The 115,343-nt window shown below is 29.9% G+C and carries 117 protein-coding genes and 11 tRNA genes (2 of these 128 cut by a window edge); 44 read left to right on the forward strand and 84 right to left on the reverse strand.

Features of this window, described 5'->3' with window-relative positions; translation table 11 throughout:
* The 6 genes in view from CURT_RS06975 to CURT_RS07000 are tightly spaced (at most 47 nt apart) and all read right to left on the reverse strand, a layout consistent with a single transcriptional unit that may run on beyond the window.
* Positions 1–557: the 5' portion of an MFS transporter gene (locus CURT_RS06975; RefSeq protein WP_018712708.1), read on the reverse strand. It extends 655 nt beyond the left edge of the window; 557 of the gene's 1,212 nt are visible here — the first part of the coding sequence; it begins with the start codon at positions 555–557; the stop codon falls past the left edge of the window.
* On the reverse strand, positions 544–957 hold the full coding sequence (locus CURT_RS06980) for a hypothetical protein (protein WP_018712709.1): 414 nt from the start codon (positions 955–957) through the stop codon (positions 544–546). Before CURT_RS06980 ends, CURT_RS06975 begins: the two co-directional genes overlap by 14 nt.
* Positions 958–1,004: 47 nt before the next feature.
* Positions 1,005–1,349 (reverse strand): AtpZ/AtpI family protein, encoded by a 345-nt coding sequence (locus CURT_RS06985; protein ID WP_018712710.1) that lies wholly within the window; start codon positions 1,347–1,349, stop codon positions 1,005–1,007.
* Positions 1,350–1,360: 11 nt separating this feature from the next.
* A complete protein-coding gene (gene hemL / locus CURT_RS06990; RefSeq protein ID WP_018712711.1) occupies positions 1,361–2,641 on the reverse strand; it encodes a glutamate-1-semialdehyde 2,1-aminomutase in 1,281 nt (426 codons plus the stop codon).
* A 31-nt stretch (positions 2,642–2,672) separates the two neighbouring features.
* Positions 2,673–4,379, reverse strand: coding sequence for an MFS transporter (locus tag CURT_RS06995; protein WP_018712712.1), 1,707 nt, complete (start codon positions 4,377–4,379; stop codon positions 2,673–2,675).
* Between the two features lie 9 nt (positions 4,380–4,388).
* Positions 4,389–4,739: a c-type cytochrome gene (locus CURT_RS07000; RefSeq protein WP_018712713.1), complete on the reverse strand. Its 351-nt coding sequence runs from the start codon at positions 4,737–4,739 to the stop codon at positions 4,389–4,391.
* 120 nt (positions 4,740–4,859) lie between these two features.
* On the opposite strand from CURT_RS07000, the gene folD reads away from it, so the two are divergent.
* From folD to ychF, 7 genes are read left to right on the forward strand one after another with little or no spacing between them, the layout of a single operon-like run.
* A complete protein-coding gene (gene folD, locus CURT_RS07005) occupies positions 4,860–5,714 on the forward strand; it encodes a bifunctional methylenetetrahydrofolate dehydrogenase/methenyltetrahydrofolate cyclohydrolase FolD (RefSeq protein WP_018712714.1) in 855 nt (284 codons plus the stop codon).
* 10 nt (positions 5,715–5,724) lie between these two features.
* Positions 5,725–6,561: a signal peptidase I gene (gene lepB / locus CURT_RS07010; protein ID WP_018712715.1), complete on the forward strand. Its 837-nt coding sequence runs from the start codon at positions 5,725–5,727 to the stop codon at positions 6,559–6,561.
* Positions 6,562–6,573: 12 nt separating this feature from the next.
* A complete protein-coding gene (gene rpiB, locus CURT_RS07015) occupies positions 6,574–7,008 on the forward strand; it encodes a ribose 5-phosphate isomerase B (RefSeq protein ID WP_018712716.1) in 435 nt (144 codons plus the stop codon).
* 9 nt (positions 7,009–7,017) lie between these two features.
* Positions 7,018–7,572: an adenine phosphoribosyltransferase gene (apt, locus tag CURT_RS07020; RefSeq protein WP_018712717.1), complete on the forward strand. Its 555-nt coding sequence runs from the start codon at positions 7,018–7,020 to the stop codon at positions 7,570–7,572.
* On the forward strand, positions 7,573–8,160 hold the full coding sequence (locus CURT_RS07025) for a DedA family protein (protein ID WP_018712718.1): 588 nt from the start codon (positions 7,573–7,575) through the stop codon (positions 8,158–8,160).
* A gap of 24 nt (positions 8,161–8,184) precedes the next feature.
* A complete protein-coding gene (locus tag CURT_RS07030; protein WP_018712719.1) occupies positions 8,185–9,642 on the forward strand; it encodes a leucyl aminopeptidase in 1,458 nt (485 codons plus the stop codon).
* Entirely contained in the window at positions 9,639–10,742 is a 1,104-nt protein-coding gene (gene ychF / locus CURT_RS07035) for a redox-regulated ATPase YchF (protein WP_018712720.1), read from the forward strand. Before CURT_RS07030 ends, ychF begins: the two co-directional genes overlap by 4 nt.
* A 32-nt stretch (positions 10,743–10,774) precedes the next feature.
* On the opposite strand, the gene CURT_RS07040 is transcribed toward ychF, so the two are convergent.
* Complete coding sequence (locus CURT_RS07040; RefSeq protein WP_018712721.1) at positions 10,775–11,368, reverse strand: hypothetical protein; 594 nt, start codon at positions 11,366–11,368, stop codon at positions 10,775–10,777.
* 49 nt (positions 11,369–11,417) lie between these two features.
* Between CURT_RS07040 and CURT_RS07045 the strand changes: the two genes are divergently transcribed.
* Positions 11,418–11,861, forward strand: coding sequence for a hypothetical protein (locus CURT_RS07045; protein WP_018712722.1), 444 nt, complete (start codon positions 11,418–11,420; stop codon positions 11,859–11,861).
* A 14-nt stretch (positions 11,862–11,875) separates the two neighbouring features.
* On the opposite strand, the gene CURT_RS07050 is transcribed toward CURT_RS07045, so the two are convergent.
* The 6 genes from CURT_RS07050 to CURT_RS07075 form a co-directional block, all read right to left on the reverse strand.
* Positions 11,876–12,850 carry an agmatine deiminase family protein gene (locus tag CURT_RS07050; protein ID WP_026320302.1) on the reverse strand — a complete coding sequence of 325 codons (975 nt, stop codon included), beginning with the start codon at positions 12,848–12,850 and terminating at the stop codon, positions 11,876–11,878.
* A gap of 262 nt (positions 12,851–13,112) precedes the next feature.
* Complete coding sequence (locus tag CURT_RS07055; protein ID WP_018712724.1) at positions 13,113–20,009, reverse strand: hypothetical protein; 6,897 nt, start codon at positions 20,007–20,009, stop codon at positions 13,113–13,115.
* Between the two features lie 121 nt (positions 20,010–20,130).
* Complete coding sequence (gene hpf / locus CURT_RS07060) at positions 20,131–20,664, reverse strand: ribosome hibernation-promoting factor, HPF/YfiA family (protein ID WP_018712725.1); 534 nt, start codon at positions 20,662–20,664, stop codon at positions 20,131–20,133.
* Between the two features lie 71 nt (positions 20,665–20,735).
* On the reverse strand, positions 20,736–21,200 hold the full coding sequence (locus CURT_RS07065; RefSeq protein WP_018712726.1) for a hypothetical protein: 465 nt from the start codon (positions 21,198–21,200) through the stop codon (positions 20,736–20,738).
* Positions 21,200–22,081 carry a type II secretion system protein gene (locus CURT_RS07070; protein ID WP_018712727.1) on the reverse strand — a complete coding sequence of 294 codons (882 nt, stop codon included), beginning with the start codon at positions 22,079–22,081 and terminating at the stop codon, positions 21,200–21,202. Before CURT_RS07070 ends, CURT_RS07065 begins: the two co-directional genes overlap by 1 nt.
* A 10-nt stretch (positions 22,082–22,091) precedes the next feature.
* A complete protein-coding gene (locus CURT_RS07075) occupies positions 22,092–22,919 on the reverse strand; it encodes a prepilin-type N-terminal cleavage/methylation domain-containing protein (protein WP_018712728.1) in 828 nt (275 codons plus the stop codon).
* Positions 22,920–23,173: 254 nt separating this feature from the next.
* Between CURT_RS07075 and CURT_RS07080 the strand changes: the two genes are divergently transcribed.
* Both CURT_RS07080 and lon read left to right on the forward strand, forming a co-directional pair.
* Positions 23,174–23,812, forward strand: coding sequence for an outer membrane protein assembly factor BamD (locus CURT_RS07080; RefSeq protein WP_018712729.1), 639 nt, complete (start codon positions 23,174–23,176; stop codon positions 23,810–23,812).
* A gap of 19 nt (positions 23,813–23,831) precedes the next feature.
* The gene (gene lon / locus CURT_RS07085; protein WP_018712730.1) at positions 23,832–26,258 is read left to right on the forward strand and encodes an endopeptidase La; all 2,427 of its coding nucleotides are present in this window, start codon (positions 23,832–23,834) and stop codon (positions 26,256–26,258) included.
* A 512-nt stretch (positions 26,259–26,770) separates the two neighbouring features.
* Here the strand turns inward: lon and CURT_RS07090 are convergent.
* The gene (locus CURT_RS07090) at positions 26,771–27,346 is read right to left on the reverse strand and encodes a PAS domain-containing protein (RefSeq protein WP_018712731.1); all 576 of its coding nucleotides are present in this window, start codon (positions 27,344–27,346) and stop codon (positions 26,771–26,773) included.
* 131 nt (positions 27,347–27,477) lie between these two features.
* Between CURT_RS07090 and CURT_RS07095 the strand changes: the two genes are divergently transcribed.
* Positions 27,478–27,906: a hypothetical protein gene (locus CURT_RS07095; RefSeq protein WP_018712732.1), complete on the forward strand. Its 429-nt coding sequence runs from the start codon at positions 27,478–27,480 to the stop codon at positions 27,904–27,906.
* 81 nt (positions 27,907–27,987) lie between these two features.
* On the opposite strand, the gene argJ is transcribed toward CURT_RS07095, so the two are convergent.
* From argJ to rpmB, 3 genes are read right to left on the reverse strand one after another with little or no spacing between them, the layout of a single operon-like run.
* Entirely contained in the window at positions 27,988–29,169 is a 1,182-nt protein-coding gene (gene argJ, locus CURT_RS07100; RefSeq protein WP_018712733.1) for a bifunctional glutamate N-acetyltransferase/amino-acid acetyltransferase ArgJ, read from the reverse strand.
* Positions 29,162–30,292: a potassium channel family protein gene (locus tag CURT_RS07105; protein WP_018712734.1), complete on the reverse strand. Its 1,131-nt coding sequence runs from the start codon at positions 30,290–30,292 to the stop codon at positions 29,162–29,164. The genes argJ and CURT_RS07105 overlap by 8 nt, the downstream gene beginning before the upstream one ends.
* Before the next feature lie 23 nt (positions 30,293–30,315).
* Positions 30,316–30,507, reverse strand: coding sequence for a 50S ribosomal protein L28 (gene rpmB / locus CURT_RS07110; RefSeq protein WP_018712735.1), 192 nt, complete (start codon positions 30,505–30,507; stop codon positions 30,316–30,318).
* A 159-nt stretch (positions 30,508–30,666) separates the two neighbouring features.
* Here rpmB and rpe point away from each other — a divergent pair, with 159 nt between their 5' ends.
* From rpe to CURT_RS07135, 5 genes are all read left to right on the forward strand, one after another.
* Positions 30,667–31,308: a ribulose-phosphate 3-epimerase gene (gene rpe / locus CURT_RS07115; RefSeq protein WP_018712736.1), complete on the forward strand. Its 642-nt coding sequence runs from the start codon at positions 30,667–30,669 to the stop codon at positions 31,306–31,308.
* Positions 31,305–32,084, forward strand: a complete 780-nt coding sequence (locus tag CURT_RS07120) for a 3'-5' exonuclease (protein WP_018712737.1) — start codon at positions 31,305–31,307, stop codon at positions 32,082–32,084. Before rpe ends, CURT_RS07120 begins: the two co-directional genes overlap by 4 nt.
* Positions 32,085–33,215, forward strand: a complete 1,131-nt coding sequence (gene alr / locus CURT_RS07125; protein ID WP_018712738.1) for an alanine racemase — start codon at positions 32,085–32,087, stop codon at positions 33,213–33,215. It abuts the gene before it with no gap.
* Positions 33,216–33,381: 166 nt separating this feature from the next.
* Positions 33,382–34,644: a saccharopine dehydrogenase family protein gene (locus CURT_RS07130; RefSeq protein WP_018712739.1), complete on the forward strand. Its 1,263-nt coding sequence runs from the start codon at positions 33,382–33,384 to the stop codon at positions 34,642–34,644.
* A 216-nt stretch (positions 34,645–34,860) separates the two neighbouring features.
* Positions 34,861–35,880, forward strand: coding sequence for an AI-2E family transporter (locus CURT_RS07135; protein WP_018712740.1), 1,020 nt, complete (start codon positions 34,861–34,863; stop codon positions 35,878–35,880).
* 223 nt (positions 35,881–36,103) lie between these two features.
* On the opposite strand, the gene CURT_RS07140 is transcribed toward CURT_RS07135, so the two are convergent.
* The 30 genes from CURT_RS07140 to hemB all read right to left on the reverse strand — a co-directional run bounded on the left by CURT_RS07140 (position 36,104) and on the right by hemB (position 63,479).
* Positions 36,104–37,417: a SulP family inorganic anion transporter gene (locus CURT_RS07140; RefSeq protein WP_169478815.1), complete on the reverse strand. Its 1,314-nt coding sequence runs from the start codon at positions 37,415–37,417 to the stop codon at positions 36,104–36,106.
* Positions 37,356–37,598 carry a SulP family inorganic anion transporter gene (locus CURT_RS07145; RefSeq protein WP_051080268.1) on the reverse strand — a complete coding sequence of 81 codons (243 nt, stop codon included), beginning with the start codon at positions 37,596–37,598 and terminating at the stop codon, positions 37,356–37,358. The genes CURT_RS07140 and CURT_RS07145 overlap by 62 nt, the downstream gene beginning before the upstream one ends.
* Before the next feature lie 174 nt (positions 37,599–37,772).
* Positions 37,773–37,849 (reverse strand) — tRNA-Arg (locus CURT_RS07150).
* 4 nt (positions 37,850–37,853) lie between these two features.
* Entirely contained in the window at positions 37,854–38,288 is a 435-nt protein-coding gene (locus tag CURT_RS07155; RefSeq protein ID WP_018712743.1) for a GyrI-like domain-containing protein, read from the reverse strand.
* A gap of 51 nt (positions 38,289–38,339) precedes the next feature.
* Positions 38,340–40,415, reverse strand: coding sequence for an elongation factor G (gene fusA / locus CURT_RS07160; protein ID WP_018712744.1), 2,076 nt, complete (start codon positions 40,413–40,415; stop codon positions 38,340–38,342).
* 12 nt (positions 40,416–40,427) lie between these two features.
* Positions 40,428–40,898: a 30S ribosomal protein S7 gene (gene rpsG / locus CURT_RS07165; protein WP_016646698.1), complete on the reverse strand. Its 471-nt coding sequence runs from the start codon at positions 40,896–40,898 to the stop codon at positions 40,428–40,430.
* A 77-nt stretch (positions 40,899–40,975) separates the two neighbouring features.
* The gene (gene rpsL, locus CURT_RS07170; RefSeq protein ID WP_016646697.1) at positions 40,976–41,350 is read right to left on the reverse strand and encodes a 30S ribosomal protein S12; all 375 of its coding nucleotides are present in this window, start codon (positions 41,348–41,350) and stop codon (positions 40,976–40,978) included.
* A gap of 123 nt (positions 41,351–41,473) precedes the next feature.
* On the reverse strand, positions 41,474–42,619 hold the full coding sequence (gene iadA, locus CURT_RS07175; protein ID WP_018712745.1) for a beta-aspartyl-peptidase: 1,146 nt from the start codon (positions 42,617–42,619) through the stop codon (positions 41,474–41,476).
* A 13-nt stretch (positions 42,620–42,632) separates the two neighbouring features.
* Positions 42,633–43,031 (reverse strand): DoxX family protein, encoded by a 399-nt coding sequence (locus tag CURT_RS07180; RefSeq protein WP_018712746.1) that lies wholly within the window; start codon positions 43,029–43,031, stop codon positions 42,633–42,635.
* Positions 43,032–43,118: 87 nt separating this feature from the next.
* A complete protein-coding gene (gene rpoC, locus CURT_RS07185; protein WP_018712747.1) occupies positions 43,119–47,627 on the reverse strand; it encodes a DNA-directed RNA polymerase subunit beta' in 4,509 nt (1,502 codons plus the stop codon).
* On the reverse strand, positions 47,620–51,759 hold the full coding sequence (gene rpoB / locus CURT_RS07190) for a DNA-directed RNA polymerase subunit beta (RefSeq protein ID WP_018712748.1): 4,140 nt from the start codon (positions 51,757–51,759) through the stop codon (positions 47,620–47,622). The genes rpoC and rpoB overlap by 8 nt, the downstream gene beginning before the upstream one ends.
* 92 nt (positions 51,760–51,851) lie before the next feature.
* On the reverse strand, positions 51,852–52,229 hold the full coding sequence (gene rplL, locus CURT_RS07195; RefSeq protein ID WP_018712749.1) for a 50S ribosomal protein L7/L12: 378 nt from the start codon (positions 52,227–52,229) through the stop codon (positions 51,852–51,854).
* 25 nt (positions 52,230–52,254) lie between these two features.
* Positions 52,255–52,734, reverse strand: coding sequence for a 50S ribosomal protein L10 (gene rplJ / locus CURT_RS07200; protein ID WP_018712750.1), 480 nt, complete (start codon positions 52,732–52,734; stop codon positions 52,255–52,257).
* 98 nt (positions 52,735–52,832) lie between these two features.
* Complete coding sequence (rplA, locus tag CURT_RS07205; protein ID WP_018712751.1) at positions 52,833–53,534, reverse strand: 50S ribosomal protein L1; 702 nt, start codon at positions 53,532–53,534, stop codon at positions 52,833–52,835.
* A gap of 56 nt (positions 53,535–53,590) precedes the next feature.
* Positions 53,591–54,016 carry a 50S ribosomal protein L11 gene (rplK, locus tag CURT_RS07210; RefSeq protein WP_016646690.1) on the reverse strand — a complete coding sequence of 142 codons (426 nt, stop codon included), beginning with the start codon at positions 54,014–54,016 and terminating at the stop codon, positions 53,591–53,593.
* Between the two features lie 18 nt (positions 54,017–54,034).
* Positions 54,035–54,565, reverse strand: a complete 531-nt coding sequence (gene nusG, locus CURT_RS07215) for a transcription termination/antitermination protein NusG (protein WP_016646689.1) — start codon at positions 54,563–54,565, stop codon at positions 54,035–54,037.
* 9 nt (positions 54,566–54,574) lie between these two features.
* Positions 54,575–54,754: a preprotein translocase subunit SecE gene (gene secE / locus CURT_RS07220; protein ID WP_018712752.1), complete on the reverse strand. Its 180-nt coding sequence runs from the start codon at positions 54,752–54,754 to the stop codon at positions 54,575–54,577.
* 15 nt (positions 54,755–54,769) lie between these two features.
* Positions 54,770–54,845: transfer RNA gene (locus tag CURT_RS07225), tRNA-Trp, on the reverse strand.
* A gap of 8 nt (positions 54,846–54,853) precedes the next feature.
* Positions 54,854–55,012: a 50S ribosomal protein L33 gene (gene rpmG / locus CURT_RS07230; RefSeq protein ID WP_016646688.1), complete on the reverse strand. Its 159-nt coding sequence runs from the start codon at positions 55,010–55,012 to the stop codon at positions 54,854–54,856.
* 60 nt (positions 55,013–55,072) lie between these two features.
* Complete coding sequence (gene tuf, locus CURT_RS07235) at positions 55,073–56,272, reverse strand: elongation factor Tu (protein WP_018712753.1); 1,200 nt, start codon at positions 56,270–56,272, stop codon at positions 55,073–55,075.
* A gap of 72 nt (positions 56,273–56,344) precedes the next feature.
* A tRNA-Thr gene (locus tag CURT_RS07240) sits at positions 56,345–56,419 on the reverse strand.
* Between the two features lie 125 nt (positions 56,420–56,544).
* Positions 56,545–56,621: transfer RNA gene (locus CURT_RS07245), tRNA-Gly, on the reverse strand.
* A 6-nt stretch (positions 56,622–56,627) separates the two neighbouring features.
* Positions 56,628–56,712 (reverse strand) — tRNA-Tyr (locus CURT_RS07250).
* A 37-nt stretch (positions 56,713–56,749) separates the two neighbouring features.
* Positions 56,750–56,825, reverse strand: a tRNA-Thr gene (locus CURT_RS07255).
* Between the two features lie 138 nt (positions 56,826–56,963).
* Positions 56,964–58,424 (reverse strand): aldehyde dehydrogenase family protein, encoded by a 1,461-nt coding sequence (locus tag CURT_RS07260; RefSeq protein WP_018712754.1) that lies wholly within the window; start codon positions 58,422–58,424, stop codon positions 56,964–56,966.
* Between the two features lie 76 nt (positions 58,425–58,500).
* Positions 58,501–59,763 (reverse strand): (Fe-S)-binding protein, encoded by a 1,263-nt coding sequence (locus CURT_RS07265; protein ID WP_018712755.1) that lies wholly within the window; start codon positions 59,761–59,763, stop codon positions 58,501–58,503.
* A complete protein-coding gene (gene hemN, locus CURT_RS07270) occupies positions 59,760–61,130 on the reverse strand; it encodes an oxygen-independent coproporphyrinogen III oxidase (protein WP_018712756.1) in 1,371 nt (456 codons plus the stop codon). The genes CURT_RS07265 and hemN overlap by 4 nt, the downstream gene beginning before the upstream one ends.
* A complete protein-coding gene (locus tag CURT_RS07275) occupies positions 61,108–61,572 on the reverse strand; it encodes a DUF2603 domain-containing protein (RefSeq protein WP_018712757.1) in 465 nt (154 codons plus the stop codon). The genes hemN and CURT_RS07275 overlap by 23 nt, the downstream gene beginning before the upstream one ends.
* A 9-nt stretch (positions 61,573–61,581) precedes the next feature.
* Complete coding sequence (gene argF, locus CURT_RS07280) at positions 61,582–62,505, reverse strand: ornithine carbamoyltransferase (RefSeq protein WP_018712758.1); 924 nt, start codon at positions 62,503–62,505, stop codon at positions 61,582–61,584.
* A gap of 8 nt (positions 62,506–62,513) precedes the next feature.
* Positions 62,514–63,479 carry a porphobilinogen synthase gene (gene hemB / locus CURT_RS07285; RefSeq protein ID WP_018712759.1) on the reverse strand — a complete coding sequence of 322 codons (966 nt, stop codon included), beginning with the start codon at positions 63,477–63,479 and terminating at the stop codon, positions 62,514–62,516.
* 163 nt (positions 63,480–63,642) lie between these two features.
* Here hemB and ribA point away from each other — a divergent pair, with 163 nt between their 5' ends.
* The 4 genes from ribA to CURT_RS07305 are packed head-to-tail and all read left to right on the forward strand — an operon-like array spanning position 63,643 to position 65,349.
* On the forward strand, positions 63,643–64,206 hold the full coding sequence (ribA, locus tag CURT_RS07290) for a GTP cyclohydrolase II (protein ID WP_018712760.1): 564 nt from the start codon (positions 63,643–63,645) through the stop codon (positions 64,204–64,206).
* Positions 64,203–64,769, forward strand: coding sequence for a 16S rRNA (guanine(527)-N(7))-methyltransferase RsmG (gene rsmG, locus CURT_RS07295; protein WP_018712761.1), 567 nt, complete (start codon positions 64,203–64,205; stop codon positions 64,767–64,769). The genes ribA and rsmG overlap by 4 nt, the downstream gene beginning before the upstream one ends.
* Positions 64,762–64,962 (forward strand): PP0621 family protein, encoded by a 201-nt coding sequence (locus tag CURT_RS07300; protein WP_016646678.1) that lies wholly within the window; start codon positions 64,762–64,764, stop codon positions 64,960–64,962. The genes rsmG and CURT_RS07300 overlap by 8 nt, the downstream gene beginning before the upstream one ends.
* A gap of 3 nt (positions 64,963–64,965) precedes the next feature.
* Positions 64,966–65,349: a hypothetical protein gene (locus CURT_RS07305; RefSeq protein WP_018712762.1), complete on the forward strand. Its 384-nt coding sequence runs from the start codon at positions 64,966–64,968 to the stop codon at positions 65,347–65,349.
* Here the strand turns inward: CURT_RS07305 and CURT_RS07310 are convergent.
* The 12 genes from CURT_RS07310 to bioB form a co-directional block, all read right to left on the reverse strand.
* A complete protein-coding gene (locus CURT_RS07310; protein ID WP_018712763.1) occupies positions 65,342–66,601 on the reverse strand; it encodes a hypothetical protein in 1,260 nt (419 codons plus the stop codon). The genes CURT_RS07305 and CURT_RS07310 overlap by 8 nt on opposite strands.
* Entirely contained in the window at positions 66,598–66,831 is a 234-nt protein-coding gene (cmeU, locus tag CURT_RS07315) for a CmeU family protein (protein WP_018712764.1), read from the reverse strand. The genes CURT_RS07310 and cmeU overlap by 4 nt, the downstream gene beginning before the upstream one ends.
* Positions 66,832–66,834: 3 nt before the next feature.
* Entirely contained in the window at positions 66,835–68,430 is a 1,596-nt protein-coding gene (gene argS / locus CURT_RS07320; RefSeq protein WP_026320303.1) for an arginine--tRNA ligase, read from the reverse strand.
* A 5-nt stretch (positions 68,431–68,435) separates the two neighbouring features.
* Positions 68,436–68,645 (reverse strand): Sec-independent protein translocase subunit TatA/TatB, encoded by a 210-nt coding sequence (locus tag CURT_RS07325; protein WP_018712766.1) that lies wholly within the window; start codon positions 68,643–68,645, stop codon positions 68,436–68,438.
* A 17-nt stretch (positions 68,646–68,662) separates the two neighbouring features.
* Entirely contained in the window at positions 68,663–69,274 is a 612-nt protein-coding gene (gmk, locus tag CURT_RS07330; protein ID WP_018712767.1) for a guanylate kinase, read from the reverse strand.
* Positions 69,275–69,277: 3 nt separating this feature from the next.
* Positions 69,278–70,582 (reverse strand): hypothetical protein, encoded by a 1,305-nt coding sequence (locus CURT_RS07335; protein ID WP_018712768.1) that lies wholly within the window; start codon positions 70,580–70,582, stop codon positions 69,278–69,280.
* A gap of 87 nt (positions 70,583–70,669) precedes the next feature.
* The gene (locus CURT_RS07340) at positions 70,670–71,314 is read right to left on the reverse strand and encodes an ABC transporter ATP-binding protein (RefSeq protein WP_018712769.1); all 645 of its coding nucleotides are present in this window, start codon (positions 71,312–71,314) and stop codon (positions 70,670–70,672) included.
* 7 nt (positions 71,315–71,321) lie between these two features.
* The gene (gene tsf / locus CURT_RS07345) at positions 71,322–72,371 is read right to left on the reverse strand and encodes a translation elongation factor Ts (protein ID WP_018712770.1); all 1,050 of its coding nucleotides are present in this window, start codon (positions 72,369–72,371) and stop codon (positions 71,322–71,324) included.
* Positions 72,371–73,162, reverse strand: coding sequence for a 30S ribosomal protein S2 (gene rpsB, locus CURT_RS07350; protein ID WP_018712771.1), 792 nt, complete (start codon positions 73,160–73,162; stop codon positions 72,371–72,373). The genes tsf and rpsB overlap by 1 nt, the downstream gene beginning before the upstream one ends.
* A 119-nt stretch (positions 73,163–73,281) precedes the next feature.
* Positions 73,282–73,995, reverse strand: a complete 714-nt coding sequence (gene pgeF / locus CURT_RS07355; protein WP_018712772.1) for a peptidoglycan editing factor PgeF — start codon at positions 73,993–73,995, stop codon at positions 73,282–73,284.
* Positions 73,959–74,576 (reverse strand): riboflavin synthase, encoded by a 618-nt coding sequence (locus tag CURT_RS07360; RefSeq protein WP_018712773.1) that lies wholly within the window; start codon positions 74,574–74,576, stop codon positions 73,959–73,961. The genes pgeF and CURT_RS07360 overlap by 37 nt, the downstream gene beginning before the upstream one ends.
* Before the next feature lie 20 nt (positions 74,577–74,596).
* Complete coding sequence (bioB, locus tag CURT_RS07365; protein WP_018712774.1) at positions 74,597–75,562, reverse strand: biotin synthase BioB; 966 nt, start codon at positions 75,560–75,562, stop codon at positions 74,597–74,599.
* A 105-nt stretch (positions 75,563–75,667) separates the two neighbouring features.
* Here bioB and mnmG point away from each other — a divergent pair, with 105 nt between their 5' ends.
* Entirely contained in the window at positions 75,668–77,548 is a 1,881-nt protein-coding gene (mnmG, locus tag CURT_RS07370; protein WP_018712775.1) for a tRNA uridine-5-carboxymethylaminomethyl(34) synthesis enzyme MnmG, read from the forward strand.
* A 102-nt stretch (positions 77,549–77,650) separates the two neighbouring features.
* Here the strand turns inward: mnmG and CURT_RS07375 are convergent, their stop codons facing one another.
* Genes CURT_RS07375 through petA form a run of 3 tightly spaced genes read right to left on the reverse strand, consistent with a single transcriptional unit; the run spans position 77,651 to position 80,556 of the window.
* Positions 77,651–78,784, reverse strand: a complete 1,134-nt coding sequence (locus CURT_RS07375) for a c-type cytochrome (protein WP_018712776.1) — start codon at positions 78,782–78,784, stop codon at positions 77,651–77,653.
* Between the two features lies 1 nt (position 78,785).
* Entirely contained in the window at positions 78,786–80,045 is a 1,260-nt protein-coding gene (locus CURT_RS07380) for a cytochrome b (RefSeq protein WP_018712777.1), read from the reverse strand.
* Between the two features lie 10 nt (positions 80,046–80,055).
* A complete protein-coding gene (petA, locus tag CURT_RS07385; protein WP_016646661.1) occupies positions 80,056–80,556 on the reverse strand; it encodes a ubiquinol-cytochrome c reductase iron-sulfur subunit in 501 nt (166 codons plus the stop codon).
* Positions 80,557–80,799: 243 nt separating this feature from the next.
* On the opposite strand from petA, the gene CURT_RS07390 reads away from it, so the two are divergent.
* The gene (locus tag CURT_RS07390) at positions 80,800–81,216 is read left to right on the forward strand and encodes an Hsp20/alpha crystallin family protein (RefSeq protein ID WP_018712778.1); all 417 of its coding nucleotides are present in this window, start codon (positions 80,800–80,802) and stop codon (positions 81,214–81,216) included.
* Positions 81,217–81,251: 35 nt separating this feature from the next.
* Here the strand turns inward: CURT_RS07390 and CURT_RS07395 are convergent, their stop codons facing one another.
* Genes CURT_RS07395 through putP form a run of 3 tightly spaced genes read right to left on the reverse strand, consistent with a single transcriptional unit; the run spans position 81,252 to position 84,838 of the window.
* Positions 81,252–82,118, reverse strand: a complete 867-nt coding sequence (locus CURT_RS07395; protein ID WP_018712779.1) for a hypothetical protein — start codon at positions 82,116–82,118, stop codon at positions 81,252–81,254.
* Positions 82,111–83,337, reverse strand: a complete 1,227-nt coding sequence (locus CURT_RS07400) for a DUF2130 domain-containing protein (protein ID WP_018712780.1) — start codon at positions 83,335–83,337, stop codon at positions 82,111–82,113. The genes CURT_RS07395 and CURT_RS07400 overlap by 8 nt, the downstream gene beginning before the upstream one ends.
* Positions 83,327–84,838, reverse strand: coding sequence for a sodium/proline symporter PutP (gene putP / locus CURT_RS07405; RefSeq protein ID WP_018712781.1), 1,512 nt, complete (start codon positions 84,836–84,838; stop codon positions 83,327–83,329). The genes CURT_RS07400 and putP overlap by 11 nt, the downstream gene beginning before the upstream one ends.
* Positions 84,839–84,984: 146 nt before the next feature.
* Between putP and CURT_RS07410 the strand changes: the two genes are divergently transcribed.
* The 7 genes from CURT_RS07410 to CURT_RS07440 all read left to right on the forward strand — a co-directional run bounded on the left by CURT_RS07410 (position 84,985) and on the right by CURT_RS07440 (position 90,071).
* Positions 84,985–85,416, forward strand: coding sequence for a hypothetical protein (locus CURT_RS07410; RefSeq protein ID WP_018712782.1), 432 nt, complete (start codon positions 84,985–84,987; stop codon positions 85,414–85,416).
* A gap of 85 nt (positions 85,417–85,501) precedes the next feature.
* On the forward strand, positions 85,502–86,212 hold the full coding sequence (locus CURT_RS07415; protein ID WP_018712783.1) for an amino acid ABC transporter permease: 711 nt from the start codon (positions 85,502–85,504) through the stop codon (positions 86,210–86,212).
* Positions 86,213–86,216: 4 nt separating this feature from the next.
* Positions 86,217–86,945: an amino acid ABC transporter ATP-binding protein gene (locus CURT_RS07420; RefSeq protein ID WP_026320304.1), complete on the forward strand. Its 729-nt coding sequence runs from the start codon at positions 86,217–86,219 to the stop codon at positions 86,943–86,945.
* A 98-nt stretch (positions 86,946–87,043) separates the two neighbouring features.
* Positions 87,044–87,898: a transporter substrate-binding domain-containing protein gene (locus CURT_RS07425; protein ID WP_018712785.1), complete on the forward strand. Its 855-nt coding sequence runs from the start codon at positions 87,044–87,046 to the stop codon at positions 87,896–87,898.
* Positions 87,899–87,919: 21 nt separating this feature from the next.
* Positions 87,920–88,645, forward strand: a complete 726-nt coding sequence (locus tag CURT_RS07430) for a basic amino acid ABC transporter substrate-binding protein (RefSeq protein WP_018712786.1) — start codon at positions 87,920–87,922, stop codon at positions 88,643–88,645.
* Between the two features lie 33 nt (positions 88,646–88,678).
* Positions 88,679–89,308 carry a thiamine phosphate synthase gene (locus CURT_RS07435; protein WP_018712787.1) on the forward strand — a complete coding sequence of 210 codons (630 nt, stop codon included), beginning with the start codon at positions 88,679–88,681 and terminating at the stop codon, positions 89,306–89,308.
* Entirely contained in the window at positions 89,295–90,071 is a 777-nt protein-coding gene (locus CURT_RS07440) for an undecaprenyl-diphosphate phosphatase (protein ID WP_018712788.1), read from the forward strand. The genes CURT_RS07435 and CURT_RS07440 overlap by 14 nt, the downstream gene beginning before the upstream one ends.
* 17 nt (positions 90,072–90,088) lie before the next feature.
* On the opposite strand, the gene CURT_RS07445 is transcribed toward CURT_RS07440, so the two are convergent.
* Positions 90,089–90,868: a sulfite exporter TauE/SafE family protein gene (locus CURT_RS07445; protein ID WP_018712789.1), complete on the reverse strand. Its 780-nt coding sequence runs from the start codon at positions 90,866–90,868 to the stop codon at positions 90,089–90,091.
* Between the two features lie 73 nt (positions 90,869–90,941).
* A complete protein-coding gene (locus tag CURT_RS07450; protein WP_018712790.1) occupies positions 90,942–92,246 on the reverse strand; it encodes an aminotransferase class V-fold PLP-dependent enzyme in 1,305 nt (434 codons plus the stop codon).
* 168 nt (positions 92,247–92,414) lie between these two features.
* Here CURT_RS07450 and CURT_RS07455 point away from each other — a divergent pair, with 168 nt between their 5' ends.
* The gene (locus CURT_RS07455; RefSeq protein ID WP_018712791.1) at positions 92,415–93,179 is read left to right on the forward strand and encodes a DUF234 domain-containing protein; all 765 of its coding nucleotides are present in this window, start codon (positions 92,415–92,417) and stop codon (positions 93,177–93,179) included.
* 81 nt (positions 93,180–93,260) lie between these two features.
* Here the strand turns inward: CURT_RS07455 and CURT_RS07460 are convergent, their stop codons facing one another.
* Positions 93,261–93,458, reverse strand: a complete 198-nt coding sequence (locus CURT_RS07460; protein ID WP_018712792.1) for a hypothetical protein — start codon at positions 93,456–93,458, stop codon at positions 93,261–93,263.
* A gap of 120 nt (positions 93,459–93,578) precedes the next feature.
* Between CURT_RS07460 and CURT_RS07465 the strand changes: the two genes are divergently transcribed.
* A complete protein-coding gene (locus CURT_RS07465) occupies positions 93,579–94,187 on the forward strand; it encodes a hypothetical protein (RefSeq protein ID WP_018712793.1) in 609 nt (202 codons plus the stop codon).
* Positions 94,188–94,268: 81 nt separating this feature from the next.
* Here CURT_RS07465 and dnaE read toward each other — a convergent pair whose 3' ends face one another.
* From dnaE to CURT_RS07480, 3 genes are all read right to left on the reverse strand, one after another.
* Positions 94,269–97,811, reverse strand: a complete 3,543-nt coding sequence (gene dnaE / locus CURT_RS07470) for a DNA polymerase III subunit alpha (protein ID WP_018712794.1) — start codon at positions 97,809–97,811, stop codon at positions 94,269–94,271.
* Between the two features lie 140 nt (positions 97,812–97,951).
* The gene (locus CURT_RS07475) at positions 97,952–98,200 is read right to left on the reverse strand and encodes an RNA recognition motif domain-containing protein (protein WP_018712795.1); all 249 of its coding nucleotides are present in this window, start codon (positions 98,198–98,200) and stop codon (positions 97,952–97,954) included.
* Positions 98,201–98,292: 92 nt separating this feature from the next.
* Positions 98,293–98,838 carry a DJ-1 family glyoxalase III gene (locus CURT_RS07480; RefSeq protein ID WP_018712796.1) on the reverse strand — a complete coding sequence of 182 codons (546 nt, stop codon included), beginning with the start codon at positions 98,836–98,838 and terminating at the stop codon, positions 98,293–98,295.
* Positions 98,839–98,902: 64 nt separating this feature from the next.
* On the opposite strand from CURT_RS07480, the gene CURT_RS07485 reads away from it, so the two are divergent.
* Positions 98,903–99,118: a SelT/SelW/SelH family (seleno)protein gene (locus CURT_RS07485; protein WP_258280514.1), complete on the forward strand. Its 216-nt coding sequence runs from the start codon at positions 98,903–98,905 to the stop codon at positions 99,116–99,118.
* A gap of 39 nt (positions 99,119–99,157) precedes the next feature.
* Here the strand turns inward: CURT_RS07485 and efp are convergent, their stop codons facing one another.
* Positions 99,158–99,724, reverse strand: a complete 567-nt coding sequence (efp, locus tag CURT_RS07490; protein ID WP_018712798.1) for an elongation factor P — start codon at positions 99,722–99,724, stop codon at positions 99,158–99,160.
* A 112-nt stretch (positions 99,725–99,836) separates the two neighbouring features.
* On the opposite strand from efp, the gene CURT_RS07495 reads away from it, so the two are divergent.
* On the forward strand, positions 99,837–100,604 hold the full coding sequence (locus CURT_RS07495) for a hypothetical protein (protein WP_018712799.1): 768 nt from the start codon (positions 99,837–99,839) through the stop codon (positions 100,602–100,604).
* Positions 100,605–100,947: 343 nt separating this feature from the next.
* Here the strand turns inward: CURT_RS07495 and CURT_RS07500 are convergent.
* The 4 genes from CURT_RS07500 to CURT_RS07515 all read right to left on the reverse strand — a co-directional run bounded on the left by CURT_RS07500 (position 100,948) and on the right by CURT_RS07515 (position 101,892).
* Positions 100,948–101,023 (reverse strand) — tRNA-Glu (locus CURT_RS07500).
* A gap of 622 nt (positions 101,024–101,645) precedes the next feature.
* Positions 101,646–101,721 (reverse strand) — tRNA-Lys (locus tag CURT_RS07505).
* A gap of 10 nt (positions 101,722–101,731) precedes the next feature.
* Positions 101,732–101,808 (reverse strand) — tRNA-Asp (locus tag CURT_RS07510).
* A gap of 8 nt (positions 101,809–101,816) precedes the next feature.
* Positions 101,817–101,892 (reverse strand) — tRNA-Val (locus CURT_RS07515).
* Between the two features lie 150 nt (positions 101,893–102,042).
* On the opposite strand from CURT_RS07515, the gene CURT_RS07520 reads away from it, so the two are divergent.
* The 3 genes from CURT_RS07520 (at position 102,043) to CURT_RS07530 (ending at position 104,033) form a co-directional block, all read left to right on the forward strand.
* On the forward strand, positions 102,043–102,627 hold the full coding sequence (locus CURT_RS07520; RefSeq protein WP_115651887.1) for a transglycosylase SLT domain-containing protein: 585 nt from the start codon (positions 102,043–102,045) through the stop codon (positions 102,625–102,627).
* A gap of 72 nt (positions 102,628–102,699) precedes the next feature.
* The gene (locus CURT_RS07525; RefSeq protein ID WP_020608219.1) at positions 102,700–103,041 is read left to right on the forward strand and encodes a hypothetical protein; all 342 of its coding nucleotides are present in this window, start codon (positions 102,700–102,702) and stop codon (positions 103,039–103,041) included.
* Positions 103,042–103,085: 44 nt separating this feature from the next.
* Entirely contained in the window at positions 103,086–104,033 is a 948-nt protein-coding gene (locus CURT_RS07530; protein ID WP_081617946.1) for an OprD family outer membrane porin, read from the forward strand.
* A gap of 314 nt (positions 104,034–104,347) precedes the next feature.
* Here the strand turns inward: CURT_RS07530 and CURT_RS07535 are convergent.
* The 8 genes from CURT_RS07535 to CURT_RS07570 form a co-directional block, all read right to left on the reverse strand.
* Positions 104,348–104,438, reverse strand: a tRNA-Ser gene (locus CURT_RS07535).
* Between the two features lie 59 nt (positions 104,439–104,497).
* A complete protein-coding gene (locus CURT_RS07540; RefSeq protein ID WP_018712801.1) occupies positions 104,498–105,247 on the reverse strand; it encodes a DUF3108 domain-containing protein in 750 nt (249 codons plus the stop codon).
* Positions 105,244–105,633, reverse strand: coding sequence for a transcription antitermination factor NusB (gene nusB, locus CURT_RS07545; RefSeq protein WP_018712802.1), 390 nt, complete (start codon positions 105,631–105,633; stop codon positions 105,244–105,246). The genes CURT_RS07540 and nusB overlap by 4 nt, the downstream gene beginning before the upstream one ends.
* Positions 105,634–106,104, reverse strand: coding sequence for a 6,7-dimethyl-8-ribityllumazine synthase (gene ribH, locus CURT_RS07550; protein ID WP_018712803.1), 471 nt, complete (start codon positions 106,102–106,104; stop codon positions 105,634–105,636).
* A 12-nt stretch (positions 106,105–106,116) separates the two neighbouring features.
* Entirely contained in the window at positions 106,117–106,437 is a 321-nt protein-coding gene (locus tag CURT_RS07555; protein ID WP_018712804.1) for a DMT family transporter, read from the reverse strand.
* Positions 106,430–106,762: a DMT family transporter gene (locus CURT_RS07560; protein WP_018712805.1), complete on the reverse strand. Its 333-nt coding sequence runs from the start codon at positions 106,760–106,762 to the stop codon at positions 106,430–106,432. The genes CURT_RS07555 and CURT_RS07560 overlap by 8 nt, the downstream gene beginning before the upstream one ends.
* On the reverse strand, positions 106,752–107,555 hold the full coding sequence (kdsA, locus tag CURT_RS07565; protein WP_018712806.1) for a 3-deoxy-8-phosphooctulonate synthase: 804 nt from the start codon (positions 107,553–107,555) through the stop codon (positions 106,752–106,754). The genes CURT_RS07560 and kdsA overlap by 11 nt, the downstream gene beginning before the upstream one ends.
* Positions 107,556–107,564: 9 nt before the next feature.
* Positions 107,565–108,458: a DMT family transporter gene (locus tag CURT_RS07570; protein WP_018712807.1), complete on the reverse strand. Its 894-nt coding sequence runs from the start codon at positions 108,456–108,458 to the stop codon at positions 107,565–107,567.
* Between the two features lie 81 nt (positions 108,459–108,539).
* On the opposite strand from CURT_RS07570, the gene CURT_RS07575 reads away from it, so the two are divergent.
* From CURT_RS07575 to serS, 8 genes are all read left to right on the forward strand, one after another.
* Positions 108,540–109,874, forward strand: coding sequence for a hypothetical protein (locus tag CURT_RS07575; protein ID WP_018712808.1), 1,335 nt, complete (start codon positions 108,540–108,542; stop codon positions 109,872–109,874).
* A 59-nt stretch (positions 109,875–109,933) separates the two neighbouring features.
* Complete coding sequence (gene der, locus CURT_RS07580; protein WP_018712809.1) at positions 109,934–111,310, forward strand: ribosome biogenesis GTPase Der; 1,377 nt, start codon at positions 109,934–109,936, stop codon at positions 111,308–111,310.
* On the forward strand, positions 111,285–111,851 hold the full coding sequence (locus CURT_RS07585) for a shikimate kinase (protein WP_039749964.1): 567 nt from the start codon (positions 111,285–111,287) through the stop codon (positions 111,849–111,851). The genes der and CURT_RS07585 overlap by 26 nt, the downstream gene beginning before the upstream one ends.
* Positions 111,817–112,320, forward strand: coding sequence for a hypothetical protein (locus CURT_RS07590; protein ID WP_018712811.1), 504 nt, complete (start codon positions 111,817–111,819; stop codon positions 112,318–112,320). The genes CURT_RS07585 and CURT_RS07590 overlap by 35 nt, the downstream gene beginning before the upstream one ends.
* 13 nt (positions 112,321–112,333) lie before the next feature.
* On the forward strand, positions 112,334–113,305 hold the full coding sequence (gene trpS, locus CURT_RS07595) for a tryptophan--tRNA ligase (protein WP_018712812.1): 972 nt from the start codon (positions 112,334–112,336) through the stop codon (positions 113,303–113,305).
* Positions 113,306–113,362: 57 nt separating this feature from the next.
* Complete coding sequence (locus CURT_RS07600) at positions 113,363–113,800, forward strand: hypothetical protein (protein WP_018712813.1); 438 nt, start codon at positions 113,363–113,365, stop codon at positions 113,798–113,800.
* Between the two features lie 88 nt (positions 113,801–113,888).
* Positions 113,889–114,389, forward strand: a complete 501-nt coding sequence (locus tag CURT_RS07605) for a hypothetical protein (RefSeq protein WP_169478817.1) — start codon at positions 113,889–113,891, stop codon at positions 114,387–114,389.
* Positions 114,390–114,583: 194 nt separating this feature from the next.
* Positions 114,584–115,343, forward strand: partial view of a serine--tRNA ligase gene (gene serS, locus CURT_RS07610; protein ID WP_018712815.1) — the 5' portion only. 485 nt of this gene lie beyond the right edge of the window; only the first 760 of its 1,245 coding nucleotides appear in the window; it begins with the start codon at positions 114,584–114,586; the stop codon falls past the right edge of the window.

Below are 115,343 nucleotides of genomic sequence, written 5' to 3' on the forward strand. Positions count from 1 at the left end.
ACGGTATTCATTGGAATTGCACCAAGTAAAATGAAAAATATAGAAATTGCAAAAATTTTAGCGTTATTTAAATTTAGAGCAAGTATTATAACCCCAACACCAAATCCACCATAATAAAGCATCTCATAAAATGCTAAAACGCGTGATCTTATCTCATTTTTAGACTTTGTATTTATCCAGCTTTCTACAACCATAACGATACTATAATAAGAAAATCCAAGTAAAAATCGCAAAAATGCCCAATAAATTATGCTATTTCCAAGTCCATGAAGCGTAGCTGAAATGGCAAATAAAGCTGTAAATATAGCATAACTTCTAACATATCCATAGCTACTTATAAAACTATAAGCAAATATCGCACTCATAATGCCACCAAGGAAAAAGCACGATGTGATAATGCCGATAAAAACATCGCTTACGCCCATTTCTTTTAGCATAACACCAGCTGATGTTAAAACTAAGCCATTTCCTATAAATATCAGCCAAATTCCAATAAAAAGAGCAGATAAGACCTTAATAGTTCTTTTTGGGCTTGGCATCTTCTTACTTATTTGCATATAAAATTCCATAAATCATAGCGCCAATTGGATATGGAAAAACACCAGCCATAAATCCATAAACATTTAAAAGCTCAGTTTTTACTAAGATATAAAAACTAAGACCCAAGGCAAAATAACCAACAATTTTAAAAGGCGATAAAAAAGTCAAAGCAGAAGATTTTTTACTTATTTTTATATCTTCATCATTTTCTTCTAAATAATCAAATTTTCCACTTCTTAGCTCTTTGTCTATCATATTTTTGTAGCTTTTAAATGAAAAATTTGCTATAAACATAGTTATCATAAATGAAATTTGAGAACTAATAAGCCATTCTAAGCCAAAAACAAAGCTTAAAATAGCTAAAATAAAGTCTAAAATAAGATAAATTTTTAATAAATTAATAAATTCTTTTGTCAAATCTCACCTTTAAATTTGCTTTGAAATTTTTGCCATTTAGACAAAATTTATGCTTCATTCCACTTTTTATCTTCTTTATCAATGACGTCAAACTCATCATAGTCTTTATGAGGATTTTCCTTATCAAGAGCCTCTTTATACTGCTTATATTTTGGATCATTTACAAGATCATTAATATCTTTTTGCTGGGCTTTTATGGCTTTATAAATATTTAAAAAAGCAGCCAATATCCCAACAACTAAAAATATCCAAAATAAAGCCTTTATACCAGTTAGATGATAAAGCCCTTTTCCTATGAAAAACCCTATAAGTACAGCCACAACGATAGAAATAGCCAGACTTAAACCATTTGCATCTTTTACTGCATCATTTAAATTTTCAGTTATTTTCATAAAATCACCATTTATTTTTTCAAATTTGACATTACTTTTTTGGCTGCATTTAAAGCAAAGTCAATATCTTCCTCACCCATTGCATTACATATAAATCCAGTTTCAAACTGAGATGGCGCTAAAAATACACCCTCATTTATCATGCCAGTATGGAATTTAGCAAATAGTTTTAAATCAGATGTTAAAGCATCAGCATAATTTTCAACCTCTTTATCTGTAAAAAAGTAACCAAACATACTTCCTCTAACACATGTTTGGATGCTAATGCCGTTTTCTTTTGCTATTTTTTTAAGTCCATCTGTAAATTTAATAGCTAACTTTTCAAGTTTTTCATATAAATTTAAAGTATTTGAAATTTTAGTTAAGCTTGCAATTCCAGCCGCCATAGCAACAGGATTACCACTTAAAGTTCCTGCTTGATAAACATCGCCTAAAGGACTTATCAAGCTCATAATTTCTTTTTTTGCGGCAAATGCAGCTGCGTTCATGCCACCACCAATTACTTTACCAAAAGTAACAATATCAGCCTTTACTCCATAAATTCCAAAACTACCAGTTTTACTTGCGCGGTATCCGCTCATTACCTCATCCAAGATCAAAACCATATTTCTTTCATCACAAATTTTACGAAGAGCTTTTAAAAACTCAGGCTTACTTGGAACAAGTCCCATATTTCCAGCAATTGGTTCAATTATAATTGTTCCGATATTGTCATTTTTGTTTAGTATCTCTTTTACGCTTTCTATGTTGTTATAAATTGCTACAAAAGTATTTTCTGCCACACTTTTAGGAACTCCTGCACTACTTGTTGCCCCAAAAGTAGCTGCCCCACTTCCAGCTTTTACCAATAAGCTATCACTATGTCCGTGATAGTTTCCTTCAAATTTGATAATTCCATCTTTTTTGCTATATCCTCTTGCAAGACGAATCGCACTCATAGTTGCTTCTGTTCCACTACTTACAAATCTTATCATATCAAGATGAGGAAAATCTTTAAGAATTAAATTTGCAAGTTTTGTCTCCAAAGGACTTGATGCTCCAAAGCTAAGTCCATTTTTAGCAGTTTGTATAACTGCTTTTTCTATTGTCTCATCACAATGTCCAAAAATCAAAGGTCCCCAACTTTGCACAAAATCAAGATATTTTTTTCCCTCAATATCTTCAATATAAGCACCTTTTGCACTTTTTACAAAAAATGGATGGCTTCCAACATTGCCAAATGCCCTAACAGGCGAATCAACGCCCCCTGGAATTACTTTTTTTGCCTCTTTAAAAGCTTGTAAATTTGTCATCATCTCTCCTTATTTTTGGTTTATTATATCTTTATTTTTTAACTTTTGTTTTTATAAAATCGCTTTGCAATTCAAACTTATCATCAAATTTAGTTTTAATATACCAATATTTACCAAGAGTTGAAATGGCTTCAATATTATATAAAACTATGGAATCATTTTTGTATTTGGCATAAGTTAAGCAGCTTTTGTAGTTAAAACTCGCTTTTATATTTTGAGTCGTGTTATTTTCTTTTGTATTATTTTTTTTCTCTATAAAGGTCAAATTTCCATCTTTAAAAGTAAATTTTTTATTATCTGTATTAATAGTCTTATTGTTATCATCTACAAAAGTTAAGCAATCTTTATCTTTTAAATTTCTGCTTTCGCTTCCATTATCTGTTTTATAGGTCAAATTGCTATTAATATAAGAAATAATCTCAACTTCCTTATCACAATTAAATTTACAAATCATATCATCAGGTAAAAATTCATCTGCTTTTTTATCTAAAACTATGTATTTATATTCAACGCCACTTATATTTAGGGTTTTGTAGATATAATCTGAAAACAATACAGGAACACTAAACATCATAAGTGTTGTTGAGAAACACACTAGATAAAGATACTCTTTCTTGTTTATTTTATTATCAATACGTAATTTCCACAATAAGACTATCGATACAAACATAAAAAGTATAAAAGATACTTTAAAAAGACTATTTGTAATGAAAAGCGCATAAATAGCCATAGAGGCATAAATAACAAGAAGAAGTATGTAAAAAACTATTTGAAACTTTTGACTCTTTATAATTTTAGACAATAAAAAATTAAATAATAAAAATACAATGAAAATAATCAATAAAGTAAAAAATGGAATAAAAAATTCTTGTCTAATTTCAAACAGATATTTTTCGAAAAAATTAAATAACCAAGTAAGCAATTTATAAATCTTAATTGAAAATATTTGTAAAACCAACAATATAGATAAAGATGCAGCTATATAAGATGTTAAATTTACAAATAAAGACTTTGAAAATATTTTTAAAAATTTATTATCAAAACTTTTTTTTCTTCTATCATCTGTATAAACAATAGAAACCACATAAACAACTAAAAATATTAAACAAGGAATTAATAAAAAAATTCCAGATGTTTGTATTATTTGATATAGAAGCTCGCTTTGAGATATAGCTGGAATATAACCTTGAAAAAAGAAAAATAAAATATATATAACAAATCCAAAAGAAAAAAATAAAAATGTCGAAATCCACTGATGAGCTCTTATAAAATTAAAAATATCAAAAAAAGCTTCTTTCTTGACTTTTACTGACTTTTTATAGATATATTTTTCAAAATACTCGTTTTTTGATAAATACCGCTTTATATTTTCTAAAATTCTATTTTTTATCTTATTGTTTTTCTCTATTTCAAGTAAAGCACAGGTATCATATTTATTAAAATCTTTGAGCTCTTTGTCTTTGTTATTTTTACTATTAAAATCTTGATTTATTTCACTTTTAAAAATTTCTATTTGATTATAAATTTCATCATCTAATTTTTCAAAACTTAAAACTAAATTTTTACAATTTTGATAATCTAAACTATTTAAAATTTTTACCTTTTGATTAAGTAAGTTTATAAGAATATTTGAATTTGAAGCAGGTTCGTTGAAATTTAAAAAATATTGCTCTATAAATTTTATAAAATTCTCACATTCTTCTACTTCTTTATGCTTATTATATAAAATTTCTTCCATTTAATTGCTCTATTTTTGACTTTGTTTTAAATATTTATAAATCACAATTATCTCATCTTTTGTTAAAAAATACGATGGCATAACACTTCTTTTTTTACTTGTTATACCATCGGCTAACTCTTGAGGGGAGAGATTATTTATCCTTGGTGCAGTTAGGTTAAAATCTACTTTTTGCTCACTTGTTTTATTAAGTTCTTTATAGCTTGCTATAACTAGCCCCTCGCCTTTTAATCCGTGGCATTTATGACATCCAATTCCACGTGGATTTTTATAAAGCATCTTTCCATACTCCATATCAGTTATAAAGCTTTCTGCATGTATAAAATTTATAATAAAAAGTAAAATAATAAGTTTTTTCAATATCCGCCTTTGGCAAATTTAAAATTTCTAATATGATACAATTTATAGCTTTAAATTTAGCTTTTTTATAACTAAATTTGGGTATTATGTAGTTTTAAATTTAAATTTAAAAGGTGAAAGATGACTTTAATAGATGGAAAAAGTATAAGCAAAAAAGTAAAAGATGAAGTAAAAATACAAACTTCAAATTTAAAAGAAAAAGGCATTATCCCAACTCTTGCTGTTGTTTTAGTGGGTGAAGACAAAGCTAGTCAAACATATGTAAGATCAAAAGAAAAAGCATGTGAACTTTGTGGTATAAAATCTCTTGCTTTTAAACTTAGCCAAAACACAACTCAAGAAGAGCTTTTAAAGCTTATAAAAAAACTAAACTCAGATAAAGAAGTTGATGGTATCTTAGTTCAACTTCCACTTCCAAAACACATAAATACGAATGATATATTAAAAGAAATTGATCCAGATAAAGATGTCGATGGATTTCACGCGATAAATGTTGGTAAATTAGTAAGTGGGTTGGATGGTTTTGTGCCTTGTACTCCACTTGGAGTTATGAGACTTTTTAAAGAGTATGATATTGATCTAAATGGCAAAAATGCAGTAGTTATTGGAAGAAGTAATATCGTTGGAAAACCTATGGCAAATTTGCTTTTAAACGCCAATGCTACTGTTACTATAACTCACAGCAAAACTAAAAATTTAGAGAATTTTACTAAAAATGCTGATATTATCGTTGCAGCGATTGGAAAGCCAAAATTTTTAAAAGCTGATATGGTAAAAGATGGTGCTATAATAATCGATGTAGGTATAAATAGACTTGATGATGGCTCTTTGGTAGGAGATGTTGATTTTGAAGAAGTAAAAGAAAAATGCTCATTTATAACACCAGTACCAGGCGGGGTAGGACCTATGACAATAGCAATGCTTTTAAATAACACTTTAATTTCAGCCAAAAAAAGAAAAAGCAAGAAAAACTAGAAAGATTAAAATGAAAAAAACTTTAAGTAGAATTTATAATTTTTCAGGAAGCTGGACTGGAACTATTGTAATAGTTTTATTTGTGATATTTTTCTTTGCTCAGGCTTTCGTAATCCCTAGTGGCTCTATGAAAAACTCACTTTTAATTGGTGATTTTTTATTTGTTAAGAAATTTAGCTATGGCATACCAACTCCTCATATTCCATGGGTTGAAGTGCCTGTTTTGCCAGATTTAAATAAAGATGGGCACTTTATAAAAGGCAAAAAACCACAAAGAGGAGATATTGTTGTATTTCGCTATCCGTTAAATAAAAAAATACATTTTGTAAAAAGAAATTTTGCAGTTGGTGGTGATGAAGTTATTTTTACTATAAAAAATTTATATCTAAGACCACATGAGGGCGATAGTTTTATAGATAAAAATTACGATAAAAATGATATTGTTATTTTAAATGGTAAAAAATTTGTAAAAGAGCCTTATAAAAATAAAGGCATTCACTACGATGAAAAAGTAAATTTACTAAGCCTTACTTTAAAACACCTTGCAAATGGTAGTTTCGCTATGCAGCCAGCCATAGTTGACGGGCTTGGAAAACTTGATAATGGACTTAATTTTAATGCATATTATATAAAAGTGCCTGAAAATGAATTTTTTATGATAGGAGATAACAGGGATCACTCAGATGATAGTCGTTTTTGGGGAACGGTGCCATATAAATTTATAGTTGGAAAGCCTTGGTTTGTATATTTTAGCTGGGATAAAGATAAAAAAATTCGTTGGGAAAGGATAGGAAGATCAGTAAATACTCTTGAAAATAAAGAAGAGTTTATCTACGATCAACCATAAAAGGAAAATTTTATGAATATAAGTGAAATTTTTATAGCAGGAGATCACTCAAGCTTAGAACTAAAAAGTAGCTGCAAGGAGTTTTTAGAAAACTTAGGATACAAAGTTACAGATCTTGGGACAAATTCAGATGAAAGTGTGGATTATCCAGACTTTGCATATATTCTAACGCAAAAATTAAAAAGCGTTAAAAATAGCTATGGAGTGCTTATTTGCGGAACTGGAATAGGCATAAGTATAGCTGCAAACAGAGATAAATTTATTCGCTGTGCATTGTGCCATGATGAATTTACTGCTAAAATGGCAAGAGAACACAACGATGCAAATGTGCTTGCTTTTGGAGCAAGGATTTTAGACTGCAAAATGGCTAAAAAATTATGCGAAATATTTTTTAGCACAGAATTTGCAGGTGGTAGACATGAGCGAAGAGTTAAGAAACTTTCTTAAAGGACTAAAATGCAAAATGTTTTAACTAATGATGAAAAAAAATATCTTTTAAACTCAATTAGAGCCATAAAAGACTTCCCAAAACCAGGTGTTATTTTTAGAGATATTACAACCCTTTTAAACAACAAAGAAGCATTTAATTTTTTAATGGATCATTTAGAAAATAGATATAAAAGTTATGATTTAGATTTTATATCTGGTATTGAAAGTCGTGGATTTATCTTTGGAGCAGCACTTTCAGCAAGATTAAGAGTTCCTTTTGTTCCAATTAGAAAACCACATAAACTTCCATATATTACGCTTTCGCAAAAATACAGTCTTGAATACGGTGTTGATGAAGTAGAAATTCACATTGATGCTTTTTTAAATAAAAATGATGCAAAAGTTCTTTTAATAGATGATTTAATAGCAACTGGAGGAACTGCAAAAGCTTCAGTTGAGCTTATTAACCAAACAAAAGCGAAGTGCGTTGAAGCCTGTTTTTTAATAAATTTAAAAAGCGAATTTAAAGGAAGTGAAATTTTAAAAAATATGACGAAAGTTTATTCTATTTTAGAGATTTAAATGGAAGAATTTTTAAAAGGTTTAATGCTTGAATATCAAGAATACGCATATATTGTTTTATTTGTATGGTGTTTGATAGAGGGCGAAATTGGTCTTATTTTAGCAGGAGTTATGGCTCATTCAGGATATATTAATCTTCCTATTTCCATAGTAGTTGCGGGAGTTGGAGCATTTTGTGGGGATCAATTCTACTTTTTTATAGGTAGATATAATAAAAAATTTATAACCAACAAACTAAGCTCTCAAAAGCGTAAATTTGCAATCGCACATTTACTTTTACAAAAGTATGATTGGTGGATTATATTTTTTCAGCGTTATATTTATGGTTTTCGTGCAATCATACCAATGAGTATTGGCATAACTAGATATGACCAAAAAAAATTTGCATTTATAAATTTAATAAGCAGTTTTTCATGGGCTTTTTTTACTATAATTTTAGCATGGTATTTTGGTGATGAAATTTGGCATTTTGTAAATTTCATAGAAAAACATTGGTATGTAGCACTACCTATAATAGTGTTATTTTTTGGCTTACTATTTTATGGCTTTAAGCAAATGGAAAAAGGCTTTTTAAAAAAGAAAAAATAGATAAAAAACAATGAAAGGATAAAAATGAAAATAGAGTTTTTAAACAAACCTTTAGCTGAAATTTCAGCTGATTTTGAGGCAATTTTAGTTGTTAATAAAGATTTAAATCACAAATTTGTAAAAGACAAAGATAAATTTGAATTTTTTAACTATAAAGGGGATAAAGTTTTAGTTTTGCCTGAGAAAAAAAGAATTTATGTTGGTATTAAAGAGCTTGATTATGACAAAATCCGCGTTTGCATGAGTCAAATTTATAACTCTTTAAAAACTTATAATATAAAAAGTGTAAAACTTAACTCATATCTTTGTAAATGTACTAAAAAAACTTTTCAAGCTATGGCTGAGGGCTTTATCTTAGGAAGTTATGAATTTACAAAATACAAAAGTGAAAAAACTAAGTATTTATTAAATCAAATTTATATCTCATCAGAGGAATTTGCAGATAAAGAAGTAGATGAAACAAAGGCAAATTTAGGACTTAAAAATGGTGATATCATAGCAAGGGCTACAAATTACGCAAAAAATGGTGTAAATGAAATACCTGAAATTTACACACCTGTAAAAATGGCCGATGAAGCACAAATTCTTTCAGCAAGATATGATAGAGTTGATTGCAAGGTTTATGATAAATCATTTTTAAAAGAGCAAAATATGAACGCATTTTTAGCAGTTAATAGATCAAGTGCGAACGAACCTAGGCTAATTCATCTAACATATACTCCAAAAGTTAAATCCCTAAAAAGAGTTATTTTTGTAGGAAAAGGTTTAACTTATGATAGTGGTGGACTTAGCTTAAAACCAAGTGATTATATGCTTACAATGAAAAGCGATAAAAGTGGAGCGTTAGCTGCTATGGGTATTATAAAAGGAGCTGCTGAACTTGAACTTCCTTTTGAAATTCATGCAATAATTGGTGCAACTGAGAATATGATAGGAGGAAACTCATATAAGCCTGATGATGTACTTATCTCAAGAAGTAAAAAAACTATTGAAGTAAGAAATACTGATGCTGAGGGAAGACTAGTTTTGGCTGATTGTCTTAGCTACGCACAAGATTTTAAACCAGATATTTTAATTGATATGGCAACTTTAACAGGGGCTTGCGTTGTAGGACTTGGGGAGTTTACAACAGGACTTTTAGGAAACAATGAAGAGTTTAAAAAAGAGTATAAGGAAATTACAAAAGATAGCGGTGAGCTAATGACAATTTTGGAATTTAATGATTATTTAAGAGAGCTTATTAAAAGCAATATCGCTGATGTTAGCAACACCTCAAGCAGTAGATATGGCGGAACTACAACAGCAGGACTTTTCCTTGATACGTTTATAAAAGATGAATTTAAAGATAAATGGATTCATCTTGATATTGCAGGACCAGCTTATCTAGAAAAAGCTTGGGGATATAACTCTTTTGGTGCAACAGGAGCAGGCGTAAGAGCAAATTTATATTATTTATTAGAACTTGCAAAGGAAGCTAAATGAGTTTATCAGTTGGTATCGTAGGACTTCCAAATGTTGGCAAATCAACAACTTTTAACGCCTTAACAAAAGCACAAAATGCAGCAGCTCAAAACTATCCATTTTGCACAATAGAGCCAAATAAAGCAATTGTTCCAGTGCCAGATGTAAGACTTGATGCACTTGCTAAGATAGTAAAACCTAATAAAATTCAACACTCAACAATAGAGTTTGTAGATATAGCAGGACTTGTAAAAGGCGCTAGTAAAGGCGAAGGGCTTGGAAATAAATTTCTAGCTAATATTAGAGAAACTGAGCTTATTTTACATATTGTAAGATGCTTTGATGATGAAAATATTACACATGTTGAAGGTAGCATTGATCCAGTTCGTGATATACAAATTATAGAAATGGAACTTATCTTAGCCGATATAGAACAATTAAATAAAAAAATCGAAAGATTAGGCAAAGAGGTAAAAGCTGGGAAAAAAGGAGCAAAAGAGCTTTTAGATATGGCAAATTTACTACTTGAACATCTAAATGATGGAAAAACTGCAAGAAGTTTTAATGAGTTTGAAAGCGAGACTTTTATGGAGCTTAATAAAGAGCTTAGACTTTTATCGGCAAAAGATGTAATATATGCAGCAAATGTAGATGAAGAGTCAATACAAAATGATAATGAGTATGTTAAAACATTAAAAGAATATGCACAAAAAAACAACTCAGAAGTTATGAAACTATGCTCAAAAATAGAAGAAGAGTTAATTGGGCTTGATGATTTAGAAGCAAAAGAGATGCTAGAAAGTCTTGGAGCAGAAGAAAGCGGACTTGATGCGATAATAAGACGTTCTTTTGCAAAACTTAACCTAATAAGCTATTTCACAGCAGGAGTTGTGGAAGTTAGAGCTTGGACAATCACAAATGGTTGGAAAGCTCCAAAAGCTGCAAGTGTGATACACAATGACTTTGAAAAAGGCTTTATAAGAGCTGAAGTTATAAGCTATGATGATTTTATAGAATGTGGTGGTGAAAATGGAGCTAAAGAAGCCGGTAAAATGCGACTTGAAGGCAAAGATTATATCGTTCAAGATGGCGATGTAATGCACTTTAGGTTTAATGTTTAAAAAAATTTTAATTAAATTTAAAGCCAAATTTATTAGCTTGAATTTGGCTTTAAAGCTTTTAAAATAAGCCTTTCAACCATAATAATATCTTTAATCTTATAAGGAAAACAGACATAAAAAAAGCTAAAACTTTTACTATTATCTTTAATTTTTAAGCCATATTTTATATTATTACCTCTATAGCTCATCTCAAGATTTTCAAAATTTATCTCTTTTTTATATGAAAATCCAAGCAAACTCCACTTTTTTATAACCTTATCTTTTCTAATCTCTACCAAACTATCACTTAAAACAAAAAATCCTAAATAAATGAACACCAAAGAAAAAAAGACCATTAAATAAACTGCATTATCACTTACAAGCATTACATTTCCAACACAAAGTGGATTACTCTCATCAAAACAGTAAATTCTACTTTGGTGTTTGGTTGACCTAAAAATATTATCATCATCAAAAATCACACAAAGTCCCCAACTTGCTAAAAGCATAAAAAGACTTACCTTTGAAATAACACAAGGCCAAAATTCCCAATATCCTTTAAACTTTCTATTTGAGCCACTTTTAGTCAAAATAAAAACTGAAATTAAAAATAAAACCACACCTAAAAGTAGTAAGATATAATACATAAAAAAACCTTTAAATTTGTTATAATTATATCAAATTTTAAGGATATTTATGAAAAATGGTTTTATAATTTTTATCTTAATTATAACTTTTTTAATAGCAAATATTTCAATTTCAAAAAGCATTATCCAAAAAAGAGATGATTATATAGTTTCTTATACTAAAAAAAGAGTTGTAAGTGATTTTATATATTTTTTAGTTAATGCTATGAATGAAAATAGCGACTATGCAGACCCAAAAGAGGAAAAAAAAGAGTATGTTTTTAAAATAAAAGATGAAATTTGCGTTAAGCTTAAGCCACGAGCTACTGTGATGTTTGAAGTTAGGACTTTTAAAAATGAAATTTGCAATGCATTATATGTAGAAAACTCACCTATTTGGCTTATTATAAATCAAGATTATTTAGGTTTTACGCATAAAGATAATTTATCATATTTAAAAAATAGTGTGGAGTTAATGTTTCAAATCGCAGAGTTAGAACTACGTTTTAAATAACTATTTTTATATTTTTATCTATTTCCTAAAAATCTATTTTGACTAGCACAGTGAAGTGAGCCATTTTGCCTTATAAAAACTCTTGCATCAACGCCTATAATCTCTAAATTTGGCAAAGCTTTTTTAAGTGAGTTTAAAACTATCTCATCATTTTTATCTTCGTAAGTTGGTACTATCAAAGCATCATTTACAAAGATGAAATTTGCATAAGTTGCAGGAAGTCTAACATCATCATAAAAAATAGGTTTTGGAAGCGGTAATGGTAAAAGTTTAAAGCCTGTTTTTTTTAACTCATCCTCCATAAGCTTTAATGACTCATACTGCTCATCATTTTTATCCTCGCAAATAGAATATGCTATCGTATCACGAGTAATAAATCTAGCTAAAGTATCAACATGACTATCTGTATCATCGCCTTTTATAAAGCCGTTTTCAAGCCAAATAATTGTATGAATGCCAAAAAGAGATCTAAATTTATCTTCAAGTTCAGTTTTAGAAAAATTATTTCTATTATCATTTAATAGACAGGTTGTGGTTGTTAGCATAGTTCCATAGCCGTTAAAATCAATACTTCCACCCTCTAAAATAAGATCTATATTTTTGAGCTCGCCTTTAAAATATTTATAAAGCTCCAAATTAACACTATTGTCTTTACTGCTTTGAAATTTTCCACCCCAAGCATTAAACTCAAAATTATAACTTATTATCCTTCCAACACTTTCAACATCTAGTGCACCATAATCCCTTATCCAAGTATCATTTGTGTCTATTTCATAAAAACTTAAATTTGAAATATCTTTAAAAAAATATTCAAAATCCTCTCTGCTTGGAGATATAAGACATACTTTTTGGAATTTACTTAAAGCTTTTACAAGTACTACATAGCTTTTCATTATATCAAGTAAATATTCATTCCAGTCGGTATTATAATGTGGGAGTGATAAAAATATAGCCTCTTGGGCTTCCCATTCAGCAATAGCTCTCATAATGGCTCTCCATTCATAGAATTAAACTAAATTACTATTTAATTAATGTTAATTTATCACTTATAATTTTAAAATAGACTTAAATTAATATTTTTTTATTTATTTAAGCTTAAATAAATAAAAAATGTTACAAAAATAAACAAAAATTAAAATAAAATTAGATTTTTAATAATAAAATTATGAAGTAATATATACAAATTAATAAATCAAATTTAAGAGTTTTAAAGATAGGTGACAAAAGCCACCTATCTTTATTTATAGCTTGCTACCAGCTAATTGCATTATCAAGGGTATTTAAATTTCTAATTCTATCTTTTGAAGATGAAGCATTACCCTCATTATATAGATATCTACCCACTATATCACCATCTTTTACTTGTCCAGTTCCTCCCCAATTTGCTATATTTCTACTCTCAACTATTATCTTAAAGATATTAAAGTTATCGCTATAATTTATATCTTCTCCACTATAGATAAACCAAGGCTTAACATGAACTTCAACAATTTCATCTTTATTATCAGGTTGTACAACGCTTAGAGTTAGTCTTTCATACATATTATTTATATCTTGCATTTGTCTTCTACCTGTCAATCCCTCTACATTATCATTCACATAACCATTAAGTGGAACAAAGTCATTAGATGTTATACCAGCTAAACTATTATAGTATTCAAACCTATTAAGGAAAAATTTTGGTCTTTCATCGCTATTTACTGCTTTTGCTGTTATATTGCTATCTATGATAGGTAGATTATTTTTTGCAAAGTCGGTAGCTTTTGCGGCATCTACATTTCCAGTATAATAAATCATAGAGTACACATCAACATCTACACTTTGACTATCTTCTTGAGGATACTCTTTTTTTTCAGCGTTAATATATCCATAATAAAAAGTAGCTTTAGATGTTTGGTTTACATCTACAAATTTGCCATTTTCAAGGGTTAGAAAATTTCCATCATTGTCTTTTTTGTTACCATCATACCTCTTAGTTTCAGAGTCGCTAATCTCTAAAATCTCATTATTAAATTTTTTGAAAATTCTACCCTTAGCTTTTATTCCTTTTGTTAAAACCTCACTAGAAGCTATTTTTTTATCAGTACGAAGATCTTTTTCTTCAAAAGCGACGTTGTTGCTTTTTATAAAATCATCAGCATAAATAAGTTTAGGATCAATACGGTCATTTTTACCTTGGAATCTTTTGAAGTTAAATTTTAGAGGAAGTTCAAATTTTGCATTATCAAAACCCTCTTTACTTGCTGTTACAGCAACTTCACCATACTTTGTGATAGTTTTTTTCCCATTACTACCATCTTTTTCTTCCACTTTAACTTCACTATTAATGGATATATTTCCATCTTTAATACTTGATGAATAGACAAGTCCATGTTTTAACTTACCAAATTTATTAGTTCCGGCTTCTGGCTTGTAGCATTCAGAACTTAGGTTGTGAGTATCACAATAACCTCTCTTACCTTCTGGATTTACTTCTAATGACTTGCATCTTTCATCGCTTGCAGTTTTATTACAATCAAACGCAAAATCCAATCCAAACTCAATGTCTCTAGCATAACAACCTTTGTGATAAAGTGTTGGATAAATTTCTAAATTTTTATAAACTCCCTTATCTTTTAAACACTCTTTATCTACACAAACACTTGCCTTTGAAGATGCAGCAGTAACGTTTAAATCAAGGCTTGCTCCCATATTATCAGGATTTGTGTTAAAAAATGTGTATGTATAAATCTCGTCTGTTCTAAAAGGATCTTGCTTTATTATCTTATCTTTTATACCTAAAACTGAGACCATAATCTTGTCGTGTGTAAATTTAAGCACTAAATCCTCAGGAATTAGATATTTGTTTTTAACATTATCTCCGATAGATTTTATACTGCTTAGCTCTTGATCTTTAAAGCCTATATATGCACCGACTTTATTGCTGTCTTTATCTTTATTGTAACTGTAGCTTTTTACTTCTTTATCCAAGTATGGTTTATCATATTTGGTCCATGATGAGTCAGTAAGTCTCATCTTCGCATAACCGATATTATAGTAATTAAGCTTTCCTAAAGATCCTAAGTCTATATTGGCAAATTTTTTCTTATCATTACTTGCTTTTTGAAAGTCACTTAGACTATTTGCCTTAGTTGTCTCATTGTAAAATGCTCTTTCTGTTGCATTTTTATCTTTACCGTTTTTATCGATGGATCTAAAATCAACTCTTAAGTTATTAGAAGCATTAACTGCATTACCCCATAATGTATTACTTCCGGTAGGTTTATTATCCCCACCATAACTTATACTTTTTCCATCCGCATTCCTAACCACATCTTTTACTTCATCTAGGTTACAACTATCAGGCACAATTGTTGATAAAATAGCTGATTTAGTAAAATTTGGATCGCTGTTGGCTGTTATGTTTGAATCATCAGGAATAAGTAAAGACTCATATCCTAAAACATAGTTTCCACCCTTATCTGATGGGTAGATATTATCTTTAAAGCTTTCATGAAGTTTATTTCCACCAAGATTGTATGTCTCATCTTTATTTAGTTCTTTGTTAAGTTTAAAATATGCAGGTCTTACAGCAAATGTATCTCCTGCACAAATATCAAGTCTATATTCGTTTAGATACTTTTCATCTATTTCGCCTTTGCCTTGTTCTATGCGCTTTTTATGCTTATCTATACAAACATTTTGGCATGCTTCTATTTTACTATCTTTTGTAGCTGCTGGCTCATCATGATATCTACTAATACATTCTTGCTTACAAGATGTTAAAATTTCAGCTCCTGATGGCAGGTAGCTTACTATAAAAGTATAATCAGGTCTTGCAAAACCAACAACGATATTTTTCATATCAATAATTTTATCCTTATCGCTGTCATTTGTAAAATATTCAAATGATGAGAACGCATTTACTTCTTTAGACTTATAGAAACAACCTTTTTTTAAGTCTGCACAATTTCCTTTATTTTTATTGATATACATTATAGTATCCATATTTGTTGCTTCATTTTTGAAAGATTTTTCTTTTATGGCAAAATCTTGATAATGATTAAAATGTATATCTTTATTTTCTTTTGCTATTTTACAATTATTTTGCCTATCGCCAAGCTCTGTCAATGTTACCAAAGTAGTTTCAAATTTACCATCAAGTCTTCCTACTCTTCTAGTCATCTCACCACTTATACCACTTTCAAGTTTTCCTAACTCAGATTGTTTATTGTCCTTGTTATCTTGAGTTGTTTTAAGCTTGCCTTTTAAATCGCCAATTTCAGTCTCTAAATTTTTCTTTTTAATTTCCAAATTTGCTTTATTTGCTTCAGCTTTTTCTTTAGCGGATTCAAGATTTGCAAGTTCATTTTTTAAACTTTCATCATCTGGTTTTTGCTCAATAGCAACTTTCAAATCAGCTATTCTTTTTGTTAAGTCTCCTATTTGCGTGTTTGTTATCTCAAGCTCTTTTAAAACCGTATTTAGCTCACTTTGTTTTTTGGCGATATTTTCATTAACCTTATTAATTTCAGAAACTAGTTTTTGAATTTCTTCATTTAATTCGTCTCTTTTTTTATTAAACTCGCCAACTTTTCCTTTCATAAAGCCCTCATCGCTACACTGTTGCTCAGTATATCCTAGAAGAATACAAATCTTTTTGTCACTTAAAAGCTTGCTAAGATAATCATCGGACTTGCCTGTAATATTTACATCATAATTTATCTTGAGATCAAATGGCTCATTTGCAACTTGGGTGTAAAGACCCTCGTAATCTCCTTTTTTCTTAAAGTCCTCATTTACTACCTTTACTCCATCAAGAGGAACTACTTCAACTATATTTTCCCACTCAGTTTTACCGCTAGGAGATGGGCACTTAGCCATAGAAATATTATAATTAAGCTCAACACCTTTTAATGAAAAATCATATGTAAAACTAGGTTCTTCATAGTATCCTCCAACTCTTGTCTTGTATTCTACATAAACCTTGTCTTTTTTATTTTTATTTAAAGATCCACCTGAGATATTATTGCCATTTACATTTCCAGCACCATCTCCTATAAAAAATGACAGATAATTACCATCGTATTTGTTAAATTGCTTATCTTTATAAGCTTGGATTAAATTTGTATGCTCCTCATCTTCATAAAGCCCTTTTTGATTATCTTTCATATATTTTAATTTTGAGTCGATAAAGTCATTTGGACCTGTCTCAGTGAGTGAGTTGTCTATCCTCATAGAATCATTTGAATAAATTATATTATCTGATAGTTTAGCTTTTACTTTTAATCCACTAGCATCTTCAGCTTCTGAATTATCAGCTATAGTAAAATAAACTTGATTTTTTACTGTCTCACCCTCTCTTACAACAAAACCAGCACCTCTTGAGCTCTTTCCAGCACTATTATAAACTGTATTATAGTAACAAACATCTGGCACATAAAGGTCAGTTGAGAATGCAAAAACACTTGGGTAAGTCTGCTCTGCATATGTTGTACTACCTACTCTTCTTGATTTAACTCCATAGTTAAATTTAAGTTTAGTTTGTTCTTTTTTCATATATATTTGTTTATCTGTAGAGTTTAACATAGATGTATTTATAGATATTGACTTGTATAAATCACTATCTATTTTTTCAACACCATGAGCTCCTGGTTTTACCATAGAGATACCACCACTATATGAATGTCTATTATTAAGGATATTATAGACATTTACCATATTTGAAAAATCTCCATATTTAGAAATTTTAAATGGAGCTGCCTCATCATCGCCAAACCTTATAGAATAGTTTGCATTTGATACAGCGTAAACGCTAACTTTTGCATCATATTTATCTTGTCTTGGCGTATAAAAACCATCAAATACCATATTTAAAAATTTACTATCATTTTCTTTTTGCAAGTCATGAACCAAAGTGGCAAAACCATTGTGTATAGTCACAACTTTAGGCTTATAAAAGTCATAATGGGGTGATGACTTACTTGGCATACTACCTCTATCGTAGACAACAGTTAATGCCCAAGAGCCAAAATTAGCAGTTTTTGCACTACCATAGATAAATGATCCATTGCTCCAGAAACTAACACCATCCCCATATGCTCCTCCAGAGTTTAAAACTGTTCCATCCGTAGCTTTGACATTAGCTCCTGCTATAGGAAATAATAATATATTGCCTTCTTTTTTAAGTGACTTCTTATCAGTATTGGCTAATGCTTGCTTTAAAAAGTCAGTAACATCTGCTCTAGCTGAATACACAAACCATAAACCACCTTGATTTTGTGCATTATTATAACTAAATATATAGTCTATATCCTCATCTTTTGCAAACACCTCTTTTTCAAGACCGCCAGCTATAAAATTCATCTTATTGTAATCTTTTATGTATTTTTCAGATATACTTGCAAGATTTCTATTATCCCCTTTTGAAGGTGTTATAGTTGAAGATATAGTGCGTAAGCTATATTGTTTACAAACCTTAACTCTTTCACACTCTGCTGGGTTTTTGCTACAAAAATCATTTAAATTTATAGGTTGTGAGCCATAAGTATATCTTTTACAAGTATTTACTTCACTACATGACTCAGGGTTTTTACTACAATAGTCATCTATGTTGATATTGCCACCGCTAAAAGTATAATTTTTACAAGTTTTTACCTCTTCACAATCATTAGGATTATTTGTACAATGACTATCGCCTAAAGTTATTTTAATAGATTGTATTTTTATGGTATCTATTTCCTCATCAAGATTTCCAAATGGTTTTGGATTTTTTTTGTTAGCAGGCTGATCTATATAGCATTTATCATAATCAACAGCCCATTTATTTCTCCCAATAGATTTTCTACACTCAAGCCAACCAGCAAGTCTGTAAAATCTCTTTATTCCCCCATTAAAATTTTCATCTATACTGTCACAATCCTCTTTGCTATTACCACTTTTTACACAAATTTCTTTAAGCTCTCTAACGGTATAATGAATTTGATTTTTTAGAATATACTTATTTCTTCTTTGAGCTTGTTCATAATTATCTATACTATAGCTAAGTGTAGGTGTGTAGTATTTAGTACTTATAATATTATCACACTGAGAAGCCTGGTCTGGAAATTGCCTTTTACACTCTTGAACCATTTTAGGGTTATAATATGCTTTATTTAAATTTTTCTTTTGAATGCTTGTATAACTCTCAGCTGTGCATTTAAAGTCAAGTTTTGAATTTTTTTGATTATTATATGATATAGGGGTATAGTATCCACTATTGGAAACCTTAAAGATATCATTACATTTTTTATTATTGTTATATTTTTCTTTACAGTTTTTTATAACATCATCATCGATAAGCTTTAAGTCAACTTTTCTCATTTTCTGTCTTCCTGGCTCTAGGCAAGCAAATTTAAAGTTGTTATTGACATTGGCATTTGGATTATATGTTATATTTTTATAGTAATCATTTAAATTAAAACGATTATCGTTAGTAGTGGGATTTGGGTAGTAAATACCATCTTTTATCTTATATGGAATTTCGTCACAAGAAACATTATTTTTAAATTGACTGTTAAGGCAAACTTCAATCAAGTCTTGATGGTCTATCCTTGCTTTATCTTGTTTTCTAACAACTATATTATCTTCTTTACTGCATGAATAAACAAGTGATTGTTTGTTTATTTTACCTGTAAGGTTGTTTTTATGGATACTTCCTATCCAAGTAAGAGTAGCATATTTTATATATTTAGGCTCGATACTGTCTGGCAAATATAAAGATGCCATCGAACTATTTAAATATTTATTGTTTAATTCAGTAAGCATGTATGAACTAGAGTTATCCAAATCAGTTTTTTTATTAAAATTCATAATAGTATTACCTGTAATGGAGTAATCACCATATACTAAAGATGAAAATCCATTATTATCAAGCGGATTACCAGTAAAAGATGAGTAAGAACCAACTTCTGGAGAAAAAGACAAATTAGTTTGATAATAAACAACATTATTAGTGCTATCTTTTGTTCTTATCAAATCACCTCTTGGCGCGCCATATCCTGCTGGTGGGCAATTGTTTGTGCCATCTGGGCATGGAAGCATACCATACTCATTAACTCCTTGCGCAAGAGTCAAACTTAAAAAAGTAGAAACTCCTAATACGCATTTAAAAAACACATTTGTTTTCATCACTTCTCCTTTAAAAGGCTTAAATTTATAAAAACTCTAAATTTTAAAGCTTTTATAAATTTAAAACATCTTATTAAAAGATAAAAATTTTTAAGGCCGAATTTACTCAGCCTTAAAATAACTAAAATAGTCCAAATTTTCCATCTTTTCTTTTATATAAAACTCTCATTTTAGCATTCATATCGTTAAATACTAAAAACTGATCATTACTATTTTTTAAAGAAAAAAGTGCTTCGTCAATTTCTAGTGGCTTATGAGTTTCAAGCTCAGCTTCAACTATCTCATCTAGATGCTCGCTAAGATCTATATCATGGCTTTTATCAAGAACTATCTCTTTTAACTCATCTTTGTTTTTATGAGTTTTCCACTTATCATGTTGTCTTCTTAAAACCTTAGAAGCTCTATCTATGATACTATCTATAGCAGCGTAAAGATCTTTATCTTTTTGAGATATAACAATAGTCTCTTTTTTTGGTAAATTTATAGATAAATTTACAACAAAGCCTTTTCTTCCTTGCTTTTCATCAGCTGAGATAACACATCTTGTTGAAACTATGTTTAAATTATACTTTTCTAAATTTTCAAACGCTTTTTCTAAATACTCTTTTATAGTATCTGTTAAATCAAACTGTTTTCCAACTATGCTTGTATTCATTTTTTATTTCTCCTTAAAATTATTTTAATATTTTTTATCTTAGTTTTGCACTTTTTCATAGTTTTAATATTTTATGGTCTTTGCACTGTTCTTCTATGAAACCTAACAGGCTCTATGCCATCGGTGTTTTGCACCATAACATCTATTAAAGCGACATTGTAATAATTAACCCTATTATTATTGACATCTTTTAATTCCATAAATCTCTTCCTAATATCACTTGATGCTTTTATATTAGGGCTTCTACCGCATCCTGGCATTTGACTATCAAGATAAAATATATTAACTCTTGCACTAAATCCATCACCAAAATCATATGTTTTTTCTGTAAGACAATCTTTTGAGTAATCAGTTCCTTGCATGTCCAAAACTGCTAAACTTGTAGCACTCATAGCATATAACTCGGCTTGTTCTTTTAAATAAACATCACCTGATTGTTTTACCATCTTTGAAGATAGAGATAATGACATCATGCCTAAGGTTGCTATAAGCATAACAAAAAATATCGCCATTATTAAACTAAAACCTTTTTTCATTAGAACACCACCTTTGTCTTACAAACTACGAATCTATTATTATCAGTAACACCATGTTTTTGGGCATTTGCATTTACACAAAGCTTCAAATCCATCCCACTTGCACTAAAACCTCTAAACCTAAACAAAGTAATATTTTCAACCAAAAGAGATTTTCTACCATTTCTATATGTTTGCCCTATCCAAGGTCTGTAGTCATAATATAAGTATAAATTTCCATTTTCAGGAACTATGGCATAAGCTGAATGAGCTATTTGATATCTATCCGAAATTTCTTCACCCACATAATCTCTTGCAAGTGTGATTCTTGCGCCATTGTTAGGCATATTAAAAACCATAATTTTATTCGGATTCTCACCTCTAAATCCATAACCATTTTCTCTTGTAGTTGATATACCTTGAAATATCATTGCCAAATTTTGATTTCCACCTCTTGATATGGAATTTATAACATTAATTGCGGCTGATAGCCTACCTCCTATTAATATGGCTTTGCCATCTTCATACCTACCCATATCTAAAAATCCACTCCAACCTATAGAGTCATCCACACTATTTCCTGCTAAATTTCTACTTTGTGTACTTTGCCCAATCCACTCCAAGATATCATGATCTTGCTGGAGTCTTGAGTCATAGACTAATACAATGTCATTTGGATTCGAACTTCTTCTACCAATTGTTGCTTGCTTAACTCTATCACTTAGTCTTGAGGCTATTTGATCAAGTGCTAGCTTGGTTTTATCCTCTACCTCATCTACTACTTTTGAGGTAAGATAGTTTTTATAAACATTTGTATAAATATTGCTTCCTATCAAAGATAAGATAGCAAGTATAACAATAACAAGTATAAGTTCAATTAAAGTAAAAGCTTTTTTTATCATCTTAGATTCCTTAATACCTCATAACCATAGGTTTGTTCATACCTATATTTGGAGCATAAAAATACATCGTTGATCTATACTCACCAGTTCCAGGATTTCCAGCTGTGTCTTCAACTGTTACCTTCACACGCTTTATGTTTGTAGGCACTCCTCCATCTATTGGACTTCCTTTCTCGCTAGTTGAAAAACTTAAAGTAGCGCCCCCCGAAATAGTGCCACTTACATAATCAACTTCTGTAACAAAAAGCATATCTGAGATAAAATCCTCATTTGAGACTTGTTCATTTCTGGTTGCAAGAGTACCACGAAAATCATCTATATCATTTCTACCATTAAATCCATAAGAGTTATTACCAGGAGTATAAGTTTTAGTTCTATCAGCATCACTTATTCTATTTTGATTAACATAGGCAGGATTATTTGCAATTAAACTTCCAAGTCTACTTCCAGGCCCACTTCTACCATTTAATGGCACTGAGTTATATATAGGAATTCTAACATTTTTATTACTTCTTAAATAAGACTGAATAGAGCTGTTACTCTCACATGTCCTGCCCCCATTTTCACACATAGTTTTAAAGGCTGTACTATCCCAAGGCATTGAAACAATCCTACCCATTAGTGTTTTAGCACTATAGGTAAGCTCCTGTTTTATAGCCAACTCATTTGATTTTTGAGTTTGCGATACAATCTTTGGAAGTGAAGCTAAAGTTATGGCAACTATAACTATAGCAAGAACAAGCTCTATTAACGAAAAACCTTTTTTTAAAGATCTTTTTTTGACATGAGTTATGCCACCAAAAGACCTATAAAACACCAATTTTTTGACTGTTTTCATATAAACCACCTCTTGGGACTATTCTAACATTTTAGAAAAGCTACACTAAATTTAGCGTGATTATATCATAAATAGTCAAAAATCTATCTGAAATATTTAAATTTAATTTTTTATTCTATAACTATTTGTTTTAAATAAATTGAATATTTAAATAAATTTGCAAATTTTAAAAATAAATTTAATTAAATTAACCGATTATAAAGAGTAAAAGTGTAGAATAAATGATTTAAAAATTTACAACAAGGATTTTAATTATGAAAGTTAAAATTTTAACTCTTTTTTTTGCACTCATTTTTATAATGGGTTGCAGCACAAAGTCATCTGGGCTTTACAATCTAAGACCTGAAATTTGGTATAACCATATAATGGCAGATATAAAAGCAAATGACTTAAAAGAAGCTGATAAGCACTACAACCAATTTGCAAGTGAGCACGTCGCCTCACCACTTCTTGAGCCAACACTTTTGGTTATGGCACTAGCAAATATAGATGAGGGTAAATACACAAGAGCAAATGAACTTTTAGATGAATATATAAGAAGATATGGAACAAAAGAAAAAATAGAATATGCTAAATTTCTAAAAATAAAAGCAAATTATGACTCTTTTCAAAAACCAAATAGAAATCAAAATTTAATGCAATACAGCATAATAGAAATTAAAAATTTCTTATCAGAGTATCCAAATACTCAATATAGACCGCTTTTAGAAACTATGCTTATAAAATTTAAGCTTGCAGTTTATCATCTAAATGAAAATATAAAAGATCTGTATGTTCAAAAAGGAAGAGATGTATCAGCTAAAATTTATGAAGACAAACTTCAAAACTCAGCCTTAAAAGATGCAAATTTATCAGCTCCAAATCTTCCATGGTATAGAGCATTTTTTGAATAATATAAAAAAAAGGAAATAGATGAAAATTTCACAAAATTCTTTGCCCATAATCACTATGAATGGACAATTTTTGTATCCATTCATGATAACACCTATTTTCATTCATGAAAGCGATGAGCTTGAAACCTTGGAGTTTGCTATGAAAAATGAAACTATGATTTTAGTAGCAAATGAAAAGGAAAATGCCACTTCAAAAAACAAATTTGAAAATATTTATAATGCCGGTGTTGTTGGAAATATAATGAGAAAAGTAGATCTTCCAGATGGAAGAGTTAAAATTTTATTTCAAGGAGCTTATAAAGCTAAAATTGTAAAAGAAATTTCACAAAAACCGCTTTTAGCTGAAATAAAGCAAATAGAGATAAAAATTCCAACTGATAATAAAATAGAACCACTTTTAAATATCTTAAAACAAAAAATAAAAACACTAAATTCAATGAATGGTTATTTTTCGCAAGATTTATTAAGAACAATTGAAGAAAGTAGTGATGCTATAAGGGTTCTTGATTTAACGCTAAGTGCTTTAAGGCTTACAAAAGATAAAGCTTATGATTTTTTTATAAAAGAAAATTTAGAAGAGCTTTATTTTGATACGATTGATTATATCATCCAAGAAATAGAGGCAAATAGACTCGAAAAAGAGATAAAGTCAAAAGTTCACTCAAAAATAGAAAAAACAAACAAAGAGTATTTTTTAAAAGAGCAATTAAAGCAAATTCAAAAAGAACTTGGCAATGAAAATGAAAAAGAAGAAGAAGTTTTAGAGTATAGAAAAAAACTTGATCTTAAAAAGCCATTTATGAGTGATGAGGCGTATAAAGAGATAAAAAAACAGATTGACAAATTTGCAAGGCTTCATCCTGACTCAGCCGATGCGTCAATGGCTCAAAGCTACTTAGACTGGGTTTTGGAAATTCCTTTTGAAAATCTAGCAAGGAAAAAAAGCTCCATGAGTGATGTTAAAAAACAACTTGATAGTGATCATTACGCACTCACAAAACCAAAAGATAGAATAGTTGAGTATTTTGCTTTGCGTGAGCTTTTGGAGCTTCGTGGGCTGAAAGATAAAGTAAATAATGGCATAATTTTATGTCTTGCAGGACCTCCTGGAGTTGGTAAAACAAGCCTTGCAAATTCAGTTGCAAAAGCTTTAAAAAGAGAACTTGTTAGAATAGCTCTTGGCGGACTTGAAGATGTAAATGAACTTCGTGGCCATAGACGAACTTATGTGGGTGCAATGCCTGGAAGAATAGTTCAAGGATTAATTGACGCAAAACAAATGAATCCAGTCGTGGTGCTTGATGAAATAGATAAAATCTCAAGAAATTTTAGAGGTGATCCAACAGCAGTTTTGTTAGAAGTGCTTGATCCTGAACAAAATAATAATTTTAGAGATTATTATTTAAATTTCAATATTGATTTAAGCAAGATTGTATTTATAGCAACAGCAAATGATATAGGAAGTATCCCTCCTGCACTTAGAGATAGAATGGAGTTTATATTTTTAAGCTCTTACACACCACAAGAAAAATTTCAAATTGCAAAAAAATATCTTATCCCGCAAGAACTTAAAAAACACGGACTTAAAGCAAGTGATGTAAATATAACTGATGCAGCATTAAAACTACTTATAAGTGATTATACAAGAGAAAGTGGTGTTAGAAATTTAAGAAGAAAAATAGCAGACATCTTAAGAAAAACAGCAGTTAAAATTCTAAATCAAGAAAAAAACGAAAAAGTCTTAGTAAGTAATAGAAATCTAGAGGAATTTGTAGACAAAAAAGTCTTTGAAATAGATACTGTTGACAAAAAAGATATGATTGGCATAGTAAATGGTCTTGCTTGGACGGCAGTTGGAGGAGATGTTTTAAAAATAGAGGCTATTAAAATAAAAGGTAAAGGAAAGCTTAATATAACTGGGCAACTTGGTGATGTAATGAAAGAATCCGCCATAATTGCTTTTAGCGTAGTAAAAGTCTTAATAGATGAAAATAAGCTTGAAATTCCAAAAAAGCTATATGAACAAGCCAATATAAATATAAATGAAAGTGAAAAAAGTGAAAATAGTCAAAATTTAAAAAACAACAACGAACAAATCTATAATCTTTTTGATCTTCATTTACATGTTCCAGAAGGTGCAACCCCAAAAGATGGTCCTAGTGCTGGTATTACAATGGCTGTAGCTATTGCTTCTATTTTGTCAAATAAAAAAGTTAAAGCTGATATTGCAATGACAGGTGAAATTACCCTAAGTGGAAAAGTTTTACCTATTGGAGGGCTTAAAGAAAAACTAATTGCAGCTCATAAAGCAGGTATAAAAAAAGCATTAATTCCTAGAAAAAACTATGAAAGGGATCTTGATGAGCTTCCGAGCGAAGTAAAAGACGCTATTGAAATAATACCGGTTGATACTATAGATGATGTATTAGAAAATGCCTTAGTTTAAACAATATGACAGCTAAATTTAGCTGTCATTCATATTTACTTTGCAATTTGTAGTATAAATTTATAAAACATAGATAAAAATTAAAACAAAAACCCCATAAAACAATTCTTTTATTAGGTATGTTTTTTATCTGATTACTTAAAATTACTATATTAAAAAATATTAATTGTATTTATTTTACCTTTTGTAAATAAATAAATTTTAGCCTAATGTTATCTTTGCAACATAAAAAAACATGAAAAATCTAAGTTAATAAAATCTAATTAATTATGAAGCTTATAAGCTATTATGCTTATTTTATCAACTTTTTTAAACTATAAAATATAAGTAAAACCTACTCATAAAACAAGAATTAAAAAAACAAAATTTTATAAAAATCCTAAGTTAGATACTTGAATAAATACTTTTAGCTAAACTAATTACAAAACCAATGACAAAAAATTAAAACACTTCTACATTTTTAATAAAATAATCCCACACTTTTTTTATTGTTATGTATGGGATTATTTAAATTATCTTCCAAAACCAAAAATGCCTCTTATAGACTTTAGCATACCATCAAAAAGGCTTGATTTACCCTCTGTAATTTCATCTAGGAACTTTTCATAAGTAGTATTGTTATCTCTTAAAAATTTAGCCAAATACTCGCCACTTCTTTCCATGCCGCCAACTTTTTCAAGCTCAACAAGTTTTTTATAAATAGGAATTATCTCTTTTATTGCTTTCCTAGGGGCTGCACTTCTGTAAGCTGTATAAGAAACTATCTCGTTAGTGATAGGGTCAACAACTGTTTCAAATTTAGTTAAAACCCAATAGTATCTTCCATCTTTTGCTAAGTTTTTAACTAGAGCTTTAAAATCTTTATTCTGTTTTATTGTATCCCACATAAGTTTAAATGCTATCCTTGGCATATCAGGGTGACGAACTATGTTATGTGGTTGACCAATAAGTTCTTTTTTGCTATATTGACAAACTTGTATAAAATAGTCATTTGCATAAGTTATAACACCTCTTGGATCTGTTTTTGAGATTATGTATTTTTTAGGATTTAACGGAATTTCTTTATTTTTTGGCACAGGTTTTTTCATAATATCACCTCTTCTTAGTAAAATTCAAATATTATAGAATAATATAACTTAAAATTAAATTTATAAACTCTTAAATTTTTTTTAACTGAAATTATGATATAATACAAACAAAATCTAACAAAGGACTAAAAGTGAGTAAAAGCGAAACAATTAATGCTTTTAAGAGTATCACAAATCATCAAAATTTTGTAATGGCAAGGATAAAAAACTGTATACGATATGAAAGAGATAAAGAAATTGTTGATATTGTTGGTGAAGAAAATAAATTTGATGACGTTATAAGTGATGCAAGTTATAAATTTCAAGAGCTTTTAGGATCTATTCTATATAGTGAAGTAATTAAGAATTACTATTTATGGAAAGATACATGCACTTCAATATATAAAATTTATATAAGAGATTTGGATACAAAAAGGCTTAAAGTAAATAAAATAAGCGATATGGATAGAGAAATTATAAAGTCTAAATTTGATGACCTAGAAAATATACAAAAGATTTTAACCCAGTATTGCGATACTGCTATTGCAAGGCTAAATGCTTTGGGTGATGATAAATTTTAAGCAAGTTATAAAAATTAAATTATTTAAAACTTGCCTATATGTGTAGATTATGCCTTTGTCTTTTAGAAATTTTTGTAAAAGTTAAGATCTATAACTTGCGTTTATATCAACGTATACATGACCTAAATCACACCCATAAGCGCAAAATTTACCATCTCCTATACCTAAATCACAACTTATTTTAAAACTTTCTTTTTGCATTATAGCATGAGCTTTTTGCTCTCTTTCCTTATCAAGTTCAGGATGATTGATGTCATAAACTAAAATATCATCATATTTTATAACCAAACTCTCTTCACTACACTCAATGCCACTTGCTCCAATGGTTGAAGCTATTCGTCCCCAGTTTGGGTCTTCTCCAAAAATTGCTGTTTTTACTAAAAGTGAATTTGATAAAGCCTTAGCTGCCTTCATAGCCTCTTTATCATCTTTAGCGCCATTTACTTCAAAAGCTACGACTTTGCTTGAGCCTTCGCCATCTTTTACAAGCATTAAAGCTAAATTTAAAGTTATCATATCAAGTGCGGTTTTAAAAGCTTGTTTATCATAGTCTTTTTTGCCACTACTTATAAGCATAACAGTGTCATTTGTAGATGTGTCACCATCCACACTAACAGCATTAAAACTATTTTCAATGCTTGATTTTAAAAGCTCATCCATATCATCTTTTGGGATATTAGCATCAGTTAAAATATAGCATAGCATAGTAGCCATTGCTGGGTTTATCATACCTGCACCTTTGCAAATAGCAGCTATATTAAAACTCTTGCCATTTTCTAAATCAACTCTAAAACTAAGCTCTTTTTTAAATCTATCGGTCGTCATTATAGATTTTGCAACAGCATCTGAGTTTCTAGCATAAAAATCAAACTGATCCAAACCTTTTATGATTTTTTCTTTATCAAGCCTTTGGCCAATAACACCCGTAGAGCTCATTATGGGATTAATTAATTTTATTTTTTTGCCAAGTTCTTTAAAAATTTCATCGATATCGTCTATGCCCTTTTTACCAGTCATAGCATTTGCGTTTTTTGAGTTTAAAAGTATAAAATTTGTTTTAAAATTTTTAGGGTATCTTAAAAAATGTCTAAGTGGTGCGGCTTTAAATTTGTTCGTAGTAAAACACGCACTTATTAAAAACTCTTCATCACTTCTTATAAAACCTAAATCATTATTTTTTTTCTTTACGCCTGAATGCACTCCATCAAAATAAAACCCATCAACATTTTCAAGTCCGCCTTTTAGCGAAATTATATCAAACATATTTTAACTCCTGCGGTTTATATCTACCATTTATAAGTTTTCTTGTATAATTTATCCCCTCAGCCGTGCCTATAACTAAAAGTGTAGCATTTGTGCCTATTATAGCATCACCACCAGGCATCGGGGTAAATTTATTATTTTCATCTTTTATTCCAACTATATCAGCACTTGTAATTTCTCTGAGTCTAGTTTCACGAAGTCTTTTAAATCTAACCCAAGAATGACTTGGAACTACAATTTCTTCAATATCAATTAAAGAGTCTTTTTTATATAAAAATCTTTCTAAGATATTTTCCATATCTGGTCTTACACTTATAGCACTAAGGCGCTGAGCGGCAAGTTTTGATGGAAGTATAACTGAGTCTGCACCAAGCTTTTTAAGCTTATCTGCATCTAAATCATTATCAGAAACACTCATAACAAAATATGGCTTTTTAAGCTCAAGCTCTTTTTCATATAATCTTACAGTTGCAATTATTGCAATATTATCAGCTATATTTGAACTAAGTGCAATAACGCCTTTTGCACTAGAAAGATGAGATTTTAAAAGTGAAAGTTCAGTATGAGGTTCGCCTTGTATAAAATAAGGATATTTATTATCATGAGCAATCTTACTCAAATCATCACTTATGTCAATAACAACAAAAGGGATATGATTTTCTCTAAATTGCTTTGCAAGCTCAATTGTATAGATATTGTGATAGCAAATAACAAAGTGATTTTTTAATCTTGCTATTTTATTTACCATATTTCTCTCCCTAATGGCATTTACTAAAAAACCTTTTTTTAGGCTTTCTATAACAACACCTAAAGAAAATGTAAAAGCCCCAAAACCAGCAAAAATAAATGCCACAGTAAAGATTCTCCCAGCTGGAGAAATCTCAGCAACTTCGGTAAATCCGACAGTTGTAAAGGTCATCCCTGCTTGATAAAATCCATCACTTAAAGAAAAACCGCTAAAAACCATATATCCCAAAGTTCCAATTAGCATAAGCGAAACAATAAGAATTAATGGTAATCTAAACGGTTTTAACTGTTCGTAAAGCTCAAAGTTAAGATTTACATCAGGTTTTGAAGATCTTGTCCAGTTGAGAAATTTACGAACCCTATCCCAAAAAGACATTTTAACAAACTTTTATATAAAAACTATCTGGATTGTTTTTTCATAGTTCTTAAGGTTGAAGCTGCAACTTTTATTCTTCTAGTTGTTCCATCTTCTAAAACAACTCTTATGCTTCTAAGATTTGGTAAAAATCTTTTTTTATTTTTGTTGTTAGCGTGGCTTACGCTATGACCTACCAATGGGCCTTTTCCTGTAATAGCACATCTTTTTGCCATATTTTATCCTTTGAAAACTTAAATTTAAAAGGTTGATTATACCAAAAAATCTTCAAATCTTACTTAAATTTATTAAATTTCGTATTTTATTAGTTTTTATGATTTAAAAGGGTAAAATTCAAATTTTAAAATTAGTTATAAAAAATTTAAGGAATTTAAATGTATGTAGCGCCAAGTATTTTATCAGCTGATTTTGCAAATTTAGAAAGTGAAATAAAAGCAGTTTGTGAAGCTGGAGCCGATCTTATACATATAGATGTAATGGATGGGCATTTTGTACCAAATTTAACAATTGGACCTGTTGTAGTAAATGCAGCTAAAAAGTCAAGTTCCGTGCCTTTAGATATTCATCTAATGGTTGAAAATCCAAGCTTTTTTGTAGAGATGTTTTTAGGGATTAAACCTAAATTTATAGGATTTCATATTGAGGCTGAAAATCACCCTTTAAGATTAATAGATCACATTAGAAACAACGGAATTTCACCAGCTATTGTTTTAAATCCACACACGCCGATAAGTTCATTAAAGCATATCATAAATAGTGTTGATATGGTTCTTTTAATGAGTGTAAATCCAGGATTTGGCGGGCAAAAATTTATGCCTATTGTAATAGATAAAATAAAAGAATTAAAAGAGCTTATATATAAAACAAACTCAATTTGCATGATAGAAGTTGATGGTGGTGTAAATGGGCTTAATGTAGCTGAGCTTGATGAAGCTGGAGCTGATATAGTAGTAGCTGGAAGCTATATATTTTCATCAAATGATTATGAAACTGCAATTAGATCTTTAAAAGTATGAAAAAAGTTAATAAATTAGAAAATTTTATAGATTTGCTTTCTCAAAAATCAATTAATTATCATGACTTTTTAATAAAATCAAGTGAGATTGATGAGATAAAATTTGACCCAAAAGATTTTAATATGTGGCACGCTTCAGGACTTGAAGTGATAAAAAAGGATAATGGAAAAGTAACAATTGCTACAAAAGATAAAGAGATTAAAGATGAAATTTTTTGCATTACAGATATTGAGACAAATGGCGGCATAAAAGATGGACAAATCATAGAAATAGGAGCAGTAAAATTAAAAAATGGTCTAATTATAGACAAATTTAAAAGCTTTATAAAAGCTGATTTTATCCCTGAAGAAATTAGCAATTTAACTGGAATTGTAGTTAGTGATTTAGACAATGCTCCAAATTTAGCCACCGTGCTTGAGAAATTTAAACTTTTTTTAGGAACAAGTGTTTTTGTAGCTCATAATGTTAAATTTGATTATGATTTTATAAGCAAAAGTTTGGAAAAATTAGACTATGGAGTGCTTTTAAATAGGCGAATTTGCACCATTGAGTTAGCCAGACGAACAATACCATCTGCTAAATATGGACTTGGCTCATTAAAAGAGCTTTTAGGCATTCATAACGCTCATCATAGAGCCTTAAATGATGCAATAAGTGCAGCAATTATTTTTAAAGTAGCACTTGAAAGACTTCCTTGGACAGTTCAAACGGTAGAGGATTTAATACATTTTTCCAAAACAGCAAAAAGCGTTAAAATAGTAGAAAAGAAAGAGTAAATGTCAGTAGTTTTTGCAAAAATAAATTTGGATAATTTAAAACAAAATTTTTTAAATTTAAAAAAATTTGTTGGAGATGATATAAAGTTTTGTGCTCTTATAAAGGCAAATGCTTATGGGCATGGAAGCGTGGAAATAGCTAAAAGTTACGCTGAGTTTGGGGCGGATTATCTAGCAGTAGCAAGAGTAAATGAAGGTGAAGATTTAAGAAAAAATGGTATAAAGTTGCCTATTTTGCTCCTTGGATACAGTGATGAAGTAAAAAAAGCTCTATTAAACGACCTTGAACTTTGTGTTTTTAACTACGAATATGCAACCACTATAAATGAAATAGCAAAATCTTTAAATTTAAAGGCCAAAATTCATATCAAGCTTGATACTGGAATGGCAAGACTTGGTTTTATAGTACGCGATGAAAAAAGCATTTTAGAAACAACTTTAACTTGTTTAAAAATTTCAAAACTCTCAAACATAGAAATAGTTGGTGTTTTTACTCATTTTGCTAAATCAGATAGTGCTGATAAAAGCTTTACAAACCTACAACTTAAAAGATTTAATGCTCAAATTTATGATTTTGAGAAAAATGGGCTTAAAATACCATTAAAACATGTCTCAAACTCAGCAGCTATTTTAGATACACAAACTGCAAATTTAAATATGGTAAGAAGTGGAATAGTTGGTTTTGGATTTTATCCATCAGATGAAGTTAAAAAAAGCGTAGACTTAAAACCTGTTATGAGCCTTTATGCTATGATTTCAAATATTAAGATTTTAAAACCAAATACCCCAATTAGCTATGGTGGAGTTTACACAACAAAAGATTATGAAAAAATTATAACGATTTGCATCGGTTATGGTGATGGATTTTTAAGAGAGCAAAATAATCCAGAGGTTTTAATTAATAATGTAAAATGCCCAGTAGTTGGGCGAATATGCATGGATCAATGTATGGTAAAAGTGCCTTTTGATATGGAAGTTAAAGTTGGTGAATATGCAACAATTTTTAATGAAGGTGATTTTAACGCTTCAAATTTAGCCAGAAGATGCAATACTATAAGTTATGAAATTTTATCTTTAGTAGCTTCAAGAGTTAAAAGAATTTATTACAAAGATGGCAAAATTATAGATTAAATTTATCTTAAATTCACTTATTTTTATTAGTTAATGATATTTTTTTAAAGTTAAAATAATTAAATATTTTACTTTAGCTATAAATTATCAAAATTATTGACATATAAAATTTTGAAATGTTATTGTTTATTTGCTAAAATATCTAAAATTTTTAAAAAGGATAAAAATGGCAAATTTACTAATAATTGGAGCTGGTGGAGTTAGCCAAGTTGCAACCTACAAAGCTGCTGCAAATTGTGATGTATTTAGCAAAATAACTCTTGCAAGTAGAACAAAAAGCAAATGTGATAAAATAGCAAAATTTATAAAAGAGCGCCTTGGAGTAGAAATTCAAACCGCACAAATTGATGCTGATGATACAGACGCAGTTGTTAGTCTCATCAAAAAAACAGGTGCTGAAATTTTATTAAATGTTACACTTCCATATCAAGATTTAACACTAATGGACGCTTGCGTAAAAGCTAAAATTAACTACATCGATACTGCAAATTACGAGCATCCAGATACTGCTAAGTTCGAGTATAAACTTCAATGGGCAAAAGATGTGGAGTTTAAAAAAGCTGGGGTTTTAGGGCTTCTAGGAAGTGGCTTTGACCCAGGTGTTACAAATGTATTTTGTGCCTATGCACAGCAATATCTGTTCGATGAAATTCACTACATTGATATACTTGATTGCAACGCTGGAGACCACGGATATGCATTTGCTACTAACTTTAACCCAGAGATAAATTTAAGAGAAGTTTCAGCAAATGGACGATATTGGAAAAAAACTAATGATTCCACAAATGAGCGAAAAACAAACTGGAAAAATGATGAATGGGTAGAGACAAAGCCTATGGAGATTGGCTTTAAATGGGATTATCCAGAAATTGGCGTAAAAGATAGCTATCTTTTATATCATGAAGAGCTTGAAAGCCTTAGCAAAAATATCAAAGGTTTAAAACAAATTAGATTTTTTATGACATTTGGACAAAGCTATTTAACCCATATGAAATGCCTTGAAAATGTTGGAATGCTTCGCATAGATGAAGTTGAACACAATGGCGTAAAAATAGTTCCTATTCAGTTTTTAAAGACACTTTTACCAGATCCTGCGAGTTTGGGTGCAAAAACAAAGGGCAAGACCAATATCGGATGTATGATTCGCGGAGTAAAAGATGGCAAAGAAAGACAAATTTACATCTATAATGTTTGCGACCATGAAGAGTGCTATAAAGAAACTGGAGCTCAAGGAGTAAGCTATACAACAGGAGTTCCAGCGATGATTGGTGCAAAAATGATAGCCCAAGGTAAATGGAGTGGCGAAGGCGTGTTTAATATGGAGGAATTTGATGCAAAACCTTTTATGGATGAACTTAACAAGCAAGGACTTCCTTGGAAAATAATTGAGATGAAACCAGGCGAGAGCTATAAGGTGGGCGAAATTTAAAAACTTAAAGCAAATTTGAGATTTTTTAAAATTTGCTTATTTTGCAAAAAGCATTTAAGTAAGTTGGTAGCACAACTCAAAATTTAACTAAAAATAAATTTTGTACTTTGTTTTGTAAAATCAACTTACTTTTCTATTCATCAAATCAAAATTTTTATTATATTTTTATATCTTTTTGCTAAAATTACAAAATTTAGTAAATTTGAGGAATTTATTTTGAGACTACAAACAACTTTAATAACTCTTGCTTCCATAATCATAATTTTTGCAGGCTTAAAAGCTGCAAACTCAGTAGTAGTGCCTTTTTTATTAGCTACATTTATAGCAATTGTAACTTCTCCTGTTTTAGATGCCTTAGAAAAAATTAAAATTCCAAGAACTATTTCATTTATATTTGTAGCATTTTTACTGCTTGGATTTTTAGCATTTATTGGAAGTGTTGCAGTTACTACGATGTTTGACTTTTTAGGACAACTTCCTGAATTTAATAGAAAATTTCAAGTATTGTTAAGTGAATGGATGGAAAAACTAAACAACACAGATTTTAAAGATATGATAGTTTTTGATCCAAATATGTTTAACTTAGAATCCAATAAAATTATTACGACAACAAGTTCACTTGTTAGAAAAACAGGTTCAATGATGTCTATGTGGCTTTTTATACTTTTACTTGTTGCATTCATGCTTTTTGAAACAAGAGTTATGCAAGAAAAAGTAAAATATCTAAGCCGTAAATATTCAAATGCTGTTGTTTTTGTAAATTCTTTTGTTTATAATCTTAAAAGATACCTTTTTATAAAAACAATAGTTTCAGTAGCAACTGGGCTTATTATAGGTTTTGGACTTTATTATTTAGGCATTCCATATGCGGTTTTATGGGGAATAGTTGCTTTTATAATGAATTATATACCTACAATTGGCTCTTTTGTAGCTGCTGTGCCAGCTGTTTTTGTAGCATTAATAAGTGGAAATTTTTCAGATACTATTTGGGTTGTAGTGCTATATATAGCAACAAATACTATTTTTGGAGTAATTTTAGAGCCAAGATTAGTTGGTGAAGAGCTTGGAATTTCAACTATAACTGTGCTTTTTAGCTTACTTTTATGGGGTTATGTTTTGGGAATGGGCGGACTTTTTTTAGCAGTTCCATTAACCATGACTATTCAAATCGCACTTAAAATCAATCCTAAAACCGAATTTATAGCTGTAATGTTAAGCAACAAAGCTGAAAAATAACTGTTACTTTATATAGATTTATTTGAGCCTTTTAGACTACTTGTTATCTCTAGTTAAAGAATCTACTTTTTTATTTGGATATAACTCTTTAGGCTCAAAATCCTTTAAATAATCAATATTTGCTTTTAAGTCTTTAAAATATTTTCTTTTTGTATCTCATCTATAAAACCATAATTTTTTAAAATTTTATAAACCTTGTTTCTTATTCCACAAAAATATATTTTCAACTCATTTTTTTACAATTATTATAAAAAATTTTTAATCCTCTATATCCAGTAGCATCAATTAAAGGAACATTTTCTAAATTTATAATAATTATTTTTGATTTAGGTTTGACTATATCTAGTAGCATATTAGAAAATTTCTCTGCGGCACCAAAGAAAAAAGGACCGTTTATATTATAAACAAGAACCCCATTTGGAATTTCTAATATCTTACCATCAGTATGTTTTAAATCTTTTGTGATCATTTCAAAATTTGTTAAATCACTCATTCGCTTCATAAATATAATCAAAGCAAATATCATACCAACTGATATACCAATAATCAAATCAAAAAGTACCGTCAATAAAAATGTCGCAATAAATACAAAATAATCACTTTTTGGCGCTTTTTTGATTTGCTTAAAATACTCCCATTCACCCATATTATATGAAATTATCAGCAAAATCGCACCAAGAGATGCCATAGGTATGAGATTTACAAAATTTAGTAAAGTCATAACCATACTAAATAAGGCAATTGAGCTTATAATAGCAGAAACAGGGCTTTTTGCACCATTTTTTATATTGGTTGCAGTTATTGCAATTGCTCCAGTTACAGGAATACCGCCAATAGCCGCAGAGGCAATATTTGCGAAACCTTGTCCAACAAGTTCTATGTTTGAATTATGTCTATCATTTGTCATACCATCTGCAACCACCGCAGATAAAAGTGATTCTATACCAGCTAAAACTGCAATTGTTATAGATGCTGGTATTAAAGACTTGATAAGTTCAAAACTAATTCCATCAATATTTACAAAAGTTATTTTTAAATCCAAACTTCCAAACCTTGAACCAATAGTCTCAGCGGGAAGTGTAAAAAACTGAACCAAAAGTGTTAAAACAACCACCGAAACTAACATACTAGGTAATAATTTACCAATTTTTGGAATTTTTGGCCATAGAATAATTATAAAAATAGATACTATGGTTATTAAAATTGCGTACAAATTTAGTGTTTGAATATTTTGTATGTAACACAAAATTTGCTCCATAAATTGAGCTGGAATTTTTTCAACGCCCAAGCCTAAAATATCTTTTATTTGACTTGAAAAAATTGTTACAGCAATTCCGCTTGTAAATCCTGCTACAACTGGATACGGAATAAATTTTATAATTTCTCCACCTTTTAAAAAGCCTATAATTACAAGCATAATACCAGCCATAATCGTTGCAATGGTTAATCCCAACATGCCGTGTTGCTCTATAATACTATAAACAATTACTATAAATGCACCAGTTGGCCCTGCTATTTGAAATTTTGACCCGCCCAAAATGGCTACGATAAAACACCCAATAACAAGCCTCAGGTGTTACTCCTGATGCGATTCCAAGAGCTATAGATAGTGGCAATGCAACAATAGCTACTATAATACCTGCTGCCATATCGTTTAAAAACATCTTAAAATTATATTTTTTTAAGCTTATAAAAAACTCTGGAATAAAATCTTTCATATTATCTACCTGCATAAATTATTAATAAATACAATTCACCTATTTAAATCTTAGTAAACATTATATCTTTTTATATCATAAAATTTACTACTACTTGAAATATGCCACAAATACTGGATTTTTGTTTAAAAAACGTGTTTAGAGTACTCATATAACTTTAATAAGTATAAAAAATGGTGTCCCCAGCGAGATTCGAACTCACGGCCTCAAAATTAGGAATTTTGCGCTCTATCCAGCTGAGCTATGAGGACAAATTTATAAAATAGAAACATAAATTTCTACTTTATTGTCTATATATTTTTCAAAATCGGTTAAGTAAGAGCGTTTTATATTGCATGTCTTAAAATGGTTCCAAATTTTCATCCAAAGACTACTTACATCGGTCGCTATTTGCTTAATATCAGCTTCAAAAACTAAAAATTTACCACTTTGTATTTCTATCGAATCACAATCGTTGCAAACTCCACTTAAAGACTTTGTGGAACCAACTAACAAATCATAATCATCAAAATGTTTATTTTTATAATTAAAATAAACACCATAATTCACATCATTGAATAAATCACTATTGCTAAATTTTTTCCATAAATTTGGAATTATAGCTGTATTTTGATTTAGTTCAAGCCTATTATTTGTGGTAACCTTATATCCAGTAATCTTCAGTGGTTTATCTAAATAAAATTCACGCATACTTAACTTTTTTAAAGGGTAGGAATCTCTTTCCCACCCTTAAATTAGATTTTAGCCGTTTCTTTGTTTAATTATCTCTTCGCTTACATTTTTTGGAACCTCATCGTAGTGATCGAATTCCATTGAGTAAGTTGCACGACCTTGGGTTTGACTTCTTAAATCTGTTGAATAACCAAACATCTCAGCCAATGGGCAAAATGCATCAATTATTTTGTTTCCACCTCTATCACCCATATTGTTAACTTGACCACGGCGTTTATTGATATCACCTATAACATCGCCCATATACTCTTCTGGTGTTTCAATTTCAACTTTCATAACTGGCTCAAGTATAACAGCTCCTGCTTTTCTAGCACCTTCTTTAAAGCCCATTGAAGCAGCTAGTTTAAATGCCATTTCAGAACTATCAACTTCGTGATAACTTCCATCATATACAGTTACCCTAACATCCTCAACTGGATATCCTGCTAAAACTCCACCTTGCATTGCTTCTTGGCAGCCTTTATCAACAGCTGGAATATACTCTTTTGGAATAGCCCCACCTTTAATATCGTTAACAAACTCATATCCAGTGCCTGACTCAAGTGGCTCAAGGCGTAAATAAACATGGCCGTATTGACCACGACCACCTGATTGTTTAGCGTATTTATATTCTTGCTCAACTGTTTTTCTAATAGTTTCACGATATGCAACTTGTGGCTTACCTATTTCAGCATCAACTTTAAACTCTCTAAGCATTCTATCAACGATAACTTCAAGGTGTAGCTCACCCATACCACTAATAATGGTTTGACCACTTTCCTCATCAGTTTTTACTTGGAAACTTGGGTCTTCTTGAGCTAGTTTTTGAAGTGCAATGCCCATTTTTTCTTGATCTGCTTTTGTTTTAGGCTCAACCGCAACACTTATAACTGGGTCTGGAAAATCCATTTTTTCAAGTATTACTTGATCTTTTTCTCCAGCTAATGTATCACCTGTTAGAGTATCTTTTAGTCCTACAACAGCACCAATTTCTCCAGCATAAAGTTCTTTAATCTCTTCTCTTTTATTTGAGTGCATTCTAAGAATTCTTCCAATTCTTTCTTTTTTACCTTTTACAGTGTTATAAACATAACTTCCACTTTCTAGGATACCTCTATAAACTCTAACAAAAGTAAGTTGACCAACAAAAGGATCTGTCATAATTTTAAATGCAAGTCCAGCAAATTCACCATCGTCTGATGATTCTACAAAAACCTCATCTCCGTTTTCATACTCGCCTCTAATATCAGCAACTTCATCAGGTGCTGGTAAATAATCAACAATTGCATCAAGAAGTGGTTGAACGCCTTTATTTTTAAAAGCGGTTCCGCACATCATAGGAATCATACTTAAATTTAAACAAGCTTTTTTAATACCCTCTTTAATCTCATCTACGCTTAATTGTTCACCACTGAAGTATTTATCCATTAATGCATCATCAGTCTCAGCAACAGCTTCAATTAATTTATCATGGTATTCTTTTGCCTTATCTAGTAGTTCAGCTGGGATTTCTCTTTCAACATAAGTTGTTGGTTTTGTTTCATCTTCCCAAACTAAAGCTTTCATATTTATTAAATCAACAACGCCTTTAAAGTCATCTTCTGCACCAATTGGAATTTGAAGCGGCACAGGATTTGCTTTTAGTCTATCTTTAATTTGTTGTTCAACATTGTAGAAATTAGCTCCAACTCTGTCCATTTTATTGACAAAAACAATTCTTGGAACATGGTATTTGTTTGCTTGTCTCCAAACAGTTTCACTTTGAGGTTGAACACCACCAACTGAACAAAATACCGCAACAGCACCATCTAAAACTCTCATTGATCTTTCAACTTCTATTGTAAAATCAACGTGTCCTGGGGTGTCTATAAGGTTGATTTGGTGATTTTTCCAAAAACATGTTGTAGCAGCTGATGTAATTGTGATGCCTCTTTCTTTTTCTTGAGCCATCCAGTCCATTGTAGCTGTACCTTCATGAGTTTCGCCAATTTTATGACTAACTCCTGTAAAGAATAAAATTCTCTCACTTGTTGTTGTTTTACCGGCATCAATGTGAGCAGCGATACCGATATTTCTAACCATATGTAAAGGTGTTTTTCTGGCCATAATAACAGCTCCTTACCAGCGGTAATGAGCAAAAGCTTTATTTGCCTCTGCCATTTTATATGTGTCTTCTTTTTTCTTAAATGAAGCACCTTTTGAACTTGCAGCATCCATAAGCTCATAAGCTAATTTCTCTATCATAGTTCTTTCACTTCTTTTTCTTGAAAATGAAATAATCCATCTAATAGCTAAAGCCTGTTGTCTTACTGGTCTAACCTCAACAGGAACTTGGTATGTAGCACCGCCTACTCTTCTTGATTTAACTTCTAAAATAGGCTTAACATTTTCAATAGCATCATTAAAAACATCTATACCTTTTACATCTTCGCTTTTGCTATCGATAAGATCTAAAGCACCATACATTATTCTTGTTGCAGTGCTTTTTTTACCATCATACATAAGTGCATTAATAAATTTAGTGACTACTTTATTGCCATAAATAGGATCAGGCATTACTTCCCTAACGGGAGCTCTTCTTCTTCTCATATTATTTTTCCTTCAAATTTATAAAATTTTACTCAAACTTAGCCAAATCAAGGGCTAGTCTGTTTTTGTTAGCTAAACTATTTTTTAGGGCGTTTAGCACCGTATTTAGATCTTGAAACAGTTCTTTTTGCAACGCCTGCTGTATCCAATGCTCCACGAACGATGTGGTATTTAACACCAGGTAAGTCTTTTACTCTTCCGCCTCTTACTAAAACGATAGAGTGCTCTTGTAGGTTGTGACCTTCACCACCTATATAACTAATAACTTCAAATCCACTTGTAAGCCTAACTTTGGCAACTTTTCTCAAAGCTGAGTTTGGTTTTTTAGGAGTTGTTGTATAAACCCTAGTGCAAACTCCTCTTCTTTGAGGACAATTTTGTAACGCTGGTGATTTTGATTTTTGAATCACTTTTTTGCGTTCTTTTCTGACCAATTGATTAATGGTTGGCACAATAATTCCTTTCATCATTAAATTTATTAAAAAGACCTAATGTTATCTAAAAACTGCTTAAAAAATGTTAAAACTTGCTAAATGTAAAAGATTTAACAGTCATTATTGTAAAGTAGATGATTTTTAAATTTCTTCATAATTACCTTTTTTTATAAAACCAGTATCATCTTTTAAAATTTTACCTCTTGAAATAACAAATTTGATATCAAAATTTTTATCTAGCAATAGAATATCAGCATCATAACTAGGTAAAATTTGACCTTTGAAATTATCAAGTCCTATACTTTTTGCAACATTTACTGTTACAAAAGGAAGAATTTCTTCTATCTTATAACCTGCTTTCATAAAATTTAAAAATTCGTTATATAATGCTTTTACGGTAGCAACTCCCATATTTATAAGTTTTCCATCTTTATCATAATTTGAATAGCTTCCATATCCATCAGAGCTAAAAGTTAGTTTATCAAGAGGGATATTATCTTTGGTTAGTTCTTTGTAGGCTTTAAGTGGTGTAAATCTATCTTGACTATAGCATGTCAAATCAACATATCCGCCATCTTTTAAAAATTGCTTTCCTTGGTCAAAAAGCCTTTCATTTCTATTGACATGAGTTGGTTGAAAAAAGGTTATTGGGATATCAAATTCGCTTAAAACTTCATAGATTAAGCCAAGTCCTTTTTTGCCATCACCAACATGTAAAGTTGTATGACCACTTTTTTTAGCTATCATACCACTTACTCTTCCAATGCTAGCTATTTTTGCAAGTTCATCTTTTGTAATACTTGCCGAACGATGATCTGAAATAGCAAGTTTTATACCAATGATAGGTTCTATAAAAACTATATCTTTTTCAATGCTGTTAGTTAGAGTTGGGCTTGGAAATGCATAAGCACCAGTATGAGCGTAGCATGAAATTCCCTCCTCTTTTAAAGCATAGGCTTTTGCTACTAAATTTTCAACACTTCTTGTAGTGCTATCTGTTCCAAGAAGTCCCACAACCGTTGTTATACCTCCATCAATAAGTCTCGAAAGAGTTATTTCAGGTGCTCTTGAAGAAAAACCTCCCTCTCCACCACCGCCAGTTATATGCACATGCTTATCTATAAAACCAGGAATAGCTATATATTTTGAAGCATCTATAATTTTTATAAAAGAATTCGTTATATTTATTTCATCATCTATGTGAATAATTTTTTCACCAGCTACTAAAATATCTTTTTTTCCTATAAATTTAGGAGTGTAAAGTTTTGCATTTTTTATAAGTAACATATTTTAAAATCCTTTAATCATTTTTTATGCTAAATTTGCCACCACCACAAAACAATAAGCACAAAGATGCGCCTAAATAAAGATAAATTATCTCAGGTACAAGTCCGCCAAAATTTGTAACAGCGAAAAGCTTATCCATATATGCAACATACAAAATCGTACAAGATGTTGCTATTAACATAATAGAGGCAAAGCGTGTATAAATTCCAAATATTATCATAATTGGTGCTAAAATTTCACCAAGATATACAAAATAAGATAAAAATGAAGGTATTTTAGCATTTATAAGAAGTGAAGCAACAGGCTCTATTCCAAATTTTAGTTTAAAAAGTCCATGATATAAAACACAAATTCCTAAAAATATCCTAAGAATTAATAATCCAAAATTTGGATAATTTAAATATTTAGACATAAATTTCTCCTAAATAAATTTATGTCATTATACAAAATTTATCTAAATTTCAAAAGGGACGACCTTTTGAAATTTAGCATTTTAAAGTTATTTATTAGATTTTATTTTAACTTTATCTTTTTTATAAAGTCCTGTTCCAACAGGAATCATCTTTCCTAAAATAACATTTTCTTTCAAATCTTCTAGATAGTCAAATTTACCAGAAATACTTGACTCGGTTAAAACTTTAGTGGTTTCTTGGAAAGATGCAGCTGAAATAAAACTATCGCTTCCAATAGCCGCTCTTGTAACACCAAGTAAAATAGGCTCTGCAATAGCTGGCTCACCGCCCATTTTCATAACTCTTTGGTTCTCAGCCCTAAATTTACGCCTACTTACTAAATCTCCTACAATAAAGCTTGTATTTCCACTATCTAAAATACTAACTTGCCTTAACATTTGAGAAACAATAATCTCAATATGTTTGTCATTAATAGCAACACCTTGGCTTCTATAAACTTGTTGAATCTCGCTTATTAGATATTGATGAAGTGCTTTTTCACCCAAAATTCTAAGAACATCTTGGCTACTTATGAGTCCATCAGTTAACTTTTCACCAGCATGAACAAACTCACCTTCTCTTACTTGGATTTGAAGAGATTTATCAATTGTATGTTCAACCTCAAGACCATCAGGAGATTCAATAATAATCTTTTCTTTTGAACGAAGTGCCTTTCCAAATTTAACAACACCGTCAATTTCAGCTATAACAGCTGCATTTTTTGGTTTTCTAGCTTCAAAAAGCTCACTAACCCTTGGAAGACCTCCAGTAATATCGCTTGATTTTGCTACGGCTTTTGGAGTTTTTGCTAAAGTATCGGCCAAAGCTACTTTTTGCCCATTTGATACATAAATAACAGTTTTTGGCTCTATTTGATAAGTCAGAGTTTTGCTATCAGTAACAACACTAATAGTTGGCTTTATACCTTGTGGTAAATACTCATTTACAACTAAACGAGTCTGTCCTGTAAGCTCATCATACTGTTCAGTTGCACTAAATCCTGGCTCAATCCCCTCAAAACTTACAACACCACTATCTTCTGCAATAATTGGAGTTGAATATGGATCCCACTGAGCTATTATAATTTTTTCATTTTTCTTAGGTTTAAATATGACATCACCATTTTTTACTTTACTATTATCGTCAAATTCAACAATAGAAGTCCTAGGGATATAATATCTTGCAGCCTCTCTATCGTCATCATCAGCAACTACTACAAAAAGACCTTTTTCTTTTACTTCATAACCTTTTTTAATATCTCTAATTCTTGTAAGTGAAGCACCATCAAGAATATAAAATTTAAGTGTTCCACTTGAACTAGTTTTTGTTACTTGACTAATAGGTTCACCATCATCTATATGAATTTCGCTTGCATATGGAATACGGCCTGGAACGTGCCAACCCTCTTTTATAATTTCAACTATACTTTCTGAAGCTGTTACTTTGTCACCATTTTTATATGGAAGATAAAACTTGCCTTCTATCTTACCGCTAACTCCTGCTAATTCATTTACTTTTGCAATATTATGTTTTCTAATAGTATGTTTTTCTTCTTTATCTTTTGATTTTACTGTTAAAATAACATCTTCATATGAAGTTTCAACTTCTAACACTCCATCAAATGAAGCTTTTATCTTTGGTTCAACAATTAAAATAGCTGCATTTCTTCTATTTGCAACTATTTGCTTTCCTTTATTCTCGTAAGTTTTTATATTGTAATACCTTATAAAACCCTCACTTTTTGCTAGAATTTGGTGATCTTGTTGCTCTGTTGAGGCTGTTCCACCAACATGGAATGTTCTAAGTGTTAGCTGAGTTCCTGGCTCACCAATTGATTGAGCTGCAATAATTCCAACTGCTTCTCCTGGTTTTACCATTTTACCTTCACCCAAATTTATTCCATAACATTTTGCACAAACACCTTTTTTAGCTTTACAAGTAATTGGTGTTCTAATACTTACTGCTTTAATTCCAGCTTCTGTTATCTCTTTTGCAATTTGTGCATCTATTAAAGTACCTTGAGAAAAAAGTATTTCATTTGTGATTGGATCAATTACATCATCACTTAAAACTCTTCCAACAATTCTATCTTCTAAGCTCTCTATTAAAGCACCATTTGCAGTTATTTCCGCTATTTCAATACCTTCATGGGTTCCACAATCATGCATTGTAATTTTAACATTTTGCCCAACATCAATTAGTTTTCTTGTTAAATATCCAGCATTTGCAGTTTTTAACGCAGTATCTGCAAGACCTTTTCTAGCACCGTGAGTTGAAATAAAATACTCAAGCACATTCAATCCCTCACGGAAATTTGAAGTAATTGGAGTTTCAATAATACTTCCATCAGGTTTTGCCATAAGTCCTCTCATACCAGCAAGTTGACGAATTTGTGCAGCACTACCTCTAGCTCCACTATCTGCCATCATATAAATAGAGTTGAATCCACTTTGATCATTTTCAATTAAATTCATCATCTCTCTTGCGACTTTAGTATTTGTATTTGTCCATATATCGATGATTTTGTTATATCTTTCACTATCTGTTAAAAGACCTACGCCATACTGACTTTGTATTTCTTTAACCTCTTTTTTGGCCTCTTCTACATATTTTACTTTTGACTTTGGAGTTATTATATCAGCCATAGAAATACTTACTGCAGCCTTTGTAGCCCAGTCAAATCCTAAATCTTTTAAATCATCTAAGAATTTTGCTGTTACTTCAAGCCCACCTTTTTCATAAACTTGATCAATTAAATTCGCAATATCTTTTTTCTTTAAAATCTTATTCCACATTTTTTCATCTATAAAATCAGGAATAATTGATTTTAGAATAAGTCTTCCTGCTGTTGTAAATACCGTATTTGATTCAATCATAGTTTTTATTTTTGCATGAACATCTAAATATCCACTATCAACAGCTATCATAACCTCATCAACGCTTGAATAAATTTTATTTGTTCCTTTTGCATTTTCTTTTTCCAAAGATAGATAATAAAGCCCTAAAACCATATCTTGTGAAGGAACACAAACTGCTTTTCCACTTGCGGGAAGTAAGATATTCATTGAGCTTAGCATTAAAACTTTACACTCTGCAATAGCTTCTTGAGAAAGTGGCACATGAACAGCCATTTGATCCCCATCAAAGTCGGCGTTAAAAGCAGCACAAACAAGTGGGTGAAGCTTTATTGCTTTTCCATCAACCAATACTGGGTGAAAGGCTTGAATTGACATTTTGTGAAGTGTTGGAGCACGGTTTAGCATAATAGGATAGTTCTTAACAACCTCTTCTAAACATTCCCAAACCTCAACTGCCTTGTCATCAAGCATTTTTTTAGCTTGCTTTACAGTTGCAGCATATCCTTTTTCTTGAAGTCTTGCAATTAAATGTGGCTTGAAAAGCTCTAATGCCATAGTTTTTGGCAGACCACATTGATCCATTTTTAGATTTGGCCCAATAACAATAACTGAACGACCTGAAAAATCAACCCTTTTTCCAAGTAGATTTTGACGAAATCTTCCTTGCTTTCCTTTTATAATTTCACTTAAAGATTTTAAAGGTCTTTTGTTTGCTCCTTTTACAGCATTTGCGCGTCTTCCGTTATCAAAAAGAGCATCAACTGCTTCTTGAAGCATTCTTTTTTCATTTCTTATAATTATTTCAGGAGCGTCAAGTTCTAAAAGTCTTTTAAGTCTTGTATTTCTATTTATCACTCTTCTATATAGATCATTTACATCGCTTACTGCAAATTTACCGCCATCTAAACTAACCAAAGGTCTAAGCTCAGCTGGTAAGACTGGGAGAGCTGTTATCATCATCCATTCTGGTTTATTGTTAGAAGCTAAAAAGCTCTCTACAACTTTTAATCTTTTTATAATATCTTTTTTTCTAGCTTCTGATTTTGTTGCTTCCATAGCTTCTTTAAGTTCTGCAACTATGGAAACTAAATCAAGCTCACTTAAAAGCTTATGTATGACTTCTCCACCCATTGCGGCACTAAAGCCTGTATTATAAAATCTACTGCTTAAAAGTTGATATTGCTCTTCATTTAAAACTTCATATTTCTCAACTTTTTTGGTATTTTCATTATCATAATATGCATCACCTGGATTATCTACTATGTAAGCTTCATAATATAAAACTCTCTCAAGATCTTTCATTCTAACACCCAAAAGAGTACCAATTCTACTTGGAAGTGAGTTTACATACCAAATATGTGCAACCGGAGTAACTAACTCAATATGTCCCATTCTAGTTCTTCTAACTTTAGAGCTTGTTACTTCAACACCACACTTTTCGCATCTATGCCCCTCAAATCTCATTTTTTTATATTTGCCACATAGACACTCATAATCCCTTATTGGTCCAAAAATTTTAGCACAAAAAAGCCCATCTCTTTCAGGCTTTAGAGTTCTATAATTTATTGTTTCAGGTTTTTTTACTTCTCCATGACTCCAAGCTCTTATTTCTTCAGGGCTTGCAAGCTGAATTTGAACTGCATCAAAGTCGTGAGGTCTTTTATTTTCAGTTATCTCAATTTTTGCGAAATCACTCATTATCCTCATCCTCTTTTTTAAATATATTTATATCAAGTGCTAATGATTTAAGCTCTTTTGTTAAAACAAAAAATGTTTCAGGAACACCTGCTGATGGAACATTTTCACCTCTAATTAAAGCTTTATAAGCTTCAAGTCTACCATCAATATCATCTGATTTAATTGTTAGCATTTCTCTTAATGTGTAAGCCGCACCATAAGCTTCTAATGCCCAAACTTCCATTTCTCCAAATCTTTGACCACCACTTAGTGCTCTACCACCTACAGGTTGTTGTGTAACAAGAGAATATGGCCCTGTGCTTCTTGCATGAACTTTTTCATCAACAAGGTGATGAAGCTTTAGATAATACATACAACCCACATTTACTCTTTCTTTAAATTTTTCACCAGTTCTTCCATCATAAAGTTCTGTTTTACCATCTGGATCAATATTTGCCATTTTGAATAACTTTTCAAAATCCTCAGGCACAATACCTTCAAAAATAGGTGCAGCAAATTTAATACCATGACTCCAATCTCTTGCATATTTTAAAAGCTCATCATCACTTAACTTTTCTAAAGTTTTTTTGGCATTCATAAGTTTTGAAGTACTTGCGATATCAATCATTTTTGCTCTTAAATTTTTAATCCATTCACCTGTTTTTTCTTCCATCATTTTTTCAATTTGTTCGCCAAGTTTTACACCGACTAAACCTAAGTGGCTTTCCATAATTTGTCCAATATTCATACGGCTTGGAACACCTAATGGGTTTAAAACTATATCAACTCTTTTCCCGCTTGGAAGATATGGCATATCAACTTCTGGAACGATATTAGAAACAATACCTTTGTTTCCGTGACGACCAGCCATTTTATCACCAACTTTTAGCTTTCTCTTTGTTGCGATATAAACTTTTACAAGTTTTACAACACCACTTGGTAAAATATCATCTTTTTCTAAAATTTCAAGCTTTTCATCATGATCTTCTTTTAGTTTTTTCTTCTCATTTTGGAAGTGATTTTTTATATCATCATATTCGGTTTGAATTGATTTTTCGTAAGATTTTATAAAACTGTTTAAAGCAAATCTATTGCTTTCTTCAAGATCACTTCTTGGAACGAAATCACCTTTTTTAAATTCCAACTTACCAAGTTTTCCATCTTCTTTTAATGGCTTTTTCTCAAGTAAAGATGAAACCATTAAAGTTTCTTCTCTATCTAGCATTAAAAGTCTATCATGGTGCTCTTTTTCAAGGGTTGTTTTTTCAGCCTCATACGCTTTTATAGCTCTTGAGTCTTTTTCATATCCTTTTTTTGTAAATATCTTAACATCTATAACAACACCTTCGGTTGAGGAGTTTGCATATAATGATTTATTTACAACATGACCTGCTTTTTCTCCAAAAATTGCTCTTAAAAGTCTCTCTTCAGGAGTTGGCTTAACTTCACCTTTTGGGGTTACTTTACCAACTAAAATCATTCCAGATCTTACCTCTGTACCAATTTTTACGATTCCACTTTCATCAAGATGAATGAGCTCTTCTTCTTTTACATTAGGAATGTCTCTGGTTATCTCTTCAACACCATCTTTTAATTCTCTTGCCTCAATACTTTTTTCATAAACATGAATACTTGTATATTCGTCATTTCTAATCATCTTTTCACTCATAACAACGGCATCTTCGTAGTTGTATCCATGCCAAGGCATAAATGCAACAAGAGCATTTTTACCAAGAGCAAGTTCACCCTCATGCATACTTGCACCATCTGCTATGATTTGACCAGCTTTTATTTCATCACCTTTATTAATAATTGGATGCTGAGAAAACATTGTGTTTTGATTTGTTCTTAAGTTTTTTTCCATTGAGTAATGGTCTATAAAAGGACCACTTTCATCTTCACCTAAAATAAATATGTTTTTACTATCTACTTTTTCAACAATTCCTGCTCTTTTTGCTTTTACAGCTGTCCAAGAATCTCTTGCAATGGTAGCTTCCATACCTGTTCCAACAATTGGAGCAATTGGCTTTAGAAGTGGAACTGCTTGTCGTTGCATGTTTGAACCCATCAAAGCTCTGTTTGCATCATCGTGCTCCAAAAATGGAATAAGTGAAGCTGCAACACCAGCTATCATGCCAGAACATAAGTCAATTAAACCTACTTCTTCTTTTCTGGCTAATATGTTTTCACCATCTTTTCTAGCTTCTAAAAACTCATCAAGTAAATTTCCATCCTCATCAACTCTAGCTGAGGCAGGCGCTATTACAATTCCTTCTTCTTGTGTAGCTGTTAAATAAACTATATCATCAGTTACTTTTGAGTTTACTACTTTTCTATAAGGTGCTTCAACAAAACCTAAGTCATTTACTTTTGCATAAGTAGCAAGTGTGTTTATAAGACCAATATTTTGTCCCTCAGGTGTCTCAATAGGACAAATTCTACCATAATGAGTTGGGTGAACATCTCTTACCTCAAATCCTGCTCTTTCTTTTACAAGACCACCCTGTCCAAGAGCTGAAAGTCTTCTTTTATGGGTTACTTCACTTAATGGATTTGTCTGATCCATAAACTGACTAAGCTGCCCAACTGTGAAAAATTCCATCAATGTAGTTGTTATAATTCTTGCATTTACTAAATCATGTGGCATTAACTCATCTACATTATTGCTAAGTGTTGTAAATTTGTCTCTTATAGTTTTTTGCATTTTCACAAGACCTAAATGAGTTTCATTTGCCAAAAGCTCTCCAATAGATCTAATTCTTCTATTTCCTAAATGATCTCTATCATCTATAAAGCCTTTTCCATTTTTAACACCAATTAGATATTTTGCAGTTTTTATAATATCTTCACTTGTCATTACAGTTACATACTCAGGAACTTCAATACCAAGCTTGTGATTCATTTTCATACGACCAACTTTTGTTAAATCATATCTTTCTGGGTTAAAGAAAAGATCATTTACAAACTCTCTTGCTGCTTCTTTTACAACAGGTTCGCCAGGACGCATAACTTTGTAAATTCTAATTGCTGCAAGATCATTTTCATTATCTATTTTTTCAAGTTGTTGAAGCGTTTTTAGGGTGTCGCCATCTTGCAAAAATGAGTTAATAACACTATTATCAACACCATCAGCAAGGTCATTTATTATGGTAATTTCTTTTTGTGATTTTAAAATTTTTTCTATTTTTGTTTCATCAAGCAATGATAAAGTATCGTATAAAATTTCTCCACTTTCATTATTTATAATAGGATCAAAAAGATATCTTTCAAGCAATACATCAATTGGATATTCTACATATTCCAAACCATCATCAATAAGTTTTTTAGCCTTACTTGGAGTAAGTCTTTTTCCAGACTGATGAACAATGTTTCCTTTTGGATCTTTTATATCGTATTCCAACCTTGTTGTATAGTCTTTTGGATCAAATTTTGTTAAAAATTTACCTTTTTCAACACGAAGTGTTTTTATAGGATAAAAAAGTTTTATAATATCTTGTTTTCCATATCCAAGTGCCCTAAACAAAATAGTTATAGGCATTTTTCTTTTATTATTTATACGGACATATAAAATATCTTTTGCATCATATTCAAAATAAAGCCAACTACCTCTATCTGGTATTATTTGTGCTGTATAAATTCTTTTGTTTGATACTGTTGGGCTTTCTTCTTCTTTAAAAATAACACCAGGACTTCTATGAAGTTGATTTACAACAACTCTTTCAACCCCATTTATGATAAAAGAAACTCTATCAGTCATTAAAGGAATATCTCTTAAAAATATCTCTTGTTCTTTTATTTCTTTAATTCCTGTTTTTTCCCCAGTTTTTTCATCTTTATCATAAATAACAAGTCTGATTTTCATTTTTGAGCTTACGGAGTAGGTTAATCCTCTTTCTACGCATTCTCTAATTGAATATTTTGGTTTTAAAATTTCATAATCAACATATTCTAAACTAAGTCTGTTTTGTGGATCGTGTATAGGAAAAATTGATTTTATGGCTCTTTCCATACCGCTTTCAACACTGTCTTTTTTATATAAAAAACTATCAAAACTCTTTTTTTGTAATTGTAATAAATTTGGAATATCAATCTCTTTTTTGGCTTTTGAAAAATCAACCCTAAGACGATTTCCAGAATATAGGCTATTTAGCATTTGACCACCTCATGGCAAAATTTGAAAGAAAAATTGGTGCTAAAGTTAGCACGAAATGTTTTGAAGGGAGAATTACTCCCTTCATTTTTGTTTTATTTAAGCTCGACTTTAGCTCCAGCTTCTTCAAGTTGTTTTTTAGCTGCTTCAGCATCTTCTTTACTGATTCCTTCTTTAAGAGTTGAAGGTGTTTTTTCAGTAGCATCTTTTGCTTCTTTAAGTCCTAATCCTGTTAGAGCTCTTACAACTTTAATAACATTGATTTTTTTATCACCTGCATCAAGTAATACAACATCAAATTCTGTTTTTTCATCTGCACTATCACCACCTGCTGCACCACCTGCTGCACCTGCAACCATTACTGGTGCTGCACTAACACCGAATTTCTCTTCAAATTCTTTAACTAATTCACTTAACTCTAAAACTGTTAAATTAGAAATATATTCTAATACATCTTCTTTTGTAATTGCCATTTATTATCTCCTAAATTTTTATTATTTATGCTGATTGTTCTTTTTTTTCTTTAAGCGCATTTAAGCCGATTGTAAAATTTTGAATCGGTGCATTCCAAACTTGCAAAAGCATTGCAATAAGCTCTTCGCGACCTGGTAGTTTGGAAAGTGCTTCAACTTTACTAACATCACAAACTTCGCCATCAATATGAGCAGATTTTATAATAAAATTTTTATTTTTTTCTGCATATTTGAAAGCTACTTTTGAAACATTTAGCTGATCGCCCCAAAGAAAAATATTGGTATCTTTTAACTCTAATCCTGTTTTTTCTACACTATTTAAAGCAATTCCAGCTAATGTGTTTTTTATAACTTGAACTTTTACATCAGATTCTTTGGCTGCTTTTCTTAACTCTTCAAGTGAAGAAACACCAATCCCTCTATAATCAGCTACAATAACACCGTCAGCCTCTTTAAAGCTTTCAGTTAGCTTTGAAACAAGAGCTACCTTATTTTCTCTAGTCAACTTTTCTCCTTTCCGATCAGTGATTTCAAGCAGAGAGAATTACTTCAATTGAGCCCAAAGGCCTCTGGCTATCTCCAATCTAAAATATATTATTTATTTTATTTTAAATCAATTATTTCTTGTGAATCAAGATTAACTGATGGACTCATTGTAAGTGATAAGGCTGCATTTTTAACATATCTACCCTTTGCAGTGGCAGGCTTATGTTTATTTATCTCTTTAATAAAAGTAGTTAAATTTGCCATAATCTCTTCTTTTGAAAAGCTTACTTTACCAATGCCTGCATGAATGTTACCTTGCTTATCAACTCTAAAGTTAACTTGTCCACCTTTTGCATTTTTAACAGCCTGTGCTACATCCATTGTAACAGTGCCTGTTTTTGGGTTTGGCATAAGACCCTTAGGTCCTAAAATTCTACCAACTTTACCAACTAAACCCATTAGATTTGGTGTAGCTATTAAAACATCAAAATTGATGTTACCTTTTTGAATTTCTTCAACCAAATCATCATCACCAACTATATCAGCACCTGCATTTTTAGCTTCATCAGCTTTAATATCCTTTGCAATAACTGCTACTCTTACCACTTTGCCTGTGCCTGATGGAAGAACAACTGAACCTCTTACCATTTGGTCTGCATATTTTGGATCAACATTTAGCTTTAATGCTATTTCAACTGTTTCATCAAATTTAGCAGATGAAAGTGTTTTTACAGTAGATACCGCTTCTTCAAGCGAGTAATTTTTTTCAGAATCAACTTTTTTTAATAATTCCGTAAATCTTTTTGAATTTTTTCTCATAAATTTCTCCGCATTAATTTTGCTTCCACCTTTTTATCCTTGGTGGTAAAAGGATTTTAATCAACTACGGTTATACCCATAGATTTTGCAGAACCAGCTATAATTCTAGCAGCTTGCTCTTTGTCTGTTGTATTTAAATCAGCAATTTTTTTCTCAACTATCTCTAAAACTTGTGCTTTTGTTAAAGTAGCAACTTTATTTTTTAGAGGATTATCTGAGCCTTTGCTAATTCCAGCAGCTTTTTTTATTAAATCTGTTGCTGGTGGTTGTTTTGTCACAAATGTAAAACTTTTATCAGCATAAACAGTTATTATAACAGGAATGTTAAAACCTGCCATATCTTTTGTTTTTTCATTAAAAGCTTTACAAAACTCCATAATATTTACACCTTGCTGACCAAGTGCTGGACCTACCGGAGGACTTGGATTTGCCTTTGCAGCAGCAATTTGTAGTTTAATCTGACCTGTTACTTTCTTAGCCATTAGACTATCTCCTTAATCTTAAACAATTTTCTCAACTTGTGAATATAATATTTCAACTGGGGTACTTCTACCAAATATAGAAACATTTAGCTTTAAAGTTCCATGTATCATATCATACTCTTCTACAGTTCCAATAAAATTTGCAAAAGGACCTTCTTTTATTCTCACGCTTTCACCCTCATCAAAAGAAATTTTTGGTTTTGGTGCAGCTCTTTTATTAACTTTATCCAAAATCATTTCAACATCTTTATCACTTAAGGCTGAAGGTTTTTTACTTTCGCCAATAAAACGACTAACTTTTGGCAAACTTTGAATTTTATGCCAAAGTGCAGTATCTAAATCAAGTTTAGCAAAACAATAACCAGGATAAAGGCTTTTTTCCTTTATTGTTTGCTTGCCATTTTTAATATCTATTAAATCTTCAGTTGGAACAACAACTTGCTCCACTTTATCTTGCAATCCTTGATTTTCTACTAAAGTCTCAATTGCATTCTTTACACTCATTTCAGAACCAGCATAAGTCTGTATAGCATACCATCTGTGTGCCATCATCACACCTCACACTATCTTAGAAATGGTAAAAGACATAATTAAATCAACCAAAGCCAAAAATACAGATACAGCAAAAACTACGATAATAACCATCACAAAAGCATTCCTAATTTGCTCTTTTGTTGGAAATATTACCTTATCTAGTTCTATTTTTGATTGATATATATAACTTTTAATTTTTTCCATCATTAAACCTTTTGGTGGCAGGGCAAGAGGGATTCGAACCCCCAACCTGCGGATTTGGAATCCGACGCTCTACCGTTGGAGCTATTGCCCTAACTAATCTTAACTTTTTAGTTTAACCTCTTTATGAACTGTGTGTTTTTTAAGTCTTGGACAATACTTTTTAAGCTCCAGTTTCTCAGTAGTAGTTTTACTATTTTTATATGTAGTGTAGTTTATATCTCCACTCTCACTGCATTTTAAACCAACTTTTATTCTCATATGGGACTTCCTTAAATAAAAAATAAGAGTGAGACAAGCTCACTCTTTTTTGTAAAAAAATTACTCTATAATTTTTGCAACAACACCAGAACCAACAGTTCTACCACCCTCACGGATAGCAAATCTTGTTCCTTGCTCTAGTGCAACTGGGTGAATAAGCTCAACTGTTATTTTAACGTTATCGCCTGGCATAACCATTTCTTTGCCTTCACCAAGAGTAATTGAACCTGTAACGTCTGTTGTTCTAACATAGAATTGTGGTCTATAGTTATTAAAGAATGGTGTATGTCTTCCACCTTCTTCTTTAGTTAGAATATAAACCTCAGCTTCAAATTTATTATGAGGAGTAATTGAGCCTGGTTTACATAAAACCATACCTCTTTCAACATCATCTTTACCTGTTCCTCTAAGAAGTATTCCTACATTATCACCAGCCTCACCTTGTTCCATCTCTTTTCTAAACATTTCAACGCCTGTTACAGTTGTTGTTTGAGTTGGTTTAATACCTACAATTTCAATAGTATCACCTACTTTTACAACACCTTTTTCAACTCTACCTGTAACAACTGTTCCACGACCTGAAATTGAAAATACATCTTCAATAGGCATTAGGAATGGTTTGTCAGTGTCTCTTTGCGGAGTTGGGATATAGCTATCAACTGCATCCATAAGTTCCATTATTTTAGCTGACCACTCACCATCAGTACCAGCTTTTGCCTCTTCTAGAGCTTTTAAAGCTGAACCAACAATGATAGGTGTATCATCACCAGGGAAACCGTACTCATTTAATAGCTCTCTAACTTCCATTTCAACTAGCTCGATAAGCTCAGCATCATCAACCATATCAGCTTTATTTAAGAAAACTACTATGTAAGGAACACCAACTTGTCTTGAAAGTAAGATATGCTCTCTAGTTTGTGGCATAGGACCATCAGCTGCGTTAACAACTAGTATAGCGCCATCCATTTGTGCAGCACCAGTAATCATGTTTTTAACATAGTCAGCGTGCCCAGGACAGTCAACGTGAGCATAGTGTCTATTTGTAGTTTCATACTCTATGTGTGAAGTTGCAATTGTAATACCACGATCTTTTTCTTCAGGAGCATTGTCTATGTTATCATAGTCTTTTAGCTCAGCTAGACCTTTTCTTGAAAGAACTGCAGAAATAGCAGCAGTTAAAGTAGTTTTACCATGGTCAACGTGACCGATAGTACCGATATTAACGTGTGGCTTGTTACGCGTAAATTTTTCTTTAGCCATTTTTTCCTCCATTAATTAATGTTTTTTATACTTTTTAAAAATTTGTGTTTATTTGCTATTCTATAATTTTGATGGAGCTCATAGTGGGACTTGAACCCACGACCTCTTCCTTACCAAGGAAGTGCTCTACCTCTGAGCCATATGAGCATAAACTCATGGCAAAAGTAGAATTAAACAAATTTAACATACACAAACAACTATTTGGAAACTTAAAGCTAGCAACTGTAATAAAAAATAATACATACAGCTCCCAGTTTTAAAATCCTAAATTTTGGAGCGGGAAACGAGGCTCGAACTCGCGACCCTCAGCTTGGAAGGCTGATGCTCTAGCCAACTGAGCTACTCCCGCAAACAATGGTGGTGAGACGTGGATTCGAACCACGGAAGGCAAAGCCAGCAGATTTACAGTCTGCCCTCGTTGGCCACTTGAGTATCTCACCCCTTTACATATCTGGTCAAACACTGTTTTTTAAAAAATGGAGCTGGTGAACGGACTTGAACCGCCGACCTACTGCTTACAAGGCAGTAGCTCTACCAACTGAGCTACACCAGCACCAAATACAATTTTTTAAATTGTAAAGGTGTATTGTATCTTATTTTTTTTTCTATGTCAAGGAATTTATAAAAATATAACTGAAAAAATTAATTTAAAACCCCTTTATTTATAAAAAGGGGTTATTTTATTAGCTTATTAATAGAGACCGGATGTTTTTCCTGTTAAATCTACCATTATATTTTTTGCTTGAGTGTAATGCTCAAGAATCATTTTATGTGTTTCTCTACCAATTCCTGAGTTTTTATATCCACCAAATGGTGCACCTGCTGGAATTTGATTATAACAATTTATCCAAACCCTTCCAGTTTCCATGGCTCTTGCAGTATTTAGAGCTTTTGTAATATTGTTTGTAAATATTCCACCGCCCAAGCCATACTCGCTGTCATTTACCATTTTTATAAGTTCATCTTCGTTTTTAAACTTAATAACAACGCCTACTGGTCCAAAAATTTCTTCTTGCGCAACTCTCATATCATTTTTAGCATTTACTATCAAAGTTGGCTCTACAAAAGCATCTCCAGCAGCTGATCTTTTACCACCAACTGCAATTTTTGCCCCTTCACTTAAAGCAATATCTATATAACTTAAAATTTTATCGGCTTGTTTTTTATTAATTTGTGCACCCATTTGAGTATTTGGATCAAGCGGGTCACCCACTTTTATATTTTTAAATTTCTCTACTGCTTTTTCAATAAACTCATCATAAATACTTTCTTCAACAAAAATTCTACTTCCAGCACAACAAACTTGACCTTGATTAAACAAAATACCCATTTGAACGCCATCAAGAGCCTTCTGCATGCACGCATCAGCATATATTATGTTTGCACTTTTTCCACCTAATTCAAGAGTTGAAGGGATTATTCTTTCTGCAGCAGCTATTCCAATATCTCTACCAACTTCAGTTGAGCCTGTAAAAGCCAATTTGTCAAGATCTGGATGATTTTTTAACCACTCACCTGATTTACTACCTTTTCCAGTAATCACATTTACAATACCTTTTGGTAAAACATCTTTAATAAGTCTCATAAGCTCTAAAACACTTAAGCTTGTTTCACTTGATGGTTTAAAAACAGTTGTATCACCCGCTGCGATAACTGGCGCTAATTTCCATGCTGCCATTAAAAATGGAAAATTCCAAGGAACAATTTGTCCTACAACGCCAATTGGCTCTCTTAAAACCATACTTAAAATTTGTTCGTTTAGAACATTTGCACTACCTTCTTGTGCTAAAATAACACCAGCAAAATATCTAAAATGATCAGCAGCATAAGGAATATCAACATTTAAAGTTTCTCTAATTGGTTTTCCGTTATCCATAGATTCAACTTTTGCTAAAAATTCTTTATTTTCATCTATAATGTCTGCGATTTTGTTTAATATTTCTGAACGCTGATTAACAGTTGATCGTCTAAACTTTTCAAAAGCTTTTCTCGCTGCTTTTACAGCTAAATCAACATCTTCTTTTGTGGCATCGGTAATGTCTGCAAGTTTTTTACCATTTGCTGGATTAAAAACCTCAAGTGTTTCATTGGCACTTGATTTTACAAACTCACCACCGATAAATAAATTATATTTTTCTTGTAAATTTACCATAATTTCTCCTTTAAATAATATGGAGAAATTATAAGGTACTTAATTAAACACTTTGCTTACTTTTTGATAATATTTATTAAAAAGTAAGAGCTTTGGCAATTAATTCAACTGGATTAACGCATCTTATATCTGATGATATTAAATTTAAAGAGTTGTTTAGTTGCATTCTACAGGCACTACACTCAGCACTTACAAAATCTGCCTTTGTTTTTTGTATCATCGGGGCTTTTTTAAGGCCTGCAGTTTTACTTAAGTGATAATTATTTGTTTGCATTGTAACACCACCAAATCCACAACACATATCAGGATTTTCCATTTCCAAAAGAGTAAAATTATTAGATAAAAGTTCACGCGGCTCTTTAAAAACGCCTTGCATTTTTTTAGCATGGCATGGATCGTGATAGGTGATTTTTAAATTTAGTTTTTCTTTTTTTGCTAAAATTTCTTTTAAATTTGTGTGTTTATAGAAATATTCACTTGCTAAAAATATTTTATCTTGCAATTTTATAGCTCTTTCTTGCCAGCTTGGCTCATCATAAAACAAATGAGCGTAATCAACCTTTACCATACCAGAACAGGTAGCTTCAGGTATTATAATGGCATCAACTTTTTTAAGCATTTCCTCAAAATAAACTATGTTTTTCTTAGCAAGTTTTTTTGTAGTTTTATTATCTCCAGTAAAATACATGGCCGCACCACAACAAACTTGCTTTTTCATTAAATCTAAATTTATTTTTAGACTTTGGCAAATTTTTAAAATACTTTCTCCAATATTTGTATAAGCATAATTTCCCATACAGCCAATAAAAAGTCCAATTGTTTTTTCTCCACCATTATCTATAAACTCTTCATGTGAGTTTAAAAAACTTTTTTTAGAAGCAGTTGGAAGTAATCTTTCTTTTTTGACAAGAGGCATTTTAAAACGTGGTTTCATAGAATTTGAAAAATTTTCTTTTTTTATTTTAAAGCCACAGCTTTGAAAAACATATCCCATTCTTGCACAAATATCTAAAACTTTTCTATGACTTAAAAACCAAAAAGCCATCTTTTTATACCATGCAATACCATACTTTTTGGCGATATCAACTCTCACGTTTTCAATCGCAGCATCTGTTTTTATGCTTTTTGGACATGCATCAACACAATTTGTACATAGAAAACAACTCTCAAATATAGTTTTTAAATTTTTATCAAGAGCTAAATTCCCATCCTTATATGCCCCTAAAAGATCCAAAAACCCTCTTGGAGATGTTGTTTCATCACGGTTTATATTATAAATCGTACAAACTTGTATACATTTACCACATTTTATACATTCATTTGAAATTTCTTTTATCATACTGTTTTTGAAAACCTCTTGTTTGCTATATTTTTCATATATTCATCGAAGCACATTGCAATATTTCTTATGAGCAAAGTACCTGTTGGATTTACTTTTATAGCATCATCGCTGACTTCAACAAATTCGCTTAATTCTTTTAACTCTTCTAAACTTTCTTTGAAGTGCTCTTTAAATTTTATACTAAATTTAGTTTCAATTTTTTTGATATTAAGATAAAAATTACTCATTAGACTCATTATAACTTCTTTCCTTAAAATATCTTCTTCATTTAGTAAAATTCCTTTACAGTATGGTAGTTTTCCATTATCAATTGCTTCTTCGTACTCTTTTAAGTCTTTATAGTTTTGTCCATAATGTCTAATACCCTCACCAATGCTTGTAAGTCCTATTCCTATTAAATCCGCACCACCTTTGGTTGTATATCCTTGAAAATTTCTATGCAAACTCCCATCTTCTAAGGCTTTAAAAAGCTCATCTTCTGGCTTTGCATAGTGATCCATGCCAATCATTTTATAGCCATTTGATGTCAAATAATCGTGTGTAAATTTTAAAATTTCAAGCTTAACACTAGGATGAGGAAGAGTTGTTTCATCAAATTTTCTCATAGATTTTTTAATCCATGGAACATGTGCGTAATTAAAAATTGCATATCTATCAGGATTTAACTCAAGTGACAATCTTAGAGTTTCTTTAAAGGTTTCTAAATTTTGATAAGGTAGTCCATAAATTAGATCTATATTAACTGAATTTATTCCTTTTTTTCTAACCATATCAATGGCATTTTTAGTAAGCTCAAAAGACTGGATTCTGTGAATTTCTTTTTGAACTTTTTCATTAAAATCCTGAACTCCGAAACTTATCCTATTAAACCCATGTTTTATCAAAACATCACTTTGTTCGTCCGTTAAAAATCTAGGATCAATCTCGCAACTAATCTCTGCATCATCGCTAAAATTTTTAAAATATTTTTTTATAGATGTTATTAATCTATCAAGACTTTGTGCATCATAAAATGTAGGTGTTCCACCACCAAAATGCATTTGAGATACAACTCTTGAAGTATCTACGATTTTACTTAAAATTAAAAGCTCTTTTTCAACATAATCAAGATATCTTGTCATTTTATCTTGCTTGCTTGTATAAATTACATTACATCCACAAAAATAACAGGCAGAACGACAGAATGGAAGATGAAAGTATAAAGAAAGTGGTCTATTTTTATCTTGTTTTTTTAACTCGTTTAAATATTCATCATAGGTAAATTTTTCACTAAATTCCAAAGCAGTTGGATAGCTTGTGTATCTTGGTCCTGGTTTTGAATATTTTGCATATGCATCAAAATCAATTGTGTTTAAAGTTTTCAACATTTCCCCTTATCATATTATCAATATCAACAAATAAATTTGGATATTTAATCTTTACATTATCAACTATTTTATCAAGATCTAAATTTGAAACCTGAAGTTCAGGATCTAATAAAGCAAGTTTTTTAATTTCTTCCATACAAACACTCCAAACGTCTCCAAAATCAATCGGCAAAGTCCTTGCTATACTTTTTTCAAGTTTTAAATCAAAATTTTCCCTTGCAACATTTTTATAGCTATTTATAAGTGATGTTAGACTTTTGAGCGATAAAACTGAATAAATATTTTTATCAGCATCTATACCAAACCATGGATATCTATTTTTCCATGAGCCTTTCTTTAGCATAATAGTCTTCTTATCGCTATTTTCGGTATTTAAAATTTCAAAAATCGTTTGATCTTTTCCAAAATCTTGCTCTATTTTTTCTATTTCTTTATCCATTTTCACCTCTTATGAGTTTTTACACACATTATTAAGCCAAACCATAATACCTTTTTGTGCGTGAAGTCTATTCTCGGCTTCCAAAAAAATCTCTTTACTATGCTTTTCAAAGACCTTGTCACTTATTTCATATCCCCTATAGGCTGGCAAGCAATGAAGTAAAATTGCATCTTTTTTAGCTAAACTCATCAAATCTTCATCTATTAAAAAACCTTCAAAATCTTTTACTTTTTGATCCTTGCTAACCTCATCGCCCATTGAAAACCAAGTATCAGTAGCTACAACATCTACATCTTTTATTGCGATTTTTGGATCACTTGTTATTGTTATTTTTGCACCACTTATTTTTGCATTGTTCATTGCTATCTTCAAAACTTCATCATTTATTTTATAATTTTTTGGAATTGCAACGCTTAAATTTAAACCCATAATGCTTGCCAAATTTAGCCACGAGTTGCACATATTATTACTATCACCAATATAGGCTATATTTTTACCAACATTAAGTTCCACCATAGTTAGATAATCAGCCATTAATTGAACTGGATGAAAAAGATCACTTAACCCATTGATAACTGGAATTTCCGCAAATCTGGCAAATTCTTTTAAATCTGTATGCCTGTAGACTCTAAGCATAGCCATATCACACATAGATGATATTACTCTTGCTGTATCTTTTATTGGCTCACCGCGTCCTAACTGAGTCGTTTTACTATCTAAAAAAAGTGCATGCCCACCAAGTTGATACATTCCAACTTCAAAGCTTATTCTTGTTCTAGTTGAATTTTTTTCAAAGACCATTGCTAGAGTTTGGTTTTTTAAATAAGGCGTAAAAATACCTTTTTTTACTTCATTTTTTATATTTTTTACAATTTCTAAAATTTCTAAAATTTGTTCTTTTTTAAAGTCATTTAGAGTTAAAAAATCTTTCATAATATCTTCTATTTATTTAAAATTTTAGCTAGCTCTTTAGCGTGATAAGTTATAATTAAATCAGCTCCTGCTCTTTTTATAGAAATCATAGTTTCAAGCATTACTTTTTTATAATCAATTACCCCTGCTTTTTCCCCAGCTTTTAACAAGGCATATTCACCACTTACATTGTAGGCACAAACTGGAAGTAATGTTTTATTTTTCAAATCTCTTATGATATCTAAATATGCTAGTGCTGGTTTTACCATCAAAATATCAGCTCCTTCTTTTTCGTCCTCCAAGCTTTCGTTTATAGCTTCAAGTCGATTTGCTGGATCCATTTGATAAGTTTTTCTATCTCCAAAACTAGGACTACTTTCTGCCACATCTCTAAATGGTCCATAATAAGCACTTGCAAATTTGGTTGAATACGCCATAATAGGTAAACTCTCATAGCCATTCTCATCAAGCCCTTTTCTAAGGTTTTCTATTATTCCATCCATCATACCACTTGGGGCTATCATATCAGCACCATTTTTAGCATGAATTAAAGCTTGTTTAACTGAAATTTCAAGTGTTGCATCATTATCTACTGTATCTTTGCATAAAATTCCACAATGTCCGTGATCAGTATACTCACAAAAGCAAAGATCGGTTATAACATATAAATTTGGAAACTTTTCTTTTATAGCTCTTAAAGTTTTTGCAATAATTCCATCATCACTTAATGCATCACTTCCAACACTATCTTTTACATCAGGAATTCCAAACAATAAAATAGATTTTATACCTAAATTTACAACTTCTTCGCACTCTTTTAAAAGCTCGTCAATACTCATCTGAAAAACACCTGGCATAGAAGGAGTTTCTTTTTTTACTCTACTTCCTGGAACAACAAAAAGTGGATAAATCAAATCATCAACACTCAAATGTGTTTCTCTTACTAAATCTCTAATTGCTACATTTCTTCTTAATCTTCTAAATCTTCTAAACATCTATAATCCTTTTATATCTATCAAATATCAAAATAAGCTTATATTTTATCATATAGCTAGTAAATAATCTATTAAAATTTAATTTTAATATTTTAATTTCATTATAAAAGACCTGTCAAATTTAGGTATAATGCAAGCTTAAATTTCAAATGATTGGATAAAAATGGATATAAAAATCTCAAATTTAGCAAATTTACCAACTAAATTTGGCGAGTTCAAAGTGCAAACTTTTAAAGAAAATGAAAAAGAACATTTGGTTATTTTAAAAGAGCCATTAAACGAAATTGTAAATGTAAGAATACACTCAGAATGCCTAACAGGAGATGCTCTTGGAAGTCTTAAATGCGACTGCGGGGAACAACTTCAAAAAAGTTTAGAATACATCTCTAAAAATGGCGGAATGGTAATTTACCTAAGGCAAGAAGGGCGAAATATAGGGCTTTTTAACAAAATAAATGCCTATGCCTTGCAAGATAAAGGTCTTGACACGGTTGAGGCAAATCATCAACTTGGCTTTAAGGCTGATGAGAGAACTTATGAGATTGTGGATTTTATCCTAAAATACTATAAAATAGATAAAATAAATATGTTAACAAATAATCCAGATAAATTAAAAGGGCTTCATTTTATAAAAGTAGAAAAAAGAATTCCTCTAATAATTAAACCAAATAGTTATAATGAGGAGTATTTAAAAGTTAAAAAAAGTCAAATGGGGCATCTTTTATGAATAATCTTGATGAAATTATTCATAGTCTAAATTTTAAACAAAAAACTAAAAAATTTGGTGAAATTCTATCTAAATTTAATAAAATCCATAGCCTTACAAAGTATGAAAATTTAGAATTTGTAATGCAAGATAGCCTAAATGGACTTAAATTTATAACAAACTCGCCAAAAATAGCAATTGATGTTGGGAGTGGTGCTGGATTTCCTGCTATTTTTTTAGCTCTCGTTTTGAAAGATTGTAAATGGCATTTATTTGAACCAAATGTTAAAAAATCATCTTTTTTAACATATACAAAAATAAATTTAGGACTCGAAAATGTTATAATACACTCGAAAAAAATAGAAGATGAAACTAAATTTCAAGCTAACTTAATAACATCAAGAGCTTTAATGAGAGCTGATTTGCTTTTAGAAATTTGTAAAGGTTTTTATAACAAAGAAACTTTATTTTTACTATACAAAGGCTCAAATGCAGAAAATGAGATAAAAAATTTAAAAGATTATAAACTTAACAGATATCAAAATAGAGTATTTCTAACTTTTAAAGGAGAGAAAAATGGCTAAATTATTAATGCTTGGAATTATCATAGCAATAGTTTATTTTTTTATATTACCAAGATTTCAAAGACCAAAAAACAGTGATAAAAAAATACAAAATTTTGTAGAATGCAAAAAATGTGGCACTTTTATCGACATAAAAGAAAGTGTTATAAAAAATGGAGATTATATCTGTAAAGAGTGCATAAACAAGGAATAAAATATGCAAATAATAGGACACAAGCTGATAAAATATGAGAATTTTAATTTAATTCAAACAGTTGAAAATATCTTAAATTTTGATAATTTAATTTTTGAGTATAATGAAAATTTTATAAAAAATGCTAAAAATAGTGATAAAACTTATAGCGTTATTGTTAGAAATTTAAATGAAGCTGTTTTGGCAAATGCATTAAATGCTAAATTTATAATCATAGAAAAAAATAATATTTCAATAACAAAAGAAGTTGTAAAATTAGCTGAGTTTTATCTTTTTGATAGCAAAATAGCCATAATTATTGAAAATTATGAAAAAGACCTGCTAAATGCTATAAACCTAAGAGTCGATGCTGTAATTTATAAAAACATTATAAATTATATTATTTAGAAGTTTTAATCTCCTTATAGCCAAAATTTATAACCTTTTCTTCACTGTTTTTAAGTATAAAATTTTTTTCTATTTTGCCATTTGAGTCAGCACTTGCATTTAAATCACCCAAAATTTCAACCTCTACATTTACTGGAATTTTTGTTACAAAAGTTATATTTTGATCTACTGACGAGTTATTTTTTATATTAAATTTTGCTTCATTATTATTTAGATCTACTTTTGAGACCTCTATTAAATTATTAAGCCCAAAAAAATAAGTTGAAATTTTATTTTTTGATATCTTGCTTTCATAGGAATTTTGCACAAAAACATCATTTAAAAAAAACTGAGTTAAAGCCTCATTTATATCATTTTTAGGACTAAAACTGGCAGCAATATAAGCTTTTGAGCCACTATATGCATCAATATAGTTTGTTAAATTTGCATCCAATACTTGACTATTTAAAATAATAATATTTTCTTTTAATGCTTTTAAATGCTGTTTTGAAATTTCAAAAAAATTAATTTTATTTTGATTTTGACTAACTTCTAAATTTGAAGCTTTTAAGGAATCGTTTTTAGCTATACTCATCGTAGCTGGTGCATCGAAAACTTTCGTTGTTTCCTCGCTATATATAAAAGTAGGTGTAAATTTGCCAGGAGTTTTGCTTGATTTTACACTATATGGATAGATTTTTATAAAAACATCATCTAGGTTTTCTTTTAAATTTGAAATTATTAAACTTTGTTTTATGGAAATTTTACCATCTTTAAAATTTATACTATTTAAAGTTTTAAATAAGGCATCGTTTAATGGATAACTTATAGTTGCTTTTGGGTTTTTACAACTTTGCTTTATTGTAACTTTTTTAGTATAAAAAGCTGGTTCATTTGATAAATTATCAATCTCTTTTGAAATCTCAGCTTGAGATGTAAGGTTCTCATTTAAAATGTCACTTAAATTTTTTATGTCATTTATAGTGTTTAAATTTGAGTTTTTTATAATTTCATAACTATCTTTTAGTGCTTTTAGCTTATTTTGCAAACTCTGTTTTTTTAAAGAGATTTCATCTTCTATTTTGTTTCCAAAACTTATCTCCTCTATATTGCAATTAGAGTTTATACTAAAATCTTTTTGATCAAGCTCAAAAGGAACTATAAAACTATTTTCTTTAATATTTTTTGTAAGTATGGCTTTATCACTATAAATTTCAAGAGTATTTGCAAAAATAGGAAAAATACCTAAAAACAAAATTAAAATAATTTTCATATTTTTATTTCATAAGCCTTATAAAGATAAGGCAAAAGCTTTCTTATAGAGTAATCATAGGAGTAAAATTTTGCATAAATTTCTTTTAATTCTTTATTGTCTCCAAAATCTAAAACATCCGTATTTGGTATCTTTGAAACTTTAGAATCAAGATAGCTAAAAAACTCATCTCTTGAGCTAAATAACTCCCTTAGTTTTTTAACAACTTCTTTTTTTTCTTCTTTTTGCAAAATCTATTCCTTTGTCATTATATTTTTAGCTTCAATTCCCATCAAGGACAAGCCAGTTTTTATACAAAGTGCTACAACGGCAAAAACTTTTAAAAGAGCATCTTCATTGTCACTACCTAAAACTCTGTTTTCATTATAAAATTTATGAAAATTTGAAGCTATATTTTTAAGATATTCAGGTATTTTTTGTAAATTTCTACTTAAAAATGCATCTTCCAAAACTTCATTTAAAGTAAGTGCTTCAAATAATAAATTCAAAGCTTCGTCATTTAATTTTAAAATACTAGCTTCTTTTATTTCGTCTATTTTTTTTCCACTTTTTGCAAAAATTTGATGAATTCTTGCATGGGCATAATTTATATAAAATATAGGATTTGAACTATCTTCTTTGCTAAGTTCTGAAACATCAAACTCTAAAGCCGTATCACACTTTTTAGTTATAAATATAAACCTTAAAGCATCACTTCCAATTTCTTGTAAAACATCGCTCATAAGTATGAAGTTTCCGGCTCTTTTACTCATCTTGAAAGTTTCACCATCTTTTAAAAGGCTAACCATTTGTGCCAAGATAACTTCAAGCTTATTTTCATCAAATCCAAGATAATGAATGCTTGACTTTACTCTTTTTATATAACCGTGATGATCAGCCCCCCAAATATTTATATAGTGATCATATCCTCTTTTAAATTTATTGTAATGATAGACAATATCTCCTGCTAAATAAGTAGGTCTTTTATCTTCTCTTATAATGACTCTATCTTTTTCATCACCAAGTGCACTAGAATTTATCCAAATTTTACCGTCTTTTTCATATACTCCGCCATTTTTTTTAAGGCAATCCAAAGTATCGAAAAGCTCATTTTCAAAACTTTTTTCACTAACCCAATTTTGAATTTTAATATTAGCCTTTAAAAGATTATCTTTTATTAGCAAAAGCATTTTATCTTTTCCCCAAAGGCTTAATTTTTCTACATTTTGCCTATCTTTAAAAATATCTTTTCCAAACTCTTTTAAGGCCTCATCTGATAAATTTTCTATATAATCACCTTTGTAGCAATTTTCTTCAAAATCTAAATTTGCGTTTAAAAATTTATTTGCTCCCGTTATAAATATAGAAAGCCCAAGCATGTTTATCTGATTTCCAGCATCATTTATATAATACTCGGTTGTGATATCATATCCTAAATATCTTCCAACTCTTGCTAATGTATCCCCGTAAACAGCCCCTCTTACATGACCTATATGAAGAGGACCTGTTGGATTTGCACTCACGTATTCAAGTAAAATTTTTTCCTTTTTATCTTTACCTTCTGCAAAGTTTTTACCTGAATTTAAAGCATCTGTAGCAAGCTTATCTAAAAATTCAGGCTTTAAGCGAAAATTTAAATATCCATTTAGGGGACTAGCTGTAAAAATATCACTGTTGTTAAACTCTAATGCAAGCTCATCAGCTATTAATTTTGGTGATTTGCGAAACTCTTTTGCCAAAGAAAAAGCTAAAGGTGTAGCATAATGAGCTAAGTTTTTATCTTTTGGCTTTTCTAAAACAAAGTCTTTTTTTAAAATTTCTTTTATTTTGTCGAAAATTATATCTTTCAAAACCATTAAGCCTTTGTTTCTTCTTTTATCTCATCAGTTTTTTTAACTTCATCTTTTTGAGCTTCAACTTTTTCAGTTTTTTCTTCACTCTCCATCTCTTTTTTAAAAACCTTTATTCCTTGTCCAACGCCTTTTGCAAGTTCTGGAATTTTCTTTGCACCAAAAAGCAAAATTATAATTATTAAAACAATTAATAATTGTTGCATACTAACCATACCATTCTCCTTAAAAATTAATTTTCATATATCCAATTGTCAATAATATCACTAAGCTCTAAATTTTTAGTATTATACCTAATAGCGTTAAATATTGATTTTAAAGCATTATAAGACTCATTAAAATTATCATTTATTATAAGATAATCATATTCGTTTAAATGTTCCATCTCAGTTGCTGCATTTATAACTCTTCGCTCTATATCTTCCTTTGAGTCAGTTCCTCTTTTGATAAGTCTATTTTTTAACTCGCCCTTATTTTTAGTTGTTATAAAAATAGAAACTATTTCATCTTTTAAGCGCTCTTTTGCTAGTTTAAAACCTTGAACGTCTATATCAAAAATAACAAATTTGCCACTATTTAATGCTTTTTGAACTGGCACTAAAGATGTTCCATAATAATTTTTATGAACAAGAGCCCATTCTAAAAACTCACCATTCTCAATGCCCTTTTTGAAGTCATCTTCACTTATGTAGTGATAACTCACTCCATCTTTTTCACCCTCTCTAATACTTCTTGTAGTGCTCGAGATAGAGAAATAGATATCCTTTTCATCTTCTAAAAGCCTATTTATAAGTGAACTTTTTCCACTTCCACTTGGTCCTGATATTATTATTGCTTTTTTCACTTATTAGTCTTCTTTAAAAGAAATTTTTATTTTAATTTGCATATCTTTAAAAATCTCTTTAAATTTGCCATTTTTTAAAGCTTCTTCAAGTTCTTTTTCCATCTCTTTCTTGGCAATTTTTTTAAGATCTTCATTTGAGGTTTCATTTTCTTTTTTGTTTAATAGGTCATTTAAACCTACGAATCCTTGATTTTTACAAACATCATCTTTTGTTTCGCAAGATTTCTTATCTTGGTTTCTGCACTCATCAAATTTGATTTCAAATTCATCATCAATATCATAATTATTTAATTCTTCATCTTTAAAATCTTGGTTGTTTGTATCATCATCACACCTATCATCAAGCTCCTCAATATCAAGAGCTGTTAGTGGAGGATTATGTGGTTGTACTTCATCATATTCATCAAAAAAAGAAAGCTCATCAATAGTCTTTAAATCTTCATTTTTCAAAACTTCTTCTATATTTTTTGATTCTTCATCTTCTTTAGAAATTTCATCTTCCAAATTTTTTTCATTGTGCATAACCAATGGAATAGTTGCAAGCTCTTTATTGGCTTCTGTTTTTTCTACATCATGCTCTTCTTGCTCTAATTTTTTTTCTTTATCGTGATTTTCTATTACATTATCTAAATTTTCGTCTTGGCACTCACTATCTATGGAAATGGGCTTAATCTCAAAATCACTTACTTCTTCTTTTTTGTCTTTGCTACAAGAAAGTTCGTCATCAATATCCACATCAAGCTCATTCAATAACTCATCTAAAGGCACATCATCATCTAAATTTTTAAGTAAATCATCTAATTTATCTTCATCCAAAGAATCTTCTTCTAGAGCTTCATCATTTGTTTTTAAATTATCCATCTCATCAATTTCGTCTATTAAAGAGCCAATTTCTTCAAGCTCATTTGCTTTATCTTCATCCTTTAAAGATATAGTTTTATTGTTTAAGTTTTCTTCACTCACTAGTGAAACGGTTTTATTATTTATACTCTCTTCAGTGCTTAATGAAAACTTTTTTTCATTGAAATTTGCTTTGCTTTCATAATCTTTTAAAAATTTAATTAATTCAGTAGGTAAAAAAGGTTTTATAATGAAATTTACATTTCCTACCTCATTTTCAAAATTTCTTGGAATTAGAAAAAGAGTTCCTTTATTATCAGTTATATCTTCTAATTTATCACAATCTTGTATCACCAAATCAAACTCACCATCATCCTTTGTATAAGGTCTATCAAAACCAGCTCTCTCGCAACAAATTTCAACTATTGATAAAACTGCTGGATTTTCGCTTTTTAGTAAAATTTTCATTTGGAATTTCCTTTTTATAATATATTTTATGATATTTTATGATAAATTTGATTATTAATTGCTTAGTTTTATAAAGTTTTTTATTTTTTATTTAATTTTTTTTAAAAATTTATTTTCAAGTATATAAATTTCATCGCAATTTGAAGCAATTTTTTCATCGTGAGTTACTAAAATAAGACCTGAATTTGTATTTTTTATATAATCAAATAAAGTATTCATAACATCATTTGCAGTATCTTTATCTAAATTTCCAGTAGGCTCATCAGCAAAAATAATACTTGGTTTTTTACTAAGTACTCTTGCAATACTAACACGTTGCTGTTGTCCGCCACTTAATTCTCCAACTTTTTGATTTAAGATATTTTCAATTTTAAGCTTTTTAAAAAGCTCATTATCCATTTTTTGCTTTGTAAGAATTGTAGAAAGTTCAATATTTTCATAAGCACTAAAACCCTTAAATAGGTAGTGTGATTGAAAAATTATACCAAAATCGTGTCGTCTAATTTTTAATTTCTCATCTGTGTTTTGCGAATAAAGTGAGATGTTTTTATAAAATACCTCACCCTCATCTGGCTCTAAAAGTGTAGATAAAATGTGTAAAAGTGTAGATTTTCCACATCCACTAACCCCCAAAATAGCTAAACTCTGCTTACTTAAAAGAGTTAGGTTTAAATTTTCAAAAAGAGTGTAGTCAAAACTATGTTTTAATCCCACACTCTTTAAAAGTTCCATATATAACCTATAGTTGTGCTGCTACTTCTGCTGCAAAGTCATCAACTTTTTTTTCTAAGCCCTCGCCTACTTCAATTCTTACATATGAAGTAATTTCTATCTTATCACCAAGCTCTTTACTTTTTTCTTCTATAACTTGCTCAACTGTTTTTTTGTCATCCATTACATAAAATTGACCCAAAAGAGTACATCTTTGATCAATTACAGTGTTATCTGCAAAAAATCTATCAAGCTTACCAGGGATTATTTTATCCCAAATTTTTTCAGGTTTTCCTTCTTTTTTAAGCTCTTCTTTTATTTCATTTTCTGCTTTTTTTATAGCTTCTTCATCTATTTGAAGCCTACTACCATATTCGGGAATATGATGAAGTGTTTTTCCAAGCCTTACAAGCTCTTCATTTTCTTTTTCAAACTCACCTTTTAAAGCGATAAGCTCATCTTCAACAAATTTTGGATCAAGCTCTTTATAACTTATTACTTTTGGTTTCATTGCTGCAGCGTGCATTGCTAAGTTTTTCAAAAACTCAACTACTTTTTCTTTATCAGCATTGCTACATTTTGCAGCAATTGCCACAGCTATTTTACCATTTGAATGAACATAACCATTTATAGCTTCACCGCTTATAGTAGCAAATCTTCTAACTACTAAATTTTCACCTATTGTTGCAATCTGTGATTTTAGATATTCTTCAAAATTTTCACCATTTATAGTTGCTTTATTTAGCTCGTCTAAATTCTTGATATTATCATTTTGAATTAATTTTAAAGTATCATCCACTAAAGCAATAAATTTATCATTTTTAGCAACAAAGTCTGTTTCTGAATTTACTTCAATTAAACTTGCTTTTGTGAAACTATCATTTATAATAAGACCTGCAAGACCCTCACTAGCCAATCTATCAGCTTTTTTTGCTGCTTTTGCAAGACCTTTTTCTCTTAAAATAGCAACAGCTTTTTCCATGTCGCCATTAGTTTCAACAAGGACTTTTTTGCAGTCCATCATACCAGCTCCAGTTGTTTCACGAAGCTCTTTTACCATAGCTGCAGTTATTGCCATTATTCTTTATCCTCCATTTCATCTACATCAATTTCATCCAAATTCATAGCCTCATCTAAAACTTCATCTTTTTCTTCTTGTGTTGCAGGAACTTTTTCTTCACCGTCTTCATCTCTTAAAGCTTTACCCTCATTGATTGCTTCTGCCATTTCACTGCAAAATAATTGAACTGATCTAATCGCATCATCATTTCCAGGAATTGGATAAGTTACAAGATCTGGATCACAGTTTGTATCAAGCGGAGCAACAATAGGAATACCTAATCTATTAGCCTCTTGAACAGCGATTTTTTCTTTTGCAACATCAATTATAAACATCATATCAGGAAGTTTTTCCATATTTCTAATACCGCCAAGATAAGCAATTAATTTATCTTTTTGTCTTTTAAGCATTAAAGCTTCTTTTTTTGTTAGTAAATCAACTGAGCCATCTTCTTCCATTTGTTCGATTACTTCAAGTTTTCTAATTGATTTTCTAATCGTTCCAAAATTTGTTAGCATTCCGCCTAACCAGCGATGATTTACATATGGCATACCGCATTTTTCGGCATATTCTTTAATTGTTTGACCAGCTTGTTTTTTTGTTCCAACAAATAAAATAGTCTTTCCCTCAGCTGCTGCGTCACGAACGATATTATAAGTATGTCTGAAATATCTTATAGTTTTTTGCAAATCTATAATATAAATGCCTTTTCTCTCGCCAAAGATAAATTTTTTCATCTTTGGGTTCCATCTTCTTGTTTGGTGACCAAAATGCACGCCACACTCTAGTAAATCTCTCATTGTAATCATGAGTTTCTCCTTAAAAAATATTTAGTTTTTCTTCCTCCACGCACCTTAGCAAATTTGCAACTAAATAAGGATTTGCATGTGTGAAATAAAGGGCTAATGATACCAAAAAATGCTGAAATTTAGTTTAAATAAACAAAACCTATAAATCTTCCTGTGGTTTTTTCTCTTCTATATGAAAAGTAGTTTTTATCACAGTGCGTGCAAATTTGTGAAATTTCCACACTTTTTAAATTTAAGTTTTTAATCTCGTCTAAAACTGCTGATTTTAAATCAAAACATCTTTTGTTTTCTTGGTTTAAATGAACAAATTTATTAAATTCTCCTAGGTCTAAATTTCCTATTTCATAGCAGTTTTTTTGTATAAAAGGTCCAATTTTTAGATGAATTTCACCAGCATTAAACTCACTTTTCATCAAATTTATAGTTTTTAAAATAATGCCTTTTATAACGCCACTTCTTCCAGCATGAACAGCTGCTACGCATTTGTTTGAGTATAAAATAACTGGCATACAATCAGCCACCATAACACAAAGTGCAATATTTTTTAAATTTGTAATGACTGCATCACATGGCGGTAAAATTTGATTTAGATTTTTATAAATTTCAACTTTATCTGAGTGAATCTGTTCCATAAAAATAGCCTTTTTAACGCCTAAAATACGCTTTAAAATTTCTCTATTTTTTCTAACATTTTTTGCATCATCCCCAACATGATAGCCAAAATTTAAGCTATCAAAAGGCTTTTTTGAAACGCCTGCAAATCTATTTGTAAAGCCAGAATTTATAATTTTATCGTCTAGTAAAGACTTGAAATTCTCTCCACTTCTTCCCAAGAAAGTCCTTTTTTCTCATCTTTAAAACTTAAAATTTGCTTAACATATCTTGCTAAAAGATCACTTTCAACATTTACAATCCTACCAACTTTATACTCGCCAAATAGCGTATCTTTCATAGTTAGTGGGATTATCGTAAGCCTTATAGAATCTTTTAAAACTTCACTTATTGTTAAACTAACTCCATCAATTGCCACGCTTCCTTTATTCGCCATTAAAGGCATTATGCTTAAAGGAAGCTTTATAAAAAAGTCACATCCGCTTTTTAAAGGCGTGATTTTATAAATTTCACCAAGCCCGTCAATATGCCCTTGAACAAAATGCCCATCAACTCTATCACCAACTTTTAAAGCAGGCTCTAAATGAACTTTACCTTTTAAATTCTGCACCGCCAAAACACTTTTGCTCTCATCACTAAGCTCAACATTAAAGCCATTATCAAAAACTTTTACAACGCTTAAGCAAGCTCCATTTACAGCAATGCTATCACCTATATTTGGCTTTAAATTTGATTTTAAACTTAAAGTTTTTCCATCAAATTTTACAACTTCACCAAATTCTCTTATAAGCCCATTAAACATATTCTCTCCAAATTTGTATTTTAAATTTCAAATCCATTTTTTAAAACCATCTTTTTATCATTTTCAACACCATCACCTTTAGTTGTTAAAAAATCACCCGTTAAAGCTGAGTTTATACCACCTTTTAACCCAGTTTCTACAAATTCACCAAGATTATTTCTTCCACCTGCATACCTCAAATAAGCCTTTGGCAAAATAAATCTAAAAATTGCAATACTTTTTAAAATTTCATCTTTTGGTAATGGAGGTAAATTCTCAAGTGGAGTTCCTTTTATCGGTGTTAAAATATTTAAAGGCACACTTGAAACATTAAACTTTTTTAAATCAAATGCTAAATTAATTCTATCTTCCAAATTTTCTCCCATTCCAAAAATCGCTCCACTACAAACATCAAGTCCAGCTAATTTCGCGTTTTTAATGGTATTTATTCTATCATCATAAGTGTGAGTTGAGCAAATTTTTGGAAAAAAGCGTCTTGAAGTTTCGAGATTGTGATGATATGTTTTAAGCCCTGCATTTTTCAATTTTTTAAGAGTTTCAAGACTAACTATACCAAAAGAACCACAAAGATGGATTTTGGAGTTTTTAGTTAAGTATTTATAAATTTCTTCAAGCCTATTAAGCTCATCTGAATTATCTTTTACACCTTTTCCGCTCATAACTAAAGAAAATCTATGAACGCCTTTTTCTTCAAATTTAAAAGCTTCTTTAAAAATTATATCATCGTTTAAAAGTGAGTAATTTAGTGAATTTGTTTTAAAATGAGCTGATTGAGCGCAATATTTGCAGTTCTCGCTACATTTTCCTGATTTTGCGTTTATAATTGAGCAAAGGTTAAAATTGTTTTTACAAAAATGTTTTCTTATTTTATCGGCATTTTCTAAAAGCTCTTCTAAATCACTGCTACAGGCTAACTTTAAAGCATCTTCTTTTGTAATATCTTCTGTTTTTATGACTAAATTTGTCAAATCTGAAATAAAACTCAAAATTTTTCCTTTTTTATATTTTAGTTTTTAAATTGAAGTCACATTATATAAAATTAACATAAATTTTGATAAAATCTAAGCTTTAATTTTAAAGGAATGTAAAAAATGAATTATGATGTAATAGTCGTAGGTGGTGGACACGCTGGAATTGAAGCGTGTTTGGCTGCTGCAAAAATGGGTAAAAAAACTCTTCTTATAACGATTTTAGCAGAGCAAATCGGAGCAGCAAGTTGCAATCCTGCAATTGGAGGTTTAGCAAAAGGACACCTAGTAAAAGAAATAGATGCTCTTGGCGGCTGGATGGGTGTAGCAACTGATGAGTGTGGTATTCAATTTCGTGTATTAAACGAAAGTAAAGGTCCAGCAGTTAGGGGAAGTAGAGCTCAAATTGACATGGATAAATATAGAATTTATCAAAGAAATACACTTTTAAACACAAAAAATTTAGATGTAACCCAAGAAATTGCAACTGAAATTTTAACGAAAGATGGAGAAATACAGGGCGTAAAAACTCATCTTGATAGTATTTACTATACTAAAAAATTAATAATTACAACAGGAACTTTTTTAAACGGACTAATTCATGTTGGCACAAATAAACTTGAGGCAGGAAGAGTTGGAGAGTTAAGTTCAAAATCTTTATCAACTTCTTTAAAAAGTCTTGGCTTAAATATGGGGAGATTAAAAACTGGAACTTGCTCAAGAGTGCTTGGAAATAGTATCGATTTTAAAGATTTAGAAATTCAAGGCGGAGATGAAAATCCAAAACCTTTTAGCCTAAGAACAAAAAATTTTAATCCCAAACAACTTCCTTGCTATATAACTTATACAAATGAAAAAACACATGAAATAATAAGAGCAAATTTTGATAAAGCTCCAATTTTTACAGGACAAATAGCAGGTGTGGGACCAAGATACTGCCCTAGCATAGAAGATAAAGTAAATAGATTTAAAGATAGAGATAGACATCATCTTTTTATTGAGCCTCAAACAAAAGATGCAACTGAATATTATATAAATGGGCTTTCATCCTCGCTTCCATTTGAGGTGCAAAAAGCAATGCTTAAAACAATAAAAGGTTTTGAAAACGCTAAAATTGTAAGACACGGATATGCAATTGAGTATGATTTTGTCGAGCCTACTGAATTAAAACACTCACTTGAGACAAAAAAGATAAAAGGACTTTTTCTAGCCGGACAGATAAATGGCACAACTGGATATGAAGAAGCCGCAGCTCAAGGACTTATGGCTGGTATAAATGCCTCGCTTGAGTCTGATGAAAAAAGCCCTTTGATACTAAGAAGAGATGAAGCCTATATCGGTGTTATGATAGATGATCTTGTTACAAAAGGAACAAAAGAGCCATATAGAATGTTTACAAGTAGGGCTGAATATAGACTTTTACTAAGAGAAGATAATGCATTTTTAAGACTATGTGAGTATGGACACAATATTGGGCTTTTAGATGATGAAATTTATAATTTTTCACAAAAAGTAAAAGAAAATGTAAAAAAAGGAATGGACTTTTTAACCAATACTTCACTTAATCCATCAAATGAAAATAATAATTTTTTAGAAAAACTTGGAGAAGAAAAAATAACGAATATCGTTACTTGGCAAAAAATAGTCGCTAGAAAAAGCTTTAACAAAGAAAAATTAAAACAAATTAACAGTTTCTTTGAAAATTTAGATAATAGAAGTTGTGAGGAAATTTTAATAGAATGCAAATATTATTTCTACATTCAAATGCAACTTGATGAAGTTAAAAAAATGAAAGAGATGTTAAATGTTAAAATTCCTAGCGATTTAGATTTTAAAAAAATTTCAGGCCTTAGCAATGAAGTAGTTGAAAAGCTAAATAAATTTAATCCACCAACTTTATTTGCAGCAAGTGAAATTAGCGGCATAACTCCAGCAGCAATTGATCTACTTCATATTTATATAAAAATGCAAAGTAGAAAAAACAACTCTCATAAAGATATATAAAATAAATTTTTTATTATAAATTTTCTACTTGTGATTTTCTTAAATTACAAGTAGAAAATAATTTGGAACGAGAGGTTTTTTATTATAAATTTAAATTTTAATTTAGTGAAGATTTGACCAAACTTTTCTTTTCCAAAGTCCAGCAAATACAGCAAGTATCACAAAATATATCATTATGTAAATAGATAAGCTTTCTCTTTCAGCTTTTTTACTATCTCCAATATTTTCCATATATTCTATGACTTTAGTTTCACTTTCTTGATTTAAGCCAACTCTTGGCATAGCAGTTCCTGGAAGCATCTTTTGAGTATCATTCAAAAAGTTATGTAAAAATTCTTTACTTCTTGATCTTATGTACATAGAAAGATCAGGTGGAGTTGAGCCAAGGTATGCTGCAATGCTTGATTTATCTCCATCGGCATAAACATCATCATATTTCATATCATGACATCTTTGACAAGCATCTGCATAGATTACTTTATTTATGATATTTTCTTTATCGTTTTTACTTAGACCATCTATAAATTTAGCTTTGTCACTTTCGCTTAATTCCTCTTTTGCAACCATTTTATTTGCATAAAGCTCTACAATGCCATCATCGCTTGGAACGATTGATTTTAAGTATGCAACAATATCAGCTAATTCTTGATTAATGTCACCACCTACGCCGAAAAATCCAGGCATTGGATAAGGGACTTCATCACCAAATTTATGATCTAGCTTTTGAGCCATAACCGGATCTTTAATAAGTGCTGCTAAAAATTTATCATCAAAAATCTTGCCAGCTATACTTAAATCAGGTGGATTTACTCCGTAAGCTTGGCTTGCATCCATTGCACCTAGTGGAGCTGGCATACCGGCTGACTCAACACCGTGACACGCTGTACATCCAGCCATTAAAAATGTTTCCGCACCAGTTGCGGCATTGCCTTTTGTTAAATCTATTTGATTTATCTCATCCCAAAAAGCACTGTATTTATCTAAATTTGACTTAGCATTATTAAGGTCAAGTTTTGCATTTTTTATCATATCTTCAAGACCTGATTTTTCTGCTTTTTTAACATTTTCTTCTGCTTTTTCAACATTAGTTTTTGCTAAAGTTATATCTTCAGCCGCAAAATCATAATTTGCTGGATCAACATGTGGATTAAGTTTTGAATGAGCGTAAGGCTCTATCCCCCAATACAACAATAGTGTAAAAAATATAACTACTAATAATGGTTTTAACCCTTTCATCTTAACCCCTTTTTCTTTCTGCGATAGTTACAAGCGGCAATGCAACTAGGATGAGAATAATATAAAGCATTGATAAGACAAAACCTATATAAGTATTTGCAATTCCAAAAGTAAAGCCATCAGCAGGTAATTTACCAAAAATACTTAAAAGTATTAAATCAATTAAAAGCACCCAAAACCATACAAAAAATCCTTTATTCTTATGGGCGGGAGCCACAACATCACTTCTATCAAGCCATGGAATAAATGCTAATGAAACCATAGCAAAAGCAAATGCAATAAGCCCGATATCAGCAGCTTTTAAAGGTCCAACATCAAAGAAGAATCCTCTTAAAATTTCATACTCCCATAAAAAATACCATTCAGGATATATATGCGGCGGTGTTTTTAAGCTATTTGCTGGATCGAAATTTATAGGATCCATTGCAAAGCCAAAATTAAACCCTACAAGATAGAAGAAAAATACCATAAATATAGAAACATAATAAAAGTCTTTTGCTAAAAATCCAGGCCAAAACGGAATAACTTTACTCTCTTTTGTTTTTCCTTCTAAGTATTTTTCAGCTTCTAAGTCAAAATCTATTTCCTCACCTGTTAAATTATTTACATGTGGAAATCTTAAAGCATAAAAGTGAAGTGCTAAAGCAACTATAACAACAAGTGGAAGCAAACAAACATGAAGCATAAAAAATCTTGTTAAAGTTGGGTCACTTACTGCATAATCTCCTCTCATCCACTCAACAACAGCATCTCCAATAAATGGAATTCCACCAAAAAGTTGAGTTATAACTTGGGCTGCCCAATAGCTCATCTGTCCCCAAGGAAGCATATATCCACTAAATGCCTCAGCTGAGAAAACAACCATAAGTATAATACCACTTATCCAAATCATCTCTCTGCCTTGCTTATAAGAGCGGTAATAAATTCCTGTTAGTGTATGAATATATATGATTAAGAATGTAACTGAAGCAGCTATTGCGTGCATATGTCTCCAAAGCCATCCATACTCTACTTCTTGCATAATTGTTTTATTAACACTATCAAATGCAAGCATAGTATCAGGCTTATAATAACACATTAGCATTAAGCCACTTATTATTAAAAGAACAAAAAGTGCTAAAAGGATAACTCCCATAGCCCAAAGAAAGCTGATATTTTTAGGTATCCAATACTCAGCAACCATAACTTTCCAAAACTTATTTATAGCTAGTCTTTGGTCAAACCAATCACCAAGACTAGTAGCTTTTCTAATTCTCGCCATCTAATCCTCCTTATGCTTTACCAACAAGTTTTTCATACTCAGGCCCAACTTCGCCCAAAACTAAAGTTGTTCCTTCTATCTTAAATGGAGGGATATCAAGTCCACGAGGTGGTGGTCCAAAAGTTGCATTTCCACTGGCATCAAAAAGCCCACCATGACAAGCACAAATAAATTGGTTATTTTTAAAGCTTGGAATACAGCCCAAATGTGTGCAAAGCCCGATACAAACTGTATATCTAGCATCTCCAACTACAACATCCCTAGAATCATCAGGTTTCATATCAGATGATTTCTTAAGTATGAAAATAGGTTTTTTTCTCCACTGGGTTTGATAAAGCTCCCCCTCTACAACAGCACTTAAATCAACTGTTGTAAAACCTGCAGCTTTAACGCTTGGAAGCGGATCCCAAGTTTTTTTCATGGCTACAAGTCCGGCAAGTCCGCCAACTGCTGCAACCGCAGTAAAAGAAAGTCCTATAAAATCTCTTCTTTTTTTATTTTCAATAGACATTCTTATCCTTTCATAAAATAATGATTGGTTGATTTTATCTAAATAATTATTAAATTATAATAATTTACAAACATTTGAGTAAATTTTTAGTTTAATTTTAAGCATTAATTCAAAAGCAAATTTATATTTATAAATTTTATTAGCACTTATTATATTAAATTGCTAAAAATACTTGACATTTTTTATAAAGTTTAGTATAATACACTCAATTTAAATAAATAATTTAACTTAAAGGAGAAAATTATGAAAGTTAAAAGATATGAACCATTTATTAGTTTTTCAGAACTTGGAGATAGATTTTTCAATCTTCCATTAAGTAGTGAAAAAAGTATTTCTGGATTTACTCCATCTGTAAATACAAGAGAAGATGATAAAGCATACTACATAGAAGTTGATCTTCCAGGAGTCAAAAAAGAAGATGTAAGTGTTGATTTGGATAAAAACCATATCTCAATAAGCGGAGAGAGAAAAATTAAAAATGAAATTAAAGAAGATGACTACTACAAAGTAGAAAGCGTTTTTGGTAAGTTTAGTAGAAGTTTTTCACTTCCTGATAGCGTTGATAAAGAAAATATACAAGCATCTTTTGAAAATGGAGTACTTGAAATTTTAATCCCTAAAGTAGCACCAAAAGTTGCTAAAAAAATAGAGGTTAAATAAAAATTTGCCACCTATTTGGTGGCAAATTTATAATTTTATTTAAAATAACTAAGTATAAAAACTTGTAGTAAATCTGAACTCTTTTTATTATTTACTAGTTTCATAAATTCATATATTTTTAAATACTGACTAACTTTATTTATATCAAAATATATCTTTTTAGAATGCAAAAATTTAACAAAATACAATGAATATTTGTGAGATAACTCTAATTCTTTTAAAAATTTCTTATCATTTTCCATCTTAGTCAATAAGCTTTTATCCACTTTTTTAGTGCTAAAAACATCTATGATTTTTGGGTATTTGAAATATGGCTCAAGCATGATGTAAGCCAAAGTATCGTCAAAGATAAATCCCATTTCAAGATAGACTTTAAACATTTCTAAGTCATTTTTTAAATACGCCGCTTCTACAATGCTTATTTGCCAAGCCAAATTTATCCTAGAAATATTTTTTAAATCATCGGTTTGATTTTTCAATAAGATTTGTGAAATTTTAATTTTTTCTTTATTTGATAAAAATTTGTTATCTAAAATAGCAACAAGAGGCGTATAAGTATCTTTTACTAAGTAGCTAATATTTAAATCATAATTAGTTAAAATTTCCAAAATTTCAAATTTGCAAGTTTTAAAATCTAAATTATCCAAAATTTCTCTAAATTTTGAGTTTTTTATTTCATCAAATTTAAGAGTATCTAAATTTAAAACAAAGTCTAACGCCCTTACACCTTTGATTTGTGAGTTTGCTAAACTTTTATTTTTATCAAGCATATGTTTTAAATCATCATATTTTTTTAAATAACAACTATTTATTATCTCGTCAAAAAAATCATCTACTACATTTGCAAAGCATAAATTTACAAAACAAAAAGTTAAAGCTATTTTCCTGAAAGACTCATTCATCTTTTAATTCTAATATATTGTCAATCTCCAAGCTCTCAACACTTGCCACACTTTCACCGGCAATGCCTTTTATCTCACCAAACATATCAATAGCGCTATCTCTTGCTTTTTCTATAGCAATTTCTCTTTCTTTCCAGATCTTTTTCATCGCATTTTGCTCTTTTATTAGGCTATTTTGCATATTATTAAAACTTTCAACAACCATTTCAACTTGCATTTTAAATTTATTTGAAGTTAGATACTTATATAAAAGCCCCATTTTTAAATCAGTATTTTGAGAATTTACTTTTGCACTTGATATTTTTATGATGCTTTCTCTAAGCACTGCGCAAAGTCCTTTAAACTCGTCAAAACTACAAACCCAAATGCCATCCATTAGTCCCATTCTATCAAATTCTTTTGGCATAGTTTGAGTTACTAAAACCCCGATATCTGCACCACTTTGAAGCATATCATCTTTTAGTTTTGCTATCCAATCAGAACCAAAATTTTTAGTTCTTTTGCTTTCATAAATTATTTTTCCGCACTTAATGCCAAATTTATTTTTTACGATATGTTCACAATCAGCACCATTTTTACCTTTTGGAACTTCCATAATCTCATCAAGTGGAAATTTCGCACTTAAAAACTCCTCAATAGCAAGTTCCATAACCTCACCTTGGAGTTGCTGTGAAGTAAGTTCACTTTTTCTTTTTAACTCATTAATTTGTTTTATTAAGTCATCTTTTTGCTTTTCAAATTCCTTAAATTTGAGTTCATTTTCATCATTTAATTGTTTTGAAATTTTTTCTTTTTCATCTTTTATTTTTTCATTTAAGGCTGCTTGCATTTTAACTTTATATTCTGATTCAAGCTCTAAATTTTTGCGCTTTAGTGCTTCAATCTCGGCAGTTTGTTTATTAAGCTCTGAAATTTTAGCTGATTTATCTAAAAGCTCTTTATTTAATGATTCGAATTTTTGCAAATTTTCTTTTTCAAGTTCATTTTTTAAAGCATTTTTTAAATTTATTTTTTCCTTTTGAAGTTCTAAATTAAGAGCATTTTGTAAATTCTCATTAAATTTTGCCTCTTTTTGTTTTAAATTTAATTTCTCTTTTTCTAGCTCATTTTTAATTGCTATAAATTTTAAGTTATACTCTTTTCTTAACTCTTCTTTTATGCTTTCATTTATTGGAAACTCACTGCCACATTTTGGACATTTTACTAGGTTATTTACCATCATCACTTCTTTTTTTCATTTTTTCAAACTCTGCAAAAATAGCACTTTGTTTTGGCTCATCCGTCATTTTTCCTAAAACTTCACTATATTTATTTACTAAAATTATTACAAGACTTGAAACAAAAAAGCCAGGAAGTATTTCATAAACCACACTTGATAGATTAAAAACTATCCATAAAATAACTATTCCACCACCACTTACCATTCCAAGAAGTGCTGAGAGTGCGGTCATTTTTTTTGAATATAAGCTAAACAAAAGCACTGCACCAAAACTAGCGCCAAATCCAGCCCAAGCATTTCCTACAACACCTAAAACAGTATTTTTATAAACGAAAGCTAAAAATGTTGAAATTACAGCTATAAATACAACTGAAATTCTACTTATTAGTGTTTGGGTTTTTGCACTTACATCTTTTTTATAAAAAGCAAAAATAAAATCCTTTGTAACTGAACTTGCTGTAACTAAAAGTTGACTTGACATAGTACTCATTATAGCAGCCAAAACAGCAGTTATAATAATTCCTACAAAAAATGGATGAAATAGTGTCTTGCCAAGTTCTAAAAATACAGTTTCAGCATCTTTTAGGTTAATTCCTTGCTGATTAAAATAAACAAAACCAATAAGCCCACTGCAAACAGCACCCAAAAGCCCCAAAGCCATCCATGAAATTCCTATATTTCTAGCTTGATCAAGCTCTTTTGAACTTCTTATAGCCATAAATCTAACTATTATATGAGGTTGTCCAAAATATCCAAGCCCCCAAGCAAGAAGTCCCAAAATACCTAAAAATGTCTGATTTGAAAATGGATTTAAATGTTGACTAGAAGCGATATTTCCATATCTTAAAACTTCTTTAAAAAAACTTGTATTATTTAAATCAAGTGCAAAATATGCTCCAAGAGGAATTATGATAAGCACCAAAAACATAAGCGCACCTTGAAAAGCATCTGTTAAACAAACAGCTTTAAAACCACCAAAAAATGTATAAAACACAACAATTAAAGTTGTTAAAATTGCTCCAAGTGCAAAAGGAAGCCCAAAAAAACTAGCAAATGTTTTTCCGCCTGCAATTACCCCACTGCTTACATAAAGTGTATAAAAAACTAAAATAACAAGTCCTGAGACAATTCTTAAAACTTTTGTTTTATCTTTAAATCTATTTTCTAAAAAATCAGGTATTGTTACACTATCATCGGCTACTTCTGTATAAACTCTAAGTCTTTTTGCTAAGAATTTATAATTACACCAAGCCCCGATTGTAAGTCCAATAGCTATCCAAATATTGCAAAGTCCACTTAAAAAAATCGCTCCAGGAAGCCCTAAAAGCATCCATCCACTCATATCGCTTGCCCCAGCACTTAAAGCTGTAACAAAAGGACCAAGGCTTCTATTATCTAATAAATATTCGTTTAATCCAGCATTTTTATTATAAGAAATTTTCCCTATAAAAAGCAAAATCACAAAATAAAGCCCAATAGCTAAATATGTACTAAAATCCATAACTCTCCGATCGCTACAAAAAATAATTCTTTGATTTTATCTAAAATTAAATTAAATATATCTTTTAGTTTTTTAATTGATTTAAGTCATTAGAATTTACATTTAAATTAGCTAGAATTTATAAAATATTTTTTATAGGAATTAAAATGTATTTTTTTGCTTTATTTATGCATTTACTTTGTGCGATATTTTTTATAGGATATGTATTTTTTGATGCCATCATTTATCCTTTTTCTAAAAAAAGCATTGATGAAAAAACTTATAAAAGCGTTAAGAAAGCTTATACAAAAGGAAGTGGGGTTGTTTTTGGCGTGATATTTTTACTGCTTTTAATAAGTGGAATTTGGCTTGGAAGTCATTATATCGGCATTTCAAAAGGATTTTTTAACTCAAATTTACAAATTTTTTTAAGTCTTAAAATTCTTACGATTATTTTTATGTGCGTTATAACTTTTATTTCAGTATATTTTGTAGCTATATTAAAAAAACCAGATCCATTTGGCAAATTTTCACACCTCATTGCTTTAGTTTTATGCATAATAATCGTATTTTTTGCTAAAGCTATGTGGCATTTATAAATTTAAAAATAAATTTCTTAAATTTAAGCTAAAAAATATCAAAATTTCAGTATTCTTTTAGTTTAAATTTTTTAAAGGCAATTGATTGAAAAAAGAAAATATCTTAAAATTTTTATTTTTTATAATAGTTATCATAGTAGCAGTTTATTATACATATCCAAAGGATTTAAGTCAGGCACAAAAACTATCTTATATAACAAGCTATTGGGTAACGATTAAACTTACTGTTGGTGGTATTTTTATAGGTATAGTTTTAGGTTTTATTTTGGCATTTTTAAAATTTTTAAATATAAAAGTTTTAAATTTTATTATTGATGAATATATTGATTTAATACGTGGAACGCCGATACTAATACAACTTATGGTTTTTGCTTTTATAGTTTTTGCAGCTTGGTCAAATAGTCTTTATGCAGCAATAATTGCTCTTGGTCTAAACAGTTCTGCTTATGTTGCTGAAATAGTAAGATCTGGTATAAATAGCGTAGATAAAGGACAAATGGAAGCAGCAAGAGCTATGGGACTTAGCTATGGAGTTTCGATGAGAAAAGTAGTTTTTCCACAAGCTATAAAAAATATTTTACCAGCTCTTGCAAATGAGTTTATATCACTTTTTAAAGAAACTTCGGTTGTTGGAATGATAGGCATATTTGACTTAACAATGTTTTCACAAAGTCTTCAAGCTACACTTTTTACAGCTCAACCTATACTTTTTGCAGCAGTTATTTACTATGCGAGTGTGAAATTTTTTACTCTTTTAGCAAAAATACTTGAAACAAGGCTTAACAAAAATGACTGAAAATTTGATAAAAATTAAAAATTTGTATAAAAATTATGGAAAATTAAAGGTTTTAGATGGTATTTCTACTGAGATAAAAAAAGGTGAAGTTGTCGCTATAATTGGACCAAGTGGTGGTGGTAAAAGCACATTTTTAAGATGTATTAACCGCCTTGAAGAACCAAGTAGTGGTGAAATTTACATAAAAGATCAAAATATTTTAGATAAAAATGCAGACATTAATAAAATTCGCCAAAAAGTTAGTATGGTTTTTCAACATTTTAATCTTTTTTCCAATAAAACTGTTCTTGAAAACTTAACTTTAGCTCCAATTAATGCAGGAATTTATAATGAAAAAAAAGCAGAAGAAATTGGGCTAAATTTACTAGAAAAAGTTGGACTTAAAGACAAGGCAAATGAATATCCACACAAACTAAGCGGTGGTCAAAAACAACGCGTTGCAATAGCAAGAAGTCTAGCGATAAACCCTGATATTATTTTATTTGATGAACCAACTTCTGCACTTGATCCGGAGATGGTTGGTGAGGTTTTGGCCATCATGAAAGATGTAGCAAAACAAGGCATTACAATGCTTGTTGTAACACACGAAATGGGTTTTGCAAAAAATGTCGCAAGCAGAGTGTTTTTTATAGATAAAGGAAAGATTGCAGTTGATAAAAAACCAAGTGAGTTTTTTACAAATCCAGAAAATAAAAGGCTTGAAGACTTTTTAAATAAAGTTTTAAATCATTAAATTTCATATTAAAATGCAACTCATTTAATCTTTGTAATGTAATATTCTTTACAAAAAGTCAAATTTAACAATTAAAAAAGCAAAAGAATTAGGAATTTATGGTAAAATGGTGTGAAAATTTATATTTGGAGCAAAAGATGAAGAAAATAATGAGTTTTTTTATGGTGTTTTTTTTAGCAAACTTTCTTAATGCTGAAACTCCTGAACATACAAAAGAAGCTAAACCTCTAGCAACACAAGAGCAACCACAAGCAGCACAACCAAAAGAACAAGATCAAGAAAACAAAAAAGTGTTAATAGTTGGAACAAATTCAAATTATAAACCTTTTTCATATATTGGTATGAGTTTTGAACCAATTGGTTTTGAAATTGACTTAATAAACGCTATTGCTCAAAAAGCTGGATTTGAATATGAGATAAAAGATATGAATTTTGATAAAATTATCTCATCTATTCAAGATGAAAGTATAGATATGGGCTTATCATCTATTAGTATTACTGAAGAAAGAAAAGCGCTTGTTGATTTTTCACATCCATATTTTCAAACAAAAACTGTCTATTTAAAAAAGGCAAATAATGGCAAAATAAAAGACAAAGAAAGTCTAAATGGAAAAATAGTATCTGCACAAAAAGAAACTGTGTTTGAAAAAATTGCCTCATCGATAGAAGGCGCTCAGATTGAGCCTTTTAACACACCCGATATTGGGATAATGAATTTAAAACAAAACAAAGTAGATGCTATAATTTTAGATTTAATAGTTGCAAACGACTACCTTAGTAAAAATAAAGATTTAGTTAAATTTTTTGAAGAAGGTGATGGAACTGAAGGTTTTGGTATAGCTTTTACAAAAAGCAAAAATGAAGCTTTGATAGCAAAGATAAATGAAGCTTTAGAGGAATTGAAATCTGATGGAACTTATGATAATTTGCTTACAAAATATCATTTAAAATAAATTTTTAATAAAAGGATAGATATGAAAAAATTTTTAAAAATTTTATTAGTCGTGTTAGCATGTTTGAATTTGGCAAATGCTAAGAGTTTAAAAGTTGGAACAAATGCAAGTTTTCCTCCATTTGAATTTATTGATAAAAACTCACAAATTGTTGGTTTTGATATGGACTTACTAGATGCAATTAGTAAAAAAATAGGTTTTGAATATGAGATAATAAACATGGGTTTTGATGGGCTAATACCAGCTTTAAAAAGCGGCAAAATAGATATGATAGCAGCTGGAATGAGCGCAACTGAGCAAAGAAGAAAAGCAGCTGATTTTACAAAGCCTTACTATTCAACAGAAAATGTTTTTTTAAAAAAGGCTGATAATGATTCTATAAAGTCAAAAGAAGATATTAAAGGCAAGATTGTCTCAACTCAGCTTGGCACAGTTCAAGAAATAGCTATGAGAGAATTAAAAGATATTAAAGTATCAACTATGAAAGATCCATTTAATGTAATAATGGCTTTAAAAAATGGCAAAGTTGATGTTGCAGTATTTGACTCATCAGTAGCTTATGGATACTTAAAAGAAAATCCTGACTTAGTAGCTTTTCACACAGAACCTGATGGAAGTGATGGTTTTTCATTTGCTTTTAACAAAGGCAAACAAGATGAGCTTATAAATAAATTTAATAATGCTATTGAAGAGCTAAAAGCAGATGGAACTTACGATAAAATTTTAGTAAAATACGATCTTAAATAAAAAAAGCCCCAAAATCTTGGGGCTTAATTACGCATGAAAAATCAACTTTATACATTAACTGATGACTTTTATACCCCGGATAGCACTATTTTTACCCAAGTTTTAGAAATGCTAGAATCAGGAATTAAACTTATACAATACAGAAGTAAAAAAGAAAATAAAGATGAAAAAATTGTTGGGAATTTAGTCTCTTTATGTGAAGACTTTAATGCATTTTTAATAATAAATGATGATTTAAATTTAGCCAAAAAAGTAAAAGCTCACGGTGTTCATTTAGGAATGGATGATGCAAGTTTAAATGTTGCAAAAGAATTTTTAGGAAAAAACAAAATTTATGGAATAAGTTGTTATGGAGATGTTAATTTAGCTTTAAAAGCTCAAAATGAAGGTGCAACTTACGCAGCTTTTGGAGCTGTTTTTAATTCTACCACAAAAAAAGAGGCTCAAATTTGCGATATAGACAATATTGATTTTTCAAAATTAAACATTAAAACTTGTTTGATAGGTGGCATAAACGCTTCAAATTTAGATAAAATTTTATATAAAAAAGCTGATTATTTAGCTATTGTAAGTGCGGCTTACAAACCAAACTCAATCACAAAAAACTTAGCAAATTTAAAATTGATAATAAATAAAAATAAGGAAAAAAATGACAATATTTGATACCATAATTTTAGGCATAGTTGAGGGACTAACCGAATTTTTACCAGTTAGTTCAACAGGACATTTAATACTAACTTCGCATTTGTTGAATTTAGAACAGACAGATACTTTAAAATGCTTTGAAGTAGTAATCCAGCTTGGCTCAATTTTAGCAGTTGTTTTTATGTTTTTTAAAAGACTTAAACAAGATATAAATTTATGGATAAAACTTATAATTGGCTTTATTCCAACAGCATTGATAGGTTTTTTACTATACTCATCAATAAAAGGACTTTTTAGTCCAAAAATTACTGCTTATATGCTTATAATTTGGGGTATTATTTTTATTATAGTTGAACTTTTTCGTAAAAAAAATCCTCCTAAAAATGAAATTCAAAAACTTGAAGATATAACTTACAAGCAAGCATTTATAATAGGTCTTTCACAATGTTTTGCAATGATTCCTGGAACTTCTAGAAGTGGTGCAACTATCATAATTGGACTTTTAAGCGGACTTAGCAGAAAAACAGCAGCAAGTTTTAGTTTTTTACTTGCAATTCCAACAATGTTTGCAGCAACTTTTTATGATACTTATAAAAATTTAAATATTTTTAAAGAAAATTTATCCCAAATTTGGCTATTTTTAATAGGTGGTTTTGTAGCATTTGTTGTTGCACTTTTGGCAATAAATTTATTTTTGAAATTTGTAAGCAAATTTGATTATATTCCTTTTGGAGTTTATAGAATTATTATTGGAATTGTATTTTTATTTTTTGTGCTTTAAAGTTATAGTTTTATAACTTAGATAAACTCAAAAAGCATTTTCATACTTAAAATAAACAAAAATATTCCAAAGATTTTTTTTACATTTTGTGATTTGATATTATGAACTATTTTAACTCCAAGTGGTGCGAATAAAAAGCTGGTAATTGTAGTAAAAAATACAGCTTTTAAATTTACATACCCTATTATAAACTCACTTAAATTTGTATTTTGCCAGCCACTTACGACATAGCCAAAAGTACCAGCAATAGCTAATGGAAAACCTATAGCAGCAGATGTTCCAATAGCTTTTTTAATATCAACTCCTTGAGAAGCGATATATGGAACACTTAAACTTCCTCCACCAATCGATACTATTGCTGAAACTGACCCTATGATAAGTCCTGCGATAAATTGAATATACTTTTTATAAATTCGCCTTGTTTTACTTACGCTTTTTGAAAAAAACATTCTTAAAGCTGAAATAAACATATATAAACTAAAAACCATAGCAAGATAAAAAGCTGGTATAAAAGAGGCAATAAATGCGCTTAGCATGGTTCCTATTATGATTCCAGGAACAATTAATTTAAGCAAATCCCACCTAATAGCATTATTTTTATTATGAGCTAAAAAACTAGATAATGAGGTTATTATTATGGCACACATGCTACTACCAAGAGCCAAATGTATTGCATCGCTTATGCCTTCTTTTAAAAAAATCATAGTAAAGATGGGAACCATTATACCCCCACCACCGATGCCAAACATTCCAGCACACACACCAACAACGCATCCTAAAAACAAAAACTCTATCACAAATTTTCCTTACACATCTTTTTAAAATTTATATAAAAACATAAAATAAAAATTTGATAAAATTAAATCACAACTAACAAAGATGTTTTCCACCTGTCATTTTAACTTTTTCTCTTAGTTTAATAACTGCTTTTATCGCACTTATTAAATAATCAATATCATCTTTTTCATGTGTATAATTAATACTAACTCTTACAAATCCTGGCTTACCATCTTTTAAAAAGTCTCTTCCATCTTCCATTTGCATTAAATCATGCCCATAAGGTCCTGCACATGCACATCCTGCTCTAGTTTCTACATTGTATTTTTGGCTAAGAAGAGTTGAAAAAGTATATGGATCAAAACCCTTTACATTAAATGAAAATATTGGAAGTTTATTTTTAACATCTTTGGCATATAATATTATATCTTCAAGTCTTAAAATTTTTTCTAGAAAATATTCTTTTAATTCAAGTTCTTTTTTTTCTATGTTTTCAAGTCCAATATCATTTCTAAGCTTAAAGGCTAAATAACTCCTAATTAGCTCTGTAATTCCAGGTGTTCCTGCATCCTCAAGCTTTTCCTTATCTATTTTATAAATTTGAGTTTTTCTATCAACGTATCTTACTGTTCCACCAGCTGCAAAAGTCGGCTCATCACTTACACAAAGCTCTTTTTTCATAATTAAAATTCCACTTGATCCAACTCCACCTAAAAGCTTATGTGGCGATATAAATAATGCATCATAAAAACCAGGATCAATTTGCATGTGAGATGCCACGCTTGCTGCATCTAGTGCCACTATCCCGCCAAATGATTTTATAGTTAGATAAAGCCTTTTGTAATCAGTCAAAACACCTGTGATATTCGAAGCTACACTAAAAGAAGCAATTATTTTTCTACCTCTGTTTTCTGATAAAATTTGAGTCAAAGCGTTAAAATCAATTTCACCTTTTTCATCTAATGGCACTCTTTTTACCTCACAAAGCCCTGCTCTATAACTTACCTCGTTTGAGTGATGCTCGTATGGAGAAACTAAAACTAAAGGTAGATTTTCTAAACTTTTAATATCAAGTTTTAAAAACTCCCTACTCATCGGTGGAATGTAAATTCCCATAAGTTCTTGAAATTTTTTAATTGTTGCAGTTGCTCCAAAACCACATGAAAAAAGATAAAATTTATCATCAAGTTCTAATAAATTTTTTAAACCAATTTTTGCTTTTTCATAATACTCACTTGTAATTCTTGCGTGCTCACTAGCTTCTGAGTGGGTATTTGCATAAGTTTTTAAAATTCTTAAAATTTCATTTTCTATAGGTCTGTATGCCAAACCAGAAGCCGTCCAATCAAAATAAAAAACACCTTCTTTTAAGATAATATCTTCTTTATTTATATTCAAACTATTTCCTTGAATTTTTGTAAATTATATCTAAATTTGGTAAAATGACACTAAAAAAGGAGGATTAGAATAAACGCTTTAAAAATCACAGCAAAAAGATTTCCAAATCTAAATATAAGCGAACTTTTAAAGTTTCATTTTGTATTTGATGACTTCTTTTTTGAAAATTTGAGTGATATAAAAATTTATAACAATATTTTTGAAGCTATAAAAAATGAAATTTTATACAAATTTGATGAATTTATTTTTGATTTAAGCAGTGATGAAAAACTTGCTTTAATGAAATTTGCAAAAAGCGATAGGAAAAAATACGGGCTTAATAAGATCTTTCCTCGCTATAAATCTCAAAAAATTGTAAATGATTTACTTAATAAAAATTATATAATTTTAGAAAAAACTAGAGAGAAAAAACCTGCTCCAAAACATCCAAAGGAAAAGCTTCCAAGGCATTTACGAAGATATGTTATGCATGATAAAATTCATTTTAAAAGTAACTTTTTAAGATTTTGGTTTAGATTTGTAGAGCCAAATTTAACCCTACTTAAAAGAAATAAATTTGATGAAGTTTTGGAAAAAATAAAGTGTGATTTTGATAATTACTCAAGCCTAGGATTTGAAGCATTAAGTTGTGAGCTTTTAAAAAAAAGGCTTGACTTAAAAGAGGTTGAAATTTACAGCTTTTGGACAAAGGAATTTGAAATAGACATTTTTGCTAAGCTTAACGGTTTTTTCATAGTTGGCGAAGTAAAATACAAAGAGAGAAAAGTTTGTAAAAATATCTTAAATTTAATAGACTTAAAATGTCAAAAACTAGGAATTTCACCACACATAGTAGCACTTTTTTCAAAAAGTGGCTTTAGTAAGGAACTAATAAATTTAAGAAGTGAAAATTTACTTTTATTTGAGCTAAATGACTTCAAAGATTTAGTCTAAATTTCAAAAAATTATTTTAAAAATTTAATTATTATATTTAAAATATATTTAACCATTTTCATTATTTGGCTTTTAGCTAACCTAGCTATTTTCAGGAATTGCTTCTTTTATCATCTCTTTTACTTTTTTATTTGTTTCTTCATCAAGCGAAATAGCTTCTCTAAGAATAAAAGAAGCCTCTATAATAGCATATAATTCAGGCTTTGTCGTTCGCCACCTTTGAAGTGTTCTAGTTGTAACTCTTAAAATTCTTGCTTTGTCTTGTTGAGTGTATTTCATAATGAAAAGATATCTTTTTGTTTATTAAAAGAAAATTGCGAAATATTATCGTAAATTTATTAAAAATTTAGACTTTATTTCATATAATTAAAATAATATATTTAAGATAAGGGGTTAAAAATGAAAGATATTGATGATATTTTTGATATTCGCTCATTAGCTGAAAAATTATTTTCAGTTATGAATGAAATAGGAAAAGGTATACCTTCAAATGTCACGCCTGAAGATATAAAGGATATTGCTTTATTTCATAGCAAAGGTGCAGCCGCGGCTGGAGTTGCAAGTGGTTGGGTGCCTGGTTTTGGTGGAGCTATAGCAACTGCGACAATAGCAGGATTTGTTTGGGGTATGTACTTAAGAATAAATAATAAAATAGGACTTTCTATCTCAAAAAATATACTAAAAACGTTAGCTGGCGGTATAGTTGCAAATTTGGCTGCTTTTACTGTTGGAGCCATTGCAGTAACTACAACATTGCCTTTTATTCCTATCGTGGGTAATGTTGGGGCAATGGTTATCATGGGCGGTATAGGTTATGCAATTACAATCGTAAGTGCTGGGATTTATCTTGCAATACTTACAAAATTTTTTCAAACCAAAGGTGGTGATATTAATAAAATGAGTGCTGATGATTTAAAAGACTTAGCAAAAGAAGTAATTGATAACAACGATGTTGAAAGTGCTTTAAAACAAGCAAAAAAGGCTTATGAAAAAGAACATAAAGAATAGAATTTTACAATTTAATTTAACCAATAGCTTAGGAAAATTCCTAAGCTATTAAAAAATATATTCTTGCCAAATTTTATTTAATTACGCTACTAAAAATTGATCCACATTTTGACCAAAATTCTCATCAACAAAGAAATTTGTTTCAAAAATATATACTTTTGTTGAAGTCTCAACTCTTAAAATGAGTTTTTTAGAGTTTTTCAAGTTATTTTGTTTGTAGGCAAGATTGTAAATTTCATTAATTATATTTTGGTTTAATTCATCCAAATTTATAGTATAGACATACTCTTCATAAACTCTTTTTTCTTCTTTCTTAAAGCCTTTTTTAGCAAAACTTCGTTTTTTAAAATCTGAGTTTTTTGCCTCATCAAGTCTTAAAAACTCATTTAAGGTTATTTTATACTGCGCATCATCTTTTTCAATTCTTACTCTAAAAGCATAAGGTCTTTCAAGTTCAGCTTCTGATAAAGCTTCTATCTCGGGAAGTTTGTTATCAAAAACTACCATTTCAAAGTTTCCGTGTAGATCAAGCACATTAACTATCGCCATTTTAGAGCCTTTTTTGGTTATTCTTGTATTTATCTCTTCTATTTTTCCCACTAATAAAGTCTCTGTTACATCATTAAGCTCTTCAAATTGACTAGTTAATGTATAATCAATCTCATTTATTTCATTCACATAATCATCAAGTGGATGTCCTGAAAGATAAAGTCCAAGCACTTCTTTTTCGTTTTTTAAAATATCTTTTTGAGTATATTCACCATTGGTTAGTTCTAAATGTACCTCAACCTCCATACTCATATCATCATCGCTTAAATCAGCAAATAAAGAGTTTTCTTTATCGCTTTTTATTTTATTTGCATTGCGCGTAGATTCTGTAATGTTATCAATATTTAAAAATAAATTTTTTCTCGTTAGTTTTAAACAATCCATCGCGCCTGATTTTATAAGTCCATCTAGTGCTCTTTTATTTACCTTAAAACTATCTATCCTTGAAGCAAAGTTGCTAATATCAGTAAAATCTCCATTTTTCCTCTCTTCTACGATATTTTCTATCGCACCAAGACCAACACCTTTTATAGCGCCCATTCCAAAAACAATTGCATCTTTTTCGCCTTTTTGAACAACGCTAAATTCTCTTAAAGATAAATTTATAGATGGTGGTAAAATCTCAATATTAAGTCTTTTGATCTCATCGATATATCTTGCAACTTTATCAAGGTTATTTTCCTCACTTGTTAAAAGCGCAGCCATAAACTCAGCTGGATAATATGCTTTTAAATAAGCAGTTTGAAAAGTAATTAATGCATAAGCTGCAGCGTGAGATTTATTAAATCCATAAGAGGCAAATTTCATAATCATTTCAAAAAACTCATCGGCTTTTTTGATATCATATCCACCTTTTTTAGCGCCCTCTAAATACTCTTTTTTTAGACGCTTCATCTCTTCTTCTTTTTTCTTACTCATCGCTCTTCTTACGATATCCGCTTCACCAAGGCTAAATCCACCTATTTTTTGAACGATTTGCATAACTTGTTCTTGATAAACAATAATTCCATAAGTTGGCTCTAAAATATCTTTTATATCGTTTATCAAATAATCAATCTTTGCAAGACCGTGTTTTCTTTCAATAAAGTTTGGTATAAGATCCATAGGACCTGGTCTAAATAGCGCTATCATCGCTATAACATCTTCAAAATTATCAGGCTTTAAATCAGTGGCAAGTTTTTGCATACCACCACTTTCTATTTGAAAAATACCTAGAGTATTTCCACTACTTATAGTTTCATAAACTTTTTTATCATTTATATCGATTTTTTCCCAAATAACATCTTTGTTATATCGCATTTTAACAAGCTTTATAGCGTTATTTATAACAGTTAAAGTTTTAAGCCCTAAAAAGTCAAATTTTATTAAATCAACATCTTCAAGATAATCTTTTGTATATTGCGTGATAAGATGACCTTTATCATTATTTGTTTGGATAAAAACAGGGGTTTTGTTCCAAAGCTCATCATTACTTATCACAACTCCGGCCGCGTGCATTCCTGCGTTTCTATTAAGGCCTTCAAGTTCTAATGCATAATCCCAAATTTTTTTAGCTTCTATGTTTTCTTCAAGTAAAGATCTTATTTTTGGCTCTTTATCAAATGAATCTCTTAGAGTTATTTTTAACTCATTTGGTATTAACTTTGCCATTTTATCAGCTTCGGCATAAGGCATCTCACAAACTCTTGCAACATCTCTGATAACACCTTTTGCAAGCAACTTTCCAAAAGTTGCAACTTGAGCGACATTGTATCTGCCATATTGCTCAATTACATAATCTATTACTTCCCCTCGCCTATCTTGGCAAAAATCCACATCAATATCTGGCATACTCACTCTTTCAGGATTTAAAAATCTTTCAAAAAGCAAGTTATATGGAAGTGGATCAATATCTGTTATTTTCAATGAAAATGCTACCAAACTTCCAGCAGCACTTCCCCTGCCTGGTCCAACTGGGATGCCTTTTTCTTTGGCATGATTTATAAAATCACTTACTATAAGCATATATCCTGGAAATTTCATAGAATTTATTATGCTTATTTCTCTTTCTAGTCTATCTTTGTAAACTTCATGTTTTGATGAGTCTATAAATTTGAGTCTTTCTTCAAGCCCTTTTCTACTTAAATACTCAAATAAAACTTTATCGTTTTCTAAATCATCTCTAACACCAGGATTTGGCAAAGTTAAATTTAAATTTTTTGCATAATCTGTTGTAAATTTGAAATTTGGCGGAGTTGGATGACCTAAATCTAGTTCTAAATTACATTTGTCAACAATCTCTTGTGTATTTTCAATAACATTTGGAATATCAGCAAAGATTTTTTCCATCTCTTGGCTACTTTTTACATAAAATTGCCTTACAGCATGACGAAGTTTCATACCTGAAATCGCCATATAAATATTATGTGCTTCACTCATATTTTGATATGGATAATGCGCATCGTTTGTGGCGATGACTTTTATGTCAGTTTCTTTTGAAATTTGAAGAATTTGCTTATCTATATTTAGCTGATCTGTTATGCCATGACGCATAATTTCAAGATAAAAGTCATCTTTAAAAATTTCTTTATATTCAAGTGCAACTTCTTTTGCTCTTTCATAGCCTTTTGCACCTCTTTGTCTATTTTTTTCACTTACATTAAGATGAAAATTAACTTCACCTTGCAAACAAGCTGCTGAACAAATCAAACCCTCACTATGTTCTTTTAAAATTTTTTTATTAATTCTTGGATTATAATAAAACCCCTCTAAAAATGCCATTGAACTTAAATACATCAAATTTTTATATCCAATTTCATTTTTAGCAAGTAAAATAAGGTGAAATCTTTGCCTATCACTTTTATCACCTAAATCATCATGATTGTGAATATAAGCTTCAATCCCTATAATTGGCTTAATGCCGTTTTTTTTCATAGTTTTGTAAAAATCAATGGCTCCAAACATATTTCCATGATCAGTTATCGCAACACTTTTAACGCCTTGCTCTTTTAATATAGAAGCAAGTTCTGGAATTTTATTTGCTCCATCTAGAAGTGAATACTCAGTATGTAAATGTAAGTGCGTAAATTTGCTCATAAAACTCTCTTTTAAAAATTTATTTATAGATGTAATTGTATAAAAATCTTATAAAAATATGGTTAATATCAAAAAAAATAGAAATAAAAAGAAATTTAAAAAAAGAAAATAAGACCGCTTTTGCGGTCTAAAAAGTAAATTTAGTCTTGTTTAGGACGAGCCTCATTCACTCTTAAAACTCTACCAAAAAGCTCTTTATTATCCAAAGCTTCTATGGCTTTTGATGCCTCATCACCATTACTCATCTCAACAAAAGCAAAGCCTTTTGAGCGATTTGTTTCACGATCTTTTATGATCTTAGCACGACTAACTTCTCCAAACTGTTCAAAAGCTTCTCTAAGCTCTGATTCAGCTAAACGAAACGGTAAATTACCTACATAGATATTCAAATTATATCCCTTAAAAAAATTACCAAATTTATTTTGGTTTTGGTATTTTACCCAAATTTTAACTATTTTGATATAAATTTTTTGAATTTATTTTATTTATATAAAAGCTCTGTTTTTAAAGTATTAAATTTACCATCGCCCAAAAGAACTTTTACCAAATTTAAAGCAAACTCCATCGCTGTAGCAGGCCCTTTAGAAGTTATTATGTTTTCATCAATTATTACATTTTTTTCATCTGTATAACCTTGGTGATTTACCTTTTGTTCAAATCCTGGATAGCAAGTGTAGCTATTTTTTAAAACTTTGGCTGTTGAAAGTGCCCAAGGAGCTGCACAAATAGCAGCAATTTTTAAATTTTTATCATTAAATTTTTTTAAAATTTCAGCTAATTTTTCACTTTTTGCCAAATGCTCAGCTCCTGGAAGCCCACCCGGTAAAACTATCATATCAAACTCGCCTACATTTAAATCATCTAAAATCATATCTGCTTTTACCTCTATGCCGTGAGTTCCATTAACTATTTTTTTATTAAGACCAACACTAACAGCCTTAATCTCAGCCCTTCTTAAAATATCTATTGCAGTAATTGCCTCAATCTCTTCAAATCCATCCGCTAAAATAATTGCAACTTTTTTCATATTTTCTCCTTAGTTTAAATTTAATACTATAATTATACTTGATTTTTTAAATAAAGGAAATTTTATGAAAATAAAGATTACATATTGCAATATTTGAAACTATAAACCAAAAGCTTTCCGTGTGAAAGATGAAATTTTATCTAAATTTCCAAATGCAAATGTACAGTTAATAGCTGGTGGAAGTGGAAATTTTATAGTCGAAGTTGAAAACAAAGTGATTTTTTCCAAAAAGGAGACTAATCGCTTCCCAAACAAAAATGAAATTCTAGACTTAATATAAACCATTGAAAATTTCAAGGAAAATTCCTTGAAATTTGACTTATTTTTTGACTTTTTCTATATATTCGCCAGTTGCTGTATCAACTCTTATAACTTCACCCTCAAGGATATGGAATGGAATCTGTACAACAGCACCTGTTTCTAAAGTAGCTGGTTTTTTATTACTTCCTTGAGTATCACCTCTAAAATTTGGTGCTGTTTCTATAATCTTAAGTTCAACAACTTGAGGTACCTCTAAGCCAATTGGATTTCCATTATGAAAAAGTACATCAACCATCATTCCATCAAGCATCCATTTTTTGCTATCACCAACTTCTTCATCACTAATTGCAACTTGTTCATAATTTTCAGTATCCATAAACTGGCAAGACTCACCATCATCATATAAATACTGCATCTGTCTTTCTTCTAAATGTGGCTCATCACATTTATCACCTGCATGAAAAGTCTTTTCTAAAACTTTTCCTGTTGTGTAAGATTTAATTTTTACACGAACAAAAGCTGGACCTTTTCCAGGTTTTACATGTTGATAATCAACAATTTTATATGGAATACCATCAATTTCTATTTTTAAGCCTTTTTTTAAATCGCCCATAGAATAAGCCATAAATTCTCCTTAATCTTAATAAAAACAGCATTATAGCAAAAAATATAGTTAAAATGATAAAATTTTAATCCAATAATGGCTATAATATATAAAATTTTATAAAGGATGAACTATGAAAAAATTTGCTTTTTACCTAGGTTTGAGTGCTTTAGTATTTACACAAGGTTTTGCCAATGAGAATTTTAGTCAAAATTATGAAAGCACACTTAAAAATATAGTTAAGAATGTTGAAAAATTTGAGATAATGTCAGTTGATAGGCTTGAATCAATTGATGGGCTAAATTTTGTAATTACAAATATAAATGGAGAAATGGTGCCGATGTTTGTAAGCAAAGATGGAAAGAGTGTAATTGGCTTTTCAAATTTAGTTTTTATAGGAGATGACAAAGATAAAATTTTAATTGAAGGAAGAATGGATAAACTTCACGCAGATATAAAAGCAAATCAAGACAAAATAGCCTATAAAATAATAAAAGAAATTCCTAAAGATAGATTTATAAATATAGAGTCTTTTGATAAAAATAACAAATTTATGACATATATAGTAAGTGACCCTGAATGTCCTGATTGTCGTGAGCATCTAACTAAAATGGTAAAATATTTAAGAAATGCAAATGTTAGGATAATATTTGCCCCTGTTCATGGAAAAAGCGCTTATACAAAATCGGCTGTAATGTTAAAAGAAGCTTCAAAAATAAATCCAGACAATCAAGAAGCTATAATAAAACTTTTAAATAAATATTATGATGTAAATGCTACAGTAAGTGATGATCAAGCAAGCGATGAAGAAAGAGATAGAGTGCTTCAAGATGCAAAAAAACTTTTTTCAAAAGGTGTCATAAAAGGTGTTCCTTTTAGTTTTACTGTTGAAAAAGAATAAATTTCAAAACCATAAATTTTAAAAAGCTAGGATTTAATTTCTAGCTTTTTATACTACTCATAACAAAAAATATAAAAAATGAAAAATTAAATCTAACTGCTCTTAAAAATGGAAAGTTTAAAAAATCATCTCCAAATTGTAAAATAGTGTAAATTTTCTCATTTTAAACTTAAAAATTAAGAAAAATTGCAATTATATATAGCTGAAATAAAAAACCTATTTTGATAGCTTTTGGAGATAAAATAAATTTTATAAAGTGTAAAAACCATAAATAAAATAGAAAAATACCTAAAAAATATTAGAATTATATAGATATCTATTTTTAACTCCACTTATAAATAAATGGCGACCCTTGGGGGTTTTGAACCACCGTTTTCACACTGAGAATGCGACGTCCTGAGCCACTAGACGAAAGGGTCATATTAAATTAAAAGCTTGATTTTATTATCTTTTTGCAAATTTGTCAAATTTATAGAAAATGCATTTGCCTTGCAAATAAACCATTGATTTTTAATATTTTTGTATAATCAGGAACCTACTTTCATATAAAATATTAATTTTTATAAAATTTTACTAAATTTTTAATATACTAAATGTAAATTGTTATTATCTCAAGTAATCAATATTTTTGCATAATATCTTTAAATTCCAACCCAAAAAATAAAAAAATAAGTGATTTAATAGCATATAACAAAGAAGAATGGTGTTTTTATTGGTGCCTAATAAACAATGCAAGATTTAAATATCAACAATATAAAACGATACAAACCCTTAAAAAGCAAAGCTCTTTTTATTATTAATTATATAAACTATTTACATTTTTTATTTTTATTTTGCATTTTTAAATGAATTTGGCTATTTTTTTATAAAAAATGTCAAATTTATACTTTTAGTTAAAATTGGTTAATTTTTCTTAATATATTAATAATAAGAAAAAATTAAAAGTTTTAATTTTTTTAAGGCAGATGCACTAAACAGCGTACTTTAACTTGATAAAAGCCCCATAAAAAGTAATTGATGATTGATTAAAAAAATGATAGATGGTGTCCTGCGTTGGATTCGAACCAACGGCCCCCTCCTTAAAAGGGAGATGCTCTACCTACTGAGCTAGCAAGACACCTTAAAAATGGCGCAGCAGACGAGACTCGAACTCGCGACCCCCGCCGTGACAGGGCGATATTCTAACCAACTGAACTACTGCTGCACCTAAAGTGGTGGTCGCTAAAAGACTCGAACTTTTGACATCCACCTTGTAAGGGTGGCGCTCTACCAACTGAGCTAAGCGACCAACTTTTTAAGCTTTTTCCTTAAAAAGGAATTGAAATTATACAATCAAATATCTTAAATTAAGCTTAAAGACTTAAAGTCTTTTATAAAAATTCAAAATTTACAATTTTTGCTATAATTTAAACTAAAAATTTAAAGTTGAGAGTTGGATGTGAAAATTTTATTTTTTATATTTTTTTCTATAAATTCACTGTTTTCATACAGTTATGAAGAAATTTTATACGCCATAAAAGATGTATCTTACAAAGAAGGAATAGCTAACAAAGTTCTTTACACAATAGTAAAAATCGAAAGCGATCTTAATCCTTACGCTATTTCGTTTCTAACAAATAAACAAAATGCAATTTATTTTAAAAGTTTAGAGACAAAAAACATAAAAGTGAAAGCAAGTCCGTATTCGCTAAATAAATCAAAATGGGTAGTCTCTATAAATCCATCAAATGAATCTTACGCAATAGAAATATCAAAACTTCTTTTAAAAAATGGCTTTAATATAGATGTTGGTCTTGGACAATTAAACTCTCAAAATTTTAGCATAAATGAAGTAGAATATATATTTAACCCGAGTTACAATCTAACAAAGTGTGCAAAAATCCTTAGAAAATGTTTTAATGCCAAAAATAAAGATATGCAACAAACCATAGAATGTTATAATTACGGTATGAGACACAGAGGCTCAAATCCTTACTATAAGCGATTTTATAAGTATTTTATGAAAGAATTCGGCCAAAACTAAATTTCTTATAAAAAAGTAAAATTAATTTTACTTTTGCTATAATCTTGGATAAATTTTTTATTAAGGATTTTTATGAAACCTCATAAATTTAGCATAACTTTACTTATTGCACTTTCAAGTATGGCGTTTGCAAACTCAAATAACGAAAGCTTAAAAGATGCGTTATTAAATACAAAATTTAACTCAGAACTTAAAGCCTGGTATTGGGATAAGACAGATGAAACTAGCAAATTTAATAACGAAAACATTACAAATTTTGCTTTAGAGCTTGGTCTTAAAACAGGTGATTTATACGGTTTTTATCTTGGATCAACTGCCCAAATAGCCTTTGCTCCAATTGGTAAAAAAATGCAAAACTACTTTATAATGGCGAACAAAACACTAAAGGAATTGTTTTATCACAACTTCATTTAGGTTATAAAATATCAAATAGTGATATTAAAATCGGAAGGTAATTTATTAATACTCCTTTAGTTGCTGGAAATGGTGCAAGAATTTTAAAAGAATCTTTTGAGGGCGCTACAGCAAACATTAAAGATATAGAAAACAATGATATTTTTTTAGGCTATGTTTATAAATTTCAAGGTAGAACAAGCTCTATAATGGGTGATGAAAGCGGAAAATATCCAAAATTTAAAGATAGAATCACTCTTGGTGGAGTTGGTCCAAAAGCTCATAAATTTGATGGGCTTTACTATTTAGGTTTAACAAATAAAAGTTTTGAAAATTTAGACTTAACAGCTCAATATAGTTATTTGAATAATGTTGAATTTGCAATTCCCAATATGAAAGATAAAAATGGAGATATTCATCTTTACTATACTGAGGCAAACTATAAAGTGCCTTTTGAAAATTTTAGCCTTAAATTTGATGCAAATTTTAGAGGCTCTAAAACTTCAGGTCAATTAGAAGAAAGAAATTTTAATGGTCAAATGTATGGTATAAAAGCTGGAGTTTATAACTTAAATGGATTTAACTTTATTGCCGCTGCTACAACTGTAAGCAAAAATAAATCTGTCATAATGAGCGCTGGACTTGGTGGAAATAGCTATACATTTTTACCAGTTCGAGGCGGACATCTTTTTACCTCAACAGCAGGCATGACAACTTATAAATTTCAAACCGATTATGACCTTTCAAAAATTGGTATTAAAAACTTAAAAACTAGCGCAGCTTATGTATTTTCAAAACACAGCACTCCTAATAAACAAGCAGGAATGAATCCAGCAAATGTAAAAAGAGAATATAATGGATATAGCTTAGCGCTTAACTATAAAGTTCCTTGTTTAGAGGGTTTTAGCACAAATTTAATGTGGGTAAGCCTTAATGAGGAAAAAACATTAAACAATAAAACTAATAAATCAAAAATAGATGAACTTTGGGTAAAGCTAAGTTATAAATTTTAATCTTTTAGTGGCAAAAGATTTTTTCTTGTGTCACTTATTTTTTAATTATAAATTTTGATTAATTTTGCAAAATCGCATTTTAAAAGCATTATGCATTAAAAACTATAAATAAAATTTATAAAAAATACAACATTAAAGATATAAGTAAGGCGATGATAGCATTAAATACTCCTTTAAATTTTAAAATTATCACCACTCATAGTCATATCTGTTTTGATTTATGTATGTAAATCTAAGCTTGAAAATCTTTGATATTTATTAAAAAGTAGGTATTTTTTTAAAATTCTTTGTAGTTTTTACTTGATAAAATTTAATGGCGGACAGAGAGGGATTTGAACCCTCGAGCCCAGGTTATGAGCTGCACCCTTAGCAGGGGTGTGGTTTCGACCACTCACCCATCTATCCAAAAAGTAAGATTGTAATTATATCCATTAATTTCTGATATATTGCTTAAATTCCAAAAATCATTTAAAATTTAACTCTTTTAACTCTCCTACGATATCACCAAATAAAATAACATCTTTTAAAATGGCTTTTGTTGCATATCCATTTTCATCCAAAGCAAGATGAAGTTCACCTCTTTTTGATGAGAAAATCCTTTGATTTATAAAAACTATATAAGGTTGATATTTAGTATCTAGCTCGTTTTGAAGGCGTGATTTTTGTTTGTCTTGTGGAATTTTAATTTCAATTAATCCATCTTTGTCTTTTGCTCCAGCTACAACTAAGGCAAAGTGCAAATGAATGGTTTTTATTTTTGAAAAATTAAAAAACAAGGTCAGCAAATCATTTTGCGAATAATAATCTAAAATTTTTTCATCTGTTTTTTCGAGACTCTTATCATCTCCCTTGTACCTTACAAATTTGATCTTTTTACCAAACTCGTCAAATTCATAATTTTTCTTGCTTATTATTTGCTTACCTTTTTTATTTCGCCTAGTTTCTTGTGTATAAAATTTAGGAATTAAATAATTTTTATAAATAGTTCCATAGCTATAAAAATATTCCCTTCTATCACCACTTAAACTATTTGCAAGTCCAGTTGTTTTAGCATCCATATAAATTTCATAAGTGGCGTTATTTTCATATTTTATAAGTCTTGTTTTTGATTCTCCTACTTTGCCAAATATTCCAAATTTAACATTATAAGTAGCTGATATCTCACTACTAAAAACAAAATTAGCAAAAATAAAAATAAAGGCTAAAGCTCTCATTTATCTACTTTATCCAAAACTCCATTTACAAATTTTGGTGAGGTATCACTTCCCATCTCTTTTGCAAGTTCAATCGCTTCATTTATAGCAACTGCTTTATCAATATCACTAAATTTAATTTCATAAGCTCCAAGCCTTAAAATAGCTCTTTCAACTTCGCCTATTTCATTCATTTTATACTCATTTAAATGTTCATTTAAAACATCATCAAGAGTATTTAAATTTGACAAAATTCCACTTATCAATTCTTCAGTAAAAATTTTTTGTTTATTTCTTATCTTTTTACTCTCTAAAAACTCATTTTTAAACTCATCATTTTCACCATTTATATCTCTTGCATAAAGAAGCGATACAACAGCTTGTCTTACTTGGTGTCTTGTAGCCATTTACTCTCCTAAATTTTCATACAAACTAAGAAGTTCTATTAGTCCACTCATAGCTTCAAAGCCCTTATTTCCAGCTTTGCTTCCAGCTCTTTCAATGGCTTGTTCTATCGTGTCTGTTGTAAGCACTCCAAAGGTTACAGGCATATTATATTTTAAAGTAACATTTGCAATACCTTTTGTAGTTTCTGCACTTACATAATCAAAATGAGGAGTAGCGCCTCTAATTACCGCTCCAACGCAACAAACCGCGTCAAATTTTTTACTTTCTAATACTTTTTGCAATGCAAATGGTATCTCAAAAGCTCCTGGAACTAAAATAAGACTTAAATTTTCATCTTTTCCACCATGTCTTAAAAAGGCATCTTTTGCCCCCTCAACCAATCTATCGGTTATAATATGATTAAATCTTGAGCTAATGATTGCAACTTTTTTACTACCATCAATGCTGAGTTTTCCCTCTATGATTTTCATTTTTTTCCTTTTTTATAAAATTTTTAGCATTATAACACTAAATACTATTAAAGCTAAATAAAAAGCTTTTTTAAAATTAAATTTCTCATTATCAAAAACTATGCCAATTCCTACTGCCCCTATTGCTCCAATTGCCGTCCAGATAGCATAAGCTACACTCATTGGCATTGCCTTCATAGCAAATCTTAAAAAAAGAAGTGAAAGACCGAAATTTGCCATAATTACACTAAAAACTATGTATTTTCTATATCCTCTAAATTTTGGAAACCTAGAATTTAGAAAAATACCAAAAATTTCCAAAGCACCAGAAATTAAAAGAGCAAAACTATGCATTTTTATTTTCCTTGCTATTTTCTTTATTTAAGCCAAAAATGCCGATTAAAAGCGTAATTATACAAAGAGTTCTAATAATATCAAAATTTTTTGTTGCAATTATCTCAGCCACAACAACAAAAAGTGTTCCAAGCCCCACATAAAGAATATATGCAAGACTTGTAGGAAGATGTTTAAATGACTGGATGAAGAAAAACGTACTTGCAAAAACAACAAAAACAGTTAAAATATAGTGCAAATTTGTATGTGCAAATTTAAGACCATAAACCCACGCACACTCAAATAAAGCACCTATAATGACAAAAAATAACCCTTTATTTTTCACTTAAAATTTCTCTTATTTTTAGAGTATCATCTACAACTTTTTCAAGCTCGCTTAAATTTAGCATATTGGGCCCATCACAAAATGCTTCACAAGGATTTAAGTGTGTTTCGTAGAAAAATCCATCTACACCAACACTTGCAGCTGCTCTTGCAAGATATGGTACAAATCTAGCATCGCCACCACTTTTTCCATCAAGTCCTCCAGGCATTTGCACGCTATGAGTTGCATCAAATATTACTGGAGCAAATTCTCTCATTATTGGTAAGCTTCTCATATCTACAACTAAATTTCCATAGCCAAAAGTGCTACCCCTTTCACAAAGCCAAACACCATTGTTTTTAGCCATTTCAAAGCCACTTTCATCAACTCCACGAGTTTCAAGAACTTTTTTAACACTATGCTTCATCTGATCTGGTGCTAAAAATTGTCCTTTTTTGATATTTACAATAGCTTTTGTTTTTGCAGCTGCAACTAATAAATCTGTTTGGCGACATAAAAATGCTGGGATTTGCAAAACATCAGCTACTTCACTTACTGGTTTTGCTTGATAACTTTCATGAATATCTGTTAAAATTTTAAAACCAAACTTGCTTTTAACTTCACTTAAAATTTTAAGTCCCTCTTCAAGCCCTGGACCTCTAAAGCTTTTAATGCTTGTTCTATTTGCCTTATCAAAACTACTTTTAAAATAAAAATCAAGCCTTTTATCTTCATTAAATTTAACAAGCTTATCAGCAACTTTAAATATCAAATCCCTACTTTCAATTACACACGGTCCTGCTATTAAAATCATCTTTTTCCTTTATTTTTGCATGGCGACTATAACGCCACTAACTATAACTAAAATTATACCAAAACCAGCCATTAAATTTGGCAAACTATCGCCCATAATAATTCCGATTATTAAAGTAAAAATTATATCTGAGTATGCAACAGCAGCCACTGTTCCAGCGTGTCTTGAAGCAGCATACGCCTTTGTCATATAAGTTTGAAATAAAAGTCCAAAAACTCCCATTAAGATTATAAAAATCCACATTTTAGGTGTTGGCATTATAAATTTTGCAAATAAAAAATCAAGATAAATAGGCACTGTAAAAAACTCAGATGCAACCATACAAAAAAGTGGAACCAAAGTTCCTGAAAGCATAAAAGATAAAACTATTATTTTCGTATCATAAGCTTTTCTTAATTCATGCACGCTCATATAAGCAACTGCTGCTAAAAAACCATTTAAAAGTCCCATAAAATGGTTTTTTGTAAAACCTAAATTTGGCTGCATTATAAAAACTATCCCCAAAAATCCAATAAGTATACCAAACCAAGCCCAAAATCCAAGCTTTTCTTTTAAAAATATAGCTCCAAATAGTCCTAAAAACATAGCTGAAGTTTTAGCAAATGTAAAAGCTTCAGCTAAGCCCATATTAGCAATGTTGTAAAAAAATGCCATCATCGCAATTATGCCTACAAATCCACGCATAAAAAGCAAAAACAAAGCTCCACCTTTGGAGTTATGTCCGTATTTAAAAATAGCCCAAAGAATTATGAATAACCCTACAACATTTCTAAAAAATGAAATTTCAACTGAACTCATCCCACCTCCCAAAGCCTTAGCAAAAGCTCCCGTAAGTGCGAAATAAAATGAGGCTAAAAGCATATAATAAACACCTAAATTTCTTATCAAAAACCTTTTATTCATAAAATTCTCTCTTTCATAAGCACTATTTTAGTATAATCTTGCTTAACGGCTAATTTAATAAAAATATTTAAAGGTAAATTTATGGATGAAAAAAAATTAAAAAATATATTACTAAAACTTGTTAAAATTTTTGCTATTTTTTGTATGAGTTTTGTAGTGCTTTACTCAGCTGCACTTAGTTTAAGTGATGGTGAAAAAATTTTAGATCAAAAGCAATTTTTTATTATAAGCGCTATTGCAACGCTAGTTATTTTAACAATTATATTTATTTTTATAAATTTAAGCCCAAAAAAAGATAAAAAAAATATATCAAAAAACAGCTCTAAAGATTCACTAAAATTTAAAGATCAAATTAAAGAAAAATTAAGCACTTATGAAAAAGATCCATTATATATTAATTTAAGTCTAACTATAAAAGATACATATTCATTAAATTTTAATTATGATTTTACGCTAAACAGTGAAAAAATTAATGAAATTTTTGATTTTATTTATAGTAATATAAACTCGGATTTAAAAGAAAATAAAGATGAATTTTTACTAAATTATGAAAAATATTTTCAAGATTATGATTTAAAAAATGCTGAAATTGTTATGTATTTTTCAAATTTAATAGGTCTTTGGGAAAAAATACAAAATTTAATTTTTAAAAAACTTGATGTAAAAAACAATGATATAAAAAATATAACAAACAAAGTTTGGAATTTGTTTATGAAAAACTATATTAACGCATATTCTCCAGCTACTTTAAAAAGACAAAAAGGTCAAGTCGCAATACAAATTTATAAAAATCTACTTTATGAAATTTTACAAAAAAACTCATTTCAAACAGCAGAAAATCTCCTAGAAGATACAAGTAAAGAAAAAAGAAGACAAGTTATTTTTGAAATTTACAATAGCAAAGATAAAGAACTTTTAGAAGTTTATTTTTACAACACTTTTTATGTAGGATCGTTTTTAAAAACTTGGCAAAAAAAACAAATTCTTTTTGAACAAGATAGACTTTTTTACGATGCATTAAATTTTATCTTTAAACAAATGCTTGAAAGCTATATTGACAATCCAGTTTATTTCAGCAGCCTATCACAAAACGAAGCTAAAAATTTATCTAAAACTATCTTAAAAGCCGCTCTTTATAAAAGTGGTTTTGTGCCTTTTAAGGCACCACTAAGAAATGGTTTGGAAATTTTAACATACGATAATAGACCTGAGTTTTTAGGCTCTTTTGATTTTTATTTAGATCTGTTTTGTTATAAATTTAAAGACAAAAAAGAAGATGATTTCAAGCAAATTTGTCAAGAAATTTTAAAAAATGAGTTAAATTTATATAGTGCAAACTGGCTTTTGCAAAAAGATGGAGAGTTTGGAAAAAAACTTTTTTATCAAATTTTACCAATTGCACTAAATAAAATTTAGCTAAATTTAGGCGAATTTGCAGTATAATGAAAACTTAAAAATAGATTAAGGATTAATTTTTGCAAAAAATAATGATTATTGGTCGTCCAAATGTGGGAAAAAGCTCACTTTTTAATCGTCTTGCAAGACAAAGAATTGCCATTACAAGTGATGTTAGTGGAACCACAAGAGATACAAATAAAACTGAGATTGAAATTTATGATAAAACTTGCTTTTTAATTGACAGTGGCGGACTTGATGAAAGCTCAGAACTTTTTAAAAACATAAGAGAAAAAACCCTAAAAGAAGCAAAAGAAGCTGATATAATTTTATTTATGGTAGATGGCAAAATGATGCCTCAAGATGAAGATAAAAAAATAGTCTATTCTCTTATGCGACTTAAAATTCCTATTTTTTTAGTCATTAACAAAATCGATAGCAAAAATGATGAAAAAAGAAGTTTTGAGTTTAACGAGTTTGGCATAAAGGATAGTTTTGCCATCTCAGTTAGTCACAATATGGGCATTGAAGAGCTAAAAGATGCTATTTATCCACTTTTAAAAGATAATTTAAAGCCAGATGAAACAGAATTTTTGGAAGATTTTTTAGAAAATTTTGATGATGATGGTGAGTTTGTAGAAAATGATAAAAATATAAAAGTTGGCATAATTGGTCGTGTAAATGTTGGAAAATCAAGCCTTTTAAATGCTTTGGTTAAAGATGAAAGAAGTGTTGTAAGTAGTGTTGCAGGAACTACCATAGATCCTGTTAATGAAACATTTGTTTACAGTGATAAAACTATTGAGTTTGTCGATACTGCGGGCATTAGAAGACGTGGTAAAATTGAGGGAATTGAAAAATTTGCACTAAATAGAACTGAGCAAATTCTAGAAAACTCAGATATTGCTTTATTGGTTTTAGATAGCAGCGAGGATTTAACAGAACTTGATGAAAGAATAGCCGGACTTGCGGCTAAATTTGAACTTGGTGTGATAATTGTTTTAAACAAATGGGAAAACAAAGGTGAAAAAGACTTTGATCAAATTTCACTACTAATAAGAGATAAATTTAAATTTTTAAGTTATGCTCCAATTATTAGCGTTTCAGCACTGCAAGGAAAAAGAGTTCATAAAATTTATGATTTAATACTTGAAATTTATGCAAATTTTACAAAAAAACTTAAAACATCTCGCCTAAATGAAGTCATAAAAGAAGCTACTATAAACCACCCAATTCCACATGATAAAGGCAAAATTGTAAAAATTTACTACGCCGTTCAGTTTGGATTTAATCCACCAAAAATAGCACTTATAATGAACCGTCCACGCTCACTTCATTTTAGTTATAAAAGATATCTGATGAATAAAATTAGAGAAAATTTTGATTTAACCGGCGTTCCACTTGTATTAGTCCCAAGAAGCAAAAACAAAGATGAAAACGATGAAGAAAAAAAATAATATCGTTTTAATTGGCTTTATGGGTGTTGGCAAGGGAACTATCGCAAGAACACTATATAAAGAAACTGGACTTTTTCCACTTGATTGCGATGATTTGATAGAGAGCGCATATAACTCAAAAATAAAAGAAATTTTTGCAAAACATGGCGAAGATGAGTTTAGAAAAATAGAAAAAAAACTGGCTAAATTTATAGAAAAAAATATCAATAATGCTATTGTCTCAACAGGTGGTGGATTTTACAAAGTGCCAAATTTAAAAAAACTTGGAACTATTATCTACCTAAAATCAGACTTTGATAGCATAATAAAACGGATTGAAACTTCACCAAACGCCGAAAAAAAACTAGCCAAAAGACCACTTCTTAAAGATCTAAAAGAGGCAAAAAAGCTTTTTGATAAAAGAGAAGATGAGTATGAAAAAGTGGCTGATTTCATCGTCGATGTAAGTGATAAGATGCCAAAGCAAATTCTAAAAGAGATAAAAAAAATAATAAAAGGGCCAAAAGATGGTAATAGCCTTAACAGGACATGTAAAAGTTAAAAAAGCACTCAATAAAACAACACATCCAAATATAGAAACAAATGAAGAGGCTTTTGAAGTTTTAGAAAAACTTATAATTGAAACAATTAATAATAATTTTCATGACAATGAAAATTTAGTTTTTGTATCCGGCATGGCAAAAGGTGCTGATGAAATTTTTGCACTAATAGCAATGAAAATGAAAAAGAAACTAATTCTTTGTATTCCAAATAAAATATCTTGGCACAAATCAAGAGGAGCTGATAGATACGATGAAATTTTAAACTACGAAAATGTTGAAATAAAAGAGATAAAAAAGGATTATAATGGTGGCAATTTTTATTATGGATACTTTGCAAGAAATCAGGCTATGGTCGATTTAATTGATGATGATGGGGCTTTACTTGCATTTCATCGATATGATTCAGGTGGAGTGGTAGATACGATAAGAAGAGCAAAAAAAGCAAATAAAAAAATTATAGAATTTTAATAAAGGATAAAATTTGATAACACTAACCGGACTTCAACCATCAGGAAAACTTCATTTAGGAAATTACTTTGCTAGCATTAAACCAATGGTTGAAAAGCAAAATTTAGGCGATAGCAAGATGTTTATGTTTATTGCAAATTACCACGCAATGACAAGTGTAAGTGATGCACACAAACTTAGCGATAATACCTTCGAAGCAGCGTGTGCTTTTTTAGCTCTTGGAATAGACCCTAAAAAAAGCATATTTTGGGTTCAAAGCGATGTAAAAGAAGTACTTGAACTCTACTGGATACTAAGCGCTTATACGCCGATGGGACTGCTTGAACGTTCTCATGCATATAAAGATAAGATTGCAAAAGGTTTTGATACAAAACATGATCTCTTTAGCTATCCTGTTTTAATGGCGGCTGATATTTTACTCTACAACGCTGATTTTGTACCAGTGGGAAAAGATCAAATTCAGCATGTTGAAATAGCACGTGATATCGCACTTAAATTTAACAACGCTCATGGTGAAATTTTTACATTGCCACAAGCAAAAGTTGAAGAAAACTTAGCCACAGTTCCAGGGACTGATGGGGCCAAAATGAGTAAAAGCTATAAAAATACAATTGATATTTTTAGCGATGCCAAAACCTTAAAAAAGCAAATTTCAAGCATCGTAACCGATAGTACTGCCCTAGAAGAGCCAAAAGAGTGGAGAGACTGCAATGTTTATAAAATTGCTGAGCTATTTTTAAATGAAGATGAAAAACTTGCTTTGCAAAAAAGGTATGAAAAAGGTGGCGAGGGATATGGACACTTTAAAATGTATTTAAATGAAGTTATTTGGGACTATTTTAAAGATGCAAGAGAGAAATTTGACTATTTTATGAACCATAAAGATGATGTTTTTGAAATTTTAGATGATGGAGCAAAAAAAGCAAAAACCGTAGCAGAAAAAAATATGCAAAAAATAAGAAAAATTTGTGGAATTTATAGATAAAGTATTTATAAAAACCTATTATAATCTTAATTTTTATTTTAAAATATAGGAGAAAAAATGGGAGCTATCTATCCATACGCACAATTTATTCATCTAATTTGTGCAGTAATTTTTGTAGGATATCTTTTTTTTGATGTAGTTATTTTTAAAATGGCTTTAAAAAAAGTTGATAATCAAACTGGTGAAAAAATGAAAAAAGCCATATCTTCAACTGAGACAAGAATAATATCAATTTTCGTTTTATTATTACTTTTAAGTGGCGGAATGATGATGAATCATTGGGTTGGAAGTAAAGCTGGTGGCTATTTTAGTTCAAATTTACAGATATTTTTTATGATAAAAGTTCTTTTAGCGTTTATAGTTTTTATAGCAGTTGGCGTAAAGTTAACATATAAATTAATACTTAAACGCCCTAGCCCAAATATCCATCCTTTAGCACTTTTACTATCATTTGTTATAATTTATTTGGCTATATTTTTTAAATACGCTGGATAATAAATTTGATGAGTTTTAAATTTAGATGCCAGTTTTATTAATTTTAATTCTCGTCACAGTTATATTTAGTCTTTTTTTGTTTTATTTTGTGTCTTTTAGGAAAGTAAAAGGCACAAAGTTAATTTTTTATCCAATAAAAATTTTCTCTTATTCACTTTCGCTTTTTATTTTTATACTTTTTGCCTATGCTATTTATGATACAATCACTGAACCTCCCAGAATTTATCATGATAAATATATAAAATTAATTTTAGAAACACAAAAATACCAATTTTATGGTGCAACACTTAGAAATTTAGACTCAAAACATGGCAGAATTTACTCATACGAGGGTAAAATACAAATAAAATGTCTAGACAAAAATGATCCAAAATGCGAAAATGGATTTTTAAAACTAACGCCCGAAAAAGAAGAAGGCAAAAGATTTATTAAAGTTATTATACTCATAGGGGTAATGTTTTTCCCAATTTCATTTTTAGCAAATAAAGAAATAACTATTTATAAGGGTAAAATTACAAAAAGCATGGAGTTTGGATTTTACAAAAAAAATTACACTATGAATTTAAAAGATATAACCATAAAAAAGTAAAATCATGGTATGAGTTAATAGACAACTCAAATAACATGAAAATAACCATTTCAGCACCATATTCTAAAAAAGATTTAGATAAAATAGTTGGAATTATTCAAAGATTTCAAAATATTAAAAAATAAAATAAATCTCCAATTTTAGCCTATTTAAATCAAAATTTCGATAAAATAGCGGTTTTATGGAGAATAACTATGATAAATTTAAAACTAATAGAAACAAATTTTGATGAGTTTAATAAAAAACTCATCGCAAAAAAAGTAAGTAAAGAGGCATTAAAAGAGCTTTTAGCTGTTTATAACGACTTAAAAGCAAAAAAACTTGAGTTGGAAAATCTTCGAGCACTTCAAAACACAAAAAGTAAAGAAGTTGGCATAAAAGCAAGAAATGGTGAAGATATAACTGAACTTAAAAGTGAGCTTGAAGAAAATAAACAAAATATTCAAAAATTGCAAGAGATAGTAAATTCTATTCAAGAAAATCTAGATCAAAAAGCATCTCACATCCCAAACATAATAGATGATGATGTGCCTTTTGGAGAGAATGAAAACGAAAATGTTGAACTTAAAAAAGTTTTAGAAGTTCCTAAATTTAGCTTTACTCCAAAACCTCATTATGAGCTTGGAGAAAAACTTGGTTGGCTTGATTTTGAACGTGGTGTAAAGCTTAGTGGAAGCCGCTTTACCGCCATTAAAGGTTATGGTGCAAGGCTAAATAGAGCTTTGATTAATTATATGATTGACTTTAACCAATCTCGTGGTTTTGAGCTTGTGAATGTCCCATTTGTTGTAAAGCCTGAAATTCTTTATGGCACAGGGCAGCTTCCAAAGTTTGAAGAAGATCTCTATAAAATAAACGAAGATGAACTTTATCTTATACCAACAAGTGAAGTTCCAGTCACAAATTTATATAACGACGAGATAATAAATGCAGATATTTTGCCAATCAAAATGA

Source organism: Campylobacter ureolyticus, from assembly GCF_013372225.1.
In the GTDB taxonomy this organism is placed as follows: Bacteria; Campylobacterota; Campylobacteria; order Campylobacterales; family Campylobacteraceae; genus Campylobacter_B; species Campylobacter_B ureolyticus.

Bases quoted from the DNA above. Each gene is read 5' to 3' on its own strand.
- apt (WP_018712717.1), top strand. From the start codon at position 7,018: ATGCAAAATGTTTTAACTAATGATGAAAAAAAATATCTTTTAAACTCA.
- CURT_RS07105 (WP_018712734.1), bottom strand. From the start codon at position 30,292: ATGTCTTTTTGGGATAGGGTTCGTAAATTTCTCAACTGGACAAGATCT.
- CURT_RS07570 (WP_018712807.1), bottom strand. From the start codon at position 108,458: ATGAATAAAAGGTTTTTGATAAGAAATTTAGGTGTTTATTATATGCTT.
- dnaE (WP_018712794.1), bottom strand. From the start codon at position 97,811: ATGAGCAAATTTACGCACTTACATTTACATACTGAGTATTCACTTCTA.
- hemB (WP_018712759.1), bottom strand. From the start codon at position 63,479: ATGTTTAGAAGATTTAGAAGATTAAGAAGAAATGTAGCAATTAGAGAT.
- CURT_RS07025 (WP_018712718.1), top strand. From the start codon at position 7,573: ATGGAAGAATTTTTAAAAGGTTTAATGCTTGAATATCAAGAATACGCA.
- CURT_RS07460 (WP_018712792.1), bottom strand. From the start codon at position 93,458: ATGAAATACACTCAACAAGACAAAGCAAGAATTTTAAGAGTTACAACT.
- CURT_RS07325 (WP_018712766.1), bottom strand. From the start codon at position 68,645: ATGGTTAGTATGCAACAATTATTAATTGTTTTAATAATTATAATTTTG.
- CURT_RS07540 (WP_018712801.1), bottom strand. From the start codon at position 105,247: ATGAGAGCTTTAGCCTTTATTTTTATTTTTGCTAATTTTGTTTTTAGT.
- rplA (WP_018712751.1), bottom strand. From the start codon at position 53,534: ATGAGAAAAAATTCAAAAAGATTTACGGAATTATTAAAAAAAGTTGAT.
- CURT_RS07130 (WP_018712739.1), top strand. From the start codon at position 33,382: ATGGCAAATTTACTAATAATTGGAGCTGGTGGAGTTAGCCAAGTTGCA.
- kdsA (WP_018712806.1), bottom strand. From the start codon at position 107,555: ATGATTTTAATAGCAGGACCGTGTGTAATTGAAAGTAGGGATTTGATA.
- CURT_RS07430 (WP_018712786.1), top strand. From the start codon at position 87,920: ATGAAAAAATTTTTAAAAATTTTATTAGTCGTGTTAGCATGTTTGAAT.
- CURT_RS07590 (WP_018712811.1), top strand. From the start codon at position 111,817: ATGGTAATAGCCTTAACAGGACATGTAAAAGTTAAAAAAGCACTCAAT.
- CURT_RS07265 (WP_018712755.1), bottom strand. From the start codon at position 59,763: ATGATAAAAGAAATTTCAAATGAATGTATAAAATGTGGTAAATGTATA.
- argF (WP_018712758.1), bottom strand. From the start codon at position 62,505: ATGAAAGATTTTTTAACTCTAAATGACTTTAAAAAAGAACAAATTTTA.
- hemL (WP_018712711.1), bottom strand. From the start codon at position 2,641: ATGACAAATTTACAAGCTTTTAAAGAGGCAAAAAAAGTAATTCCAGGG.
- rpoB (WP_018712748.1), bottom strand. From the start codon at position 51,759: ATGCTAAATAGCCTATATTCTGGAAATCGTCTTAGGGTTGATTTTTCA.
- lepB (WP_018712715.1), top strand. From the start codon at position 5,725: ATGAAAAAAACTTTAAGTAGAATTTATAATTTTTCAGGAAGCTGGACT.
- CURT_RS07390 (WP_018712778.1), top strand. From the start codon at position 80,800: ATGAAAGTTAAAAGATATGAACCATTTATTAGTTTTTCAGAACTTGGA.
- CURT_RS07075 (WP_018712728.1), bottom strand. From the start codon at position 22,919: ATGAAAACAGTCAAAAAATTGGTGTTTTATAGGTCTTTTGGTGGCATA.
- CURT_RS07425 (WP_018712785.1), top strand. From the start codon at position 87,044: ATGGTAAAATGGTGTGAAAATTTATATTTGGAGCAAAAGATGAAGAAA.
- fusA (WP_018712744.1), bottom strand. From the start codon at position 40,415: ATGGCCAGAAAAACACCTTTACATATGGTTAGAAATATCGGTATCGCT.
- rpmG (WP_016646688.1), bottom strand. From the start codon at position 55,012: ATGAGAATAAAAGTTGGTTTAAAATGCAGTGAGAGTGGAGATATAAAC.
- CURT_RS07275 (WP_018712757.1), bottom strand. From the start codon at position 61,572: ATGGATAAAGAAATAGAAAAAATAGAGCAAGATTTTGGAAAAGATCAA.
- iadA (WP_018712745.1), bottom strand. From the start codon at position 42,619: ATGTTACTTATAAAAAATGCAAAACTTTACACTCCTAAATTTATAGGA.
- CURT_RS07410 (WP_018712782.1), top strand. From the start codon at position 84,985: ATGTATTTTTTTGCTTTATTTATGCATTTACTTTGTGCGATATTTTTT.
- lon (WP_018712730.1), top strand. From the start codon at position 23,832: ATGAAAATTTCACAAAATTCTTTGCCCATAATCACTATGAATGGACAA.
- CURT_RS06985 (WP_018712710.1), bottom strand. From the start codon at position 1,349: ATGAAAATAACTGAAAATTTAAATGATGCAGTAAAAGATGCAAATGGT.
- CURT_RS07040 (WP_018712721.1), bottom strand. From the start codon at position 11,368: ATGTATTATATCTTACTACTTTTAGGTGTGGTTTTATTTTTAATTTCA.
- CURT_RS07525 (WP_020608219.1), top strand. From the start codon at position 102,700: ATGAAACCTCATAAATTTAGCATAACTTTACTTATTGCACTTTCAAGT.
- tsf (WP_018712770.1), bottom strand. From the start codon at position 72,371: ATGGCAATAACTGCAGCTATGGTAAAAGAGCTTCGTGAAACAACTGGA.
- CURT_RS07400 (WP_018712780.1), bottom strand. From the start codon at position 83,337: ATGGTAAATAACCTAGTAAAATGTCCAAAATGTGGCAGTGAGTTTCCA.
- argJ (WP_018712733.1), bottom strand. From the start codon at position 29,169: ATGTTTGATATAATTTCGCTAAAAGGCGGACTTGAAAATGTTGATGGG.
- rpsB (WP_018712771.1), bottom strand. From the start codon at position 73,162: ATGATTACAATGAGAGATTTACTAGAGTGTGGCGTGCATTTTGGTCAC.
- CURT_RS07375 (WP_018712776.1), bottom strand. From the start codon at position 78,784: ATGAAAGGGTTAAAACCATTATTAGTAGTTATATTTTTTACACTATTG.
- CURT_RS07575 (WP_018712808.1), top strand. From the start codon at position 108,540: ATGGATGAAAAAAAATTAAAAAATATATTACTAAAACTTGTTAAAATT.
- rpsG (WP_016646698.1), bottom strand. From the start codon at position 40,898: ATGAGAAGAAGAAGAGCTCCCGTTAGGGAAGTAATGCCTGATCCTATT.
- CURT_RS07070 (WP_018712727.1), bottom strand. From the start codon at position 22,081: ATGATAAAAAAAGCTTTTACTTTAATTGAACTTATACTTGTTATTGTT.
- CURT_RS07045 (WP_018712722.1), top strand. From the start codon at position 11,418: ATGAAAAATGGTTTTATAATTTTTATCTTAATTATAACTTTTTTAATA.
- CURT_RS07305 (WP_018712762.1), top strand. From the start codon at position 64,966: ATGCAAATAATAGGACACAAGCTGATAAAATATGAGAATTTTAATTTA.
- CURT_RS07065 (WP_018712726.1), bottom strand. From the start codon at position 21,200: ATGAAAAAAGGTTTTAGTTTAATAATGGCGATATTTTTTGTTATGCTT.
- CURT_RS07440 (WP_018712788.1), top strand. From the start codon at position 89,295: ATGACAATATTTGATACCATAATTTTAGGCATAGTTGAGGGACTAACC.
- CURT_RS07495 (WP_018712799.1), top strand. From the start codon at position 99,837: ATGAAAAAATTTGCTTTTTACCTAGGTTTGAGTGCTTTAGTATTTACA.
- secE (WP_018712752.1), bottom strand. From the start codon at position 54,754: ATGGAAAAAATTAAAAGTTATATATATCAATCAAAAATAGAACTAGAT.
- rpoC (WP_018712747.1), bottom strand. From the start codon at position 47,627: ATGAGTGATTTCGCAAAAATTGAGATAACTGAAAATAAAAGACCTCAC.
- tuf (WP_018712753.1), bottom strand. From the start codon at position 56,272: ATGGCTAAAGAAAAATTTACGCGTAACAAGCCACACGTTAATATCGGT.
- rplL (WP_018712749.1), bottom strand. From the start codon at position 52,229: ATGGCAATTACAAAAGAAGATGTATTAGAATATATTTCTAATTTAACA.
- rpiB (WP_018712716.1), top strand. From the start codon at position 6,574: ATGAATATAAGTGAAATTTTTATAGCAGGAGATCACTCAAGCTTAGAA.
- petA (WP_016646661.1), bottom strand. From the start codon at position 80,556: ATGTCTATTGAAAATAAAAAAAGAAGAGATTTTATAGGACTTTCTTTT.
- CURT_RS06995 (WP_018712712.1), bottom strand. From the start codon at position 4,379: ATGGAAGAAATTTTATATAATAAGCATAAAGAAGTAGAAGAATGTGAG.
- CURT_RS07080 (WP_018712729.1), top strand. From the start codon at position 23,174: ATGAAAGTTAAAATTTTAACTCTTTTTTTTGCACTCATTTTTATAATG.
- CURT_RS07030 (WP_018712719.1), top strand. From the start codon at position 8,185: ATGAAAATAGAGTTTTTAAACAAACCTTTAGCTGAAATTTCAGCTGAT.
- CURT_RS07585 (WP_039749964.1), top strand. From the start codon at position 111,285: ATGAAAACGATGAAGAAAAAAAATAATATCGTTTTAATTGGCTTTATG.
- CURT_RS07260 (WP_018712754.1), bottom strand. From the start codon at position 58,424: ATGGTAAATTTACAAGAAAAATATAATTTATTTATCGGTGGTGAGTTT.
- nusB (WP_018712802.1), bottom strand. From the start codon at position 105,633: ATGGCTACAAGACACCAAGTAAGACAAGCTGTTGTATCGCTTCTTTAT.
- mnmG (WP_018712775.1), top strand. From the start codon at position 75,668: ATGAATTATGATGTAATAGTCGTAGGTGGTGGACACGCTGGAATTGAA.
- nusG (WP_016646689.1), bottom strand. From the start codon at position 54,565: ATGGCACACAGATGGTATGCTATACAGACTTATGCTGGTTCTGAAATG.
- CURT_RS07360 (WP_018712773.1), bottom strand. From the start codon at position 74,576: ATGTTTAATGGGCTTATAAGAGAATTTGGTGAAGTTGTAAAATTTGAT.
- CURT_RS07335 (WP_018712768.1), bottom strand. From the start codon at position 70,582: ATGAAAATTTTACTAAAAAGCGAAAATCCAGCAGTTTTATCAATAGTT.
- CURT_RS07145 (WP_051080268.1), bottom strand. From the start codon at position 37,598: ATGAAAGATTTTATTCCAGAGTTTTTTATAAGCTTAAAAAAATATAAT.
- rpmB (WP_018712735.1), bottom strand. From the start codon at position 30,507: ATGGCAAAAAGATGTGCTATTACAGGAAAAGGCCCATTGGTAGGTCAT.
- CURT_RS07180 (WP_018712746.1), bottom strand. From the start codon at position 43,031: ATGTCTAAATATTTAAATTATCCAAATTTTGGATTATTAATTCTTAGG.
- rplK (WP_016646690.1), bottom strand. From the start codon at position 54,016: ATGGCTAAGAAAGTAACAGGTCAGATTAAACTACAAATTGCTGCTGCA.
- CURT_RS07435 (WP_018712787.1), top strand. From the start codon at position 88,679: ATGAAAAATCAACTTTATACATTAACTGATGACTTTTATACCCCGGAT.
- efp (WP_018712798.1), bottom strand. From the start codon at position 99,724: ATGGCTTATTCTATGGGCGATTTAAAAAAAGGCTTAAAAATAGAAATT.
- CURT_RS07395 (WP_018712779.1), bottom strand. From the start codon at position 82,118: ATGAATGAGTCTTTCAGGAAAATAGCTTTAACTTTTTGTTTTGTAAAT.
- ribH (WP_018712803.1), bottom strand. From the start codon at position 106,104: ATGAAAATCATAGAGGGAAAACTCAGCATTGATGGTAGTAAAAAAGTT.
- ribA (WP_018712760.1), top strand. From the start codon at position 63,643: ATGGATATAAAAATCTCAAATTTAGCAAATTTACCAACTAAATTTGGC.
- CURT_RS07300 (WP_016646678.1), top strand. From the start codon at position 64,762: ATGGCTAAATTATTAATGCTTGGAATTATCATAGCAATAGTTTATTTT.
- CURT_RS07055 (WP_018712724.1), bottom strand. From the start codon at position 20,009: ATGAAAACAAATGTGTTTTTTAAATGCGTATTAGGAGTTTCTACTTTT.
- CURT_RS07600 (WP_018712813.1), top strand. From the start codon at position 113,363: ATGGGAGCTATCTATCCATACGCACAATTTATTCATCTAATTTGTGCA.
- rsmG (WP_018712761.1), top strand. From the start codon at position 64,203: ATGAATAATCTTGATGAAATTATTCATAGTCTAAATTTTAAACAAAAA.
- ychF (WP_018712720.1), top strand. From the start codon at position 9,639: ATGAGTTTATCAGTTGGTATCGTAGGACTTCCAAATGTTGGCAAATCA.
- folD (WP_018712714.1), top strand. From the start codon at position 4,860: ATGACTTTAATAGATGGAAAAAGTATAAGCAAAAAAGTAAAAGATGAA.
- CURT_RS07380 (WP_018712777.1), bottom strand. From the start codon at position 80,045: ATGGCGAGAATTAGAAAAGCTACTAGTCTTGGTGATTGGTTTGACCAA.
- putP (WP_018712781.1), bottom strand. From the start codon at position 84,838: ATGGATTTTAGTACATATTTAGCTATTGGGCTTTATTTTGTGATTTTG.
- alr (WP_018712738.1), top strand. From the start codon at position 32,085: ATGTCAGTAGTTTTTGCAAAAATAAATTTGGATAATTTAAAACAAAAT.
- CURT_RS07465 (WP_018712793.1), top strand. From the start codon at position 93,579: ATGAAAGATATTGATGATATTTTTGATATTCGCTCATTAGCTGAAAAA.
- rpe (WP_018712736.1), top strand. From the start codon at position 30,667: ATGTATGTAGCGCCAAGTATTTTATCAGCTGATTTTGCAAATTTAGAA.
- CURT_RS07090 (WP_018712731.1), bottom strand. From the start codon at position 27,346: ATGAAAAAACCTGTGCCAAAAAATAAAGAAATTCCGTTAAATCCTAAA.
- hpf (WP_018712725.1), bottom strand. From the start codon at position 20,664: ATGAATACAAGCATAGTTGGAAAACAGTTTGATTTAACAGATACTATA.
- CURT_RS07480 (WP_018712796.1), bottom strand. From the start codon at position 98,838: ATGAAAAAAGTTGCAATTATTTTAGCGGATGGATTTGAAGAGATTGAG.
- CURT_RS07155 (WP_018712743.1), bottom strand. From the start codon at position 38,288: ATGCGTGAATTTTATTTAGATAAACCACTGAAGATTACTGGATATAAG.
- CURT_RS07310 (WP_018712763.1), bottom strand. From the start codon at position 66,601: ATGAAAATTATTTTAATTTTGTTTTTAGGTATTTTTCCTATTTTTGCA.
- CURT_RS07555 (WP_018712804.1), bottom strand. From the start codon at position 106,437: ATGCATAGTTTTGCTCTTTTAATTTCTGGTGCTTTGGAAATTTTTGGT.
- CURT_RS07340 (WP_018712769.1), bottom strand. From the start codon at position 71,314: ATGGAACTTTTAAAGAGTGTGGGATTAAAACATAGTTTTGACTACACT.
- CURT_RS07120 (WP_018712737.1), top strand. From the start codon at position 31,305: ATGAAAAAAGTTAATAAATTAGAAAATTTTATAGATTTGCTTTCTCAA.